This is a genomic window from Motiliproteus sp. MSK22-1 (genome assembly GCF_001968815.1).
GTDB lineage: Bacteria > Pseudomonadota > Gammaproteobacteria > Pseudomonadales > Balneatricaceae > Motiliproteus.
On the sequence record NZ_MIEQ01000062.1, the window covers coordinates 1 to 115,343 of the forward strand.

Consider the following 115,343-nt stretch of genomic DNA (forward strand, 5'->3'; position numbering starts at 1 on the left):
CGGGCAATGCCATTGGCATTGCCCGGTAGCTACGTTCGGACGGGATAACCGCTGAAAGCATCTAAGCGGGAAGCCCCCTTCAAGATGAGATCTCACTTGGACCTTGAGTCCACTAAAGAGCCGTTCAAGACCAGGACGTTGATAGGCTGGGTGTGTAAGCGTTGTGAGGCGTTGAGCTAACCAGTACTAATTGCTCGTGAGGCTTGACCATATAACACCAAAGCGGTGTTGATGATCGGCACAGACGTAGACACAAGTTGTAACGACCGGATATTGATAGATCGAGCGACAGAGAACGAACTTAAAGCAACATAGATCACAGATTCACGCTTTTTTTGCTTGGCGACCATAGCGATTTGGAACCACCTGAACCCATCCCGAACTCAGCAGTGAAACGGATCAGCGCCGATGGTAGTGTGGGGTTTCCCCATGTGAGAGTAGGTCATCGCCAAGCGCCTAACAGAGAAAGCCTCGTCCTGACGGACGGGGCTTTTTTTATGGCTGCGATTTAAGATTCCCTGAACCCATCCGCGCCCAATCTCAGAAAACCAGCAGTGAAACGGATCAGCGCTGTGGGGAGTGTGGGTTTCCCATGTATTCCAGCTTTGCTTATTCCTTGTCTAACTCTATGGCTCTTGTGTTACATGGCTACTTTGAAACCATAAATCAGATGATGGCCGATAGAGTAGATATAGTGCTGATATTTCCATACAAGTTATTATCAAGGCAGGTATCAGCTCTAGAATTGATGGAATAGTGGAAAGGTCACTTCCAGAAAGAAGGCTGATCATCAATCCAAGAAGTATAAAAAACAACTAAATATGAATATAACCAAAAGTAAACCACGGACCCAAATACGCCTCCGTTTTGCTTTTTCAGCACAAAGAACAATAAAGCAAAAAGTGAGAATATTTGTTAATAGCCCCTCAGATAGATGACCATTAGAAAGTATTTTAAATACATCTACTGCTACGTATACGAGTGAAATTATTGCAGAAGACCACAGTAGTAAATAGGCTCGTTTTATCGTTACTGGCAGATCAGACAATCCTTCGTTAAACATTAAAATTCCTTATATCCTAATTATTCGGTTGTTATTTGGAAGGTGTAAATCTTATCAGTTAAACTCAATTGTAAAGATTTTTATTTAATCTTTTGATTTGTATGGAAAATATCTATTATCATACTGTGTCTGAAATCGTCAAGATTATTCAGCAATTGGGATCTAATGGAAAGCTTGAGGGAGTTAGGGTTCATACCGTCCTGATATGAGCCCTTAGACGAGGTGGTTTGCGCGTCGCGTTTCCATGCTACCAAGCTGTCGTCCCTGTCAGCCATCAGTTCCCTCTGATAACCTCGCGAGCTAAGTATCCGTTTTTTATGGCCTCCGTTTATATAGGAATATTTCCTATTTTTAGCCTTATATTGGTATGCTTGCTCAATAACCAGCGATTATCAGGCTTAGAGCATATCTAGATATTAAGTATAAACGTGCCCCGCAAGTACGCGCTGCCATGCCGGTTGACATAACAGTTTGGAAATTGAGTTTCTATATTGATCCTTGTGTGGTCGATCGTCTATATCTTGAAAGGTGCAGCAGTTGGGATAAAGCGTGTCAGAACCTTCTTCAAATTAGAGGCTGAGAAGGCGGGGGAAAGTGAGAAATGGCCTCCCCGAGAGGACTCGAACCCCTATCTAAGCCTTAGGAGGGCCCTATTCTATCCGGTTGAACTACGGGGAGGCTGTGGGGCGGAATTTTACCGTTATAGCACAGCGAAGTCGATACTTAGTTTGTTGTTTTTCTGGAAGAAATATCAGGCTTTGCCTAGGGTATTTTGTGCGCTGTAATTCCCTTTAGCGCCGGTCTGATTGTATAGAGTGGTTTTTGTTGTGTGGCCTTGCAGGATGTTAAGCAGGCGGTCCATGCTTTTGCGGCTACGCATGACTATTTTCTCATTTCTCTCATTTAATGAAGCACAGTTCTTTAGTAGCTCAGCCAGTTTGTTCCATGCGTTGCTAATAGCTTTAGCCTGGTCTTTTGGAAGTGTTTCGAGAAATGAGTTAAAACCATCTTCATCAGCGGTATGACCCTGTGCATTGAGAAGCTGATTTCGGGCGTCTATATTTTCAGCAATCTTTAGAAGTAGAGTCTGTTTTTTTTTGATTGTGGACTGAAGCTGTTCAACAGAATGGGATTCTATTGCTTCTTTTTCATGCTCACAGAGGTTACAAAGGGCTGACAATTGCTTGCAGCCCTCATTAACTAGCTGAAAAAACTGCTTTGAAGTGGTGCTCATATAGTTGGAGCGATGCTCTTATAAATATTAGGGTTCTCGTACTAATACAGATAGCATTAAATATAAATAGTATCTTAGCCGTAAATCCGGCCTTCTAGATCCAGTATCTTAGTGGCCAAGCGTTCTGCATCCACGCCGTAACTGCCATCCTCGATCGCTTTTCTAATGCTCTCAACTCGTTCACTGTTAACATCAGGAAGCTGGCCGACCTGCTCTTCGAGCTTCTGTAATGATTGGGCTTCGTTACTGAACGTTACCGTTCCAGGTTGAGCCGCTTTATCAGACACTTCCTGCTGGTTTTTGCCCGAGTGTGATTGACCGGACCCTTCCAGTTTACTTCGTGTGCTAGTCGAAGGTGTCGATGACAAGCCTGTCAGATCGATCGCCATCACGATTTCCTCAATAAATATCCTACTAATGCCGCTGTGCTTTCAGTACTGCGCATTTTCTCTAAGTAGGTTCTCGGCCAATCCGCAAAGAACTTTAGAAAATTTATCCGACTTTAGCAATTACAGCCAAGTATATAGGAATCTGAAAGAAAATGCCTGTGTTGTCAGAATGGGAGCGTCGGCTGATCCATTTGTCTTTAATATTCAAGGGAGAAGGGACTTGTTTACTACTAGCGGCCAACACGAACTTGTCCTTTACCGATAACTCTGGCGCGAATTACTTTCCCAGAAGTTTTGTTTCTGACGTTGATTTGTTGGTCCTGCCGGCCGTCTTGCAACGCTATTCCTGCCACGCGAACAATCACTGAAGAGCCTTGCCCTGCGTTAATTATAACTTCATCATTTTTTCTAATCAGCAGAGGAGGGCTAAGTAGTCTTGGAGTGATAACCTGATCCTGCTGAATAGCCCTTTTTAGTTGATATCCTGATATTTGTTCGACAGAAGTATAGTACCCTGATCGAAGGTTGGATATTTCCGTTGTCAGTAAGTAAGTATTGGACTTACCCAGTATGCTGCCTTTAGGGAGTGCTTGCTTACCCACTGCAATTTTCCGATATATATTTATCGAGCCACTAAGATGTAAGCTCCAGCGTTTTGGATTCTGGCAGCTGGCTTTAATAGAAAATCTGCCGGGTTTCAGTAGGCGTGGTGTTCTGAGCAGTGGGGGTTCGGCACAAGTAGGGAATTTACTTCGAGAATTGAACGTGCTGAACTGGATCTTAACTTCATCGCCTTCCTGGATTTCTTCGGCAATCTGTTGTTCGATGAACCTTGTAGCCTGTTGCTTTAGTGATTCAACTTCTGCCAATGATTGACTTGTTGTCAGAAAAAAGGCCATAAAAAGAAGAATTTTGGTTTGCTTTAAACTACCCTTAATCACAGAAATACCCTATTCTCTGTGCCTTTGTGACGGTTGTATCTGGTCATGATAGACTAACCTTTATTACTGGAATTGTTAGCCTTATAGGCTGGTGGGTCTTACTGCTTTCTTAGGGTATTTAAATTCTTATACCTGCATAACGCAAGTGAACATATGGGAGCCGGGCATGGCTAGTGTCCTCGATAGTGTTAACCAGAGAACCCAATTGGTCGGTAAAAACCGGCTGGAGCTTCTACTGTTTCGCCTTGAAGGTAAACAGATTTATGGAGTTAATGTCTTTAAAGTCCGTGAAGTGATTCAGTGCCCTAAGCTCACGGCCATGCCAAAGCTTAAGGCCAGTGTAAAAGGTGTTGCGCACATTCGTGGGCAAGCAATCCCGGTGCTTGATCTGAGTGCTGCCATGGGACACCAGCCTATTAGTGATCTTGATACTGCTTTTGTCATTGTTACTGAATATAACAATCAGGTTTTGGGCTATCTTGTTCATAAAGTAGAGCGCATTATCAATACAAACTGGGAAGAGATTCATCCGCCACCTAGAGGTGCGGGAAAGGACAATTATCTGACTGCAGTTACTGATCTGAATGGTGAGCTGGTTGAAATTCTTGATGTTGAGAAGATTTTGGCTGAAGTAGCACCAAGCAATGAGGCTGTTGATCAGAAGCTGGTGGATGAAGTCAGAGATTCACAAAGTGAAGCCCACCATATTTTCATTGTTGATGATTCGATAGTGGCCCGTAAACAGTTGGAACGCTGTTTAAAAGAGTTGGATGTAGAGGTTACATCGAAGAAAAATGGTCAGGAGGCACTAGAGTACTTTCAAGGATTAGCCGATGAAGGCGTACGTATTGCAGATAAATTTTTGCTGATTATTTCCGATATTGAAATGCCAGAGATGGATGGTTACACCTTAACGGCATCAATTCGAGCGGATGATCGAATGTCGGATGCTTATATTATGTTACACACTTCTCTTAGTGGGGTTTTCAATCAGGCTATGGTAGAAAAAGTAGGGGCAGATGAATTTCTTGCTAAATTTCAGCCTGATGAATTGGCATCTCGTGTTATGGCACGGATTAGGTCCCATAAAAGTTAGTTTATTAGGCTTAATGTCCATGCGCCTGACGTACTCTTAGGAAGTTTAAATGACAATCAGCACCAGTACTAACACTAGGTCGCGAGTAACTATTTCGGCAACGGGATTCAAACTGTTTCGTGATTTTTTGGAAAATGCCTGCGGTATTCTATTAGGTGACAACAAAGAATATTTAGTGAGTAGTCGCTTGTCTGGAATCATGCATGAGCACCGATGTGAGACCTTGGATGAACTTGTTCAGCGTATGGGGCGACCGGGAGGTAACCGACTTAGTGAAACTGTAGTCGATGCGATGACAACAAATGAAACTTTATGGTTTCGTGATATCCATCCGTATAATATTCTACAGAATAAGTTGTTACCGGAAGTTGCAGAAAAACTGGGTAGCCAGCAGCTTAGGATATGGTCTGCAGCCTGTTCATCAGGGCAGGAGCCTTATTCCATCAGTATGATTATTGATGAGTTCAAGCGCTCAAAGCCCGGTCAATTGCGTGGCGGAGAACGCATAATTGCCACTGACATTTCATCAAGTGTGCTAAATCAAGCCCGTAAGGGAGAGTACGATACGTTGGCTTTGGGGCGCGGGCTGTCAAAAGACCGACTAGAGCGACATTTCTTAAAACAGAAAGATTCCGGTTGGAAAGTCAAACCGGATATTCAATCAAGGGTTGAGTTTCGGCCGTTGAATTTATTGGGTAGCTTTACGATGCTTGGTAAGTTCGATGTGGTTTTTTGCCGCAATGTCCTTATTTATTTCTCATCAGACTTAAAGCAAGAAATTCTTCGAAAGATCCATTCTTCTCTTAAACCTGGTGGTTATCTATTGCTGGGGGCTTCAGAATCTCTTGGGCATTTGACTGATCTTTATGAAATGGTCCACTGTAGCCCTGGGATCATCTACCGGGCCAAGTAATTTTGTAGTTCAAGGTGCACGTCCTTATAACTAACTGTGCAAAGAATACATGTAAAAGAAAAAAGGGCCGTTCTCGGTCCTTTTTTGTTGTTGATGTTTGTTTTCAGTAATTGGCTGTTTTGTGGTCGATGTTTGTTATCTCCAGTTTACAGCTGCCATCACAGCTCTTCTTGTTGCCGCTAGGTAGATATGAGCGGTAATCTCTTGCCGCTTTTTGTTGTCTGTTATATTGAATCTGTTTAAAAAAGCCTGTTAATAGGCTGGTTTCCTGTTTGGCACCATTGTTGCTTGGTTGTATGTAAATGGTGAAGAATCATGCAAATGAAGCGTTAACAAGACTTTTTGGATAAGCAGAACTGGAAATAACAATGGCAATATCCTTCGACAATGCATTGGGTATACATCAACAAGCGTTACTAGTGCGTGCGGAAAGGGCGGAAGTGCTTGCCAATAATATTATTAATGCGGATACACCAAATTATCAGGCGAGGGATTTGGATTTCAAGGCGATCCTGGCGGGGCAGCGTAGTGGCAGTTCGGTTCTTCCCATGGAGAAAACCAGCGCTAACCATCATGGTGGGATCATTAACCCTGAATATGCCGCCGATCTGATGTATCGAAACCCACTGCAGCCATCTATCGATGGGAATACAGTGGATGTCCAGACTGAGCAGGCAGAGTACGCTCGAAATGCTCTGGATTTCCAGACGAGTTTCACCCTGTTAAACAGAAAATTCACCGGCCTTCTTAAGGCGATTAAAGGCGAGTAATTGTTATGTCTTTGTCTAATATATTCAATATCGCCGGTTCAGGCATGAGTTCTCAGTCAATTAGGCTGAATACGGTCGCCAGCAATATGGCCAATGCTGAAAGTGTCAGCAGCAGTGCTGATGATACTTATCGTGCTCGTCAGCCAGTGTTTCAGCTGATTCAAGCGCAACAGGATGACCCTTTTGGTGCGGCACTGTCCTCATCAATGGCCGCCGGGCAAGGTGTTCAAGTTGTAGATATTGTTGAAAGTGAAGCTCCTTTGCGACAGCAGTATGAGCCAAATCATCCAATGGCTGATGAGAATGGGTACGTTTTTTATCCCAACGTTAATGTGGTTGAAGAAATGACCAACATGATCTCAGCATCACGCTCATTTCAGGTTAATGCAGATATTATGAATACAGCAAAAGAAATGATGCAGCGGGTATTGACGTTAGGGCAGAGCTAATTCTTCACTGGAAGCTATCTAGTGACAAGAGAAGAGCGGTCATTATAAAAGGCGTATAAGCTTTAAGAGAAAAGAGCTGGTGGGCAAAAGGGTTTAATAGAAAAGCTGAAAGTGTGGCACGAATAACATTGAAGATGAAACGCAGAAACCTGGATGGAGCGGCTTGTTGGCCGGTGACTGGATTCAGGGGAGGTGACAGATGGCCGACGTAAATGGTGTCAATAATCAGGGCAATGTCTACACGGATCTGAATAAGACCGAAGAGACCAAGAAAACTGATTCGCAGAGCGATATGTTTATGGAGTTGATGATTGCAAATTTGCGCAATCAGGATCCTACGAGCCCTGCTGAAACCAGTGAGTTTATGAATCAGATTTCTGACATGACAATGGTTGAGGGGATTACCAATCTTAATACCTCCATGGAGAGTCTGACTAGCTCGCTGCTTTCAAGTCAAACAGCTTTGCAAGCTTCTTCAATGGTTGGTCAGAAAGTGTATGTCGAGTCTGATCAAGCTCGAGCTGATAGTACATCTGGAATTATTGATGGTGTTGTCGAATTAGAAACTAGCGCCTCCGATGTTCAGGTATCTGTTTTTGACGATGTGGGTAGTCTTGTCGGGCAGTTTTCCTTAGGTGCTCAAGCCAAAGGTGATGCTAATTTCGATTGGCAGCTTGAGGAAGGAATGAAGCTTGGAGGTTATCGGATTGAAGCGACTGCTACCATCGATGGTGAGCCTACTTCAGTACCTGTTTTTGTCGGAATGAATGTGAATAGTGTAACCCTGGGCCAGAATGGCGTGGGTATGAAAGTTAATGTTGATGGTGGCTCTGTGTCACTGGACGAAATTAAGCAGATAGGTCAATGAGGTGTAACCATGGCATTTAATACTGCAATCACGGGCCTAAAGGCATCGACCATTGAATTGGACGTTACCGGTAACAATATCGCTAACGCCAGTACGGTTGGATTTAAGTCGGGGCGTACTGAGTTTGCCGACATTTTTACCACGGTTGTTGTTGGTGCCGGTAGTAGTAATAACCCAGGTGCGGGTGTAATCGTTTCAGATATCGCGCAAGACTTTACCGCTGGTACTATCGAATTTACTAACAACAATCTTGATTTGGCGATTGACGGTAGCGGTTTCTTCCAGCTTGATGATGGTCAGGGAGGGACTACTTATACTAGGGCTGGTGGCTTTGAGCTTGATAAAGATGGCAAAGTGGTTTCTAAAAATGGTAAATTTTTGCAGGGATTTGGTCTAGATGCTGCCGGAAATATGCAGCCTCTGGGAGATTTGGTAGTATCCGAAAAGGAGAACGATCCCAAGGCTACAGAAAATATCTCTCTATCGGTCAATATTGATTCGCGGTCTGATGCAACAGCCTTATTAAGGCCTTATGATACTGATGATTCAGGAACTTTTACCTTTAGTACTACAACACGTTCATTTGATAGCCTGGGTAATGAAAACACAATAAAATTTGACTTTATAGAACAACCCCCGTTTCGTGAACGACAGACATTGTCACTTTCCACTACCACTGCGGCAGGAAACATTGAAGTTGGTGGGGTGGTTGTTGCACTAGCCAACGGTGATACTCCTGCCGTTATTGCAGGCAAGGTTATTGCGGAGGCGGCCAATATTATGCAACGCGATCCACGCATCGCGTCGATTACTGCAGATCCTACTAATGCGGATAACATATTAATTACCTATAAAGCATCTGCTGCTGATGTTGAAGAAATTGTTGTTTCTGATGTTGGTTCTACAGGAACGGTGGCTACCAATTTTTCTAATCCAGATCTCATTGCCAATGAAGTACAAGCTGTTGAGGTGGCCACTCCAACGGGTGCCGCGCAGATATTTTTTGGCGGTGTTGCTATTGATGTTAGTAACGCAACCGTGCCGCCGGATACTTCTACCGATGTTGTAACGAGAATCGTAGCAAATCAAACCGCTATTATCGAAGCGAATCCAACAATTGATAGCTTAACAGCTGACCTGCTTTCTACACCGCCGAGAGTCCTGATTACTTACAAGCCCGAAGAGGGTAATGTCGCGGAGTTGGTCATTGATGAAAATGGTACAGGGGCATTCGCTGCTGCGACAACTGCGACTATCGTGGAGAATGGTGATGACACGTACCAGGGAGTTTACCAAGTTTACGGCTATTTAAATGGAACGGAGTTGTTGGATATCGGCAAGCAAGTACCAGCTGGAGCAACCGGTAGTACTACTACACCTATTGCAACAGAGCCCGGTCCTATATTATTGAGATTCAGTACAGTCGATGGAACCCTTACTTCGGTAAATAATACCGTTGTTAGCGGTGCCGGAACGGCTCCAAAGATAATTTTGACGGGAGCAGATCCTGCGGATCCCTCTAACTTGGTTGAAATGGATATCACAGGTACTACCCAGTTCGCTTCAGAGTCCATTGTTAAGCAATCAACTCAGGATGGTTTTGCCAAAGGTGACCTTATCGGGGTGACCTTTGCCGCTAACGGTACTATGGTAGCCAGTTTCAGTAATGGTCAAAACAGTAGTTTGGGTATTGTTGCATTGGCGACTTTTGAGAACATGTCGGGTTTGCAATCTGTTGGTGATACCGAATGGGCGGCTACTTTGGACTCTGGTCAGGCTATTCTTAACCCTCCGGGTACAGGCTTGAATGGGGCTCTTCGTTCTTCTGCTTTAGAGCAGTCTAACGTTGATTTGTCAGAAGAGCTGGTTGCTTTGATTGAAGCTCAGCGAAACTTCCAGGCAAACTCGAAGACTCTACAGACGGAAAATGCAGTAACTCAGACTATTCTGCAAATCAGCTAAACCTATACAGGTTATCTACTAGTCAGATAGCGATACCTTAAAAGCACGCCTCGAATTAGATTCGGTGCGTGCTTTTCCGTGTCCGCTAAAAACTGGCATTACCTTTGCATTTGCTCTTGTATTGAGTGGGATTCTGAAGATCTATCAACTAGTGACTTTGAATTCCAGTTTTGGCACCAATCGGTGCCCTTTGCAGGGAGTAACCATGGACAATCTTCTTTATTTGTCGATGACAGGAGCCAAAGAAACAATGTTGGCTCAGGCGTCTCATGCCAATAACCTGGCTAATGCCAGGACAACGGGCTTCAAAGCTGATCTGGCTCAGGCCCGTGCTATGCAAGTCCTAGGCCCCGGCCATGAGAGCCGTGTCTATGCCATGACGGAGCGTCCGGCAACTGATCAGACTGCTGGAGCGCTTAATCATACGGGGCGGGATTTGGATGTTGCTGTGCAGGGGCAAGGCTGGTTAGCCGTTCAAAGCCCCGATGGTACGGAAGCATATACGCGAGCTGGAGAACTGCAGATTTCCGCAACAGGGCAGTTGTTGACTGGCAGTGGCTTGCCGCTTCTTGGTGATGGTGGACCCATCGAGTTGCCGCCGGCGGCAAATATCGACATAGGTCAGGACGGAACGATCAGTGTTTTGACTCTAGAAGGCGAGCTGGCAGTGGCTGGCCGAATAAAATTGGTTAACCCTGATCCTCAAGGGCTTGTAAAAGGCGCTGATGGATTAATGCGTACAAAAGCTGGTGAGGAGGCTCCCTTGGATCCTGAAGTACAGCTGGAATCTGGCTATTTGGAAACAAGCAATGTTAATGCAGTTAATGAATTGACATCGATGCTGGATTTAGCCCGTCGCTTTGAGATGAATATCAAGATGATGCAGAACGCCCAGGAAAATTCCGAAGCGTCGGCACGTATATTGCAAAATCTTGGTTAGGGTTAGCTAAACGCATACCTATATTAATAAGGCGAGCGGAATTATCGACTGTATTACCGCGTAGCAGGTGAATTGGGAGTTACTTTGTGAACAGCGCTCTATTTATTGCAAAAACGGGATTAAGTGCACAGGAAACAGCTTTGCAGGTAGTATCGAATAACCTGGCAAACGTTAATACAGATGGCTTCAAGCGTGATCGCGCTGTATTTGAAGATCTCTTATATCAGGTTCAGCGACAACCAGGAGCTCAATCCTCCGATAGTACTGAATTACCTTCTGGGTTTCAGCTCGGGAATGGAGTCAAAATAGTCGGTACTCAAAAATTGCATACCCAAGGTGGCTTCAAGGTTACCGAACAGGAACTAGACGTAGCTATCGAAGGTAAAGGTTTTTTCCAGGTGACTTTGCCTGATGGTAGTTCCGGTTATACGAGAAACGGAAACTTTCAACTGAACAGTATCGGCCAAATGGTTACTTCTGAAGGTTATGAGCTACAGGGGGTGACTCCAATTCCATCTGATGCTTTGAATTTGACTATATCGAGGCAGGGAGAGGTTACTTACGGTCAGCCAGGAAGTACTACTTTACTGTCAGCAGGTACTATTTCCATGGCCAATTTTATAAACCCAGCAGGGCTGCAAGCTTTAGGAGGGAATGTTTTTATTGAGACTCCAGCAAGTGGTGCTCCGGTAGTCGGAGCACCTAGAGATGAAGGGATTGGCGGCACTATTCAAGGTGCGTTGGAAACCTCTAATGTAAATTCTGTAGAAGAGCTGGTTGATATGATAACCGTTCAGCGAGCTTTCGAAATGAATTCAAAAGTGATCTCAACAGCTGACCAAATGTTGTCCTTCGTAACGCAGCAGCTTTAAGCGTTAGCCGCAGTGAATGAATAGCATATAAAGTTTGAAAAGTAATAAGGGCTAATAGGTACAGAGTGATGAACAGCATAAAACAAGTTTTGCTACTTATCGCATGTGGATGGTTAGTGGGTTGTGTAAATAATCCGCCGAAACCAGATAGTCCTTATTATTCGCCAGTCCCTCCTGCTGCAATGGTGGCTCCCAGAGTTAACAATGGAGCTATCTATCAGGCTGGAAACGCTATTTCTTATTATGAAGATGATAAGGCCCGTCGAGTGGGTGATATTCTAACAATCGTTTTGACTGAAAATACTTCTGCATCCAAGTCGGCTGATAATGAACTGAAAAAAGAAAGTTCAATCACTATCGCACAACCTACCTTATTGGGTGAGGATCTAGAGATATTTGGTAAGCCTTTGTCTGGCTCTTTAGATGGAGGAACTCGTGATTTCACCGGTGAAAGCGAAGCTACTCAGAAGAATAGCTTGAGCGGAAACATTACTGTTACGGTAGCTAATGTGTTACCCAACGGCATTATGCAGGTAAGGGGGGAGAAATGGATGACGTTGACCAGCGGTGAGGAATATATCCGTATTAGCGGTTTAGTCAGACCACGAGATATTTCAGCCAGTAATACGGTCGAATCCACCAAGCTGGCTGACGCACGAATTACTTACAGCGGGACTGGTGAGTTCCATGATGCAAATGTCATGGGTTGGCTATCCAAGTTCTTCTTTAGCCCTCTTTGGCCACTGTAATGGAGACGCGTTATGTCTATTTATAGGATACAGTTAGTGACCTCTGTTCTTAAGCTTCAAGCAAAGTTGATGTTAGTGGCTCTACTGTTAACTTTGAGTTTTACTGCCTCTGCTGAACGGCTGAAAGACATATCTTCCGTTGCTGGTGTGCGTGTTAACCAATTGGTTGGTTACGGTCTGGTGGTTGGTTTAAGTGGCACAGGCGACAAAGGTGGATTTACCTCTCAGACCTTCAAGAACATGCTGGGCCAGTTTGGTGTGACATTGCCTACCGGTGTTAATCCACAGTCCAAAAATATTGCTGCAGTATCGATTCATGCTGAACTTCCACCCTTTGCCAAGCCAGGACAAAAACTTGATATCACTATTTCATCTATAGGGGATGCTTCGAGTCTAAGGGGAGGGAGTCTTATCCTGGCTCCTTTGAAAGGAGCAGATGGGCAGGTTTATGCGATTGCACAGGGTAATTTGGTTGTCGGTGGTCTTGGGGTACAGGGAGCTGACGGCTCAAAAATAACCATAAATGTTCCTAGTGTTGGTCGTATTCCAAGTGGTGCGACAGTGGAGCGTGCGGTGCCTTCTCCTTTTGCAACTGGCGACCACCTCGTGATGAACTTAAATCAGCCCGATTTTACTACTTCGCGTCGTGTAGCTGAGCGTATTAATGCTCTGTTAGGACCTGATATTGCTACCTCCGTAGATGCTACGTCTATTCGTATCCGTGCACCAAGGGATGCGGGGCAGCGAGTAACTTATATGTCGGTGCTTGAAAATCTGGAAGTGATACCCGCAGAAGAAACTGCCAAGGTCATTATTAACTCTCGTACTGGAACAATTATTATCGGTCAGAATGTACGTGTATCTCCGGTAGCAATTACCCATGGCGGTTTGACAGTGTCTATTCTTGAGGATGTAGCTGCAAGTCAACCGGGCGCCTTGTCTGGTGGCACTACTGTGGTAGCACCGCGCTCAGGAATTGAAGTTGATGCTGATAGCGGGCACATGTTTGCTTTTGCTCCCGGTGCCTCTCTTAACGATATAGTTGAAGCCGTTAATAACGTTGGGGTGGCCCCTGGGGATTTGATGGCGATTCTGGAAGCGCTTAAACAGGCGGGCGCTCTTAAAGCAGAACTTGTTGTTATTTAATCGCGCAGATCTGTTGTTTATTGGTATGTGTTTTTTAGTGGATTATCAGAGTAGTGGATGGAGGGCTTTAAGATGGTAGATAAAGATCTTTCATTCAGGTCCTACACAGATTTTCAGGGACTTAACTCGTTAAAGCTGGATGCCAAGCGAAACGATAAAGATCCAGAAACCTTAGAAGCTGTTGCTAAGCAGTTTGAATCATTATTTTTAAATATGCTGATGAAAAACATGCGAAAGGCCAATGAAACCTTTGCTAAAGATAGCTATTTCAACAGCAATCAAACCAAGTTTTATCAGGATATGCTGGATCAACAACTCAGTTTAACTCTATCTGAAGGCAAGGGGTTTGGCTTAAGTGAGGTGATGATTCGACAGCTTAGTCCTAAGTCTTCGCTGGATAGTGTGGCGACGACAGATGCGTTGTCCAAAAAGGAAGGCTCTTCCAATAGCGCTGAATTGCAGCGACGACAGTTTGATCAGATATTAGAGCAAAGTGCCCGTGCTGCGATTCAGGCAATTGCTAAGCAAGAGAATACAGACAGCACCGCGGAATCTGAAACAAAAGATGGAGTAGCAGCACCGGCGTTACCGGAGCTAAAGCCTGGAGATTTTGTCGATGTTGTGAAGTCTGTTGAGGCTAGGTTGGCGCAGCGTGTTGGTGCTGTAAAAGGGACAGTAGGTGTTGGAAATGAACCGGTTGTTGCGGGAAATCAAGATATAGCTGGTGATGCACAACTGTTTAATCAGAATCTTGATTTACCGGAGCGTTTTGATTCACCTGAGCAGTTTGTTCAAAGCCTTTTCCCATTGGCTCAGTCGGTTGCTGGCGAAATGGGAATTGATCCCAGTGTTCTCATTGCACAGGCTGCTTTGGAAACGGGTTGGGGGAAGCATATGCCAACTAATGCTGATGGAAGCAGCAGTTTCAATTTATTTGGAATTAAGGCTGATAGTCGATGGGATGGTGAGTCAAGCGTCGTCAATACGCTTGAATTTAAAAACGGCGTTGCGGCTAGAGAAAAAGCTGCATTTCGTGCATACGGATCTTACCAAGAGAGTTTGCAGGATTACGTCAGTTTTGTGAGTGGAAATCCACGCTATCAGCCAGCATTGGAAAAAGTGTCTGATGGCCCAGCTTATCTAGAACAACTACAGCTGGCAGGTTATGCCACCGATCCTCAATATGCACAAAAAATTGCCGGTATCTTAACCGGAGATGTATTGAAAACGGCCCTTGTGGGCATTAAAGAAATTTAGAAATTTGCCGATACAAACAGAGCACCCAACAATCTTGTTTACAGTTGAAGGTTCGCCATATACAAGCGATAGCTATCCTTCTCTTCACTGATCGATTGCTCTGGTTTTGGCTTAAAGTGACGGGAGGCTAGAATGAGCTTAATTAATATTGGTGTTCAGGCGTTAAATGCGAACCAGCTGGCATTGGATGTTACTGGCCAGAATATTGCCAATGTTAACTCGCCAGGTTATAGCCGACAAATTGTTGAATTTGATAGTCGTACTGCACCAGCTCTTGGTGTAGAAATACAGTCTATCAGCCGGATGGCAGATAGTTTTGCCACTCAGCAGCTGTGGACTGACACAGCTGCATCTGCCGGTTCTGAAGCTTTTGTTTTTTTTGCTAATCAACTGGATGATGAGTTGGCCAATAGTGATACTGGCATATCATCGGCAATGGATTTGTTCTTTGGTGCCTTGCAGACAGGCGTTGACGATCCTGCATCGATTCCCGCCCGTGAGGTTGTTTTGGCTGAGTCTGACGCACTGGTTCGTCGATTTAACAGATTAGATAATTTTATTCGTGGGCATAACGATGATATTACGACTAACGTTAAGTCTCTCGTTAACCAGACCGCTCAAATTGCTAGCCAGATCGCAGACCTGAATGAAAAAGTATCTTTTGCTGTTGTTCGTGGTGAGCCAGCAAATGAACTTAAGGATCAGCGGGAGGAACTGGTCCGTCAGTTATCTGAAATCATGGGGGTATCCGTTCAGACTAACGGTGAAGATGGCGATATCGATGTTTTTGTTGGAAATGGCCAGCCTTTAGTGATCGGCAGCAACGCAAGTTCCATGACGGTACTTAATGGTGATCCTGATCCTGACGACCTAAGAGTAATGGTGCAGGTGGGGGCTCAACTGCTTGAAGTTGGGGATCAAATAAAGGATGGTGAAGTTGGTGGTTTGCTAACGTATCGGGAAGAGACACTGGTGCCTGCTTGGAACGAGCTAGGTAGATTGGCCATCGTATTCTCAGATAGCATGAATGAACAGCACCTTCAAGGAATGGACCTGGATAGTCAGCAGGGTATTAATTTTTTCAATGATCTGAGTTTATCTGGCGTAATCAGAGGTTCTACACAAAACAGTTCGACAATGGCCAGTACCCCGTTAGTTCGTGTCGTTGACGCTACTCAGCTCAAGGCTAGTGATTATGAGATTACTTTCACTCAGTCTGATGAGTTTACGATCGTTAGAAAAAGTGATGGTCAACAATTTAAGCTTTCTGACTTCACCCTGGATAACTCTGATCCCTCCAGTCAGGCAGACATGACGTATTTTGCAGATCCAGCAGGAGGGAGTTTACGCCTGACACTGGATGGCGTGACGATTAATTTAGAAACCACTGACGGATTTATTAAGGGCGATAAGTTTCTGGTTATACCTGTACGAAATGGTGCGGATGATATTGAATTAAATCTGACCAGTGGCCGTCAATTGGCGTTTGCCTCCCCGGTTCGGGGAACCGGAGCCGTGGATAATAGTGGTGTGGCGAATATCTCATCAATTGACATTACCGAGCCGGACAATCTTTCGTTTTCCTCAGTACCTGGACAGTTAACTCCACCACTGGAAATCGTGTTTAATGCTGGGACCCCAACAACATTTGATGTACTGGATGTTACTGATCCAAACAATCCGCAGCCTTATATGCTCACCAGCACCACTCCGTCAACACCCTTGACTGGCTTGGAATATACCAGCGGTCAGGCGATTCAGTTGAATGGTTTTTCCGTCACCATCGAAAAGCAACCAGATGCCGGGGACCGGTTTTCTTTTGTTTACAATACCGATGGCATTAGTGACAACAGTAATGCTTTTAAGCAATCGGCTCTTCAAGATGCGCAACTGGTTGATGGGGCTTCTTATCAGGATAATTATGGTGTCCTGGTAGAGCGGGTAGGTACTGAAACTAGTGTGGCACAGCTCAATGCCCAGGCTAACGCAACTGTGCTGAAAAACGCCCAGTCAGTGCGCGACAGTATTGCTGGGGTTAATATGGATGAAGAGGCCGCTAATATCGTTAAATTCCAACAAGCGTACCAGGCTGCTGCTCAGCTAATCAGTACCAGCCGTACCTTGTTCGATACCATACTGTCAGCGACAGGAGGTTAATTATGAGAGTTTCTACCCAGCAGATCTTTAACAATGCCGTTGCGCAGATGCAAAAGGGCCAGACTAACTTAGCAATGACGCAAGAGCGTATCGCTAGCGGTAAGGAGCTGCTGCGACCTTCTGATGATCCGATAGCGGCCGCCCAGATTTTGAAGTTGCAGAGAGAGATTGCTCGTACTGATACCTTTACTGAAAATATAGGTGTTTCTGAGCGGCGCTTAAGCCAAGAAGAGCTGACTCTGGACAGCATAGATACGGCTGCAGATCGAATGAAAGAGCTGACCATTCGGGCCGGTAGTGTGACGCTAACGGATGCTGACCGGAAAATTATTGCATCGGAATTAAGGCAGTTACAAGGAACGATGCTTTCTCTTATGAATACGAAGGATGCTCAAGGTGAGTATTTGTTTTCCGGTGGCTTGGGTCACACACAACCTTTTGTGCAAAATGGGAATGGCTCTTTCAGCTATCAGGGTGATGACGGACAGCGTTTTATTCAAGTAGGGTCTGAATTGCAGATAGCTAGCAGCGATTCCGGACGAGATGCTTTTGTTGTCATACCCGATGATATTCAGGTGCAGTTGCTCGGAAGAGATACTAATTTAATAACAACTCCAGTCTTTACCGATCAAGGGGCTGATACCGTTGGGGCTGCTTACTCTGCTTTTTCTGAGATAGCTGGAGATGTGGAAGTTGTTGTTCGTAAGATTCCTGGATCTAATGTAGGGGAGTATCACTACAGTATATTTGATAGTAGTGGTGCGCCAGTTACAGCAGGAGAGCCTCCTGTTCTTCAGCAGGATATTTTGTTCGATACGACTGATGCTACAGTAGATACCGTTACTTTTGGTGGTCTTGCTTTTGATATCAGTGCGCTTAGTGGTTCGTCTATTGAACTGGAAAAACAACCAGGCACCAGGCCTGACCCTCGTGTACTCTCGAATGAGCAGATACTGGATTCAACGGCTTATCTCTCATTTGTTGAAACCTATGGTAGTGATCTTAATGTCGCTGTTACGTTGTCATCAAATGCAGGAGTTGCAGAATATGATTATGTGATTACTGATTCGCAGGGAGTGGCGTTGCCTGGGCCAGTTTCGATCTCTCCTGTGGGGCCCATTATTCAGCCTACGCAGATTACAATTAATGATGGAGCTACAGATGTATTGAGTTTTACCCTGACTCCTTTTACTGATGGAGTCGATCCGGCGAATAATCTCTTGACGGATGATATGGCTGTGGCTGTTAGTATCAGTAATGACCCAGGGAATCTGATAACTGGTGCAGTACCGGCGGACCCGATGACGACAGCTTACAGTGACTTTGCGGCTGCGAATGGTAATGTGGATGTGATTTTTCGAAATAATGCTGGTGTGCTGGAGTATGACATCCAGGATGGAACGGCAACATCAGTCATTGGTGGATTTGCAGCGCTGGGGGCGGGCGATCTTTCTGTTCCTCAAATGGGCATTGACCTGACAGTGGATGCAGCAGCAGTGGCGCTTGCTTTACCTAACCCTGGTGACACCACTGCCGGCGGGTCAGAAATTACGCTTGGTGCACAGGTTAATACGGTACTTAGTGGGCAGGGGAATGTAACAATTCGTGCGAATGAAGGTCATCATAGTTTATTACAAACGGCAGAAGAGCTTATCAGTGTTCTTGAGACTCCGTTGGTTGATAGCGCGACTCGGGCTGCTTTAAGTACTGCTCTGGCTAAAACTCTGGAAGAGTTGGATATAGCTAAAGAGGGGAATCTGCAGGTTCGGACTCAGCTCGGAGCTAGGACAAACAGCTTGGATACTGCTCGAGAAGTAAACGCTGACTTTAAACTATTTACTGAATCTGCGTTGTCTCAATTACAAGATCTGGATTATGCTGAAGCTATAGCTGAATTCAGTTTACAGGAAATGGCTTTACAAGCGTCCCAAGCGACTTTTGCTAGGGTTAACAGTCTGTCTTTATTTAATTTCCTATAACACTGTTGCACAGGGAAGTGCTCTGTATGTTTACGTATACTTAAATAAAATTAGTAGCGTTTGATTGTTCTGCCATAAGCAGCCTTCATCTTCTGTCCTTGTTTTCTCTGCTTTAGGTTGGCAAATATCTTCTCTCGGTTCTCTTTGGCCAACGCCATGACTCTTCTATCTATCTTCTTAATCTCTTCGATAGCCTGCCGGACTTTGAGAGAATCTTCCATAACAATATTGAGAGCCAGTAATTGTTGAAGAGATTTGTCCCGCTTTTTAAGACCTGCTTCAAGTTGATCCCACTGGCTTTCTTCGGCGAACTGTAACAACTGTTTAGTTGTTTCAAGACAGATACTTAATATCTGTTGATAGGTCTCCATAGCGGTTGTTCCTTAGTGACTGATTCTTGAGTCGGTGTAACTCCTGATTCATCTAGGATTGTCAAGAAGATCAGGATACAGGGTTGTCACAATAAAAGCTCGCTTGAATGATAGCGGACGCTTGCATCCATTCCCCAGCGGAAAGCCAGCATCTGTTTAGGCCGTTTGCCACAGAATTTATCTTTAATAGATACAGTGATCTGTTGCTGTAGCAGATTCTCATAGTGGTAAAAATTGACTCAGATCAGTGTTTTTAAGTAAAGAGGACTTTTTAAGTAATCTTCTCTTAAAGACAAAGATTATGTTGCCGATAGCCAGTTTACCAAGGATTCAGTCTTCCAGGTTTAGGCGTAACAGATCTCAGGAAAAAAAATTAAAGCGATTGTTTGAACCGCCGATAACCTAATCAAGATTTAGAAGTTGCGGGGCCCTTTTCCTTCAAAAGAAAGCGCCTTCGAAAGAAAAGAATTAGGCAGATAGTCTGCATTAGGAGAAGCAATTATGGCTCTAGTAATCAACTCCAATATTCAGTCGTTAAACGCGCAGCGTAACCTAACGATTTCAGGTGGTCAGCAAGACCAAGCTATGGAGCGTCTTACTTCTGGTAAGCGCATAAACAGTGCAGGTGATGATGCTGCCGGTCTGGCGATCGCTAACCGAATGACCTCTCAGGTTAGAGGTCTCGATCAAGCTGTACGAAATGCTAACGATGGTATCTCTCTGATTCAAACAGCTGAAGGTGCGCTTCAAGAATCCACCAACATCTTACAGCGTATGCGTGAACTGTCTATTCAGTCAGCTAACGGCATCTTCAATGATGAAAACCGTGCGACGTTGAATGCCGAGTTTGGCCAATTGATTGAGGAATTGGACCGAATTGCCGAGACGACTACGTTTAACGGCCAGAACATCCTTAATGGTGATCTCAAGAATGTAGACTTGCAGGTAGGTGCTCAGGCTAATGAAACAATTGGTTTTGGCATTCAGGCTATGGACGCTAAGACGCTTGGGATGGGATCAACCAGTGTAGATTTGCTAGGTGCAGCAAGTAATATAACTGCTACTTCCTTTGCAGCATCAGTTGGTGCTGATATAAAAGACGGCGATGTTTTGATTAATGGCCAATCGATTGGCACCTTTGATACTGGTGGCAGCGGTGAAGCAAATAGCCTGAATGACTTGGTAGAATCTATTAATACTAACGTTAGTGGCGTTACGGCTTCCACGATTAGTCAGCTGGAAGGCACTGCGGTGGGTACTGGTATCATTGATGGCGATGCCGGTGAAGGGTTTAATGTTGTCCTGACTGAGCTTAACGGTGCTACCACTACCTTCCAAATTCGTAATACCAATACAGCCAGCATGGATGAAGTGGTGGCAGCAATAGGAGACGCCAGCAACGGTGCTGTTAGTGCCACCATTAACGACAATGGGCGTTTAGTGCTGAGTTCTGATAGTGGTGCCAGTGTTTCGCTAGTTGAGTCCGGTATGACAAGTTCCACGACTTTGGGTATTACTACGGCAGCTTCAGCAGGTCCTCAATTAGTCTTGACTGCGGACAATGATGATCCTATCACTATTGAGCGAGGAGGAACTGGTACTCTGCTTGATCTGCAGAACTTGGGCTTTAAGGAAAGTGAGGCTGGTGGTGTAATCGAAGGTGCTGGTTTGAGTGCCACTGGTGCGGCGACTGCTTGGGGTGTAGGCGATGTTATCATCAACGGCACTGTGATTAGTAATACCGATACAGATTCTTTGCAAGGTAAAGTGGATGCAATTAATGCTTCTACGGATGAAACAGGGGTTACTGCAAATGCCTTCGCGACTGTTCGAGTAGACATGAGCGGTATGTCGATTGGTACAGCATTTGCCACAACAGCTGCGACTGAAATGTTACTTAATGGTATTACGCTGGACTTTACCGGAGTTACTTCGCTGAGTGAATTTGTTGATGTTTTCAATAACAGTACCGATTCCACCGGTGTGACTGCATCGGTATTGGGTAATAACGTTATATTGGATTCCGAGCAAGGTTCCATGACCTTTGGTGCAGCGACAGCCAACTCGGTATTCAGTACTGCTGATGCTGGATTGGAAGGTGCTGCCTTTGTTGAGTTTGTGGCAAATAGTGCAGGCGGTGCTCTGGCAAGCAATGCCATCACTACTTCTGAAGCAACCTTCACAGTTGAGGCGGGCCTGAAGTTAACCAGTGACAATGGTAATCCAATTGGTATCCAGCTGGGTGATAGCGCTGTTCTGGATGATATCGGTTTGTTGGAAGCTAATGCCACAGCTGAAGGGTCTTTTGGTACCGCTCTTAGTAGTGCCAGTATAGATACTGCGGCTAAAGCACAGAAAGCGATTGGAATAATCGACAACGCTTTGGATACCGTTAACAATGAACGAAGTGAGCTGGGTGCGGTTAACAACCGGCTGGATTTTACTATCAATAACCTAAGTGCCATCTCTCAGAACACCGCTGCTGCAAGGTCGCGGATTGAGGATGCTGACTTCGCTCAGGAGTCTGCTGAGTTGAGTCGAGCTCAGGTGCTTCAGCAAGCAGGCACAGCAATGCTGGCTCAGGCAAACGCTCAGCCTCAGCAAGTGCTGTCACTACTGCAATAACCGCGGTAAAATACCGTTAACCGAACTGCTCTGATTCTATTCGGAGCAGTTCCATTTTAGGGAGAATTAATTATGGCAGAGAATATAAATGTATCTGCCGTTCCCCCTCAGGGTCAAACGGCTTCTCAGTCAGCGAGTAGACATGTAGCTACTTCAGAGGCTCAGGGGGCAGCAATTGCACAGGAAGTAAGTGATGCTAGTCGAACGGAGCAGCCTGCGCCCACTGTTGAAGAGCTTAGAGCCACTATTAGTCAACTGAATGAGTTTATGAAAGAGGGGCAGCGGTCTCTTGCGTTTAGTGTTGATGATTCTTCTGATGAGGTTGTAGTTCGGGTTGTGGATACGGATACACAAGAAGTCATTCGTCAAATCCCTAACGAAGAAACTCTCAAATTAAAGCAGCATATAGAAGGAATGCTCGGGCTGTTGTTGAGCGATAAGGCTTAAACGTTATAGCTCGAGAGCTGGTTGTTTAAAAAAATGGGTGGTGCGCATGGTCGATAATATTGTAACTACACTGGGCGCAGGGTCAGGTATTGATACCAAAAAGCTGGTTGATGATCTGGTAACCATCGAAAGAGCCCCTAAAGAGGCTCTGCTCAATAGTCGAAAAGAGACACTGGATGCTCAAATATCTGGATACGGAGCCATTCGCTCTAGTATGTCTTCTCTACAGGATAGCCTGTCGGCACTAGGTGATTCCGATACCTTCAACGGAAAAAGCGTTTCCTTCCCTACCACTGACGTATTGACTCCCGCTTCAATCGATGCGGAAGCGCTAAGTGGTGATTTTGAAGTAGAAGTGAGGGCGATAGCCAAAGCACATTCTTTGGCATCAACCTCTTTTAGTAGTCCTACAGATGCAGTAGGTAAGGGTACATTAACTTTTACCCTGGGTGCTTGGGATGCAGGGTTTACCGCTTTCTCCGCTGATGCTTCCAAGAGTTCGCAAGTTATTACCATTGATGACTCAAATAATACGCTAACAGGATTGCGGGATGCGATCAATGAAGCTGATTTTGGTGTTCAGGCCAGTATCGTTCAAAATGGGTCAACCTATCAGTTGCTGCTAACAGCACCTTCAGGCGCAAGCAATGAGCTCGAAATAGTCGTTGATGAAGAAGGCGGAGCTGATACCAATAACGATGCTTCCGATCTTTCTCGTTTCGCATTTAATACAGCGGGTTCACAATTGGCATCACAGCAAAGTGGAGCTGATTCTCAAGTAGTGGTCAATGGACTTGTTGTGGATAGAGAATCCAATCATATCGATGATGTGATTACAGGTCTTGAATTTACTATTCACAATACCAATGTTGGTGAAACGGTCGCTATTTCTATTACCGATGACAAGTCGCTTGGCGAACAATCAATTCGTGACTTTGTCACTGCCTACAACAGTTTTCTGACAGAAACGGAGGCTCTGATACGGCCTGCGGGAGAAGATTCTGAAGAAGGTGGGACTGATGGTTCCCTGCTGACAGACCCCACCGCTAAAACCATGGTTAGCCAAGTTAGGTCATTAATTTCTCAAACATTAACTGGTCTGAGTGGTGGGTATGTATCATTGGTCAGCGTCGGTATTACTACTGAACTTGATGGTACTCTAAGCATTGACGAAGATGATCTTAGAGATGCGATTGATAACAATTTTTCTAAAGTTATTGACTTGTTTGCACCGAGCACAGCGACAACTGATAGTCAAATTGAAATTGCCCGATTCAAATCAACAACGACTCCTGGTAGCTATGAGGTCAATGTTACTACCCAGCCAGCTAAAGGCTTTTTGGATGGTAGCGCTCTAACAATTAGTGGTTTTAATGCTGGTACTGAAGATTTTACACCAGACTTTGATGCTTCATCTGGTGACTACAGTTTTAAAATAAAGGTTGATGGTACAGAGAGCGACACTGTCACTCTGACAGGTAACTTTTCGGATACTGAGGAGTTGCGGGCAAAGCTCCAATCATTGATAAATGGAGACACTAACCTTCAGGGAGTGGGAGCAGAGGTTGATGTGGCCTATAATGCGACTACCGATGCTTTTGAATTTACTTCCAGAACCTACGGAAGTGCTTCAAAGATCGAGTTTACCACACTGGGGACGGATGCCGCTGAGCTAGGGATTAGTCTTGGTTCTGGTACTGTAGGTGTTGATGTAGCGGGTACTATTGATGGGAAATCCGCCTTTGGTTCTGGAAACATCTTATTGCCTGATCTTAGCGACACTGCTTTAGCTGGATTAAGCGTCAAAGTGGGCGTTGGAGCTAGTTCGGCAACCATTACGTATGCACGCGGATTTTCCAGTGAGATGGACAATATTCTGGAAACATATTTATCGAGCAATGGATTGATTGATTCTCGTGAAGAGAATATCAGTGATGAACTGAAGGATATTGAAAAGGACAATGATGCACTGGATGTTCGAATGGAAACCCGGCGAGCAATGTTAGAGGCTCAGTTTATTGCAATGGAACGGATTATTACCAGTATTAGCCAGACGAGCGACTCCTTAGATGGTATTCTCGACCGACTACCTTTTACCGCTAGGTCCAGTTGATGTTTAGGATTTTTAGATGACTTATAGCAAGAAAGCTCTACAGGCGTACCAGAGTGTAAATGTTAACTCTGGTGTTGAAGGTGCCTCTCCTCATCAGTTAATCAGCATGTTGTTGGATGGTGCTCAGGTAGCGTTGACTCGTGCGAAAGGGCTGATTGAGCGCAAAGATATAGAGGGGCGTAGTCAGCAGCTAAATAAAGTTGCAGATATACTTCATGGTCTTCTTGGGTCTTTAGACCAAGAGAAGGGAGGAGAGGTTGCTGCTAACCTGGAAAGTCTATACGACTACATGATACGTCGAGTAATGGAAGCCAATCGGGATAACGATATAGAAGCGATTGATGAAGTCGCTCGCTTACTTGGTGAAATCAAAAGTGGCTGGGAAGCGATGCCGGAGGAGTATAAAGGATAAGGCTTTTGTGACCCTATTATCATAATGGGGGGGCCTCTTTTTTCTGAGCAGACAGATGATGGATCATTCTGTGCAGTCGGGGACTTTCGTGTTGATCGGTAAACAGTTAAGAGATAGGCTGGTCTAGTTTATGTTCAGAGATCAGACCGTGGTGGCGTTGATTACTGCACGAGGTGGGTCAAAAGGGATTCCGCGTAAAAATCTTGTGGAGTTAATTGGTAAGCCGCTGATCTCTTATAGTATCACTGCAGCACTGGGTAGTGCTTGTGTTGACCGGACTTTTGTCAGCTCTGATGATCAGGAGATTCTCACTGTTAGTCGCCAGTGCGGGGCTGAGGTGATTGAGCGTCCGAGTGAGCTGGCTAGAGATGACTCAACTAGTGACTCGGTCATTAAGCATGCGCTTGAGTACTTAGCAGAGCAAAAAGTTGGTGTAGACTATCTGGTCTTGTTACAGCCGACATCACCTCAACGTAATGCTGAGGATATCGACGCTGCTTTCACCTTGCTTAATAGCTCTAAAAGATACAACTTAATCAGCGTCTTTGAACCTGAACATCACCCACTTAAAGCCTATCTTCTCAACGATGATGGTTGCCTTCATGGCATCGTATCTGATCGTTCTTCTTTTCGTCGTCGGCAGGACCTGCCGCGTGCATATATGCCTAATGGGGCAATTTATATCTTTACCGCAAAAGCATTCAGACAAAACAACGGTATACCGTTGGAGTATGCCATACCCTATGTCATGTCAATTAGGAGAAGTGTTGATGTTGATACTCCTCAGGATCTCGAAATTATTAGAAGTTTAATGGAATCAACACCATGAGTATTGGGATGGATATTGCTGGTCGAAAAGTTGGTATAGAACATAAGCCGTTGGTGATCGCTGAAATCGGTATAAACCATGAAGGTTCCTTAGCTGTGGCTAAAGCAATGGTCGATGCAGCGGCAGGAGCGGGTGCGGAAGTGATAAAACACCAGACCCATGTGGTTGATGATGAAATGAGTGGGCAGGCGCGCACTATTATTCCAGGCAATGCTGATATATCAATTTACGAGATTATGGAACGCTGTGCTCTGGATGAAATAGATGAAATGGAACTGAAGGATTACGTTGAAAGTAAGGGGCTTATATTTATTAGTACTCCTTTTTCTCGAGCTGCTGCTGATCGGTTGGAGCGAATGGGTGTTGTCGCCTATAAGATAGGTTCCGGAGAGTGCAATAACTATCCTCTGTTGGAGTATATTGCTAGTTTTGGTAAGCCGATTATTCTAAGCACCGGTATGAACGATATCGAAAGTGTAAGCAAAGCTGTTGCTATCTTTCGTAAGCAGTGCGTATCCTATGCTCTTCTACATTGCACTAATATTTACCCCACACCGCCTGAATTGGTTCGCCTTGGAGCTATAGAGGAACTACAGCAAGCCTTTCCTGATGCTGTGGTTGGATTGTCTGATCATTCCATTAGTAATTATCCTTGCTTAGGTGCCGTAGCTCTCGGAGCCTCTATTTTAGAACGTCATTTTACCGACAGTATGACACGTCCGGGTCCTGATATTTGCTGTTCTATGGACCCTCAGGCTCTGACTGAGTTGATTCGTGGTAGTGAAGTGCTTTTTAAGGCTAGAGGGGGGCGAAAAACGCTGTTGGATGAAGAGCAGGTGACTCGTGATTTTGCTAATGCAAGTGTAGTGACTATTCGTTCGGTAAAAAAAGGGGAGGTGTTAAGCAAGGATAACCTTTGGGTTAAAAGACCTGGTACAGGAGAGTTTTCTGCCGAGTGCTTTGCGTCACTATTAGGACATAAGGCTTCTCGAGATATTGCTGAAGACAAGCAGCTAAGCGTTTCTGACGTGGATGGATGGGAAAAGTGAGAAAAATATTAGTCTTAACCGGTACAAGGGCGGACTTTGGGAAGTTAAAGACAATATTAAGTCAGCTTGAAGCCGAAAAGGATTTCTCTTTGCATGTTTTTGTAACGGGCATGCACATGCTTACTAAGTACGGATATACCTGCAAGGAGGTGAGAGACTGCGGCTATAAAGTGATCTACAGCTATATAAACCAGAACAAGTCGGATAGTATGGATGCTGTTCTGGCTAAAACTATCACGGGCGTATCCGATTACGTTAAAGAGACACGGCCGGATATGATAATTGTACATGGTGACAGGGTTGAAGCGCTTGCCGGAGCTATTGTTGGCGGACTTAACAATATTCTGGTGGCGCATATAGAAGGAGGGGAGGTTTCAGGCACTATTGATGAGTCGATACGGCATTCGGTTTCCAAGCTTTCCCACTTACATTTTGTCGCTAATGAAACGGCCAAAAAAAGGTTGATTCAACTTGGAGAGCGGGAAGATTGCGTTTATGTAGTGGGATCTCCTGATATCGATGTAATGCTCTCGCACCAACTACCGAAGTTGAAGACGGTGAAAGCCCGCTACGAAATCCCTTTTGAGCATTATAATGTACTGACATTTCATCCTGTCACTACCGAAATTGATGCTATTGAGTCCTACGCTGACCATGTTGTTACGGCGGTTATGGAATCCGGTGACAATTATGTAGTGATTAGCCCTAACAATGATTTGGGTTCTGAAAGTATCTTTCAGGCTTATCGTCGACTTGATGGGAATAGTTCATTTCGTGTTTTTCCTTCAATGCGTTTTGAATACTTTTTAACGCTACTGAAGTACGCTGATGTGATTCTTGGAAACTCCAGCGCAGGCATCAGAGAAGCCCCAATATATGGGGTGCCTTCGGTAAATATCGGTACCCGCCAGCATCGGCGGGTGGTCGAGCCATCTGTATTGAATTGCGGGTATGAAGTAGATGCTATTTTAAGAACTTTGACAGCAGCCAAACAGCTGCAAGTCGAAACTCCTTCTTTTGCCTTCGGTACTGGCGGGACTGCTGAGCAATTTATCAGTATTCTCAAGCGGGATGTGCTTTGGGATATGAGTAAACAGAAGTACTTTGTCGACTATTGAGGTTCTAGATGAAAATTCTGCATGTTGCTAGTTTTTCTGGCAATATCGGTGATAACGCTAATCATAGCGGGCTGCGGTTTTTGCTGGACGAATATATTGGTAGCATTTCTGAATATACTGAACTTGAAATTAGAAAGTGTTATCAGATATATAGTGGAGCTAACCGGTGGCAGTTCGATGATACATTTGTCCGTCTAGCTAATAATCATGATTTGGTCATTATTGGCGGCGGCAATTACTTTGAACCTTGGTTGGATGCATCTTCTACTGGAACGACTATCGATTTAGCGCCTGAAGTTCTGGAAAAGATTTGTAAACCTTTGGTGTTCTTTGGTGTCGGTTTTGATATCCATAAGGGAGCTAGTGCTGAAAATTTAGAGAAATTCAGATTATTTATGGAGGCTACGCTTGCGAGAGAAAAAACACTGGTTACATTTCGCAATGATGGATCGATTAAAAACTTCCGTGAAGCTCTGCCTTTCCTAGACAGTAATTGCATCTACAGGGTGCCTGACGGCGGCTTTTTTATTCAATGTAATGTACAGCAGTATCCATTTATCAATTTAGATAGTCGCTACTGGGGGATTAATATCGCTTCTGATATGAAGGAGCGCCGTTTCCCTTCTGGTCTGCAGGGAAGTTTAGGTTGGAACGAGTTTATAGTCGATTATACTAAGTTGTTAAGTAAGGCTCTAGATGCTGACCCAAACTTGAAGCTGCTGTTCTTTCCTCATATATTTAAGGATCTGGAAGCTATCAGCGAGCTTCTTGCCGCCTTGGACGACAGCTATTGCCGGGATCGCTTAATCGTGGCTCCTTTTCTTAATGGATGGCAAGGCGCTGACTATATCTTTGGTCTCTACCGACATTGTGAACTGGTAATGGGTATGCGTTTTCATGCGAATGTGTGTGCGATTGGGATGAATGTACCTGTTATTCCATTAGCTAGTTATCCGAAGCTTTATGATTTGTACGAAGAGTTGGAAATACAGGACAGGGTCGTTTGGGTTAATCAGCAGGGCTTTACCGGCAAGTTGGAAAAACAGATACATGATTACAATGCGCAACGAGAGATTCTGAAAGCCGATAACCTGGTTTTAGTTCAGCGTTTACGGGAAGATGTAGATAGTTTTTTTCCACGGCTTGAAGCATTGCTATAGGACTGCGGAACTACCGCAATCCTATAAGGTTATTTAGGGATATGTGAAATCCTTTTAATCTGCAGGCTTTACTTTGGTCGCCAGATCGCGCCGACGTGAATCTTGCTGAAGAAGCTGTTGGTTGATCTTCTTGATAGCGTGATCAAGGAATTCGCAATACAGCACTTTGCCTTTGTTGAATAGCGCCAGACTTTCCTCCAGGCTTTCTCCCAAATAAAGGCATTTTGCCAGAGCCATATTAAAAGAGCCGACACTTCCCTTAAGTAGGGAATATTGGTATTCAGTTTTTTTGTTAAAGGCCATTCTGAAAATTAGTTGGTGATGGAGATTCAACAGGCTGATTGCCCCATTCCAGCTCTTGGTTTGTTGAGAAAATAGAGTTTTTAATTCTTTGCACGTTTTAATTGCTGGCTTGAATGTAGCGATAATCTCACGCTCGCCCTTCATTTTTCGTAGACCGCGAAGATGAAAATTTTCCTCAAAGAGTTTTAGAGAAAATGTATATTTGTCAAATGGAGGAGTTTGAAGAACAATCTCTTCGACATGCATAGGAGTCGTTCCACGGATAAATACGCCGTGGCTGGTGTTATAACAGTTGATCGCTGGGTTGAGGCTTAAGAGGGATTCAACAGCGAGTCGAGCATTGGAGTAAACAGCAGTTGTGGTTATCTGACCACCGAAGTTGCCCTCTAATTGGATATTGCCCTCTGCATCGTGCTTGTATAGGTTCAACCCTTCCACGTGCTCATCCTGAACATCATAATGTTTGCTGAAGGAAGAGTGGTGCTTGCCTCCCTCGCTGAAGCCAAAGTCCATGCCAAATAGATATATATCTTTGAAGCCCAGTGAACTGGCAAAAGCCATTCCTGAATTTCCCACAGTTGGATTGGAAAAAGGGAGATTGGTGGCATATTCATCTTTACCAATAAACTGGCTCAAGTAGTGGGTACCCAAATCGTTAGTTTTCATGCCCATCCCTTTATGCTCAAAGAGTTCAAAGACCTCAGGATGGACTGTGTTCAAACCAAGTAGGAATATGTCTTTTCGATCCGCTTCATCGGTGGAGGTTTCTATCCACTCGACAACTGGTCGTGTTCTTTCCATCTCAACATGGAAATCAGGTTTAACTCCTATTTTTTTGAGAGAGCCTAGTGCTGTGCCGCAGGAAATAATAACTGCTTTATTTTGGTGCTCGTGGAGAAAGCTCTTTGCTTTATCCAGAGAAGGGCCATTAGCTATAACAAATGCGGGCTTATCTAGGTATTTTTTAGTTATGAGAGCGTGATTGCGCAGGATAGGTGTATCTTTTCGGTAGTTAGAGATGGTATGAGATAGACTGATTTGCTCGTCGTCAAAATATCCCATACTGATAATTAAACTGGGTAGCTTTTCAAAGAAGCGGGTAGAGGACTCTTTGATCTCTTTGCTGGCAAGGTGATCGAAAACGTAAGGAGTCGTCGCGCTGAAAATGCCAATGACATTAATATGGTTCCGAAGAGTATTAAAACACTGGTCTGCAGTTTCTCCAATGATCAGTTTTAGAGAGTGCTCAGGTTGTTTGAAGTGTTGGTAGATGTTTTGCCAATCAGTGGTGTGTAAAGAAGCAAAGAAAATGTCTTCATGGGGTTCGATGACACATAGATGCCGGATGTCTGTCTTTTGCAGTAATTGTGTAATCTGATAGCCCAGTCCGACACCTTGCATCAGCATAAAATTAGTGGCCGCCTCTAATGGGGCATGCTTTAGTCGGTCATTTTTTTGCAGAATAAGATCAACCAAGCGGTTTACTTTGCTGATATGGGCATCGTTTTCCACATCAAGAGCTTCGGTCCTTTTGGCACTGATTGTGTAATAGGTGGGAAGGTTGAAATATTTATCCACATAGTCCTGGCAAAAACTCTCTGGTTCGCTGGAATATACAGGCTTGTTATTAAGGTCAACGTTTACCAGATTTACATACCCATCTTCTGTATAAAGTAGCCGTAGTTTCTCTGGATTGTAATTGCTGAATTTCTTGAAGATGAACTCATCCTGCTGCTGAAAGAATGACATGTTTTTTCGAAACCGTACTTCCAGTTCTAGATTTTTTTGTTGTCGCTCTGCCTGTCGAAGTAGTTGGTTAATGTCCATTCTATGCAGTTCCTAGACTATTGTTCTATGCATGGGGCGATATTGGAGTTCTTTTCCAAATTCTATCACTTATGATCATAAAGGTGACCGTGTTTGCTGTTTTTAAACCTCTGGAGAGTCCGAACTGCTTGTTAGTTATGTGCATGACCATTACTTGAGGTTAGTTTTCTGTGGATATTGGTGAAATGCTTGTGATACTGGCATAGGCCATACTCGTTGTTTTTGAACATCTCTTCCAATAAACGCCTTAAAATAGGAAATAGTCCTATATAAAAAGGTCTGAAATAACCGGATACTTTACTGGCGAGGTTTTCGGAGGGATCCGATAGCTGACAAGGATGACAGCGTGGTTACAAGGACGATATTGCGTAAACCACCTCGACATAAGGGCCCGTATCTGGAAGATGCGGGCCCTTTGTTTTTCTGCTCTGATGATCTCCCACTGCTTCTATGTTTCTTGATTCTCTCCCTGTTCTCTACAGCTACGAGCATTTTTTAGTAATGAGCATCCTCGGGTGCTGTATAAGGCAGTGGAAGTAGAAGGTAGGGGTTGGCTAATTTTTGAATGACCCTTTCAATATAAGCCCTAAAATAGGAAATAGTCCTATATAAAAAGAGCTGAAATAAACCGATACTTAGTTGGCGAGGTTTTCGGAGGGATCCGATAGCTGACAAGGATGACAGCTTGGTTACATGGATGATATTGCGTAAGCCACCTCGACATAAGAGCCCGTATCTGGAAGATGCGGGCTCTTTGTTTTAATCCCATCATTGATTCATCTACTCCCCTGCCTTTTTGATTCCTTCTTTTACTTACTGTGAGCTGTGTGGAATAAGTAAAAATTGACGTCATTTAATTGACATTTTGACTAAGCGAGTCTAGCCTAAGCAGTAATCCTATCTGTCAATATTTTGGTAATTACTCAGAGCCTATACCATGTTTGAGGGACTCAAAGTCTTGTTGATTGATGACCATGCTGAGCGGCGAAACTCCTTACTGGCGCTTTTTCAGTTTATGGAATTTGAGTGCCATAGCTCTGACTTTGTTTCCTGGTTTCAGCAATCCAGTGACAAAATTTTGTCATCCGGTGATTCGGTTGTCCTGCTGGGTAGTAGTGATTTGCCCATTTCTATTGAAAAGCTTTTAACTGATTTTCAGTCCGCTGATCCTAATATTCCTGTGCTCACTCTGGGAGATTGGAACGAAGCATCTTCATTAAATCAGATACTTAGTAGTATGTTAGTGGCTGAAGTACAGGAGCCTGTTGTTCAAACTCAGTTGGTCAGTGTGCTGCACCAAGCTCAGATCTATCGTCAGCACCGACAGTGTGCCAATGGGCAGCTGCAGTTATGGGAGAATCATGCCCGATTGTTCAATGATTTGGTCGGCAGTAGCTTACCGATGCAGCACGTGCGGTCGATGATGTCACAGGTGGCGGATAGGGATGTGAGCGTACTGATCACAGGAGAGTCCGGTACTGGAAAAGAAGTGGTGGCACGAAACCTCCATGAGAGTTCGTCCCGAAAGGGTATGCCGTTTGTTCCTGTGAACTGTGGGGCAATTCCGGCTGATTTGCTTGAGAGTGAACTCTTTGGTCATGAGAAAGGGGCATTTACTGGAGCGATATCAACACGGGTGGGGCGTTTTGAAATGGCCCACGGTGGAACACTGTTTCTGGACGAGATAGGAGATATGCCTTTACCAATGCAGGTAAAGCTTTTACGGATTCTTCAGGAACGTTGTTTTGAACGGGTTGGTGGGAATAAGACATTAAATGTCGATGTACGAATTATCGCTGCAACTCATAAAGATCTGGAAAGCATGATAGATGAGGGTAGCTTTCGCGAGGATCTTTACTATCGCTTAAACGTTTTTCCAATAGAGATGCCTGCATTAAGGGAGCGCACTGAAGACCTTCCTTTATTGTTGAATGAGCTGATTGCTCGTATGGATGCTAATGGCCTGGGTAAAATTAAGCTGGATTCCGTAGCGATTGAGTCGATTACCCGACACGACTGGCCTGGTAATGTCCGGGAGTTAGCGAATCTGATTGAACGGTTAGCTATTATGTATCCCGACAGTATTGTCGGTTTTCATGAGCTTCCTGCCAAGTTTCAGCATATCGATGAAGCTGAATTACCGTCCTACCTGAAATATCAAGAAAAACACATTCAAGAACATCAGAGCCAGCAGCGGCTATCAGAATCTCAGGCAATACGAAGGTATGGTTCTGAATCTATGGGTCAGTTGTTATCTGAGGCAGAACCAGAGGACCACTCATGGCTACTGGATAATGAACGGCAGGTTTCGGAGTCCTTGCCAGCAGATCAGCGGATATCACAATTGCAGTCTGATTCATTGGCTTTGGTTGCTCCTGAGCAGTCTTTGGTTGCAGAGTTACCTCTTGAGGGTATCGATTTGAAAGGTTACCTGACAGATCTTGAAAAAGGCTTGATAGAGCAGGCGCTGCTTGAAGCGGATAATGTGGTTGCTCGAGCGGCAGAGCGTCTAAAGATCAGGCGAACGACATTAGTGGAAAAAATGCGCAAGTATGGCATTCAGCGTAAATGATCAGCATCTTGCTGTGGATAATTTAAACCTTCACTCTAAATGATCTGTTTCTAAATGAATAAGAAGACTCCAGATACTCAAGCTGAAAGTTCAGAAGTCGCTCGGGCTGAGGCTAATCAACAGCTTGAAGAAGCATTCCTTCAGTTTAATGAGATGTCAGAGCAGTTGGCTAATTCCTATGCTGAGCTTGAGCAACGGGTGGAAGTGCTGACTCAGGAGCTGCAACGAAGCAATGAGCAGCGTGAACTGGAACTTAGTGAGAAGGAGCGTTTGACGCGGCGGCTGGATAGTCTGTTACAGCTGTTGCCGGCCGGTATCGTTGTTCTGGATGGCCGTGGACGTGTTCATGACTGTAATCCGGCAGCGGAGGAGCTTCTGGGAAAACCTCTTTTAGGTGAAGTGTGGATTTCGATTATTCAACGTAGTTTTGCACCCCGTGAAGATGATGGACATGAAGTTTCTTTGAAAGATGGTCGTAGAGTCAGCCTGGCAATCAACTCTCTGGATGGAGAGCCCGGTCAGATTATCTTGTTGACTGATCAAACTGAGACTCGGCGTTTGCAGGCTCGACTCAGCCACCATCAACGGCTTTCATCCATGGGAAAAATGATGGCCTCTCTTGCACACCAGATTCGTACACCTTTATCAGCAGCAATGCTTTACAGTTCCCACTTGACCAAAGATGATCTTTCTACTGCACAGAGGAAGAAATTTGCTACAAAAGTGAAAAGTCGGCTTAGTTCGCTGGAACAGCAAGTCCGGGATATGCTCATTTTTGCTCGTGGCGAAACTAAACTTACGGACCTGATCAGCACTGAACGGTTGTTCAGCTCAATTGAAGATGCGTTGGATATCCCGCTGGCTAATGCAGATGCGGATGCGGATTGCATTAACGAAACGCCGGGGGTGTTATTACAATGTAATCTCGAAGCCTTGGTCGGAGCATTGATGAATTTGGTGAATAATGCACTGCAGGCAACAGCAAAAGGGACTGAGTTGTGTATCAGAAGTTGTTTTGCTGAAGCAGGCTTTTTGATGCTTATGGTTGAAGACAAAGGCCCAGGCATGGACGCTGGTCAATTACAGAGCGCCCAGGAGCCATTTTATACAACTAAATCTCAAGGAACAGGTCTGGGATTAGCTGTTGCACAGGTTATTGCTCGTGCTCATCATGGCCAGTTTGATATGAAGTCTGAGCCAGGTAAAGGTACCCAGGCAGGGTTCAAGTTGCCCTATGTCTGTCTTGATACCAAGGGTTCTGGTGATTTAGCTACAGAGAAGCATCGTGCTGAAGTTCAGCCGGGTAGTGCAGATCAGAACAGCGTAAATAAACATGGAGATGATGCAGATGAGTAAAGGCAGTATTCTGGTTGTTGAAGATGATGCAGACCTTCGTGAAGCTCTCTGTGATACGTTGGAGTTGGCTGGTTATAGCTTTCAGGAAGCGGAATCCGCCGAGACAGCGCTTGCATTTCTTACCGAGAATTCGGCGGATATGGTGATCAGTGATGTCAATATGGGGAAAATGGACGGGCATGAACTACTGAAGCAAATCAACCAGCTTTACCCCTGTATACCAGTTCTGTTGATTACGGCTTATGGGCAGGTGGATCGCGCTGTGGATGCGATTCGCAATGGCGCAGTGGATTACTTGTTGAAACCTTTTGAGCCAGAGCAGTTACTTTCGATCGTGTCCCGTTATGTTGACCAGGCTTTAACAGATGCTGATTCAATAGAACCGATTGCCGAAGAGGCGTCCAGTAAGCAGCTGTTGCAGCTGGCAAAAAGGGTCGCTGCCACGGACTCGACTGTTCTGATTATGGGAGAAAGTGGTACAGGGAAAGAGGTATTGGCTCAGTATATCCATCGACACTCCAGTCGAGCGCATAAACCCTTCGTCGCTATTAACTGTGCTGCGATTCCAGAAAATATGTTGGAAGCAACATTATTTGGCCATGAAAAAGGTGCTTTTACCGGGGCGCACGCCAGTATGCCTGGAAAGTTTGAGCAAGCCGATGGAGGTACGCTATTACTGGATGAAATCTCAGAAATGGCGCTGGGGTTACAGGCGAAGCTCCTGAGGGTGCTGCAGGAGCAGGAGGTTGAGCGGATCGGTGGGCGCAAAGTAATAAAGCTGAATGTTCGAGTATTGGCTACGACAAACAGGGATCTGAGTGGAGAGGTTGCCAAAGGAAACTTCCGGGAGGATTTATTTTACCGCCTCAATGTTTTCCCGCTGCAATGGTTGGCACTTCGGGAGCGACCCGCTGATTTGGTCCCATTGGCAAAGCGGCTGCTAAATATACATGCGTTAAAAATGAGCAGGGGAGCAATGGAGCTGGACTACTCAGCCGAGCAGCAGTTGCTGGCCCATGACTGGCCCGGTAACGTCAGGGAGTTGGAGAATGCACTGCAACGAGCATTAATTTTGCAGCAAGGAACGGTTATCAGCGCACAGGATCTCTGTATTCAACCAGCTGCGATGCAGCAGTCTGTTAATTTAAGTACAGCAGCCACCGTGCCTCCATCTCCCGATTCGGGCACCGATACGCAAGGTCAATTAGGAGGAGACCTGAAACAGCGTGAATATCAGCTTATTATAGAGGCATTGAAATCGACATCAGGGAGTCGTAAGGAAGCATCAGAAAAGTTGGGAATAAGCCCTCGCACCCTGCGTTATAAGTTAGCTCAGATGCGTGACAGCGGTATGGACGTCGATGCCATGCTAAAAAATTAGTAAAAGCCTTGAATGTTAAATTCTTGAAGGTTAACTAGGACCTCAAAACCCAGAATAATATATCAAAGGGTTAAGGTTCTATCGAAAGGGACAATAATTGCAAAGTGCGCTACAGCACTGTCTTGGGTTATTCAGACGACCGCTGGCCCTGTAATCTGACATACATTTCTAACCATAACCGAACTTGGTCGGCTGCCTGATGCTCATTCAATCCTAGCAGTTCCAGACATTCTTGACGGCAGTCTTCTCGGGTTTCATGGGAATGATCACTTAGCAATTCTGCAACGGGTCTTAACGGCAGTTCATGTTCCTGATCTAGGCTGTCAAAAAGTTTTTCCAGTGCCTGCTCTGTCTGATAGGGGTCAACGCAATAGAGAGCTTGATCTCCCAAATCTAATTGCAACTCTTCTAACACGGCTTTAGCACTATGCCCTTCGTGAAGCAGTGACTCCGGGTCCACATCCAGTAAAGCCCCCTGATCGTACAGTTGCTCAAGCCATTCGGCATCCGGGCTGACAAGAGTGGATTTTAGTTCTCCGCTGGAAAGGCTCCAGGCCGCAGCAATGGGAAACGCATCATCTTCATAGCTGCTCATTTCGAAAGCAATAATTAGCGGGTACTTCATTATGTTCACACTCAATATGCATGGGTGGGTGTCGAGGCTGTTGAAAAATACAGTTAAAAATACAACCTTACTCGGTTCATACTGGATTGATAATAAGTTACAGTTTTAGGAACAAATCAATCGTTGCTGCGTTTTACAAATAGACCAATGTCTTAGGTCGCGTAGACCAATGTCTAATTATGGCAACCCTGTCGATTGGGGTTAAATTTACCTTCTAAGCCGAACATAATAAAGCGGATCCCTATGACGGATGCAATAACGGCCTTATAACAACTACAAGCTACTTCCACAAAAGGATTAATTAAGGGCATCATCATGAGCGAAGAAAAGGTATATCCGGTAATCCCTGAGCTTGCTGCACAGGCGCATATCGACGAAGAAACCTACCACAGGATGTACGCGCAATCCGTTGAGGACCCAGACGGTTTTTGGGGAGAACAGGGAAAGAGAATTGATTGGATCAAACCCTATACCAAGGTAAAGAACACCTCTTTCGATCCCCATAATGTCGATATTCGCTGGTATGAAGACGGTACGCTGAATGCGTCAGCGAACTGCCTGGATCGGCATCTGGCAACTCGTGGTGATCAGGTGGCTATCATCTGGGAAGGGGATGACCCGAGTGAAGACGAGAAAATTACTTATCGCCAATTGCATGAGCGCGTTTGTCGGTTCTCTAATGCGTTGAAAGATCAAGGTGTGCAGAAGGGGGATGTAGTAACTCTGTATATGCCGATGATTCCTGAGGCTGCAGTAGCGATGCTGGCTTGTGCCCGAGTTGGTGCTGTGCATTCCATCGTGTTTGGTGGCTTTTCTCCTGATGCGCTGGCCAGTCGAATTATTGGGGCTAATTCAAAAGTCGTTATTACTTCCGATTACTCCTTACGTGGTGGCAAGGTCGTTCCGCTTAAGGCCAATGTTGATGAAGCGCTCACTGACCCAGCCGCTGCAAAGTGCGTTGAAAAGGTCGTGGTTGTTAAGCGCACCGGGGATGACTTGGCTTGGCATGGGCATCGTGATATCTGGTATGAAGAGATTTGTGCTGCAGCCTCTACCGATTGTCCTCCGGAAGAGATGTCCGCAGAGGACCCATTGTTTATTCTCTACACTTCCGGTTCGACAGGGCAACCGAAAGGATTGAAGCATACCACGGGTGGTTATATGGTTTATGCCGCCATGACTCATGAGTATGTATTTGACTACAAGCAAGGTGATATCTACTGGTGTACGGCTGATGTGGGATGGGTAACTGGTCATAGTTATATTGTCTACGGGCCGCTGGCTAATGGGGCTACCACCTTAATGTTTGAGGGCGTGCCCACCTATCCGGACAATTCTCGCTTTGGACGAGTTATCGAGAAGCATAAGGTCAATCAGTTTTATACTGCTCCGACCGCGATTCGTGCCCTGATGCAACAGGGTGAAGATGTTCTTGGCAATGCCGACCTTTCCAGCCTGCGAATATTGGGTTCAGTCGGTGAACCGATCAACCCAGAAGCCTGGGACTGGTATCACCGTGTTATTGGTGATGGAGCCTGTCCTATAGTTGATACTTGGTGGCAGACGGAAACCGGTGGCATTATGATAGTGCCACTGCCGGGTGCTATCGCTGCAAAACCTGGATCAGCGACCCGACCATTCTTTGGTGTACAGCCTGCTTTGCTTGATGGCGAAGGAAATACGCTGGAAGGTGCGGTTGAAGGTAATCTTGTTATTACTGACTCCTGGCCTGCTCAAGCTCGATCAATCTGGGGTGATCACGAGCGATTTATCCAGACTTATTTTTCTTCGTTCAAGGGCGTATACACCACTGGCGATGGCGCGCGTCGTGATGCCGATGGCTACTATTGGATTACAGGCCGTGTGGATGATGTCATTAACGTTTCCGGCCACCGTATGGGAACGGCTGAAGTCGAATCCGCACTGGTTGCTCACAAGGCTGTTGCAGAGGCTGCTGTAGTTGGTTATCCCCACGATATTAAAGGTCAGGGTATCTATGTTTACGTGACTTTGCAGGCGGGTTATGAACCATCTGATGATTTGCTGAAGGAGCTACGTACCTGGGTTCGTTCTGAAATTGGTCCAATAGCTTCTCCAGATATGATTCAATTTGCTCCCGGTTTACCTAAAACTCGCTCTGGTAAAATCATGCGTAGAATCCTGCGTAAGGTTGCGGAGGATGATTTTGACAGTCTGGGGGATACTTCTACCCTGGCTGACCCTTCGGTGGTGGATGACTTAATTGAAAATCGTTGCAATCGTAAGGACTAATTATTTAGCAACAATGACAGACTTAAGCATCTGTTAGGGAATCTGAGGCCAAGGGACCTGTTTGCAGGTTCCTTGGGTAAAGTACCTGTTAGTCACAGTGTTAATAGGCTTGGTTGCCCGGCTACATCTATGAAAACTCCTCATAGTTCATTACACTATGAGGAGTTTTTTGTTGGGGCGCTTTTTATTCCAATAGCTTAAGCTTATGAAGGCTTTTGTGTACCGGCCTATACTGACAGATCTGTGAAGTATGACCGTCAGATATAGGTTGGTGGAATAATATCGCGACTCGCACCCTAGAACGGCGAAGGAGTTAACGGATGCAGCTGGCACAAAAAATCATAATTGCCGATGACCACCCGCTATTTCGGGCCGCACTCAAACAGGCCGTTGCCCAGGCCGTTGCAGATGTTGAAGTTATAGAAGCTGATTCTTTAACTGCGCTGCAAGATACCGTGGACAAACACGATGATGCTGACCTGGTGTTGTTGGACCTGCATATGCCCGGTACTAATGGTTTCACCGGATTAGTCTTTTTACGTGGCCAAAATCCAAGTATGCCTGTAGTCGTTGTTTCCGGTAGCGAGTCCCCTCAGGTCATGAAACGGGCTATTGAATATGGAGCTTCTGGTTTTATTCCTAAATCGGCACCGCTCGATGCAATTGCTGAGGCGATTTCCGCAGTGCTGATGGGCGAAGTCTGGATGCCAGAGGAATATGATGAGGCTGAAGTTAGTGTAACCGATGAAGATACTGAGTTTGCTGTTAAGCTCGCGTCTCTGACACCTCAGCAATTTAGAGTGTTGATGATGCTAACAGAAGGCTTGTTGAACAAGCAGATTGCCTATGAGCTGAATGTCAGTGAAGCGACCATTAAGGCTCATGTCACCGCGATACTGCGTAAGCTAGGTGTACATAGTCGCACTCAAGCTGTGATTGAGGCGAGCCGCTTGGGAGTTGAGCCACCTAAAACCGAAATGGGCTAGTTATCTGAACCTGACTATCTGAACATATTTGCAGGATAAGCGGTTCTTTTTGCTGAACCGCCTGCCTTTACAATCATTACTTTTGACGAGCGACTATAGTCGTCATCATTGCCCTAAGGGCTGCTGGTTTCATCGGTTTGTGCAGCATTTGGGCTCCTGCTATGCGCACCTCCTCCTGGACTTCATCAGTACGATCAGCAGTAATAACAATGGCTGGAATTGCTTTATTCCAAAGCCTGAACAGGCTTTTTAGGGCCATGATTCCTGTTTTGGTGTCACTGAGGTGATAGTCCGCCAGAATAAGATCCGGCAGATAGCTATTTTCCTGACATTGTTTCAAAGCATCCTCTTCACCGAGGGCTGTAAGAGTTTCACAAGACCAGCCTTTGAGTAGCGCGGACATTCCTTCAAGAATATTTGGTTCGTTGTCGATGCAAAGGACTTTGATGCCAGCCAGGTTGCTACTGCGTTTGTTACCTTCTTTGGTTTGTTTGCGCTGAACAACCAGAGAAGGGTCTCCGAAGGGGACTTCGATACTGAACACCGTACCTTTACCAGGCCAGGAACGGACTTTTAGAGGGTGTTTCAGCATTCTTGAAATACGGTCAGTGATTGCTAACCCAAGGCCAAGACCTTTAACCTGGGAATGCCGAGGATTGTCGATACGCCGAAATTCCTCAAAGACTTCTTTGATTTTGCTTTCAGGAATCCCTACTCCTGTGTCCCATACTTCAATTCGTAACTTTTTACCTTGATAGCGACACCCCAGTAAAATCTTGCCGGACTGAGTGTAGCGAATAGCGTTAGAGAGAAAATTTTGTAGTACTCTGCGCAAAAGTTGTTGGTCACTGTGGACTACAGCATGGCAGTTTACACTATGGAATTTTAGTGATTTTTCATTAGCCAGAGCTGTAAATTCGGCCTGCAGAGTAGAGAGTAAATTACTGATCTTAAAGTGTGAAAAGTTCGGTTCTAGTGCTCCCGCATCAAGTTTGGAAATATCCAATAAGGTGACCAGGAGTTCTTCTGCAGCTTTCAAAGAGCCGTCAAGATTGGTTACCAGTTCTGAGGTGGCTTCACTGTGGGCCTGTTGTCCGAGAGCGGAGGCAAATAAGCGCGCCGCATTAAGCGGTTGTAGAAGGTCGTGGCTGGCGGCAGCCAAAAAGCGGGTTTTGCCCAGGTTTGCTGCTTCTGCTTCCGCTTTTGCCTGTCGTAGTTCATCTTCAATCAATGCGCGAATAGTATTTTCTTTACGGAGTTCCTTGTTTATTGCTGATATTGCATGTGTGCGTTCGTGAACTCGATGTTCCAGATTTTCATTGGTTTCCTGTAGCGCTAGCTCAGCCTGGCGACGCTCGGTAATATCTTGATAAAGGGTGAAGTAACCGAGAATATCGCCGTATTCTCCTACGTGGGGAATATAGGTCACATCCGCGTAGCGTATACGATTATTTCTATCGGTCAGTTCCGTCTCGAAACGGGCCCGCTCACCTTTTAACACACGGGTAATAAAAGGGGTGCGAACAGCATATTCTTCTTCGGTTAGAACTTTGTAGCAGGGGGTGCCATAGATACTCAGTCTATCTTCAATACCAAAGGCTTCAGCATAGGATTTATTGACAAAAAGATAGCGTCGTTCGCAATCCAGGTAGGCTATGAGTACCGGAACGTTATCGGTGTAAATCCGAATGCTTTGTTCACTTTCTCGCAAAGCCTCTTCTGTGCGTTTATGGGCTGTAATGTCCATGTAGGTGTTGACATAACCACCACCAGGCATCGGGTTTCCTTGAACTTCTAATACTGTTCCATCCTTTCGGTAACGAATATAAGAATGGGGTTTGCCAGAGGTGAGAATTGCCAGGCGATCGGATACCTGCTCTTCTATGTCTCCTGGGCTGTATTCCCCCATTTTAGCGTTATAGCGGAAGATCTCAGCGGCTGGCCGACCAATACAGATAAGCCCTTCGGGATAATCGAACATTTCCAAATAGCGGCGATTCCATGCGACCAGACGCATCTGCTGATCAACGACACTAATACCCTGGCTGATATTTTCGATAGTAGATTGAAGCAAGGCACGGTTAAATTTGAGAACTTGTGATGCCTCATCAACAATCGTAACGACGTCGCCTACCTGCATGTCCTTGCCTCTTAACGTGGAGGCGATAAGAATGCGTGCTGATGATGCTCCTATAACACCGGCAAGTAACCGTTCGGTGAAAGCGATAAGATCCGCGTCGGCCTTGTCCCCAGATAGCAGCGGGTCTTCACCGCGCTGGAGAGAAAATCCAGTGAACGCGTGTTGGGCTTTGTTCAGTCCCAGAAAACGCTCCGCCAGTAACTGCAAGTCACCAACTGTGGCGGTGCTGTTGACCCCGTGATCATCTCCTTCATCCAAACTGCCCTGTACGTCCACATAAGTACTGGCTTGAATGCGATCAATTAAACGTGTTGATGAGTAATGGCTGATAATCAGGTAGAAACTGATATTAAAGGTCAAACTCCAAAAGGTGCCGTGGGTGAGTGAGTCGGCAAACTTTATTCCAAAAAGAGCGTCTGGTTGAAGCCAGTGAGAGCCCCATAAAAGACTGACCAGACTGTCGGGAATCAGACCTGCGTTGCTCATGGTAGGTATAACTAACGTATATATCCAGATAAAACTGCCGATGCTGATTCCTGCCAGGGCTCCTTGTCGACTGCCACCTTTCCAGCTGACTGCTCCAAAAATAGCAGGGGCAAATTGAGCGACGGCGACAAAGGCTAACAGACCAAATGATGCCAGGCTGCCTTCGTCACCCAGGATTCGGTAATAGAAGTAAGCTAATAGCATCAGATTGACAATCGTCAGGCGTCGAACTTTTAGTAAAAGGGCACCGAGATCTTTTCGTTCTGCCAGTTTTAACCAGGAAACTCGCAGTAACATTGGCATGACGATGTCGTTGCACACCATGGTACTGAGTGTGATAGTGGCCACAATTACCATACTGGTAGCTGCAGAAAGCCCGCCAATAAAGGCAAACATTGCGAGCTTTTCCTTACCTTCAAATAGAGGAAGAGTCAGGACAAACGTATCGGCATCAACACTGCCGTCAGGAAAGGAAAGCATACCTGCTGTGGCAATGGGTAAAACGAAAAGACTTGCCAAAATCAGGTAAATGGGGAAAACCCAGCGTGCGGTTCGAAGGTCCTTAGGGTCTGCGTTCTCAACAACAGCAACATGAAACTGACGAGGCAGGCAGATTATGGCTACGGTGGCGAGCAGTGTTTCGGTTAAAAAGCTGTTTTGGGTGAAGTCCCGCTGAAAGTTTTCGTTATGGGCCAGCTCATTAGCGGCCTTGGTGAAGAGATCGTCAAAACCATCGAAAATTCCGAAAGTAACGAAGAAACCGACAGCGATAAAAGCCGCTATTTTAACCAGTGATTCAAAGGCTATTGCCAATACAATGCCTTCATGGTGTTCAGTCGCATCTATATGACGAGTTCCGAACAGAATTGAGAACAGCGCCATCAACAAGGCAACAAATAAAGCGGTATCACTGCCCGCTGCCGTGGCGCCTCCGTCAGAAGTGAGAGCGTTGTAGCTGATAGCAACAGCTTTGAGCTGAAGTGCGATATAGGGAACGATGCCAAGTACCGCAATACAGGTCACCAATACCGCAAGGCTTTGGCTTTTTCCGTATCGAGAGGCTACAAAGTCAGAAATAGTCGTTATATTTTGCTGTTTACTGACACGAATGATCTTGGTAAAAATTTGCCAGGCAAGCATAAAAGTAATTATCGGCCCCAGATAGGTAGCCAAAAATTCCCAGCCATTGCTTGAGGCTCTTCCTACGGCACCATAAAAAGTCCAGGATGTGGCATAAACTGATAAGGATAGACTGTAGACAAGTGGCCGTGTTTTAGAATTGAGTAATTCTTTGGAGTGATTGTCGCCATAGTAAGCAATGGCAAATAACAGCCCGACATAACTCAGAGAAATTACGATTATAAACCAGCCTTCCAGCATAGGGTTGTACCTCTGAGTTTTGTATATGCCTGAGCACAGACTCGCTGTGAACTACCACTGATTCCTCTTATAAAGCCCTAGTGTATCCTGAATTGCCTTGACTCCAACAGACTTCTCTCCAACTAATAAGACCATTGTCTAGGTTAGGAGGAGCAAGTACCTGTATAGATTAAGTGGATTTATATCTTGTTGAAATATATTGCTTAAGCTGTTCATCTTGGTGGTTCGGACATTGCCCTTTAGTCTTATTCTCGACTAAAGTCGTGATCTGTTCTGCAATACTATTTGTTAAATTGCAATCGTGGTATTGCGTAACTGAATTCGATAATAAGAGCCTACAACGAACTCTAGCAACGAACATTAACAAAAAAGCGCAAGTAATTAATTCCAATAACAACACGTATCATAAAGGAAGGTGTCATGAGCCTAACTCCCGAAAAAGCACAGGCCTATTGGAAGGAAAATATTCGTATTATCCTTTCTTACCTAGCGGTCTGGTTTGTCGTTTCATACGGCTGCGGCATCCTGTTTATTGAGCAGCTTAATTCAATACCGTTCTTCGGTTTTGAATTGGGATTCTGGTTTGCTCAACAGGGTTCTATATTCGTTTTTTGCGGTCTGATCATTGCTTACGCAATAAGCATGAACAAGCTGGACGAAAAGTACGACGTACACGAATAACAATAAAAAGCTAAACGACGAATTAACGAAACAACGAAATAGGGCGACGAGACTATGGGTAGTCAAGATATCCTCAATTTTGTCTTTATAGGTGCTTCATTTGCACTCTATATCGGCATCGCGATCTGGGCGCGAGCTGGATCAACTAAAGAATTTTATGTTGCTGGTGGTGGAGTACATCCGATTGCCAACGGTATGGCAACAGCAGCAGACTGGATGTCTGCAGCATCATTTATCTCTCTTGCGGGTATTATCTCTTTTATTGGCCGTGATGGTGCTGCTTACCTGATGGGCTGGACCGGCGGCTACGTGATGCTGGCGATGCTATTAGCACCTTACTTGCGCAAGTTTGGTAAGTTTACTGTCCCAGACTTTGTCGGAGATCGGTATTACTCCAACTTTGCTCGAGTCATTGCTGTTATCTGTACCATTATTATTTCCTTTACTTATGTCGCAGGTCAGATGCGTGGTGTCGGCATTGTATTCTCCCGCTTCCTGCATGTTGATATTAATACCGGTGTTGTACTGGGTATGGCAATCGTATTCTTCTACGCCGTGCTTGGTGGAATGAAGGGCATTACCTACACGCAGGTTGCTCAGTATGTTGTGTTGATTCTGGCTTTCACTGTTCCTGCATTGTTCCTGTCCTTCCAGATTACCGGACATATTCTTCCTCAGACGGGTCTTGGTGCGACTTTGGATAGCGGCCAGTCTCTGTTGGCGACTATTGATGGTCTTTCTACCGAACTTGGTTTTAAGGAATATACCAACGGTAACAAGACCACATTGGATATGTTCTTCCTGACTGCAGCTTTGATGTGTGGTACTGCAGGATTGCCTCATGTGATTGTTCGTTTCTTTACGGTACCTCGTGTTAAGGATGCTCGTTCTTCAGCGGGTTGGGCATTAATGTTTATTGCCATTCTTTACACTGCGGTACCCGGTGTTGCAGCCTTTGGTAAGTACAATCTGATTAATACTGTAAACGGAGCTGATAACAAGGGAACTGCCTATGCTGCAATGCCTGAATGGTTCAAAAACTGGGAAGATGCAGGTCTGATTGGTTGGAATGATTACAACGGTGATGGCAAAGTTCAGTACGCTGCGGGTAATGCTTTTGAGGGTAAAGGCAAGCCTGCATTCGCTGGTAGCGCGGATGATGAGACGGCTCGTGGTGAATTTGGTCAGCGTCTGGTTTCCAATGCATTTGCTGAAAGCAAGCCTGTAAATGGAGCACCATTTGCCAACGAAGTCTATGTTGATCGTGACATCATGGTGTTGGCTAACCCTGAAATTGCTTCTTTGCCAGGTTGGGTTGTAGCCTTGGTGGCGGCTGGCGCAGTGGCAGCAGCATTATCTACAGCGGCGGGACTGTTGCTGGTAATTTCTACTGCCATCGCTCATGACTTGGTGAAGAAGACGATAAATCCAAATATCACTGAGAAACAGGAGCTGATGTATGCACGTTTGGCTGCGATCGTGGCGATCTGTATTGCAGGTTACTTCGGTATCAATCCTCCCGGCTTTGTGGCTATCGTGGTAGCGCTGGCCTTTGGTTTAGCAGCATCATCCTTCTTCCCAGCCATTATCATGGGTATTTTCATGAAGCGTATGAACAAGGAAGGTGCCGTTGCGGGTATGATTGTTGGCCTAACCTCGACCATGGCTTACATCATTTACTTCAAGTTCATGGGTGGTACTAAAGACGAAATGTTTATGGGTATTTCCCCAGAAGGTTTCGGTACAGTTGGTATGATTCTGAACTTCATCACGGCGTTTATCGTATCTTCCATGACTCCTCCGCCTCCAGCAGAAATTCAGGCGATCGTAGAAGATATTCGTATCCCACGTGGTGCTGGTGAAGCTCACGCTCACTAAATGACTTGATCAAAGTAGTATCAAGGGCACACCAGTTTCAGGCTGGTGTGCTTTTTTCGTTTATATCGATGGTTATTATGAATAGTTGTATTTAGAACGAGTTATTTGCATAGATTCCATAAAAGGGCTGTCTCCTGTTGTAGTGATCACTGCTGTTTTCTTGTGTCTGCAGTTGGGTAGGTTTGGAGTATGCTTGCGTTGTGGCTGTTGATGAATTAATCAGGAGGTTCTACATGCCTACCGACTTCAATGTTGATAATCCGCCTTTTAGTCTACTGGATAAGAATGAATTGGCGATTCTCAAAAATAATCTCGATATAGGTTACTACCAAAAAGGAGAATGTTTGATTGAAGCCGGTAAGCCACCAGATGGACTCTTTGTGGTACTGAAAGGACAGGTTCGGGAAAGTGAGGCAAAGGAGGATGGTGCGGATCAGCACGTCTTTGTTCACTATAGCGATCATGACTATTTTGGTGCCTGGTCTGCCTTGAAAGGAAAGGCTATTCATGACTTTGTCGCAGAAGAAGAGACTATTGCGCATATTCTCCCAACCAAAGTACTGCTGGAACTGGTTTATAGTAATCCGCGATTTGGTGATTATTTCAGTCGGACTTTGGCCGCTAAAACTGAGATCCATGCCGAGCATGAAGGTGAAGATCAAGGAATGGCGGAGTTTATGCTTGCTCAGGTGGATGGCGAGTGTATGCGTGATCCTTTGGTTTTACTGGAAGGTACCTCGATTAAAGAAACAACGATGTTGATGCGTGAGAAGCATGTCGACTGCGTTTTGGTGAGAAAAGGAGGGCGGTACGGCATTGTTACAGGTACTGATCTGCTTAATGCTGTGGTATTGGAGGAAATGTCACGAAGCACTGATGTGGCAGAAATCGCGACATACCGGTTGATATCCGTAGAGGCCGGAGACTATTTATTTAATGCTCTGATTCTAATGACTCAGCAACATATCGAACGGGTCGTGGTTATGAAAGATAGTCAGTTGCTGGGAATTATCGATCTTGCAGATGTGTTAAGTTATTTCTCCAGTCATTCCCATGTTATTGGTTTACGAATCGAGCGAGCCAAAACCGTTGAAGACTTATCTGCTGCTGCCCGTGGGCTGAATGATTTGATTCGCTCATTGCTATCACACGGTGTTAAGGCCCGTTTTGCTATGGATTTGATTTCGGCGATGAATGAGCGGGTCATGGCTAAATTATTCACACTGCTGGTACCGGAAGACTTGCTTGCTCATGTTTGCCTTGTCGTCATGGGGAGTGAGGGGCGTGGTGAGCAGATTATGAAAACAGATCAGGATAATGCGGTCATTATGCGAGATGGACTTGACTGGCCTGACAGGGAGCCGGTGCTGCAAAGGTTTACCGATATGTTGATCGAATTTGGTTACCCGAAATGCCCAGGAAATATTATGGTCTCCAATCCCTACTGGGTACAGTTTCTTGGGGACTGGACAAGCCGAATGAATGAATGGGCAACAAGCTGCGTGGGTGAGGCACAGATGAATTTGGCTATCGCTGTGGATGCCAAGCCTGTTGCTGGTAATCCGGCTTTATTCAAAGCCTCCCGGAATTGGTTCCTTCGTCAGCTGAAGGACAATGATCTGTTCTTTTCACATTTTGCCAAAGCCTCTCTTGAGTTTGACACGCCGCTGACTTTTTTTGGTGGAATTAAGAGTAAAGGCCATGGTCTGGATATCAAGAAAGGCGGGATCTTTCCAATTGTGCATGGCATTCGGACTATGGCACTTCAGCATCGAGTGATTGAGACTAATACCTTTAAACGGGTTGATTCACTGATAGAAATGGGAGTGCTTAAGAAAGAGCAAGGTCGGGACTTGGTGGAGGCCCTTTCTATTTTTATCAAGATTCGTTTGAGGCAGCAAATGATGCGTTTTGATGCAGAGGATTTTAACGAATCTCCAAACATAATTATTATTGATGAATTAGATCGATTGGATAAAGACCTCATGCGGGAGGCGTTGCATGTGGTTAAAGAGTTTAAAAAGAGTTTAGCACTCAAATATCACCTTGAGAGGTAGCGGATATGATCCTGCCGAGGAAATTCCGGGTCATGCGAGAGCGAAAACGTCATCGGTCCGGACCTTTTGCAAGCTTGTTTGAACCCTATCAGGGAGATGAGGTGGTGTCTCTGGATTGTGAAACTACGAGCCTGGATGTCAGCGAAGGAGAGATACTCTCAATTGGGGCTGTTCGGATCAAGGGTCGTAGGGTTGTTACCAGTGATCGACTTGACATCAAGCTTAAGCCTCCCAAGAGCCTGACTGGTGATTCGATTAAGGTACATAAGCTGCGAGCGATGGATTTAACGGAAGGGATTGAAATAGAGGAGGCATTGGATCAGGTGCTCGAATTTGTCGGTAATCGTCCGATACTTGGTTATTATGTTAACTACGATATAAAAATGATTGATAAGTTTCTTCGCTCGTACCATGGCTTTGGCTTGCCCAACAAGGCTATTGAACTCTCTCATGTTTATCACGACATTATTAAGTGGAAATATGTTGGTGGTGATGTCGATCTACGTTTCGATACCATCGCCAAAAAGCTGAATTTACCTATTCTTGAGAGACACACGGCGCTTGGGGACGCAATTACGGTGGCATTAATGTATGTTCGCTTAAAGTACGGTGAAGCTCCCGGATAACTTACCACTTTCTAACCTGCTGTATTAACTGGAAATTTCAAACCTGTCTGGTGGTGGCGATCATATTTATCAGCCGTCCCGCCTTTTTCGTTTACCCGTCTTGACTCGGTGATGGGCACGATTTCTGATCATTCTGTTAAACTAAGTAGATAAGACGTTATTCTGAGATTGGCTGGCTTGGCCTCTCTTTGTTTCGACTTATAAATATTTTGTTCTTTTGTAACCTATTGGTCCGCTTTATGCATTGACGTATGTAGTGTTGATGTAGTTGGATAGAGATGAGGCGGGCAAGCGACAAAAAAATGTCGTTTGACTGGGTATTTGAAGAAAAACTAGTATAATCCGTCATAAATGTGACGTGTAGGTGATTTGAGGCGTCTTCAGACTTCAGCTCTCATCTTATTATTCTGTTTTATGGTTAATAGGTAGTTAATTCGATGGCAGATCGGTTGGATATTCAGAATGTCTTGGGCCAGATGCGTGCTCTTCAAGCTCAGGTTCAGCAGGGAGTTCCACCTGTTAAGGCTGTGCCTGAGCAGCCGGATGGAACACCGGGTTTTGGCGATGTGCTGAAAATGGCTGTGGACAAAGTGAATGATCAGCAAGCTTCAGCCAAAAAAATGGCGGAGGCTTATGAGCGTGGAGATCCAACCGTGGATCTTCCTCAGGTCATGATAGGTCTTCAAAAGGCCAGTGTGTCCTTTGAAGCAATGAATCAGGTGCGTAATCGCTTGGTTTCTGCTTATGAAGATATTTCTAAAATGCCCATATAGCATGATCGGATTTATAGGCTTTTGCTAGGTATGGATTCCTATCTGCTGTGCTGTTTAAACACATAGCCCGATACTGTTAGATAAGTCAAAACCAGATAGCTGAATAAACAGTCAAAATAGCTCAACGGAGTTCTCACAGAGAATCATGGATAACGCGCCCGCCACAACTCAGAATGCACTTGCCGTACCGCAATCCGGTCTGGCAGCTGGGTTTAATCGCTTGGGCATTTTTCGCCAGATCGGGCTGATGATCGGACTGGCTGCCAGTGTAGCCATTGGCTTTTCGGTGGTTCTCTGGTCTCAGGAACCAGAATATCGGCCGCTGCTGAATAATCTTAACTCACTCGATGCTAATCAAATCATTGACACCCTTCAAGCCAATCAGATCCCTTACCGCATTGATAACTCCAGTGGGGCGCTTATGGTAGCGGCAGATCAAATTCATAATGCACGCTTGAAACTGGCTGCTGGCGGATTGACGGGGCGGGAGAATGTAGGGTTTGAATTGCTGGACCAGGAGCAGGCTCTGGGAACCAGTCAGTTTATGGAAACCACCCGGTTTCGTCGAGGACTGGAGGGTGAATTAGCCAGAACGATTTCAAGTCTTCTACCTGTAAAAACGGCCCGTGTTCATTTGGCTATTCCTAAGCGTTCGGTATTCGTCCGTGACAGCAGAAAACCCAGCGCTTCTGTGTTTGTCGAGCTTTATGCCGGACGCATGATGGCGAAGTCTCAGGTTGCCTCTGTTGCTAGTCTGGTGGCTTCAAGTATTCCTGAGCTCGATAGTCGAGATGTCACTGTTGTTGATCAAAAAGGGCGACTGCTAAACAGTCAATCTGTTGACGAAAACGTAGGCCTAGCTGCTAAACAGCTGGAATACAGTCAAAAAATGGAGGATCGAATAGCCTCCAGGGTCCGTAACATTCTAGAGCCTGTTGTTGGCAGTGGCCGTTTTAAGGCGGAAGTTTCTGCAGATATTGACTTTACTGCCATTGAACAAACAGACGAGTTATTTAACCCAGATCTGCCATCTCTGCGTAGCGAGCAGACCCTTGATGAACAAAGGGCCGCGGGTGCGGGAGCCACAGGCGTGCCGGGAGCCCTGGCGAATCAGCCTCCTGGTGCTGCGACAGTGCCTGAAGTGGGGGCCGCAGGAGGGGGAGGTGCTGCTGGAGCGAATGGACAAGGCAGTGGTAGAAAGCAGACAACACGAAATTATGAATTGGATAGGACCATTAGCTATACGCGGCACCAGCAAGGACGTGTTCGCCGTCTAACGGTTGCAGTAGCCGTTGATGATATCTCCACAACTAACCCTGATACGGGTGAGGTGACGAGGCGTCCCTGGAGTGAAGCTGATATTCAGCGATTAACACTCTTGGTTCGTGATGCCGTTGGCTACTCTGCTGTTCGGGGAGATAGTGTAAATGTGGTTAATACACCGTTTGTTGGTCCGGAGCCTTTAGAGGCGTTGCCAGAAGTGGCTATATGGGAGCAACCCTGGTTCTGGGATTTAGCCCGGAAGGTCGGCGCTGGTTTGTTTCTACTGCTTTTGGTCTTCGGGGTATTGCGGCCTATTATGAAGAGTCTTTCTGCAGCGCCGGTGCCTGCTGGAGAAGGGGGAGAAATTGGTGGAGAGTTGGAAGGGATTGGTGAAGTCGGCGGATTAGGGGACGAAGGAGCGGGGCTTAGTGTTGATCAGGGGTCTTTGTTACCTGGTCCTAATGAGAGCTATGATCGACAACTTGATGCAATTCGTAGCCTCATAGCTGAGGACCCCGGCCGAGTGGCGCAGGTGGTTAAACAGTGGGTTTCTGCGGATGAGTGATATTGGAAAACTGGATTCGGTCCAGCGAGCGGCAGTGTTCTTGATGAGTCTTGGGGAATCGGATGCTGCTGAAATAATGAAGCATATGGGGCCTAAAGAAGTTCAGCGAATTGGTACAGCTATGTCAATGCTGTCCCACGTTAAGCAGGATCAGGTTGAAACTGTGATGGCTGACTTTCTTAATGCTGTTGGTAATCAGACAGGACTTGGAGTCGGGTCTGATGATTATATTCGCTCTGTGTTGAATCAGGCGTTGGGGGAGGATAAAGCTGGCGGCTTGATTGATCGGATTCTCCAGGGAGCTAACACCAAGGGGTTGGATACGCTTAAATGGATGGATGCTCGTCAGGTGGCGGATATTATTCGTTACGAGCATCCCCAGATTCAGGCGATTGTGGTTTCCTATCTGGATGCCGATCAGGCAGCGGAAGTCGTTAGTCAGTTCGACGAAAGAGTTCGGCTCGATATTCTTATGCGCATATCCTCGTTAGAGACTGTTCAACCCAGTGCCTTGCAGGAACTTAACGATATTCTGGAGCGCCAGTTTGCAGGTAATGCGACGGCCAAAACCACAAACATGGGTGGAGTTAAAGTGGTTGCCGATATCATGAACTTCTTTGATACCGGCACTGAAACAAACGTGATGGAGTCGATTAAGGAAGTAGACGAAGACTTGGGGAATGAAATTCAGGATCTGATGTTTGTTTTTGCTAATCTCTCTGAAGTTGACGACCGTGGTATTCAGGCCATTCTTCGAGAGATTTCTACCGATGTTCTGGTGGTTGCACTGAAAGGGGCTGACACGGCATTACAGGAGAAAATATTCAAAAACATGTCCAAGCGAGCTGCGGAACTGTTACGGGATGATCTTGAAGCTTCCCCTCCTGTACGCGTCAGTGATGTTGAAACCGCTCAGAAAGAAATTTTAACCGTCGCTCGACGCTTAGCAGATGATGGTGAAATCATGCTTGGTGGGAGCGGCGAGGATATGTTGTAAATATCTGAAGTTATTTATGATTTTTTATTGGTTCAATGAGCGGTAGGTGGCCGACCGAGCTGTTTTCAGGAAAATAGTGTGATTAAAGAAAGCACCCTGCAAGGGCAGTTAAACATTAGAGACAGCCATTCTGTCAAAAATAAGTAGTATTGCTTTGCACCAATTGAAGCGCCTGATTAAAAGAAAGCCCTGTGGGTAAAAGAGATTTCTGTGGATAAAAAATCCAACGCTCCTGGTCGTATTGCGGCTAAAGACTTGCCCCCAGTCAAATCCTGGGCTCTTCCCAGAGTTCAGGGAGCACATGTAGTGCGTTCTCCTTTTGCTGAGAAAGACCGTAAAAGCCGTCGTGATCAGAGTCGAGTCGAAGAAATTCCTGATAGTAAACCCTTGACGGTTGAAGCCATCGAAAAAATAAGATTGCAGGCACAGGAGGAAGGTTTTAAGCAGGGAAAGACCGAAGGGTTGGAGCAAGGGTTGCAGGAGGGGTTACGTAAAGGTGAAGAGCAGGGCTATCAGCAGGGGTTGCAGCAAGCCAAGGGTGAAATGGATGCCCTTCGTGACAAGTTAACGAGCCTGATGCAAAGCATTGAATCTCCACTGGAACAGCAACAGCAAGAACTGGAGTCTGCATTATTGCGCTTGGTGATAGATACCGCTGGCTGTGTTGTTAAGCAGGAGTTGAAGACAAGACCGGAAATACTTCAACAGGCAGTGAATGAAGCCTTGGCGGCGTTGCCTCATGAAGAGCCTCAACTTTGCTTTAGTGTCAGTCCTGATGATCTTGCTTTACTGGAAGAAATTAAAGAGCGTGAGCATGCTAGTTGGAGCCTTCGTGTCGATAAGTCGATGACTTCGGGAGGGCTTTCAATCAAAGGTGCCAATAGTTACCTTGATTACAGCGTAGAAAACAGATTTTCTCAGGTAGTGGAGCAGTTACTGGAGCGAAACCAAGCGGCAAATAACGAGACTGATTAGTCTTTTTAGTTGTGACCCTCATCTATAACTCTGCATTCATGGCGGTGCTTTTTGAGAACAATCGTAGAGCGCTTGAAAACTTATCAGAAACAACCCCTGAGCCCTGTTCGACCTGTCATTGAGGGGCGCGTAACCCGGCTGGTCGGATTAACTCTGGAAGCGCGTGGTTGCCGGGCGGCAGTCGGAGAATATTGTAAAATACTGATTGACGATCATCACAGCGCAGAAGCAGAGGTTGTAGGTTTTGGTCAGGGAAGTATATTTTTGATGCCGGTGGATCGGATTGAAGGCCTTCATCCTGGAGCCAAAGTTATTCCACTCGGAGCCGGAAGCAAGGTTCCGGTTGGTTTCAACTTATTGGGTCGAGTGTTGAACGGAGTTGGAGTTCCGCTGGATGGTAAGGGCGCTTTGGATGCTGAAGAGGAGGTGAACCTTAGTGCTCCGGCAATCAATCCTCTGTGCAGGCAGCCTATTCACGATACTTTAGATGTAGGAATACGAGCAATCAATTCTGTACTTACTGTCGGTCGAGGTCAGAGATTAGGTCTCTTTGCTGGCTCTGGTGTCGGTAAGAGCGTCCTGTTGGGAATGATGACTCGATTTACTGAAGCCGAAATCATTGTAGTAGGCCTTATTGGTGAACGAGGAAGGGAAGTCAAAGAATTTATTGAGCAGAGCCTCGGTGCAGAAGGATTAGCACGAGCAGTGGTTGTTGCTTCTCCAGCAGATGAGTCGCCGTTAATGCGTCTGAGGGCCTCTGAGCTGGCATCACGAGTTGCTGAATATTTTCGCGATAAAGGGAAGAATGTGTTGCTGCTGATGGATTCTTTAACGCGGTATGCACAGGCGCAGCGAGAAATTGCTCTAGCGGTGGGTGAGCCTCCTGCAACCAAAGGCTATCCGCCTTCAGTTTTTGCGCGTCTGCCAAAACTGGTCGAGCGGGCAGGGAATGGTGAAGAGGGAGGGGGATCAATTACCGCCTTCTATACGGTATTAACCGAGGGAGACGACCAGCAGGACCCTATTGCTGATGCAGCACGGGCCATTCTTGATGGTCATGTGGTGCTGTCCAGGCAGCTTGCAGAGGAGGGGCATTATCCGGCTATCGACGTGGAAGCCTCAATAAGCCGAGCAATGCCTCAGGTTGTGAAGCCAGATCATTTGGCAAAGGCGCAGCAATTCAAGCAGATTTATTCGCGCTACTTGCAAAACAGAGATCTGATTAGCGTTGGTGCATACGTCAAGGGCTCGGATCCGAATATTGATATTGCTATCGAGCGGGTTCCTCATTTTCGTAAGTTTTTGCAGCAAGGGCTGGATGAGAAAGTGAATTTTACTGAAAGCTGGCAGGGGCTTCATACTGTATTGGAGCCAGCCAGTCAGCCTAAACCGGCTGCTGCTCCCCCCGGTGTAAGACCTGGGCAAACACCGGGTGCGGCGCCGGTCAGGCGATAAGTGAATGCAGTGAGTTGCTGGAAATTTCTTTCAGTCTGATAACGATCAGTTGTTATTATTTTCAGTCAGGGTTTGGCGTTTTGATAAGTGTTATCCAATCATGAAAAAATCTAAGCGTCTGCAGCCCGTATTACATTTGGCTGAACGAAATAAAAAACAAGCTGAGACAGCGTTGGGAAATGCTCAACAGCAGCTGGCTGCGGAGGAAGAAAAGCTCGAACAGCTTCGTAACTACTTGGCTGAGTATCAGCAAAATGCGAAGGTACAGCAACAACAAGGCGTGCAGGTAGATATCCTGATACGGCTACAGCAATTTATGTCTCGTTTACAGGAGGCTGTTGAGCAGCAGGGGCAGCAGGTTGAGCTTTCACGGCAAATGCTGACCCATGCCAAAAATCTATGGACGGCTGCCTACGGACGTTATAAGGCGATGGACTCACTTATCGAAAGGAGTCGTCAGACCGAGCTCATAGCGGAAGATAAACAGTTACAGAAAACAATCGACGAGTTAACCCAAAACCGCAAAAGATAAAATCGTTTCAGATTTCTAATTGAATCAGCTTTATTCTGGCCTTTTTATTGCAGTCCTTACACTTGTGAAGTGCACAGGAGTTGCGTATGTCAACAACACAGGCTGTCTCTGTTCAGCAAACTATTACCCAGGTACCTTTGTCCGAAGCGGCGGCTTCTGGTAGCTACATGCCGGAAGCTGGAGCTACGGGGAGTGGTGCGGAGCTATTTGGTGATACCTTGAAGGCCAATATGGAAAATGGCGAAACCCTGAAAGAAAGGGCTTCGGGAGGATCCGATTTGCCATCTTCTGGCCACAAATTGCCGCCTGAAAGCGATACGGCCAAAAGTGCGGTGGAGGAGACTGCTAAAGGCGTTGCTTCCAAAAATACTGCTGATCCTGCCACTACGGTTGCCTATACAGATGTTGATACACCTTCTGAACAATCAGAGATAATTGAAGAAGGTGCTGATGGCGTAAGCCATAAAGTCGCTGACTCTGCTGACGATTCATTATTGGAGCTTCAAGATCTTGTTGAGGAGTATTCCTCGATTGAGCGGGAGGTGGCTGTTGATCCGCAAGAGGAACTCGATGATTCTTCACATTCTTCCACCGTCCCTGTAAGCGACGTAAATGTAGAATATGATTCTGCTGCTGGTTCAGGCTATGGTGATTCTGAAGTTTTTGATGAAGCGGTAACTCCTGTAACTATAAGTGGAAGTCGTCATCAGTTGGAGGCTGATCAGCTTCCAGAAGAACCAGATATTCGCACAACAGAGGTAAAGGTTGAGACGACAGGCGAAAGCAGCGATCGAGCAGAAAATACAGACGGAAGCCGCTCAGGCGAGCAATCAGTTGTCGACGCGCGGGCTGATTCGTTATTGTCCGATCAAAAGGGATCTGAGGCCGATGCTATTGATCCAGGCGATGTTAGAACAGTAAAGGATCGGGATATTTCAGCTGAGGTTGATTCAGATTTAGTAGAAGAGCCCTCCCTTGATAGCAGGCAGGCGGAGTCGCAGCAGGTTGCTTCCGATAATTCAGCGACAGGCGAGGTTAAAGGGAGCGATGAAAAAGTTACTGAAACTGTCCCGGTAGCTCCCTCCGTTGTTGCTATGCTTAAGCAGCGTCATCCTGAGCTTAACGAGCCGAATAAGCTTTCTGAGAGTGTTGAGGCGGAGTCAGATCCTGGGCAACCCAGCGTTCGGGAATCGGCAAAAGCTCAGCCCTCAAGTTCAAATATCCAATCGGAAACGGAAGCTAAGCCTTCTGCTTCTGAACAGACCGTTACTGCTGCAGGTCAGCAGGCTGCTTTTGTCGATCGACCCCCAGCAGAGTTCATTCAGTCTAAAGAATCGGTTGCTAAGCCGCGGGAAATGGCGTCAGCGGACCCTGTGGCTACTGGTGTGGGTGTTCAAAAGGAAGTTAACGTCAAAGGGGGGAGGGATTCAGCTTCCGCTGATTCTCACTCTTCTCGGGATAGTGCTCAGCAAGAAAGTCAGCGATTTAGTCTGGCTGCACTTAAAGAGCAGTTGGCATCGATATCTATCAAAGAGAGTGGCACTGATACTCCCTTTAAAAGTCTTTCCTCGTCTTCGTCGGGGACTGCGGCATCATCCGGGGCTGTTCCATTTTCTGCGATGGTAAACTCCCAATCGGAGACGGCACGTGGGCTGGGGCTATCGAATTTCCAGCAGTTGCAACAGGCGTATAAAGGTGATGGTTCAAATACTGTCAGTCTAAACTTGTCTGAACGCTTTGGCAGTGATGCCTGGACGCCAGGGGTATCACAGCGAGTGAGTTGGATGGCCAGTCAGCAGATTGGCAGGGCTGAATTGCGTCTCGACCCTCCAGAGTTGGGTAGCCTGAACATTCGTCTGACTATTCATCAGGATCAGGCAAGTCTCAGTATCACTAGTCCCAGTGCACAAGTACGAGAAGTGTTGGAACAGCAGATGCCTCGATTAAGGGAGATGTTAGCTGAAAGCGGGATCGATCTGCAGCAGGCAGATGTCTCTGATCAGCCAGCTTCACAGCAGTCTGATAAGCGATCAGCAGAAAGTGAAAATGAAGAGTTTTACGGGGATGCTTCCGATGACCCTGCACTGGCAGCATCGGAAGTAAATTCGTCTGCTCTGTCGTTGGTCGATTACTACGCTTGACAATCCCCTAAAGCTGCTGATATTTAGTCGTTTTTTTGTACCTGTCCTGAGATAACCAATGTTTGCTACCGGGCAAACAAGGGCATAATCTATGGTATAGTTGTTCGCCTCTGGATTAACATAATATGCGGGTTATAAGGCGAAGCTGTAGATTCATGTCTTCAGGTCAGGATCTAAAAGCCCGCGCGGAGCATGGCTGGGATAACGGATGGCTGATGAAGCGGTTGAGGAAACAGGAAAGAAGTCCAGTAAGCTGGTAATGATTCTTATCATACTGGTGGTTGTCTTGATCGGAGCTATAGGGGCCGGTGCGGCTTGGTTTTTTCTGATGAAAGAAGATCAGCCTGCACAGGAGCAGGAAGCGACAACCGAAATAAAGCTGAAAAAAGAAGCGATCTACGTCAAGATTCGGACGATGGGAGGGAAGCCCTACTTCATTACAAATTTCTCAGCTGAAAAATTTGGAACCCAGCGTTTTCTGCAAATTTTTGTTGAGGCACGGACTCGTGAGCCTGATGTGCAGGAGGCGTTGCAGAAGCATATGCCGCTGGTTGTTCATCGGTTAAGTGCGCTATTCTCGGCGCAAACGCTGGCAGATATGCAGACTGCAGAAGGAAAAACCCGATTGCGAAACGAGGCGACAGATATTGTCAAAAATTTACTGCAGGAAGAAATCGGTAAGCCGGGGATAGAGGAGTTATTCTTTACTAATTTTGTTATGCAGTAAGCGGACTAGCAATAGGAAGAAGGGATAAAAACAGAAAGGATCGAAATAACCGCACAGAAGATACAAATCAGACTACATATAGGTAACAGGTGGATTATTCCTAAGCGATGAGTGTTCAGGATCTTTTATCACAAGACGAAATCGATGCGCTGCTGCATGGTGTTGATGATGGTGACATTGATACGGAGGACGACTCTGAGGTTGATGGTGCCCGATCCTACGACTTAACCAGCCAAGAGCGGATTGTACGTGGGCGGATGCCTACGTTGGAAATGATTAACGAACGATTTGCCCGTTATACTCGAATCAGTCTCTTTAATATTCTTCGTCGTAGCGCTGATGTTTCTGTCGGCGGAGTTCAGATTCTCAAGTTTGGTGAATACGTACATACCCTCTATGTACCGACCAGTCTGAACCTGGTTAAAGTAAAGCCTTTACGCGGTACCAGTCTGTTTATCATGGATGCCAAGCTGGTGTTCAAGTTAGTGGATAACTTCTTTGGTGGTGATGGGCGTCATGCCAAGATTGAGGGACGGGAATTTACTCCGACAGAGACCCGTATTGTTCAAATGTTGCTTGAGCAGGTTTTCATTGATCTGAGGGAAGCTTGGGGACCCGTCCTAAAAGTCGATTTTGAGTATCAGAACTCCGAAGTTAACCCTTCCATGGCGAATATTGTCAGCCCAAGCGAAGTGGTGGTCATTAGTACTTTTCATATAGAGTTGGATGGTGGTGGCGGTGATTTACATGTGACTATGCCTTACTCTATGCTGGAACCGATACGCGAAGTGTTGGATGCCGGTGTCCAAAGTGATGTAGATGATAAGGATGAACGTTGGGTGAAGGCTTTGCGCGCCGATATTATGGATGCGAAAGTTGACCTTGAGATGACGGTGGCCGAACGAGAAATCACTCTCCGGGATATACTTGAGATGGAGGCCGGTGACGTAATACCTGTGGAAATTCCAGAAGAGTTAATCTTAAAAGCTAATGGTATTCCTACATTTAGAGGTAAACTTGGTGTTTCCCGATCAAACCTTGCTTATAAGGTAACGGATCAAATTAAGCGGGTTGATAATATCTAGTTTCGGTGTGGGATCAGGTGTTTTCTTATTTGAAGTAGATTTTCGACTGGTACGGCCCGGTTTACTGTTTGAGAGTAAATGTAAATTGTCGGGATTAAAGTAAGCCGGACATTCCTAGAGACCGTTGCGAAAGAAGTGATTACCGAGAGTACAGATAGATGAGTGACGAGAATCAAGATGAGAAGGCAATGGCTGATGAATGGGCTGCTGCACTGGATGAGCAAGGGGATGAAGACGGAGTAGAGGATGCCTGGGCTGAAGCGATGGCGGAGCAAGGCGTTGAAGAGGATGATGTATCCCCTGTGGCCCTTGATGAGCTTCAGGACGACTCGGTACCGACTGCTGGTGATAATCCAGATCTTGATGTGATTTTAGACATACCGGTTAATATCTCCATGGAAGTTGGCAGTACAGAAATAGCGATTCGGAACTTGCTCCAATTAAGTCAGGGTTCTGTGATAGAGCTGGACCGCATGGCGGGAGAGCCGTTGGATGTCAGGGTTAATGGGACGCTGATTGCCCATGGGGAGGTTGTGGTGGTCAATGAACGGTTCGGAATTCGTCTTACTGATGTAGTCAGTCCATCTGAACGGATCAGGAAGTTACGCTAGGGTGGCCAATTCTGCGATAAAATGGCTTTTTCTTGTATTGCTACTCCTGACAAGTGTTAATGCTATGGCTCAGGCTGTTATTACTTCAGCAGCCGTTAAGTCATCTTCGACTGAATCAGTGACGAGTGTCTCTGCAGGGGCTAACCCGGGAGGGAATGTCGTCGATTCGACAGCACCGGTTGTAGTGCCTCCTTTTTCTACTGACTCTATACTTCAGATGCTGTTTGGCTTAGGGCTGGTCGTTGCTCTTATCTTCACGCTTGCCTGGCTTTTAAAGCGAATCGGTGGTGTTGGTGGGTTTGCTCAGTCAGGGCTTAGAGTCGTTGCTACCTTACCATTGAGTACCCGTGAGCGAGCGGTATTGGTGCAGGCAGGGGATAAACAGTTGCTTCTTGGGGTTGCACCAGGAAGAGTTAATTTGTTAGAAACTTTTGATAAGCCGGTTATTGACTCGGCATCGACCTCTGGAAACCAGTTTTCTCATCGCTTAAAGGATGCTATAGCCCGGAGGCAGTCTAAACCTCAGGCGGTTACTGACCCTCTTTCAGCAACAGGAGGGCGGAGCAGGCACGTTGATTTGGATGCTGAAGAGCCTCATGCCGAGCTTGAATCAAGGAACAAGGGTTAATGGGTCTTCGTAGCCTGCTCATTATACTCCTGACGCTACTTATACCGGCGACGGGCTTAGCTCAGGAAAGTGGTATTCCAGCCGTTACCCTGACCACTGACCCTGATGGTACACAGAACTATTCTGTAACTATTCAAATTCTTGCCCTGATGACCATGCTGACTTTTTTGCCAGCTGTGGTCATGATGATGACTTCGTTTACTCGCATTGTTATTGTTTTTGCCATACTTCGTCAGGCATTGGGATTGCAGCAAACGCCTTCTAATCAGATTTTAGTTGGACTTGCGTTGTTTTTGACCTTCTTCATAATGACTCCGGTTCTGGAGCGTGTAAATAGTGAGGCCGTTCAACCCTATCTGGAGTCCGAACTCAGTACATTTCAGGCTGTGCAAGCAGCAGCCGAGCCGTTTCGCAGCTTTATGTTAGCCCAGACCCGGGAAAGTGATATCGAACTCTTTGTGAGGATTTCGGGGAAAGGGGATATTGAGTCCCCGGAGGCGTTGCCATTCAGTATTCTGGTGCCTGCTTTTGTCACCAGCGAATTAAAAACCGCTTTTCAGATAGGGTTTATGCTATTCATCCCGTTTCTGGTTATTGATCTGGTGGTCGCCAGTGTGCTGATGGCAATGGGGATGATGATGTTATCGCCGGTTATCATTTCCCTGCCATTTAAAATAATGTTGTTTGTTCTTGTTGATGGTTGGGCTATGGTTATCGGTACCATTGCTGCTAGCTTTGGCACCTAAGGCATCACTTATGAGTTATTGTGGGGCTACGGGGTCAGGAGCTAGGGGAAGGAGGTTATGATGACACCTGGGGTGGTCCTTGATCTTTACCGCGAAGCCTTACTGTTAGTGATAATGATGGTTTCTGTCATGGTGGTTCCGAGTTTAATCGTAGGATTAATGATTTCGGTCTTTCAGGCGGCGACTCAAATCAATGAGCAGACGCTCAGTTTTCTGCCGCGTTTAATCGTGACACTGGGGGCTTTGATGTGGTTTGGCCCCTGGTTGCTGACCAAGCTAATGGATCTTTTCTCATTCTTATTTCACAATATTCCGTTACTTATCGGATAGGCTGAATTGTGGAATATGCTATTCCTGATCTGACTCAATGGGTAACACGCTTTTTGCTACCCTTATTTCGAATATCCAGCTTTTTCATGGTTGTGCCACTTATCGGTACTCAATTGGTGCCAGTCAGGATTCGGCTCGGTTTTTCTATCGCTATCACCATAGTGGTTTTGCCGTTGTTACCACCACAGCCTTCTATTGATGGGCTCTCGCTCTCTTTGTATGTGCTTATCGCCCAGCAGTTGTTGATTGGTTTTGCCCTTGGGTTCTTTGTCCAGGTCTTTTTTCAGGTATTTGTTCTGGGTGGGCAATTGATATCCTCACAAATGGGGCTGGGGTTTGCGTCTATTTCCGATCCGGCTAATGGCGTATCGGTAGTGGTGCTCAGTCAGTTTTATTTGATGACGGTTATGATGCTGTTTCTCAGTATGAATGGTCATGCAGTCCTGATTGATGTGATTGTAGATAGTTTCCGCATCATGCCAATAGGGGAAGGATCACTAACAAGCGATAGTCAGTGGACAATTGCAGCATCCGGTACCTGGATGTTTGCGGGTGGACTCGTGATAGCCTTGCCGGCCGTTGTCTCCATTCTGATTGTTAACTTTGCCTTTGGGGTGATGACTAAAGCCGCGCCTCAGCTCAATATCTTTGCCATAGGCTTTCCCTTTACCATGGTGTTTGGTATTGCTATTGCGTGGGTTAGCCTGGAGGGATTTCTTGGACAATATCAACGTATTGCTGATGAGATATTAAACATGCTTGCTCGTTTATTAGTTGCTGGGTAGGCGTGGTTTGCGAGGTGGATAGTGGCTGAAGAGGAAACGGGTCAGGAAAAATCAGAAGAACCCACGTCGAAGCGCTTGGAAGATGCCCGTAAAAAAGGTGATATTGCGCGCTCGCGGGAATTGAATACCACGGTATTGTTGTTAGCAGCAGCTGGTGGATTGCTCATCTTTGGTGCTCAGATTTCTGGTGATGTGGCCCAGATGATGAAGTACAACCTTTCTGTCAGTCGTGAAGCCATCTTTGACCCCATGCTGATGTTTCAGTACCTGGGGCACTCGATTATGTCCATGCTTCATTCGTTAAGTTTATTCTTTGTGGTGTTGATTGTTGCTGCTCTGGTCGGGCCAATTGCTTTAGGGGGGTGGAATTTCAGCAGCGAATCGATTATGCCTAAATTCAGTCGCTTGAATCCACTGGAGGGAATCAAGCGCATGTTTTCTTTGAAGTCCCTTATTGAGCTGCTAAAAGGGATCGGTAAGTTTTTAGTGGTTGGAGGCCTGTCTGTTGTTATTTTGCTTCTGCAGCAGGACGACTTGATTGGTATGGGTAGTGAACCCATCATTCCGGCTATGGAGCATGCCATGCAGGTGTTGGGCTGGGCCTTTCTCTGGATGTGCGCAACCATGATTTTTATTACCGCTATTGATGTGCCCTTTCAGCTCTACGATTATTCTAAAAAGCTCAAAATGACGCTTCAGGAAGTTAAGGACGAGATGAAAAATACGGAAGGTAAGCCTGAAGTGAAAGGACGTATTCGTCAGCTTCAGCGGGAAATGTCCCAGCGCAGAATGATGGGGGAGGTGCCTGAGGCTGATGTGGTGATCACTAACCCGACCCACTACTCCGTGGCACTCAAATATAATCAAGTGGGCGGTGCTGCCCCGGTATTGGTTGCTAAAGGCGTTGATTTTATGGCGCTGAAAATCCGTGAAGTTGCTGTCCAGCACGAAGTGCCTATTTTGTCTGCACCTCCTTTGGCACGAGCTATTTATTACAATACGGAGCTGGAAGAGGAAATCCCAGAAGGGCTGTATGTCGCAGTAGCCCAGATACTGGCTCATGTTTATCAGATGCAGAGTACAAGGAGAGAGTATGGTCCGATAGAAGACGTGCCAGACGACTATCCCATACCTGACGATCTTCAACACGATTAAAGCAGATCAGGCTGAGCTTTTTCTGCAAATTCTTTAAGGTCTTTTTTACTGTTTCATCGTAATGCTGCTGGTTTTCCTCAAGCTGGAGAGATATTTGCATTAGTTCCATAAAGTTCAGTGGGATGCATTATTTTTCTACAAAGCGTCAAAATAATGGTGTTTTTTCATTGAGTATTTTCCAGTGCTCTGTATGCTTACCGATAATGTGCTGTTTTTTTGACGGTTAAATCGATCATATTCAAGTTGCTCTGAGTAGGACAGCAGTCTTCTTTCCTAGCTAGCTGCCGTTGTTAAGATTTTGAGGTTTGTGTGGAACGAGTTACTTTTGCTAGCGGTTTTCGTAGTTTAAGTCAGGGGAATCTGGGGATTCCTCTGTTGCTGCTGGTCGTGTTGGCAATGGTGACTTTGCCAATTCCTCCTTTTCTTCTCGATGTTCTGTTTACTTTCAATATTGCCTTGTCGTTAGTGGTGCTTCTGGTTGCTGTTTATAGTATGCGGCCTCTGGATTTCGCCGTATTCCCAACCATCCTGCTGGTGGCAACCTTACTGCGTTTGGCTCTTAACGTTGCGTCTACCCGTGTTGTGTTGTTGTTTGGTCATGAAGGAGGGGACGCTGCGGGTAAGGTTATTGAGGCCTTCGGTGAAGTAGTCATTGGTGGTAACTATGTAGTAGGTTTAGTGGTTTTTGCCATTCTGGTGATTATCAACTTTGTTGTGGTTACCAAGGGTGCTGGGCGGATATCAGAGGTTAGCGCCAGGTTTACCCTGGATGCCATGCCCGGTAAGCAAATGGCGATTGATGCCGATATGAATGCTGGGCTTGTTGGTCCTGATGAGGCTAAGGCGCGCCGTCAGGAAGTAACCCAGGAAGCTGATTTTTACGGTTCGATGGACGGTGCGAGCAAATTTGTTCGGGGTGATGCCGTAGCGGGTATTTTAATTCTGGTTATTAATATCTTTGGCGGCCTGGGTATTGGTATAGCGCAGCATGACTTGTCCTTTAATGAAGCCGTTAGAAACTATTCATTATTGACCATCGGTGATGGTTTGGTTGCCCAGATACCATCCCTTCTGCTTTCAACTGCGGCAGCCATTATGGTTACCCGGGTCAATACTTCGGCGGACATGGGCGGACAGGTTATCTCCCAGCTGTTCGGTTCGCCACGTGCCTTATTCGTTGCTACGGGGATTTTAGTGGTGATGGGGCTGGTTCCAGGTATGCCTCATGTTGCCTTTCTCGGGTTGGCTGCAGTCTGTGGTGGTGGGGCCTACTGGATCCAGCAGCATAATGCCCAGGTCAAGCAGCAGTTGGAGCAGGTGGACCAGCAACAGGAAGAAGAGCCAGCGCCCGAAGTTGAGCATAAAGAGTTGGGCTGGGATGACGTCTCTCCGGTTGACATGATCGGGCTCGAAGTGGGTTATCGTCTAATTCCGATGGTTGACAGAGCGCAGGGTGGGCAGTTGCTGGGTCGTATTCGGGGAGTTCGCAAAAAGTTATCTCAGGATTTGGGATTTCTTGTGCCAGCCGTCCATATCAGGGATAACCTTGATCTGATGCCAAGTGCTTATCGGATTACTCTGATGGGGGTTTCCGTCGGGGAGGCTGAGGTTTATCCTGATCGTGAGTTGGCTATAGATCCAGGCCAGGTGTTCGGTGTGTTAAAAGGAATCGAGACTAAAGACCCTGCTTTTGGTCTTGCGGCGGTTTGGATCGAATCTGGACAAAAGGAACACGCTCAAACCTTAGGATATACCGTCGTAGACCCCAGTACGGTTATTGCGACTCATCTTAATCAGGTGATGGCTAAGCATTCCTATGAGTTGCTTGGTCATGAGGAAGTCGAGCAGCTGCTGGAACTGCTGGCCAAGAGTTCTCCAAAATTGGCAGAAGCATTGCCGACAAAATTATCGGTCAGTACGCTATTAAAAGTGTTGCAGGGGCTTTTGATTGAGCAGGTGCCGATCAGGGATGTGCGGACGATCGCCGAAACTTTGACGGATGTGTCTGTTTCCAGTCAGGATGTTGTTGTTTTAACTGCGGCTGTTCGTGTCGCGATTTCCCGGATGATTATTCAGGAGATCAATGGGAGCGAACCGGAGCTGCCAGTTATGACGCTTGATCCTGCATTGGAACAAATATTGCTTAAATCTTACCAGCAGAGTCAACAAACTGGCGGTTCTGATGGTTTGATGTTGGAGCCAGGTATGGCAGAGCGTTTGCAAAAGTCTCTGGTGGAGTCAGCCCAGCGACAAGAGGCTGCTGGAAAGCCTGCAGTATTGCTGGTTGCTGCGCCGATTCGACCGCTTATGGCCAAATTTGTTCGTTATGGTTCTCAGCAGATACATGTTCTCTCTTATCAGGAAATACCAGAGAACAAACAGATAACAATAGTTGCAACGGTCGGTGGTGCCAGTTGATTGGGGTTTAAGGTGGTAAAACAGCAGCTACAATCATTACTGGAAAGGTCACCTGAATGGCTGGAGATTGTTTTTAATCAGGCCGCTGATGTGGAGATGTCTGCGTGAAGGTAAAGCGCTTTTTTGCACCGGATATGAGTAGTGCCATGCGCTTGGTCAGGGATGAGGTCGGCCCGGATGCAGTGATCCTGTCTAATAACAGTGTGGCAGGAGGGGTCGAGGTTGTAGTTGCCCTGGACTATAGCGAAGTCACACGTCCACGGCCAAGTGATTTGGTTGTCGAATCCCGAAAAGAGCGCCAGGTCGGCGTACTTACCGGACAGCGAAAAAACTCACGGCTACAGTCAGAGTTGGGGCGTACTCGCTCAGCGTTGGCTTCCAGTCGTGAGAAGCGTTCACTCAATGAGTCACCTTTTTTAACTGCCGATAAGGACAGGCAGTTAGGTCTGGGAGATGATTCTTGGGATGATGAAGTCTGGGATGATGTACTGGCTTCCTTGAATCGTCCAAAAAGCACAGTTTCTAAGGAAAGGGCGGTTAAGCCTCCAGCGCGTTCTGGTGCTGCTTCGGCCAGATCTTTCCCTCGGGCTCATAAAACTGAGAAAAGAGAGTTAGGTTCTGTTGCCCAGGTTTCCTCAAGAGCTGTTCCAAAAGCAGCTGTTCATAAGGCTGCTCCAGCAGTTAGCCCTGCTTTAAAAAATGATACAGCACAGAATGAACTTGGTCAGCAGCCGTCTGTTCAGAAAGAAGCGGTGAGTTCAGACCAGCAGTCTTTACAAGAAATGCGCCGTGAAATTGATGATCTGAAAGCAATGCTGCGGGCCCAGGCCTTAGGGGTGGCTTCTCCGGAAAATATCAATAACAACCAAAATGCCTCGGCACGAAAACATGTGTCAGAAGTAAGCGGAGTTGCTGCTGAAGCTGCTACTTCAGCAGCAACCAGCAGTTTAACCGCTCAGGGCAGAATTTCCAATGTCAGAGAGGCTGCTGTCAATGTTCGATCAGCTGCGGTTCGAACCACGAGTAATGTGCGGGATCGTATTCTAAAGCGATTGCTTCGAATTGGGATTTCCAACCGTATCAGTGAGCGTCTGGTTCAGGCAATTGAGCTGGATATGGAAGTGGATAGGGCGTGGAAAATAGCGCTTTCCCGATTGTCTGATGCAGTGCCGACAGTTGGTGAAAATATCGCCGATCGCGGTGGGATCCTGGCTTTTGTTGGAGCGACAGGCGTTGGAAAAACAACCACTATTGGCAAGCTCGCTGCTCAATATGTATTGAAACACGGCAGTTCCAGCATTGCTTTGGTTACTACCGACATCTATCGTATTGCTGCCCACGAACAGTTGCGAACCTTTGGACGTATTCTGGATATTCCTGTTCGCACCGTTGATGAAAACAGAACTCTTGATGAAACTTTGCATTCGTTACGTGATAAGCGGCTAGTGCTTGTTGATACATCTGGAATGAGTTCATCCTCAGGTCCTCGGGAGCAGCAACTGGAAATGTTGAACTCCAGTGCATATCGTATCAAGAAGTTTCTGGTGCTTCCCTGCACAGCGCAACAACGGGTACTTGAATCCAGTTGCCATTACTTTAAACCGCTCGGCTTAAATGGTGCAGTGCTTAGCAAAATAGATGAATCATTAAGTCTTGGAGAGGTTATCAGCACCATTGTTGAAAGCCGGTTGCCAGTGGCGTATCTCGGTGATGGGCAGAAAATTCCAGATAATATTGAAGTCGCCCGATCCAATACGATTGTAAGTCGAGCGGTGGTGCTGGCCGAAGAGCAGGCGCGAGCGGAGCGAGAGCGCTCCATGGGTGAGTTGGAAGACTCTTCTCTGTTTGATTTTGCTGATACCGTTAACAACGGTTGATAGAGAGAGTTCTTGCTGATGAAATCTGCTCACCCTGTTCAAGTAATCGCAGTTACCGGCGGTAAAGGTGGTGTTGGAAAAACGAATGTCTCGGTCAATCTGAGTACTGCTCTGGTTGAGGCAGGGCGTCGTGTGGTATTAATGGATGCAGATTTAGGGCTTGCTAATGTAGATGTTCTGCTGGGAATCAAACCCCGGCATACGATAGCCGATCTGCTAAATGGCGACTGTACCCTTGAGGACGTGTTAGTAGAGGCGCCGGGAGGGCTTAGGGTTGTGCCGGCCTCTTCTGGTACCCAGTCGTTGGTATCCCTGAGTGCTCATGAGCATGCTGAACTGGTGCATGCATTCACCGATATTGAAGATCAGCTGGATGTGTTGGTGATAGATACCGCCGCAGGTATTTCTGAGGCGGTGGTTAATTTTGTTCGAGCTGCGCAGGAAGTGCTTGTCGTTGTTTGTGACGAACCCACTTCCATTACCGATGCTTATGCTCTTATTAAGTTGCTTAATCGTGATTATGGCATGAGCAGATTCCGAGTTCTTGCAAATATGGTTAGATCCGAGCAGGAAGGGCGCAATATGTTTACTAAACTAACTACGGTGACTGATCGCTTCTTGGACGTGGCTCTTCAATATGTTGGATCTATACCTTATGATGAGTCGGTGCGCAGTGCTGTTAGAAAGCAACAGCCTGTTTTTAAGGCATTTCCTCGCAGTAAATCTGCGGTGGCGATTGGTCAGTTAGCACAAAAAGTATTGAGTTGGCCTGTTTTGTCTGCTCCACGAGGCCATCTGGAGTTTTTTGTAGAGCGGTTGGTGCAGGTATCCAACCAGCGTTGATGCCCAAGGGTTATATGTACAACCGGTCAGAGACAGAATCACAAGCAGATTTGATAGAGCGTTATGCGCTGTTGGTCAAACGAATTGCACACCATTTGCTGGCAAGGTTACCAGCAAACATCCTATTGGAAGATTTAATTCAGTCGGGCATGATCGGTCTTTTAGAAGCTGCTCGAAAATATGACGCAACGAAGGGTGCCAGTTTTGAAACCTATGCCGGGATTCGCATCAGGGGAGCGATAATCGATGAGGTGCGTAAGGGGGATTGGACTCCGCGCTCAGTGCATCGTAATAGTCGGCGTATTACCAGTACGATGCAGGCGATAGAGGCGCGTACCGGTCGTGATGCTCAGGATGTTGATGTAGCCCGGGAGATGGGGGTAGAGCTGGATGAATATCACGCTTTGCTCAAGGACGCCGCCAGCAGTCGATTGTTCAGTTTTGATGAAATGCTGGAGGGTAATGACGATTCTCCAGGGGAAGAGGTTTCTCATGAAGGCCCTTCTCCTGATGATGAGCACCAACAGTCTTCCTTCAAAAAGGCACTGGTGGAAGCTATATCCAATCTTCCTGAACGGGAACAACTGGTACTTTCGCTTTACTACGACGAAGAGTTGAATCTTAAAGAAATAGGCCAGGTGCTGGGGGTGAGCGAGTCACGTATTAGTCAGATTCATAGCCAGGCAGCACTTCGCTTACGCTCAAAGCTTTCGAGTTGGAGCGCAGAATAAATATTAGTTCATAATATATTGATACTGATTTACTCGCTAAACTGGTATAAAAGAAATACTTAGGGTTCTTTTGAACCATAAACAGGCAAGACGGAGGTCGCCTTGGACAAAAATATGAAAATCCTCATTGTCGACGATTTCTCCACAATGAGACGGATTATCAAGAATCTACTTCGAGACCTCGGGTTTAATAACACGGTTGAAGCAGATGATGGCTCGACTGCATTGCCCGTTCTCAAAAATGGTGGAATTGATTTTTTGGTAACCGATTGGAACATGCCGGGAATGTCTGGGCTAGAGTTGCTTGAGCAGGTTAGAGCAGATCCTAACCTCTGCAAACTACCAATACTGATGGTCACTGCGGAAGCCAAGCGAGAGCAAATAATTCGTGCTGCTCAAGCAGGTGTTAATGGCTATGTAGTTAAACCATTCACGGCAGCTGTTCTCAAAGAGAAGATTGATAAGATCTTTGAACGCGTGGGTTAAGGGGCTCCTATGGCTGGTCTAGAAGACTTCGCGGATCTGCACAATTTTGAAGAAGTTCTACAGGGGAAGGCTAAAGAGCTTCTGGAACTTTTGGATAAAGGTAATTTTGCCGGTGCCATGCAGATTCTTGCTGAGCTGAGTGAAGCTCGCAATCACATGCTTTATCAGGAAGTTGGACGCTTGACTCGTGGTCTTCATGAAGCGATCAAGGAATTCAACATAGATGTTGAAAACAGCACCGCCTTTCAAGCCTCGCCGGATGGCAGTGAAATCAGTGAAGTGGCAAATGCCAATGAACGTCTTAATTATGTCCTTGAGTTAACTGAGAATGCTGCTAATACCACTATGGACATGGTGGATGTCAGCATGCCCGTTGCAGAAGAAATGGGTGAACAGGCGAGATTGCTACGCCAGGACTGGAAGCAAATGGCTGATTCTCAGAGCAGTCTGTCGGAGCTTAAGGATCTGGGGCGAACTACGGAGTCCTTCCTGCAAGAAATAGAAAAGGGTTCTGACACCCTAAATAAGAACTTTACAGAGATCTTATTGGCTCAGGGGTTTCAGGACATTACCGGTCAGCTTATTAAGCGCGTGATTGGTTTGGTAAGCGATGTTGAAACCAGTTTAGTGCAACTTGTAGCGGTTGCCGGCAAGGTCGATCAGATTTCCGGCCTGACAAGTGAGGATGCTAAAGATGATGCATCCGAGGTTGATGAAAAAGCAGTAGCAGAAGACAATTTAGTGAAGGGTCATGGTCCTCAGCTTCATAAAGAGACTTCGACTGATGTCGTGGCGGATCAGGACGAGGTAGACGACCTTCTTTCTAGTCTGGGATTTTAAGGAGCTGGGTGCATGAGTCTTGATGTAGATGAAGAAATCCTGCAGGACTTTCTTGTAGAAGCTGGGGAAATTCTGGAGTTACTTTCAGAGCAGCTGGTTGATTTGGAACATAGCCCGGATGACTCTGATCTTTTGAATGCAATTTTCAGAGGTTTTCATACTGTAAAGGGTGGTGCTGGATTCCTGCAGATAGCTCCTTTGGTTGATTGTTGTCACATTGCGGAGAACGTTTTTGATAAGCTTCGCAACCATGAATTGCAGATCCATACCCATTTGATGGATGTTGTTCTTCAGACCCTTGATGCTGTTAATGAAATGTTTGACTCCATTCGAGCAGGGGAGGAGCCTGATGCTGCGGATCCTCAGTTGCTTGAAGCCCTGGCCGCTATTGCTCGTGGTGAAACAGTCGCGAGTGATGCGGTTTCAGAGCCCGAAGCTGTTGAAGCACCCGTTCCGGCAGAGCCCGAACCGAAAACTCCTCAAGGAGATAAGGCCGACGCTGAGTTTGAGGAAATGCTCAGCTCTTTAGGGACTGAAGCCGAAGTCAAGCCACCTGAAGACATATCTGTATCTACCCCTGAAGATAATGACTCCAGCGCTGTCGGTGAATCTGACAGTGACGAAATTACTGAAGATGAATTTGAGGCTTTACTTGACCAGTTGCACGGTGAAGGTCAGCATGGTGGAGCTGCGGTGGTATCTGCGTCTAACGCAGTGGTTGCAGCACCTGAGTCTTCGGCACCGAGTTCGTCTGAGGCTGACGATGATGATCTAATAACCGACGATGAGTTCGATAAGTTACTGGATGAGCTTCAGTCTCAGGGCAAAGGCGCTTTTTCTGCGGGCGTTGAACCCACTGGGAGCCCTGCTGCCCCTGAAAACACCGCTTCTGAGCCTGCTCCTGCTGAACCCGTCCCTCCCAAACCTGTACCCACACCTGCGGCGCCTGTTGCCAATCCGGCTCCCGCAGCCAAGCCGGCACCTGCCGCTGCTGTTGCCGGGCAGCCTAATGCTGGTATGAAGGCTGCTGCGGCTAAAAAACCTCGTGGGCCAGAAAAGCCAAATGCGGCTGAAACTACGGTGCGAGTCGATACTCAGCGCCTGGACGAAATTATGAACATGGTCGGCGAGTTGGTTCTGGTGCGGAACCGAATGGTGCGACTTGGGCATAAAGTGGGCGATGAAGAAGTTACAAAAGCAGTCGGTAATTTGGATGTAGTTACCGCAGATCTGCAGATGTCGGTAATGAAAACGCGAATGCAACCGATCAAAAAAGTCTTTGGTCGTTTTCCCCGAGTTGTACGAGATCTGGCAAGAGCACTGAAAAAGGAAGTCAATTTAGAGCTGCGCGGTGAAGATACAGATCTTGACAAAAACTTAGTGGAAGCTTTGGCAGATCCCCTTGTTCACTTGGTTAGAAACGCCGTTGACCATGGAATTGAAAGTCCGGAAAAACGAGAAGCTGCAGGTAAGCCCCGCGTTGGCCAGGTCATCCTGGCAGCGGAACAGGAAGGTGACCACATTCTGCTTTCCATTGATGATGACGGCGCAGGAATGGAGGCTGACAAGCTTCGTGGAATTGCGGTAGCAAAAGGCTTGTTGGATGAAGATTCTGCTGAACGCCTGACTGATACTGAATGTTTTAACCTGATTTTTGCACCAGGTTTCTCGACCAAAACGGAGATATCCGATGTTTCTGGTCGTGGTGTTGGTATGGATGTGGTTAAAACAAAGATCACTCAATTGAATGGTTCTTTGAATATCGATTCCGTTCCAGGCAGAGGATCGCGTATTGAAATCAAGGTTCCGCTGACACTGGCTATCATGCCAACGCTGATGGTTATGCTTGGGGATCAAGCCTTCGCACTACCTTTGGTAAATGTAAATGAAATTTTCCATTTGGATCTAACTCAAACCAATGTCGTTGACGGACAGGAAGTGGTGGTGGTCCGAGAGAAAGCTCTGTCTTTATTTCATCTTAAGCGCTGGTTGGTCGAAGACTGCGCCTATGAAGAGCTTCCTGAAAACGGGCATGTAGTGATTGTTACCATCGGGACCAAGAGGGTTGGCTTTATTGTTGATCAGTTGGTTGGGCAGGAAGAAGTGGTAATTAAACCTCTGGGCAAAATGTTGCTTGGAACGCCAGGCATGGCAGGGGCGACGATTACCGGTGACGGGCGTATCGCCCTTATCCTGGATATTCCGAATATGTTGAAACACTATACCACCCGATAACCCAACTTTTCCTGGCTAACGCCAGAGGTTTCGGGAGGGCGACGACAGGAGCACTTATATGCCGGTAACCGTGTTGGTTGTCGACGATTCCGCTTTTTTCAGACAGCGTGTCAGTACGATTCTCAACTCTGATCCGCGTGTCAGTGTGATAGGCACCGCACAGAATGGGCAGGAGGCGATTGAAAAGGCAAAACAGCTAAAGCCTGATGTTATCACCATGGATTATGAAATGCCGGTGATGAACGGTATAACTGCGCTTAGTGAGATAATGAAAACCTGCCCAACGGCCGTTTTGATGTTTTCCTCCCTCACCTACGAAGGAGCGCGGGTTACGCTGGAAGCATTGGAAGCCGGTGCAGTAGACTTTTTACCGAAAAGTTATGAACAGATGACCCCGGGAAAGGGGCGTCTGGAAAACGTCCTGATTGAGCGTATTCTCGCAGTAGCTAAAACGTCCATCAGTACACTCGGCAGTCGGCCATTGGGCCATAAAACGCCTGACAGCAGTGATTTCGGTGCAAGACGTAATGATACGAGAAGCACTGGCATTGATAGCAGAAGAGCTGTCGATGGGAGAGTTGCGCCTGTCAGAGGCTCCTCTCCAGGCACTGAAAGATCTGCTTCAAATTCTAGTCTTCGTCCCAGAAGTAGCGTTTCGACAAGGCCTGCATCGCAGGAACGACCCGTAGCAGAACGGACATTACCCAAAACAGGAGCAGCTCGACGCCCTGTCGCTAATCTGAGTGGTAAGTGCTCACTCGTGGTCTTTGGTACCTCTACAGGCGGACCGGTAGCGATTCAAAAGATATTAACAAAGTTGCCTGCAAGCTTTCCTCTCCCTATTTTAATCGTTCAACATATGCCGAAGGCCTTTACCGGTGCATTTGCCGAGCGATTGAACCAGCAATGCAGTATTCAGGTTCGTGAGGCAAAGGACGGTGATCGATTGCAGCCTGGTCTTGCTCTTTTGGCCCCTGGCGGGGAGCAAATGATGGTTGAAAGTCGAAATGGAGGCCAGGTTCGAATCATAGCTGGTGATGAGCGCCTTAATTACAAGCCCAGTGTCGATATAACGTTTGGATCGGCGGCTAAGCAATTCCCCGGAAAAGTGCTGGGTATTGTTTTGACGGGAATGGGTGCTGATGGGCGGGAAGGGGCTCGGATGCTGAAAAACTCAGGTTCCAGTATTTGGGCTCAAAACGAAGAGAGCTGCGTTATTTATGGCATGCCTCAAGCCATTGTGCAGGCACAACTGGCAGATCAGGTCTTGGATTTAAGTGAAGTTAGCGAGACCCTGATTTCAGCATTGGGGGCATAGATGGATCGCCTCAGCCTGGTTGGCGTAATCTTCGCGGTAGTCGCTATTCTGGGTGGTAATTATATAGAGGGTGGGCACGTTAGCACCCTTTTGAACGGTGCGGCAGCGGTGATCGTGTTTGGCGGTACTCTCGGGGCTGGATTACTGCAGACTCCTGCTACCGATATGCAGCGGGCGTTGAAAATTTCCCGTTGGGTTTTTCAACCACCAGATATCGACTTTAATCAAGGCATTGAGAAAGTTGTTGGCTGGAGCATGCATTCGCGGCGATATGGCTTACTCGGCTTAGAAAAGCAAGCGGATCTCGAAGATGACGAGTTCCTGAAAAAAGGCCTCCAGCTAATCGCCGATGGTAGTGAGCTTGAGGTCATTCGCGGGGTATTGGAAGTAGAGCTTAATGTTCGCGAACAGCGGGATTTACAAGCAGCAAAGTTCTATGAAAGTATGGGGGGGTATGCGCCTACGGTCGGGATTATCGGTGCTGTAATGGGATTGATTCATGTCATGACCAACTTGGCAGAGCCTTCGGCGCTAGGTAGCGGTATCGCGACAGCATTTGTTGCTACCATTTATGGTGTCGCAGCAGCCAACCTTATACTCCTGCCAATCGCCAGTAAATTACGTTCAATTGTCTTTGCCAGCTATCAGTATCGGGAAATGATGCTGGAAGGGATGTTGTCAATTGCGCAGGGACATAATCCTGTTTCAATCAGGGTTAAGCTCGAAGGTTATTTAAAATAATCAGGCTTGAAGGTTTGTTGAAGCATGAAGGAATGCGGCATTAAAGGCTTCTGAATCAGGAAGAACAGTCGTTATTATGAATACTGTGTGGAATCTGAACGGCTATTGGTGGCAGAGCATTTTTAGGTAACTATTTAATGAGTGAATATATGGCTATGGCCAGGAAGGGGCTATGAGTCGACGACGAAGAACCAGGGACGAACAGCACAACGATCGTTGGGTTGTTTCGTATGCGGATTTTATTACCTTGTTACTCGCATTTTTTGTCGTAATGTATTCAGTTTCATCAGTAAATGAAGGGAAATTCAGGATTGTATCTGAATCTCTTGAAGGTGTATTCAGAGGCGTTGATTATTCGTTTGACCCTATCCCGGTAGGAGATATTGAAACGCGCGCGGATAGAAGAGATATTGGTCTGATTGATCAGCAGCCATCCGTTGATCCCCGTGAGAGTGTTATTACACTTAATGATGAAGAAGCTAAAGAGCTGCAACAGATTCAATTTGATGCGAAAAAAAGATTCCAGGAACTTATTGCGGATGGCGAATTATCGGTATCATCGACACGATTGTGGCTAGAGATAGAGATCCAGTCCAGCCTGCTGTTTGCAAGCGGTAGTGCGATTCCCAGCCTGGATGCAGATCCTATTTTGGAGGCTATAGCAGCAATTTTAGGCCGTTATGATAATCCGCTTCATGTTGAAGGATTTACCGATGATCGGCCTATGCAAAGTGATTTGTATCCCTCTAATTGGGAACTCTCGGCAGCCAGGGCCGCCGGAGTGGTGCGAATGCTAAACCATTTTGGTGTCGCGCCTGAACGGATGGCTGCTGTTGGCTATGGGCAATATCAACCTAAGGTTAGTAATATTACTGCTCGAGGACGCAGTAAAAATCGTCGGGTTAAAATTATCGTCTCAAGAGATGAGCGAGTGCGCAGAGCTTTAACCAGCTACGGTAGTGAGTTTATCAGTGATGATGCGGTTGAAGCGATATTAAGAGAACGAATCGAAACAGAGCAATCTGGAGCAATTAAGCAGGTTGAAACAGAGGAAGGGGTTATTTTTACACAGGATTCGGCTGAGTAATCCTAATAGGCGTCTTAATGCCTGACTCCCATAAAAGTGATTGAGTCTTATTGATAAGACCTTGTGCCGATAGGCCATTCATATGAAGGAAACACCGTAGTGCATATTTGGGCAGTAGCAAATCAAAAGGGTGGCGTTGGGAAAACTACAACTGTAGTTTCCTTAGCTGGTCTGCTGGCCGATCAGGGTTTTGATGTGCTTATGCTGGATCTGGACCCCCACGGCTCGCTTACCAGCTATTTTCGTTATGATCCTGATACTCTTGAGCACAGTGGCTACGATCTGTTTTTACATAATGGCCAGGTTGATGCGGAGTTACCTGCCCGTTTGCTGCTAAATACCAGTCATGATCGGATAAATCTCATACCTGCTTCAACGGCAATGGCAACTCTGGAGCGCAGAGCTGTCGGCAGTGACGGCATGGGGCTCGTCGTTTCCAAAGCCCTGGCTTATTTGTGGGATCGTTTCGACTACGTTTTGATTGATAGTCCGCCGGTTCTTGGTGTACTGATGGTCAATGCTTTGGCCGCCTGTGAGCGATTGATTGTCCCGGTACAGACAGAATTTCTGGCCATAAAAGGCTTAGAGCGTATGGTGCGGACTCTGGCGATGATTAACAAGGCAAGGACCAAGAAGCTTAACTACTATATACTGCCGACATTTTTTGATCGACGTACACAAGCCTCTTTGCAAAGTTTGCGATTGCTAAAACGGACCTATCCAAATGAAATCGCCCAGGCGGTGATTCCGGTTGATACTAAATTTAGAAATGCTAGCACACAGGGAGTAGTGCCTTCGGCCATTGATCCGAGTACCCATGGGGTTCGAGCATACGGTATGCTAATGAGATCGCTTTTGGCAGCGGAGAAGCGTGAACAGGAGCAGTCTGGTAAGTGAATGAGGCTGAAAGCACTTGAATAACGATCGGCTACGTGAAAAAACACTATCTAAGGCGAGGACGCTGACAATAGCACCTCAACAGGCTGTTCAAGAGTATCTGGACTCTCTGTTGCAGGATGCTACAGCTCTGGCCCAGGTAGAAACAGAGGTTACTGTTGCCACTGAGGTGGAAACTGCGGTTACGCCAGCGCCTGCGAACCATACCGCAGTTGTTGAGACAGTCACTTCAGTAGAGCCAGCTCCGGTTACCGATGTTGTTGAAACTTTAGAGCGACAAACAGTAACCAAAACGGTTGATGTTGCTACCATGGATACGGTTTCAGCCGCGGTGGAGCCTGTTAGCCCATCCAAGGACTGGGTCAATGGCCGACCCCAATGGGCTCAGGAAAAATTTGAGTGTTTGCTGTTTAAAGTAGCGGGCTTAACTCTCGCCGTACCGTTGAAAGAGCTGGGAGGGGTCTTAACAATGGACGAGGACCTGACGCCACTGTTTGGACAGCCTGATTGGTTTCTGGGCTTGCTGCCATCGAAAACCGCAGGTACAGTCAAGACCATCGATACTGCGCGTTGGGTTATGCCGGAAAAATATACCAGTGCAGCTGGAGAAAATCTCCGCTATGTTATTTTGATGGAAGGTACAGATTGGGGGATGGCCTGCCATGAAGTTGCAGAAGCGATCTCTCTGACTCCCGACCAGGTTCGCTGGCGCAGTGATCGAGGATTAAGGCCATGGCTTGCTGGCACGGTAGTTGAGCATATGTGTGCCATAATGGATGTATCTGCGTTGGTTACATTGGTTAATGAGGACAGCTCAAAAGTCAAAGCTCCACGATGGACCAAAAAACAGCGTAGCGGATAGCGCACTGGATTTTAAAGAGGAAATTTCATGGATATTAAGACAGCGGGTAGTGGCGACGATCCAGTATTGCAATGGGTGACTTTTCTTCTTGAGGATGAAACCTATGGCGTAAATGTCATGCAGGTTCAAGAAGTGTTGCGTTATACGGAGATTGCGCCTGTTCCCGGTGCTCCCAGTTATGTTTTGGGAATTATTAATCTGCGTGGAAATGTAGTGACGGTGATCGATACTCGTCAACGTTTTGGGTTGCCGACTGCTGATGTTACCGAACATACTCGAATCGTGATTATGGAAGTTGAGAAACAAGTGCTGGGTATTCTGGTGGATGCGGTTTCTGAAGTGGTTTATTTAAACCAGTCAGAAATAGAAACTGCACCCAATGTGGGTACGGATGAGAGTGCTAAATTTATCCAGGGTGTCTGCCATAAAGATGATCGGTTGCTGATATTGGTGGAACTGGACAAGATGATGACCGATGAGGAGTGGTCTGAAATTGCCGTGATGTGATTGGGCGATTGAAGGTGAGCGATCATTGATGATGAGTCCGGGGCTGTTTTGGGTATTGCTGGCAGGCGTCGCTGTGATCGCTATAGTTGCCTTGTTAATAGCCGTTAATGTCTATCGACGACTACAGGCCAGTGAAGAGAAATATTATGCGCTGGTTAATGTCATTCGTAACGAAATCAAGGTCATGAACAGTGGTTCCATCGGCGTTGGGCGTCGCCTCAAGCAGGTAGAAAGTCGGCTTAACATTACCGTTGAAAAACAGCAGGAGTTGGAAAACCGTGATCCAGGAGCGTTGGCTTATAACCAGGCCGCTAAGTTAATGGAAATGGGCGCTGACGTCGATGATCTGGTGTCCAGCTGTGGTATTGCCCGTCCGGAAGCTGAGTTGATGGCGTTGCTTCATCGTGAAATTAAGACCTCTCCAGCACTGGAGTCCGGTCGATAAAGTTATTCTGGAGATGAAACCCCAGACTACTCCCCAATAGATGACACTTTTGAATGACTGTCTTTCTGATCAGTGGCCCGCAAACTATAGGCAAAACTGATTACTTCAGCGATTGCCTTATACAGGTTTTCAGGTATCTCCTGTCCAAGCTCCAGGCAGGCTAAAGACTCAACCAATGCCGGGTCTTCGTGAATAAGTACACCATGCTCCTTGGCAATACGTATTATTTGTTCAGCAATCAACCCCTTGCCGCTGGCTGCGACATAAGGGGGACGCTCTTCATCGTAAGTCAGAGCAACGGCGATTGGTGGTTTAGGAGGTTGCTTGTCCATCAAGTGCTAATATTCATCATGTTTTTACATCTATTAAGCGTTGTCTGGGAGGGCGTAGCTCTGCTTTTGGAGGTTCCTGTTCGCGAATAGCCAAGGTGTCAACTTCCAGCCCAATTCCTTCCAGCGTCTGTTGTAATTGATCCAGGTGAGGCTCTAACAGCTCCCGTGTCTCCTTGCTTCCAAACCAAAGGACACTGATTTTACCTCCTTCCAATGCCAAATCTGCACCCATTGGCGGCATCTCCGGCATTTCAAATCTCAACTGAACTTTCCAGCGACGTTCAGGCTCTTCTCCTTCGTCATTTTGGCGGGGGTCGTCGCTATTGATTCGAAGGTGTATGTTCTCGTTCCTTCCCTGCCAGAGCACCGGAATATCCAAGGCAAGGTGCTGTCTGACTTGCTCACTACCGCTTTCTTGAGCTTGTTGCGCCAGACTGGAAACCTGATTGAACAATACTCGACTGATAGCCTGTTGTGTCATTTGGGTAATGCGTTGCCCAAGGGGCTGAGGAATGGCTTTGGAGTCGGCTCCTGTCAGGTTCTGTTGAAGCTTCATCAGCAGCCCTTTTTGATCCTGCTGAAATACCGTGGTATCACCTTTGGCTATTCTGCTCTCAAATTGTGTGCCGCTGTTAAGCAATTGTTGACGCACACTCTGTGCATCTGTCTGTTGGGGAGTTGCAATTGATCGTCCCAGTAGAATCTGTACCAGGCTTTGTAACAACGGCTGAGCTTTACTGATTTGAAGCGCATTTTGTGGCTCAGTCAATAGATTCAATAGCTGGTTAGGTGGTTGTTGTAACGGCATATGCTCTCTCAGAGCCTTCTCTACAGCCTGAGTACTTCCGGTAGGAATTTTTAACGTAACCTGACCTTGACTGTCTTGCTGTACTCTTACTTCAGTTCCGATGCCAATGGGCCTGGGAGCAACAACTTCTACATTACGCCCTTGTAGATCCAAAGTGATGCGGTATTGAGTATTGGGTGCCTGCCGGGCAGAAGAGCTGAGGTTGGTTGCTGTATGTTGGGGCACTGCCGCATTTGCTGTTTGAGAGGTTTGCTTTGCTCGTTGTGCTGGTGAATACGTTGCTGGCTGTAGCGGTGGCGCAGGTTTATGGGCAGTGTTGGCTGGCAATTCCACTGGTCTGGCACCGGATTCGGGGGTGACCTGAATCACCCTGGCAAGTGCTCTTTCTCCAGGGCGAACCAGGGTTTCAGAAGTGACGAGCCGATCAGCAGGGGACAGAGCGGTGTTTACAGATCCATGAGCCGCTGTTCGGCCGGGGGGGATATTTTGTGATGCTGATGGAGCCTGTTGCGTTGAGCTGGCGGACGGTTGTGAAGACAGCTGAGTCTGTGGTGAAGCTGTTGCTGTCGGCTGTGGACTTGGATTGGTTTGCTGAGGAACGTTTACAGTCAGGCGATTATTAGCATCCCGGCTGATCATTATTTCCGTACCTGCCTTAACCGGTCGAGGCATGATTATTTCGACAACTTTTCCTTCAATACTGATTTTGGTTCGATAAACCCTGTTCTCGATGTTGCTGGTGACGTTGGCTTGTGTTGCTGCAGGTTTTGGTTGAGATGTTGTTGGACCGGCATTGCCTTGCGTGGCTGTTGCATCGTTGCGGTTTGTCGTTGGACTATTAGGGGGCAGCTTGGGGGACTGTATTTGCAGCAAGTGCTTTTCTGCATTGATTTTTGCTTGATATGCGGGGTTATCTGCGCCTGCTGGTACTATTTTCGATCCTGCTTTCTGTCCTGTCGCTTGATAGTTAGCTGGTGATTGGCTTTGAGACGCAGCTTGATTTTTTGAAGCTGTTTGGCTGGTTGCTGCAGAGTTAGTGCCGGTGTTGCTTTGTCCTGCCGTGGATTGAGTGGTTGCTCTTGCTGCTGCCGGGGCTGTTGACTCCGATGAGGTCTTAAGATTAGGTGTTGCTCCGGAGGTTGTTGTTTTTCCATCGGCAGATTGAGAACTCGCATTACCTGACCGAGAGGGTTGACTTACTGTCTGTGGCGTCTGACCGGTTAACGGCTGGGCAGGTCGGGCTACCTGAGGTGATACCTCCAGTACCCTTGCTATTTGCGTTTGTCCGATTCGCAACAGCGATTCCAGGCGACCACTAGCTAATTCGGCGCTGAGCTTCTGAATGCTTGCAGTGTTCAACTGGTCAATCAATTGTTCTTCCTACATTCTTTAGAGAGTATCAGTACAGATCTTCAAGGTTATATTCTTCTTTATCGGCTTCTTTGTCCTTTCAATTAGCACAGAGAAAATGGTTCTCTGCTTTGCTGAGCAGCCCTGACGCTTATCCAATCAATAATGCAGATCAAGAATGGCCTTAGCTAGTGCCCCTGTATTTGAATATTCGTATATAATGCGCTGATTTTATGTGCATAGGAAGTGTGTCCGGTATGCATTTCTTCCGTTGCATCGTTTCCAGGCTGTTGCTTATTTGCCAGCTTGTTGCGCATTCATCAGTCTGTAGACACAAAAGGTAGTGCTAATTTTGTCTAGGCCCCTGTTAGACGTAAAGGATCTGTTCTGTGAACGTGATGATCGAGTCCTATTTGAGAACCTGAGCTTTTCCGTGTCTCGCGGTGAAGTCTTACAGATCGAAGGACCTAACGGTAGCGGAAAAACCACATTGCTGCGTATTCTCAGCGGGCTCTCGAAGGCGTTTGAGGGGGAACTCATCTGGAATGGCCAGGCGCTGGCCGATGTAAGAGATGACTTCCTCGAAGCCCTGCTCTATTTTGGTCATCTGCCGGGAGTTAAAGCTACACTGACGCCTGAAGAGAACCTGCGCTGGTATGCGGCTCTGCACCCTCAAACAGACAGCATAACAGAGCGGATATTTGATGCCTTGTCTAACGTCGGCCTGTATGGCTATGAGGATGTGCCCTGTCATTCATTGTCAGCGGGGCAAAATCGTCGTGTCAGTCTCGCCCGTTTATATTTGAGTCGTGCACCTTTGTGGATATTGGACGAGCCCTTTACCGCGATTGACAAGCGAGGGGTGGCCGCGATTGAAGCCTTGGTAGAAACCCATTCTCAAAATGGAGGCAGTGTTATTTTGACCACGCACCATGACTTGGCCATCAAAGGGCTTAGACAGGTTCATCTGGGAGGCGAAAATTCCACTGAATGGGGAACCTCAGGAGGTGGGAAATGACTAATAAAGCGGCTTCAGACCTGTCTCTGTCGCGGGTCTTTGTGATGACCCTTAAACGAGACCTGTTGCTTGCCTATCGTCGTCGAAATGATCTGGTCAGCCCATTAGTCTTTTTCTTAATGGTTGCTACCCTGTTTCCTCTCGGGGTGAGTCCAGAACCGCAGTTTTTGTCTGAAGTGGCGGCGGGGGTTGTCTGGGTGGCAGCGCTGTTATCGACATTGCTATCCATGGATAGCCTGTTCAGGTCTGATTTTGATGATGGTTCATTAGAACAGATGTTATTGAGCCCGCAACCTATGGCCTTGTTGGTGGTTGCTAAAGTGTGTGCTCACTGGATGATCAGTGGTTTGCCGTTAACTATCATGTCACCGTTATTGGCGGTCATGTTGTTTTTACCCAGTGAAGGGCTGAGTGCCTTGGTTTTGACGTTGTTAATTGGAACTCCAACCTTGAGTCTGATCGGTGCGATTGGAGCAGGTTTAACGGTTGGCTTAAGGAAAGGAGGGGTGTTAATCACGTTGTTGGTACTGCCTCTTTATATTCCGGTTCTTATCTTCGGTACCGGCGCGGTTCAGGCCGCTACAGGTGGATTGCCGATTGCAGGCTATCTTGCAATACTTGGAGCCATTCTGGCCTTGGGAATTGTGTTGGCTCCCTTAGCGATTGCTGCTGCCTTGAAAATAAGTGTCAGCAATTAGACGCTATGTGAACTGAAGACTTTTGTAAGTAAAAAACAAAACGCTAAATATCAAAATGGTTAACGAGTATAACTATGGCTAAGTCCTGGAAAATGCCAAAGTGGTTTTATCAACTGGGTTCCCCCCGTTGGTTCTACGACATCAGTAGCCGCTTACTTCCGTGGTTTGTTATAGCGGCAGTGGTTTTACTGACCGTGGGGATGGTCTGGGGGTTGGCATTTGCTCCCGCTGACTATCAGCAGGGGAATAGCTTCCGAATAATCTATATTCATGTTCCGGCAGCGGTGCTGGCACAGTCGTGTTACATCTTGATGGCTATCGCTGGCGCCATCAGTCTCGTCTGGAAAATGAAAGTTGCTGATATGGTAGCCAAGAGTTGTGCTCCAATTGGAGCAACCATTGCTGTACTGGCATTGGTAACCGGTGCTATCTGGGGCAAACCAACCTGGGGCGCATGGTGGGTATGGGATGCTCGGTTAACTTCGATGCTAATCCTGCTATTTCTGTATATTGGTGTTTATACCTTACACACCACTATTGAAAATGACATCAGTGCCGGGCAAGCGGGGGCCGTGCTTTCATTAGTCGGATTGGTAAATATTCCTATTATCAAGTACTCGGTAGAATGGTGGAACACCCTGCATCAGCCTGCAACTTTTACGGTGCTTGAAAAACCCTCGATGCCCGCTGAAATGTGGATTCCGCTGGCAATAATGGTATTGGGGTTTTACTGCTTTTTCGCAGTATCATTGATGTTGAGAACTCGTGTTGAAATATTGCATCGGGAAAAGAGAGCGGGTTGGGTACAACAAATGATAGAGGAGCAATAGGATGTATTTCGATACTATTGGTGAGTTCTTCAATATGGGAGGACATGGTCAGTATGTCTGGACCTGCTACTCTATTGCATTGGCTATACTGATCTTTAATATTGCCAGTCCGTTGTTGAAAAAGAAGCAGTTCTTATCAGAGCAAACCCGGCGTTTAAAACGAGAGCGTCGTGCTTCAGGTAACAAGGGTTAGGAGGTCTAATTGAACAGTTACGGACGAATCAGACGTGTGCCAGTACGAACTGCCTTTATACAAAGAATAGTCGCGCATACTAATTTAAAACCCTGGAGTCTGGTTCGAATAGTTCTCCTGAGTATGGCAATGGGGTGTAGCTTCATCAGCGTTGCTGCTATAGATACCTATAATTTTGCGAATGAGGAGAATAGAAAGCAGTTTAAGACGTTGACTGATGAGTTACGCTGTCCTAAATGTCAGAATCAGAATCTGGCAGATTCCAACTCGCCTATTGCTGCTGATATGCGACGCGAGATTCACCGAATGGTGGAGGAGGGACAATCTAACCAGCAGGTTGTTGATTTTATGGTGGCTCGATACGGAGACTTCGTTCGTTACAGACCAAAACGAGATAGCTCAACAGCCCTTTTATGGTATGGCCCTATTGTGTTGCTGGTGGTTGGAGCCCTTGTGGTCCTGGTGATTTCTCGACGTCGTAGCGCCGAAGTCAGTAAACCTAATCCCAATCTGGCCGATAGTGACCAAGAGAGATTAAAACGCTTGCTCGGTGAAGATGAAAATAAGGATTGATTCTGATTTCCTGATTCAGAATTAGTAGGTATAGAGTTGCAGGAGTATTAGAATAGCTCCAATAATAAAGAGAGGCACATTGGTTGAGATATGAGCGAACGTGATTGGTTAATCGTTGCTGGCGTCGTGGTTTTGATTTTGATTGTTCTAGACGGCGTTCGGCGCATGCGTAATCGCAATAAATTGCGTTTGGATATTGATAGTCAGTTTAATAACCTGCCGGAGGAAGATTTTCACGGTGAGTTGCCTAATGGTGGCGCACGAGTTGCCGTAGGTGAAAAAACAGATGAAAAAACAGCCGGAAAATCTGTTGGAAAAACAGCAGACAGTTTTGACTCTGATATTGATTTAAACCGACGGGCCTTCGTTGCCAACTCAGGTTCAACCGATCGGGATATAGACCTGTTAATGGATGCCGGGCTAAAAGGAGTTGGTCAGGGGGCTGATCGATGGTTAGATTCCGATACTGAGGAAATGACCGCCACACCATACTTGAAACAACATCAGGCTAGTGATCGTGAAGGGATTGTAATTGCTGACCCTGAAGGGGGGAGCGACTATCAGTCGGAAGCTGATGAATTGGCCGGGCTTGCTGCTGAAAACCGGCGCTCGTCTGGTCAGGCTGATGAACTTCAAACCCGCTTGAGTCAGTCGCGCTTCGAAACTCCTGATGAAGAAGACGATGCCCTATCAGGACATCCGTGCATAGACACATCGTTAGATGACGACTTAGAGAGCTTGTATAGCGAGCCTTCTTTTGAAGATCATCGCGTTGATCGCAATCAGATTGATAGCCATCGCTACGATAATCATCACTGCGATAATCATAATTATGATGATGGAGTCATCGGTCCTGCAAGGACTAAAACAGAATCCACCTTTGCTTCAGGGAACGCGAGGGTTTCTGGTACAGAAGAAAGAACAGAGCCTGAATTTGAACAGAGGAATTCATTACGCCGACCTGATATTTCAGAAGCTCCCCTTTCCTTAGTGGAAGATGATGGTGTAGTGACCGCTGATGGACTCGATTTGAGTCAACCGGTAACCGTTCTGATGGAGCAAATGCGAAATGGTGAAGGGCGTGAGTACAATAGCCTGAGTCGATCGAAGAGCAGCCCAACAAATTCCAGTTCAGTCGATGATATTGCGTCAGTATCGGTAGAGCCATTTTCTGAAGAATCCGTTGTTGGTCATCAAGTATACAGAACAGATTCTGATGAACTCACCTCGGAAATGAGGTCGGCAGCTGACAAAGAGTTAAGTGGATATTCATCCCGTAAGGGGATGGCTGATGAGAGCGGAATCAAAGCGGACAGTTTTGATCCGGATATGGAGGCGATAGAAGCTGAGTTTGGAGCTGTAGCGGCCTATGACTCAGGCTTGGAGCCGACTACAGATCTTGAAGCAACTACAGATTTCGAAGCAACTTCAGATCTCGACGCAGCTACAGATCTCGAAGCAACTTCAGATTTAGAGCCAACTGCAGGGGCAGCCGAGTCGGTTACAAAAAGGACCGCTAAAAAGAGAAATCGTAAATCCTCGGCTAAGAAGGAGGCCGAGGCTCAAAAGGCAGCAGCGAAACCAGCCAAAAAATCACGTATCAGCCGACTTCGTGAAGAGATACAAACAAGTTTCTTTGATTTGGACCCTGATCTTGCTCCAGAGCCGGTTATTGATGAGAAACCGACGACTAAAGCGAAAAAGAAACAGTCGGATCAGGCCGGAAAGAAAAGCGTTTCTTCGCCAGCACAACAACAGAATGTGGAGCAGGGGCGAAGCTCTTCTTCAGAAAATGTTGCATCAGCCCCGGTCTTGGTCATTAATGTGGCCGGACGAAACCCATTACCGGGTAAGCCGTTGTTCAGGCTGCTTGAGGCCTGTGCCATGGAATTTGGCGATATGAATATCTTCCATCGTTATGAGGATGGTCCCAGCCAGGGGGCAATACAATTCAGCATGGCTAATGCAATAAAACCCGGCTACTTTGATCTCTCCCAAGCGGATCATTTTGAAACGCCGGCCGTTACCTTCTTTTTGGATATGTCAGAGCCAAGAGAATTAATGAATGCTTTTGATTGTATGTTGGCCACTGCCCAGTGCGTTGCTGATAACCTGGACGGGCAGCTTAAAGATGAGAACCGCAGTGTTATGCGCTCACAGACAATTGAACATTATCGACAGGAGATTCGTGATTACGAACGTCGACGGCTGGCGAAACGCGCCTAGATGAAAACTCATTCCCCAACTGTTGAGCAGCAAATAGAGAGTCTGCGAAGTACATTACAGAGCCATAACCATCGTTATTATGTGCTGGATGATCCGAGTGTCCCGGATGCGGAATATGATAGATTATTCCAGCAACTGAAGTCGCTGGAGCAACAATTCCCGGAATTGGTTGTGCCCGACTCTCCGACGCAACGGGTCGGAGGCATGGCATTGGAAGGGTTTTCTCAGATAACCCATGAGATGCCCATGCTCTCATTGGACAATGCCTTTAACGAATCTGATATGCAGGATTTTGATCGCCGAGTCCATGAGCGCCTTGGATTGGATCTTGATCAGCCCGTCGTCTATGGCTGCGAACCCAAACTGGATGGCATTGCCGTTAGCTTATTGTATCGTAATGGAATTCTGGAGCGGGGGGCGACTCGGGGTGATGGCAGTACTGGCGAGGATATCACACTAAACGTGCGAACAATTCCCAGTATTCCTCTTCGATTATTAGGAGGTGACTGGCCATTGGTTCTGGAAGTTCGTGGCGAGATTTACATGCCAAAGCAGGGGTTTCAGTCTTTTAACGAAAGAGCCCTGAAGCAAGGCGAAAAACCCTTTGTAAATCCGCGAAATGCTGCAGCGGGTAGTTTACGGCAACTGGACCCCAAAATAACGGCCCGTCGACCCTTGGAAATGTGTGCATACAGTGTAGGGTTGGTGGAGCAGGGATCGCTACCGGAGAGTCATACAGAAATTTTGCTGCAGCTTCAACAGTGGGGATTAAAGATAAATCCTGAAATGAAAGCCGTTGAGGGTGTGGCCGCTTGTCTTGAATATTATCTTCAGCTTTCTGAGAGGCGTAATCAACTGCCTTATGAGATTGATGGTATTGTCTTTAAGGTTAATGACATTCTCCAGCAGCGGAAACTAGGTTTTGTTTCGCGCGCTCCCAGATGGGCTATTGCTCACAAGTTTCCAGCTCAGGAGGAAATGACAATACTGGAAGATGTTGAGTTTCAGGTAGGTCGTACCGGAGCGGTAACGCCGGTTGCCAGGTTGAAGCCCGTTTTTGTTGGTGGCGTCACAGTCAGTAATGCAACCTTACATAATATGGATGAAGTGGAGCGCCTTGATGTCCGTATAGGCGATAGCGTGATTATTCGTCGTGCCGGTGACGTTATTCCTCAGATTGTCAGCGTCATTTTGGAACAGCGCCCTGTTGATGCGAAGATCGTTGAGTTGCCGAGTGATTGCCCCGTCTGTGGTGCTTTGGTGGAGCGTATAGAAGGGGAAGCGGCGGCTCGTTGCAGTGGTGGTCTCAGTTGTGGGGCGCAGCGAAAAGAAGCGATTAAACACTATGTTTCCCGTAAAGCGATGGATATTGATGGGCTGGGGGATAAGCTGGTTGAGCTATTGGTTGATAATGGGCAGATAAAGCAGTTGTATGATCTCTACAGTCTGGAACACCCAAAAGTCGCTGGCCTTGAGCGCATGGGGGACAAATCTGCAGAGAACCTGTTGCAGGCGATTGAAAAGAGCCGATTTACCACGCTACCACGGTTTTTATATGGCTTGGGTATTCGGGAGGTTGGAGAAACCACTGCCAAGAGTCTGGTTCGTTACTTTGGTAGCCTGGAAGCGATTCGGGAGGCTGATGAGGAGCAGCTGCAGGCTGTTCCTGATGTCGGGCCCATTGTCGCTCATCATGTCCGGGTCTTTTTTCAACAGCCTCATAACTTAGAGATCTTGGATGGCCTGATTGCAGCGGGTGTTCACTGGCCTGTGGTCGAACTTCCTACCGTGGATCAACAGCCTCTTAATGGAAAAACCTATGTGTTGACCGGGACTCTGGAAACTCTTACGCGTGGAGAAGCCAAAGAAAAGCTCGAGCAGTTGGGCGCTAAAGTGAGTGGTAGTGTCTCCAAAAAAACGGACTGTTTAGTTGCAGGCCCCGGGGCTGGCTCAAAGCTAACTAAAGCACAGGGGCTGGGTATTGATGTGATCGATGAGCCTCAACTGTTAAAAATTTTTGAGGATTATGCTGAGGCTTTCTAGAGAATATGCAGATTCCTTTTGACCAGATAAGTGATGATGCTCTGCAAGGGCTTGTTGAAGAATACGTAACTCGTGAGGGAACCGATTATGGTCATCAGGAGTACTCACTTGCTGAAAAAGTAGCTGGAGTAAAGCGGCTACTGGAGAGCGGAGAAGCCGTCATTCACTTTGATACACATATGCAAACCTGCACCATTGTAAACAAACAAGTCAGCAGGGATCTTGTCAAACAATCTGGAGGTGACCCTGGCGGGCACTCTGGCCATTCAGACGACTGTGATATCTGTTAAGTTTCTATTAAGGGACTAAACTCGATACTGATAGCAGCTTGTTATTCCAATGAGGTCGGGAATCGATAACGGCTTCTTTAAACCTCTGGCTTTTGTCTTCGGGAATAACCTTCAGTGGCATATGAGGTACTCAAATGGAGCAGCTCGATTCGATAATTACCATGGTCGCTCTGACCATGGGGGTTGGTTGGGCCAGTGGCATCAACCTTTATGCGACCTTATTAATGCTTGGCTTTATGGCCAATACCGGGAATATCGATTTACCGCCTGATCTGCAAGTATTGGCTAACCCTATGGTGATCTCAGCTGCCGCCCTGATGTACGCCGTGGAGTTTTTTGCTGACAAGGTTCCTGGTGTGGACAGTGGTTGGGATGCCTTGCATACCTTTATCCGTATACCGGCTGGTGCTGCATTGGCCGCAGGGGCGGTAGGAGATGTCAGTGGATCCGTAGAGCTTGCTGCTGCTATTGTCGGGGGAGGCCTGGCAGCCAGTAGTCACGCAGTGAAGGCTGGGGGGAGGGTGATGATCAACACATCGCCGGAGCCCTTTACTAACTGGTTTGCTTCTTTAGGTGAAGATGTTGCTGTTATTGCTGGAGTCTGGGCAGCGTTGAATCACCCTTACGTATTTTTGGCTGGATTGTTGTTATTTATCCTGCTACTTATCTGGCTGTTACCTAAAATTGCCCGTGGCATTGCAAGAGTCTTTGGTTTTTTGCTGCGCTTTTTTCGCTCAGAGAAACCATTGGTTGATGACTACCGGAAAATCTCTTCTGGTTCAGATAAGGGTGGCAAGCCGTTAACCTGACAATGCCGTCCACTTTACGCCCATTGTTCTAACTTTTTATCATTGATTATCAGAGGCAGTAAGTCTGATCGAGTGACAATACCGACCGGTTTACCAGCGCCATCAACAATGGGTACGCAGCTGAGCTGTTTCTCGTGCATAACCAGCGCAACCTCGCGGATAAGCGTATCGGCCGTGGCAACGATAAGCTGAGTTGAGTAACCACCGTCAATGTTTTGCCGTGGATTATGAGGGCCAGCGTGGGGCATCAGGGTGTGGCGACGTAACAGGTCTCGTTCGGTCAGAATCCCCATTATTTTTCCCGCAGGATTAACAACGGCTAAGTGTCGTAAACGGTGTGTATTCATAAGTTGCCAGGCATCCGCTATTTTTGCACCTGCTGCAATGGTAACAACCGGCGAAGTCATTATTCTGTCGACGGCCAAGTTCGGTGTGTCAGACTCTCTGCGTTTGAGCCTCTCGGTTTGCCGATAAGCCTGCTGAGCCCTTTCGCCTTGTTGGCTGGCATTTTTGTTGCCGGGGGACTGCCTATTACTTCCTGGAATTTCTGCTTCTGGTGGATTTAGTCTACTATCAGAGGAGGGGATACCACGACCAGGTTGAAGCTCCGTTAACTGCTCCACTACCCGTGCGGGTAGAACAGAGCTAACCGGTGTTTGAATTCGGTAACCATGATCGTAAATAACCAGTGCCATTATGGCCTCCCCCGGGGTTTTCTGCTCGCTGTAACTCTACCCTCAGTTAGACTCCTGAGTTCGTTTTCGTTCGCATTCAGTCTATTATATCGTCCGCTGGACCAAATCCTTAATGATGAAACGTGCAGGGTTGAGAGAGTCCAGTAGGGGTTTCTCCAACGGACAGCATTCCTCATTGATCAGAGAGGCTATGATTTCAGCAGCTAACGGAGCAGTAATCATTCCTTTTGAGCCATGGGCCAGATTGACAAAAAGACCTTCCAAATGTTTTGGAGGGGTGTCTATCACTGCCTTGGCATTGTTTCTCAGTTTTGCATAGTTTTCAATAAAAGCATCTCTATCCGGAACGGGCCCGACTAACGGGAGGTAGTCTGGTGAAGTACAACGAAAGCCAACCCTGCCAAGCTGAGAACCCTGATCCTCCACTCGCAGCAATCGGGTAAGAGAGGGGATCAGCGTTTCTGTATTAGCTAGATTCTGTTGATGGTCTTCGTCACATAACTCTCGGTTATTGCTGTTCAGATCAAAGGTCGCACCGAAACAGTAGTATCCCTGCCAGGGAGGGGAAATATAACTGTTGCCGCAGAGTACTGTTTTCAGTGTTCCGTCATTTTGAGTTCCGTTTGTTAGAGTGTTGTCTTTTGAGAGACTGTCTTGTGGCTGCCTATTTGGCAAAAGCTTTCCGGTCTGGGGAATACGGCTGACCTGACCTCTAATCTGTTTGAGGGGAAAGTGCTTAGTGGGACTGAATTGATCAGCATCCTTAGCGGTTGCAACTATCAGAATCGGTGCATCGGCTAATGAGGTGCCTTCAGAGTCGAGAGCTAGCCAGTTCCCGGTGTCCTTATCTTTTTTTATATCCTTGATTTCACAGTTAAATTGGCAGCTGATAGCAGGGTGGTCCAACAGCGCACGACATAAGCCAGGAGGATTGATCCAGCCAGCTTCTGGAAAAAATAAACCAGGATGCTGTACTGAAATTCCCGCCAACTGGCTTGCCTGGTCGGGATCCACACCTCTGACCAGCTGCGAAGGATAATGATGTTGTCGCAGCAACTTCTGTTGTTTTAAATATTCTTTCCCGGACAGTGCTAATTGCAGCACACCACAGCTGGACCAGCAATCATCTTCCGGTAGCAGCTGGCGAATTATCCGCAGGCTGTAGAGATAGCCTGCCAAATGGAAACGACTCTGTGACGTTGGAGTGGCCGGCAATTTTGCATAGAGTACCCCCTGAGCGTTTCCTGAGGCTTCGCTGGCTGCCTCGGCTCCTCGATCAATGAGTTCAACCTGCCAGCCTCTGTTGGCCAGAGCCCGTGCGCTGGCACATCCGGCGATGCCTGCGCCGATAACAATGGCACGGCGTTGTTTTACTGATCTGGTCAGCTCTGAGCTGACGGGAGGGGAATGCCAGGTCTTTTTATTTTGCTGGAAGGAGGAATCAGAGAATACTCCTCGCAACATTTCACGTTTTTTTCCGAAACCTGCTGCCTTGAATACAGAAAAACCAGCGTCAATCAGGCCCTTTCGAACCATGCTGGCAGCGGTAAATGTGCTGAAAGTGGTCCTTGTATGGCTATGCCTGGCCACTGCTGTAAATAGGGCTGGTGTCCACATATCGGGGTTCTTCGCAGGAGAGAAACCGTCCAGAAACCAGGCGTCAGCCTTACCCTCAAGCTTTTCAAGCTGCTGTTCCGCTTCCCCCAGCATCAAGGTTAACGAAACTCTTCCCTGATCGAAAATTAAACGATGATAACCGGGGCAGGCGGGGGGGTACTGATCAAGCAACTGTTTTATCAGGGGCTGAAGATCCAGCCAGGGGCCAAGTGAACGTTGAAGGTCCTCAATATTCAAAGGATGCTTTTCAACTGAAATAAAATGGAGCCTGGCAGAGGGAGGTGCTTGTTCTCTCCATAGTTGCCAGCTGGCTAAGAAGCTCAGTCCTGTTCCAAAGCCCGTTTCTGCAATGGTGAAATGCTCATGATCAGATAGATTCTCCCAGCGTTGGGCCAAATCGTTTTGTTGCAGGAATACATATCGAGATTCCTCCAGACCATCAATCATAGAACAGTAAAAGTCCTGATAATGATCTGAAATCGGACGCCCTTCCTGATCCCATCTTAGCTGTGCGGATGAAAAATCTGAATCTGACGGAGAGTGCTTCATACCGCGGTGGACCTGTCCTGATTACTGAAGTTGTATCTCCTGTGGTTACAAGTAACAGAGGCAAGAGACTTTAGTGTTTGGGGGTAGCGATGAAAGACTGAATTATACAGTGTTTAGCGGACAGGGGGTGACGCCCGAAAATATGTCAGGGGGGCTTAACAATTATCGGGCTTTTTACTATCAGCAGATTGCTTTAATCAAGCTTCAGCGCTTACGTGCAGGCTGAGGGTCCAAAGGTTCCTGATCCTGAAAGGGATTGGTGAAGCTACTTCCCTGGCCCGCAGGTATTGCGTGGGGATGCTTTTGCATAACTTCAATGACGGCTTCTTCCTGAGCCTTTTTTATATCAATAATCAACAGATACTGTCCCGCTTCAATTCGTTCATGAAAGCGGGAAATTTTATAATTCTGGTGGGATAAGCCACTGCTGGCGCCGATCCAGGCACCGATCAGGGCGCAGATGCTGATAATCAAGGCAAACATCTTCAGATCAGTGGGATATCCCGGGGGATTCAGCAATAGAAGAGAGCTGGCCAGTACAAGCCCAAATACAGCGCCTGTCAGTGCACCCTGTTGGCCACAATGAATCACATCAAGACGATGGAGGGGATTGGCGGAATGAATATGCTGTTGGTACAGGCCTTCCGGGTGCTTGCAGATAACGCGAAAGTGCCAGTCGGTAATACCTGCCTGATGAAGGTCTTCAGATATCTGGCGAGTATCTTCTAAGTCCTGTGAAAGGTAGTAAAGTCGTTTCACCCCGGTGATCCCCCTTTGTGCTCAGCCAACAAACGTTTACCAGAGAGAGTATGGCACGAGAAAGCTAACCAAGGTGAGGAAGAGGCTGTAAAACTACCTGAATTTATGACAATCGATCAATAACTTGCCTGATAGTTGAGGTTACAGCCTCTGGAGACGATCTTTCTTTAGATTGAAAGAGTCAGCTTCTGTGAAGAAACAATGTTGGCTTTAGGCGCTGAAAGATTGCCCAGATCAATGGATGTTGCAGACTTCTTGAGCTTACTGACTACGGAGACGAAGAGCCCCTTCAAGTAGTCAGCACGCAATGACTCTGCCCGGGCGCGGTAGTAGTCGACATCAATTGAGCCATATTCATTCAGTTTCATTTCGACCTGGTATTGATCGGAGTTTGCTTGCTTGAGAGATTGGCCTTGGTTGTTCATGGTGCTTTCCAGTTAATCTAGGTACTAATGATTGATATTAACGAATAAGCACTGGTGAAAAAATTTCGGTTCGGATTATCCCTCACCTGACTTCAATAGAATCGGTAGAGATGACCTGTTACTCAGCAACGTTGAACTTTTGAACCGTGCTTTCGTTTGGATTGGCGCCATATTAAGTATCTATAAGATCTTGCACAAGAGACGCTTTTTCAGCAAAATGATGAGAAATATTCATCATTCACTATCGAGTCGAACAGCATGCGTCGCCTTCCTCCTTTGAACGCTTTACGCTCCTTTGAAGCTGCTGCCCGGCACGGTAGCTTTAACCAAGCCGCAGAAGAACTGTTTGTCACTCCTTCGGCTATCAGCCATCAAATAAAATCACTTGAAGAGTTCTTGGATCTAAAACTGTTTCAACGTAATAAGCGCCGAGTGGACTTGACTGCTGCGGGTGAAAAATATCTTCCGTCTATTCAGAATGCGCTGGATGAAATTGACTCTGCCACCCGAAGGTTGGTGGCGAATCCCAATTCCGGTGCAATAACCCTGAGTGTGGCCCCCGCTTTTCTAACGCGTTGGCTTATGCCTCGCTTAACTCATTTTCAAGAGCAATACCCTGATGTCGAGTTACGCTTGAGTGCTTCTATGGGATCTGTTGATTTCGGCCACACGGATATAGATATGGCTGTTCAGTTTGGCACCGGCAATTGGCGAGGAGTGGATGCTGACTTTCTACTGGGAATGTCTGTAGTTCCTGTGTGCAGTCCGCGTTTATTGAATGGCCGCCACCCACTGAAAACCGTTGATGATCTTCGCTTTCAGACACTTATTCAAGTCAGTACAAGGTTGGATGAGTGGCGAGCATGGTTACGTTCTGCCGGTATTGATGAGGTCGGGTTTGGCAAGGAACTGCGCTTTTCCAGCACATCCCTGGCGACTGGTGCTGCAGTAGAAGGGCTGGGCATCGCCCTTGCTGACCGTCATTTGGTTTCAAAGGAGCTGAGATCAGGGGCATTAGTCGTCCCCTTTGATATAGCCTTGGATACCCACAGTGCGTTTTATCTGGTAAAGCCGGATAATCGTCCTTTAAATGCCAGCATGAGTATCTTTCGAGACTGGATTCTTAAAGAGATTCAGGACAGTGAGGAGGAAGACGCGGATTTCTTCCGCTTAGCTTAGGGACTGTAAGCAGCAAGCGGTCATTCCAGCGTATGTCATTAACGTATCACTTCCTTCTCCCTTTCTGTAAAATCCCCCTTCGATATTCGTTTTTTGAAAGACGGGCGTAAACTTAAACCGGCCAACAAACCGGTAATATTCCAAGGCTTTTCTAAGTCTGTTTATATAAAGCAAGTAGATAGGCTTGATATGCTGTTGATGATCGATAACTACGATTCATTCACATACAACGTAGTACAGTATTTTGGTGAACTCGGTGCGGATGTTCAGGTGCATCGTAATGATGAAATAACTGTCGAACAGATCGAGGCTCTTAACCCTGACCACCTTGTTATCTCGCCAGGTCCTTGTACCCCGAATGAAGCGGGTGTATCCATTGCGGCTATTGAACATTTTGCCGGTCGGTTTCCGATATTGGGGATTTGCCTGGGACACCAGAGTATTGGCCAAGCGTTTGGTGGGGATATTGTCCGAGCGGGGCAGGTTATGCATGGCAAGGTTTCTCAGGTATTCCACCATGATACCGGTGTCTTCAAAGGTCTGAGTAATCCCTTTGATGCAACTCGCTATCATTCGCTTGTTATTGATAAAAATACACTACCGGATTGTTTGGAAGTGACTGCCTGGACCAATAATAATCAGGGTAGTATTGAAGAGATTATGGGCGTTCGCCATAAAACGTTGGATATTGAAGGGGTGCAGTTTCATCCTGAGTCAATATTGACAGAGCATGGCCACGAGATACTGAGAAACTTTCTCAAACGCTAGAGAAAGGATTAAAGATAGCGCTTACCATTATGCAGATAACTGTAGCCCCGGAGTGAGGGGGCTTAGTCAGAAAATAACAGCTGGAGATAATATCATGGATATTCAAGCAGCCATTGGAGCCCTGATAGACGGTCAAAGTCTGAGTGGCAATGAAATGCAGGCGGTGATGCGCCAGATTATGACCGGTGAAGCAACCCAGGCGCAGATCGGCGGGTTCTTGATTGCTCTTCGGTTAAAAGGTGAAAATGTTGATGAAATCACCGGTGCCGCGCGAGTAATGAGAGAACTGGCGACCGGCGTCAGCATTACAGGTGATCATGTTGTTGATACTTGTGGGACCGGTGGTGATGGTGCAAGTATCTTTAATGTTTCTACGGCCTCTGCTTTTGTTGTTGCCGCGGCCGGCGGCAAAGTCGCCAAGCACGGTAATCGCTCTGTTTCCAGCTCAACCGGCAGTGCTGATGTATTGGAAGCTGCCGGGGTGAATCTGAACTTAACTCCTGAGCAGGTCGCTGCTTGTGTTGATCAGATCGGTGTCGGGTTTATGTTTGCTCCGGCCCACCACAGTGCAATGAAACATGCTATTGGACCGCGCCGCGAAATGGGTGTCCGTACTGTCTTTAACCTGCTGGGACCATTGACCAATCCTGCCGGTGTGCCTAATCAGGTACTCGGTGTTTTTAGCCGCGAGTGGGTTCGACCGCTGGCTGAGGTTCTTAAACGCCTGGGCAGCAATCACGTGATGGTGGTTCATGCTGAAGACGGGCTTGACGAAATTACTATTTCGGGTGATACCCGGGTTGCTGAACTGGTGGACGGCAATATTCGTGAGTACCAGATTACCCCTTCCCGGTTCGGTATCCAGAGCACTGCTTTGGACAGTATCATGGTAAAGGATTCCCATGCCAGCCTTGCTTTGATTCGAGCGGCATTGGGAGGGGAGCCAGGTCCTGCTGCGGACATTATTAAGCTTAACGCGGGTGCCGCAATCTATGTAGCTGGCTTAACAGATACGTTGGAAGCTGGGGTTAACCGGGCGGGAGAACTGCTCGATTGTGGTGCTCCTCTGGCGAAACTGGACGATTTAGCTCACTATTCTCAGTCCTTTACTGAGGCGTGAAAAGCAGTACCTGAAAGCGGTAGATAAATGATGAATACTCCGACCATATTATTAAAGATACTTGAGCGCAAAAAAGAAGAAGTGGTTGCCAATCTGGCCCAGACCTCTTTGCAGACCCTAAAAGAGCAAATTGAAGCGAATCTTTACAATGAATGGGCTCCTCGTGGTTTTGTTGCTTCTATGGAAGCAGCCCTTAAAGAAGGACACTCAGCGGTAATTGCAGAAGCTAAAAAGGCATCGCCCAGTAAAGGAGTGATTCGTGAAGATTTTAATCCGGCTCAGATTGCCCGGAGTTATGAACAAGGTGGTGCCTGCTGTCTCTCTGTCTTAACCGACGTGGATTTCTTTCAGGGTAGCAATGAGTACTTGCGACAGGCTCGTTCTGCCTGCAGCTTACCCGTGATCCGAAAAGATTTTATTATCGATCCATATCAGGTTTATGAAGCACGGGCCATGGGGGCGGATTGTATTTTGTTGATAGCGGCTGCACTTGAAGATGCACCAATGCGTCAACTGCATGATCTGGCTCGCAGTCTGCGCATGGATGTGTTGATTGAAGTGCACGATGAAGAAGAGCTTCATCGTGCTTTAAAACTCGACACTCGTTTGATCGGTATTAACAATCGTAACTTACATACCTTTGAAGTGAGTCTGGAAAACACTTTCCAGCTGTTGGATCAGATCCCTGAGGAACGTATCCTGGTGACTGAGAGTGGTATTGTCAGTAAGGATGATATTGCCCTGATGCGAGAGAAAAACGTCAACGCTTTTCTGGTGGGCGAGGCATTTATGCGTGCCGATAATCCAGGTCAGCAGCTGAAGGCATTGTTTGAGTAGATGAGCAGGCTTTCTTATTCTATCTGCACTTAAATTGTCGAATCAGGACTGAATTCAGCGTCTCGAGTTTATCTGCGTTTAACCAAGAGTAGTAATCCAGTATGAAAGTATCTGTAAAGTGGGGCGGCGACGCCAAATTTGTTGGTGAAACCGGTTCCGGGCACCAGTTAACAATGGATGGCCCTCCCGATCATGGTGGCAAAGACCAGGGACCTCGTCCAATGGAAACGCTGCTACTGGGCCTGGGAGGCTGCACCAGCTTTGACGTGATGTCTATTCTGAAAAAGACCCGTCAGGATGTGGTTGACTGCGTTGCTCAGATTGAAGCAGAACGAGCTGATGCCGTACCCGCTGTTTTCACTAAGATCCACATTCACTTTGTAGTTCAGGGCCGCGGATTAAAAGAAGCTCATGTCAAGCGTGCAGTGAATCTGTCGGCAGAACAATACTGTTCCGCGTCAATCATGCTGCAAAAAGGAGGTGTAGAGATTACACACGGCTATGAGATTGTTGAAGTCGAGTAGTTATTTATTCAAGCGACTCTTAGCTGTTACTTTGATGACAGCGTAAGAGTTGCCTGGACTTTCGTTAAAGCCAGAGCCTGGACTGCGACCAAGTCTTCAGCCTGGGTAAGTTATCAGCTTGGCAATAAAATCCCGTTATTCTACTTCCCTTCTTTGTTGAGATGTTTTTTTACAGATCTGTTTCCTGCAAAATACTGATAATTGCTTCTATAGATTCGACTCTCTCATTGTCGTGTATATAGGCAGCAAATACCTCCCGGCCAACGGGAGGTATGCCTTCGACTTCATAGAGTTCAGCTGTTGATACAAAAGGAGATACCAGCTTTTCCGGTAAAAAGGCAGCGCCTCCACGTTTTAATATAAATTCCAGTGCGATTTGTGTCTGGCTGGTATGCAATATCGGTGCGATGGGGGTTGAGAACAACTTGGCATGCTGAATGTTAAAAGCGGTTCCCCAGTCGAGAAACACATAGCCTAGAGTGGCGATGTCGTTGATATGTGCGCCGGCCTGATTGCTCATCATCTTGAGTGACAGCTGACCAACAGGAACTGTCTTTATTTCGGAAATTTTGGGTGGATCAAACACGGCGATAAGATCTGTGCGTCCCTGAAGTAGTGCACGGGTCAGTAACACCTGGCTGTTGACGTCGGTGCGGATTGATAATCCTGGATTGGCCTTTACTATTTCAGGTAACAGGGGTTGCAGAAAGGTATCCCAGATATTTGAGGTGCCGCCCAGGGTCAACTGTAACTGTTGTGACTCAGGCACTCCAACATCCTGCAATGCCATCTGCCAGGAAGTCAGAATCGTCTCTGCATAGGGTTGTAAGCGCTCCCCCGCAGGCGTCAACATTATGTTATTGCGCTGACGATCAAACAGCTGCACTCCAACCAAGGATTCTAATTGACGTATCCGGAAACTGACGGCTGACTGAGTTAAGAACAGGTTTTCTGATGCCCTGCCAAAATGACGAGTCTTCGAGACCTCTAAGAATGTACGTAATAGCTCTGTATCCACGGCTCATCTCATTAAATTTTATTTATCGACAAGATAAAAAAGCTTCGTTTTACTCACTGGGATGCTTCAACCATAATTCAGCAAGGTGTGCGATGTCACAAGTGTTTTTCCCCCAATCTGGACGCTTTGTATGGCTCATGAAGATGTAGATACGGTCAGTTTCAAAACAGACCGAAATTTCTATGACGATGAACATTTCCCTTACGGTTTTGACCGTAGCGGGGAGTTTACTCTTAATCAAGCGCAACTGCTGACTAAGCATGGCCATGCATACAAGGCCCTGGCTTTTGGTGAGCGCGAACCTGTAACTGAAGCAGAGCAGCAATTTGTAAACTTCTGCCTAAGTGGAGAAAAAGCAGAAAGTATTCACGAAAAAACATGGAAGCGATACACAGATAACTGCAATACTGCTTTTATCTACCATTCTGTCGCACTCAGCCGGCAGTCCGATTATATGGATGATTATCCGCTAGATACGGATTAATTTTTGGCTCAAAGGGCGGGGAAAGCAAGCCTCGTCCTTAGCTGAGCTGGAATGAGGTCCCTTCCTCGTTCCTTATCCATTGACGGACCGCACAAACAAGGCTTTTTGCCTTGTTGATCATCCTGCTATTATCGATAGGTTGATAGTAATGACGGGGTATCTATTTATACATAGCGCTGTATCTATACGTTGAGGTTCCAGCCCAGCAGAGTGCCTTCACTCAACTCTGGAAGCTTCTGGCGCTGACTATAATTCAGAATAGCCTGTAAGAGTGCTTGCTGTCGGTTTGCACGTTCCATATCCTCGTCGGCTAGAACCCTAAGTTGATTCAACTGTTGCTGATACACTGCTGGAAATTTTAAGTAGTCACTGCCTGCCACAACTAATGCCTGATACCAATCAAATGGCTTCAGCGCATCGTCAATATTCTCGGATTTGGCCTGGTAGCTATAGGCTAACCGGCGTTGACCATCTAGCTCTATTTCTAAGATAACTCGTTCATAGCCTCCTTCTAATATGTCTAATTGTTGAATTTCATTATCTCCCAGCTGATACAAGGCGCCAAAGCACAAATGCTTGATCTTCTGTTCGCTATTGTTTGCCGGTTGAGTGGGGCTGCTGGGAAATATCAGATTACATTTACCGGTGCCATCCTGGCCCCGTTTATGAAATCTCAGCTGGCAGCCATTTAATTGAATCGTTGCTGTTAATTGGCTTTTCGGTAGCCGAGTAGAAAGCCTCAATGGGTGTAAGTTGGAGCCATAGGCCAAGTATAAGGGGATATTGTTAACGGCCATTGTGACAATTAACTGTGCTGATAAAAAGGGCTGTGATGTTCACTATAGCCATTATGCTCTTTGATAGACTGATGCTCTCGATCGGTCTGAGTCCTTGGATAACTGCGATCACCTTTATGGCTATGGTAGCCCCTGTAATAGCCACGCATTATCCAGATTAGTATCCCGCTAATGGCCAGTAGTGCAGTGGCCATGAGCATCAGGTCAAGGTAAATAACCTGAGAAGAGTAGCGATAGCAGAGCCCGCTTACAAGCAGGTAAGCAAAGGGCAGAGCTTCGTAGATGGGGGTAGGGAGACCTTTGGGCTCCTGATAGTAAGCTAAAGCCTGATCCAGAGGTTTAAGGTGGTTACGGTAGCAGGCGGCGGGACTGTGGCGACTATACTGCCCTCTGTAGATTGCCCGCACAATCCATATTATGGCACCGGCACTGTATAACAGTAGCGCAGAAACAAAGAGTAGCAGTGAAGGGGCCTCCAGTATCAGTAGTAAACCAGTGACCACATAGGCATAGGGCTGGGCTTCATAGACAGGCTTGGGAATCATCGCGCAGACTACCTCACTCTACCGTACTTCTCTGGATCTTTTCGAAAGTCCGATGGAAAAATATCGGGCTTAGGAACAAACTCCTTAGTAGGGCTTTTTCTAACCGGACTTATAGTTAAGCAGCCGGGAGAAAAATCTTCCAGCAGAAAAGTGGCGCTAGTTGCCGCCGATTTTTCTCCAGGCCAGATGTTCTCTGAGTTGCTCCACTGTAAATAATTTTCTGCAACGATATCCCCTGCTGTTAGCTGATAGCGAGCGGTTGAAGGGCGTATCTGGTAGTAAAAATAAGCTTTAGAAAGTGGTTAAGCTACTTATAAAAAATAGAAATAATCAGAGAAGTGCAGAGCCCAGTCTGAGATACACCGGGCTTTTCAAGATCAGCATTTAGCGCTGGAAGGGATAAACAGTGCCGAGTTGCAGAATCTGTGTCAGTTCGTCCAGGGCACTTCGTGATTCCATCAGTAGCTGTGGATCTGCCAGGTCATTTTCTGATAGTTGATCACGGTAGTGTTTCTCAATCCACTGGTCCAATTGCTGATAGAGCTGATCATTAATCAGAGTTGAAGGATTAACAGCTTTTAGCTCTTCTTCTGTTAATACGATCCGCAGTCGCAGACAAGCAGGGCCGCCGCCGTTGCGCATGCTTTGCTTCAAGTCCATTACTTCAAAACCGCCAATGGGGTTATCGGTGGCAACGACCTCTTCAAGGTAACTTCTTACGGCCGAGTTTTGTTGGCATTCTTCCGGTACCAGCAAGGTCATATGGTCGTCAGTGATATTCAGTAGCTGGCTGTTAAATAAATAGCTGCCTACCACATCGTTGACACTGAGCCGGTCGCTGGCCACTTCTACCACGTGAAAATCACCATCAAAAGCCCGTTTCAGATCATTGTAGAGTTTGTCCTTGTTCAGGTAGGCCTGTTCGTGACAGAACAAAAGATTGCGATTCCCAACGCCGATAACGTCATTGTGGAAGACTCCCTGATCAATGACATCAGGATTCTGTTGTGCGTAGATTACATCCTGGCTGTTGAGGCGATGGCTACGAGCAATAGACTCTGAGGCTTCGAACGTGTGCCGGGCAGGGAACTTGATGGGTTTTGGTTTGCTGTCGTCAAAGGCATAACGACCAAAGACAAACATTTCGATACCGAAATCACCGTAGTCTTTGCAGAATCGGGTGTGGTTGGCTGCTCCCTCATCACCAAAGTGCTCAACACCGGGCAGCGCCTGATGATGAACAAAATAACGATGGTCCGGGAAGCTGGCCTTGAGGATGCGCCCGGTTACATCATGCTCAATAGAGCGATGGAACTTGTTGGTCAGGTTTGCCGGGGTAAAGTGTACCCGCCGATCAAGGGTGTCTGCACTGGGAGAAACCGTTGCAGCGTTGGCTGTCCACATACTTGAGGCCGAGCAGCAGGCTGCCAGTACACGAGGCATCTGCTGCGCAGCCTGGGCTAGAACCTGCGCATCGCTCCCCGAGAAACCCAGGCGACGAAGAGTATGAATATCAGGACGTTCCTGAGGTGCCAGTACACCCTGAACCAGGCCAAGATCGGCCAGTTTTTTCATCTTCGCCAAGCCTTGTTTGGCGGCAAGTTTAGGGTTGGAGGTAGCAGCCTGATTGCGGGAAGAGGCGATATTGCCGAAGGATAGACCGCTGTAGTTATGGGTTGGCCCGACCAGACCGTCAAAATTCGCTTCAAATGCTCTCATGATGTTACCTCTATACGGAAGAACCGGGTTCTCCCGCTCAATAATTATTATTTAACGGCCTTTTAGATGGTGAGTCCGGGGGCGAAACTTGCGGGCAACTCAACCTGGTCAGCCTCAATACCGGAGACCGGGAATGCACAGTAGTCCGCTGCGTAATAGGCGCTGGCCCGATGGTTTCCGCTGGCACCGATACCACCAAACGGCGCTGCACTGCTGGCACCGGTAATCTGACGGTTCCAGTTAACGATACCGGCACGAATCTGGCGGTAGAAGGTTTCGTACTTGTCCCGATTGTCGCTGAGCAATCCGGCAGACAGACCATAGCTGGTGCGGTTGGCCAGCTCGATGGCCTGTTCGAAATCATCGTAACGGACGAGTTGCAGCAGCGGACCGAAATACTCTTCATCCGGCAGCTCTTCGATCTGGGTTACGTCAATCAATCCGGGCGTAACCAGACCCGTGCCGGTTTCCAGCTTGCGTAACTCTGTCAGGCTATTTCCACCGAGTTCCACGAGCCTGGCTTGAGCGGCGACCATTCCGTCAGCAGCCTGTTCCGAGATCAGTGAGCCCATAAAGGGTTGATCCTGATCGTCACTGCGACCAACTTTGATAAGCTTCACTGCGCTGACCAGAGCAGCGACAAACTCATCGCCTGCTTCAGTGTTGGGTACATAGAGGCGACGGGCGCAGGTGCAACGCTGACCGGAGGTAATGTAGGCTGACTGAATGGTATCGTGGACAGCCGCTTTGATATTGGCGACCTCGTCAACGATCAGTGGATTGTTACCACCCATTTCCAGCGCCAGAATTTTACCCGGGTGCCCTGCGAACTGTTCGTGTAACAGGTGGCCGGTACGGGAGCTGCCTGTAAAGAACAATCCATCCAGCTCAGGATCTGAAGCCAGTGCCATGCCAGTCTCTTTTTCTCCCTGAACCAGATTAAGGACACCCTTAGGCAGACCTGCCTGTTGCCAAAGCTGCATAACCGCTTCAGAAACCATTGGCGTCAGTTCGCTTGGCTTTAACACGACGGTGTTGCCTGCCAGCAACGCTGGAATTATATGTCCGTTGGGGAGATGACCTGGAAAGTTATAGGGACCAAATACGGCAACAACTCCATGGGGCTTGTGGCGTAAAACAGCCCGGGCGCTGCCCATTTCAGATTCCCGCTCACCGGTTCGCTCCTGATGGGCTGTTATGGAAATTTCAACCTTGCCAATCATTGCACCAGCTTCGGTAATGGTTTCCCACTGCGGTTTACCGGTTTCCAGCGAGATGATCCGTGCAATTTCCTCTTTGGCATTAGTCAGACACTCGCCAAACTTGCGGATTAATGCAATTCGCTCGTCTATGGAGGTTTCCGACCAGCCCTTAAAGGCTTTACGGGCTGCTTTAACCGCTGACTTGACCTGATCGGCGTCTGCGCTATGTCCCTGCCAGACGGGTATGGCCGTGCTGCTGTTGAGGGCCGGATTCATTGATGCGAATGACTTGCCGTTACCTGCAAGCCACTGACCGTCGATAAACAGGGTATCAGATGGCGCCTTATCAGCTGATGTAATGTTACTCGGTACAGTGCCAAACATAATCAGAATCTCCTTTGTGCAGACAGGGGCACAATACGTAAGGTATCCCCGGCTTTAACGTTGAGTGCCTCGGCAATCGCCGGGGTGATAGATACAATATGGTTGCCTTCAAGCGTCACGGGGCTCATGCAACAGCGGAAGTCGTTAAAGCCAGTGGTGGAGATCAGGTAGAGTTCTCCGCTGCCAACCTGATCATCCACATGTGCTTTAACGTAACGACTCTCGCGAATAGCCCTTACATCCTTAACAGGGGCTTCCAGCAGCGGTCCCCCATCGAAGATATCTACATAGCCGGTATAACGCAGGCCTTCTCCTTCCAGTAGTTTACGGGCCGGGGTGGTATTGTCATGAGTCTGACCGATAACCTCCTGGGCCGACTCGGGCAACAGGTTGGTGTAAATTGTGTGCTTGGGCATCAACTCGGCAATAAATACTTTATTTGTCGATGAGCGGCGATCAGCATGGGCAAAGTCTATGGAGAAAAAATGCCGCCCCAACCCTTCCCAAAACGGTGAAACGCCATTTTCATCCGAGTAGCCGCGCATTTCGGCTATCAGACCGTCATTAAAGCGCTGGGGGAATTCCGCCATAAACATAAAGCGGGATTTGGACAGCAGAGAGCCATTCTTGCTGTGACGGAAATCCGGATCCAGAAACAGGGTACAGAGTTCAGAAAAACCAGTGTGATCATTGCTGATAGACAGGGTGCTTATACGGTTATAAACGTTTAGTTCCCGCGATGCCTGGACCAGAGTACCGACCCGGTAGTTATACCAGGGGTCCTGCAGACCTACCGCAGATTCAATTGCACTAATGCCGACGACCTGTTGGCTTTCAGTATCTTCCATCACAAATAAATAGAGGGCTTCTTCCGGTGTCTCTTCACCAAAAGCGGCCATGGCTGCATCCAGCTTGCCACGAACCTGCTGTTCGTCGTCCTGCAGAGACGTAAATCCGGTGCCCGTTTTTCGGGATAGCTCTCTAAGCGCATCCCAGTCATCGGCCTGTATCGGTCTAACTACCATCATTGTCTGTCTTCTGCCTCATGTTTAATCGGTGGATAACTGCTTGATCTCAGTGTTCTGAACGAGCAAGCTCCCAATCATGTTTTATCTTTTACGTGTCCCGTGATCTCAACTACTTGTGACCCAACTCTCTGGGATCAAGTGCTAAGAGACGAACCTGATCGCTATCTGTAACCAATAACTGCGCTGCCTGCTCGGGAGAAAGTTGTGGATCTTTCGGGTCCAGTTGCAGCATCAGGCAGCGGTAATCCAGTAGTTTGGTGTTGCTGATCATGATCCAGGGCCGGTTGTTGTCAGTGTCTTTTGCCCCAGTGGCGGCTATGCGGACCTGCGTTAAGCGGCTGTCGGATATGGAACGGATATCTTCTGTCCGGGCTTCAATAGTTGGCCCCCCATCAAAGATGTCAACATAACCCCGATACTTGAATCCCTCGCTTTCCAGCAGGCACATAATGTCTTCCACGTCAGGACGGGGCTGACCCAGGGCTCTTTGAGCTTCTTCACTCAACAGCGGTACATATACGGGGTAATGAGGCATTAAATCAGCGACAAAACTCTTTGAATTAATCCCGGTCAGATAGTTTGCCTTGGCAAAGTCCATACTGAAGAAGTGTTTGCCAAGACATTCCCAGAAAGGAGAACGGTTATCTTCATCCACCGGGCCTTGCAGTTCCGCCAGTGTGCGGGGAGAAAATCGTTCTGGGTTCTGGGCCATAAACAACATTCGCGCCCGGGAAAGCAGGTGAAGGTTCTCCAGACTGCGCCAGTCTTTATCCAAAAATAGCGTGCAGAAGCGTGAAGCACCGGTGTAGTCCTGACAAAGATGCAAGGCAGGGATACGGTTGTGGATCTGCATTTCTGCTGACGCATGGACCACTTCATCAATACGGTAACTATAAAACGGCGAGCCTAGCCCTACAGCTGCATCAATACCGGAAACACCCACAATTCGGTTGCTGTCTGTATCTTCGAGAACAAAGTGATAGCTCTCCTGTTCACCGCGTTCGACCTCTTTGCGCAGGGACTGCTGAGTCTGACCGATCAGCTCACTCAGGTGATCCCGATTAGCGGGCAGAGTTGTCATGCTGCCACCGGAGACAACGGCCAATCGTTCCAGATCCTGAATGTCAGCGTAATTGAGGGGGCGAAATATCAGCATGTTTGCTCCTTAAAGGCGATCTTGCTCGGTAAGATCATTTTCACTGGCGACGTTATTCAGCCAGCTCAGGTCATTACTGGTAGCAAGTTTCATCAATAACAAAGCACTGAGTTTAGCGCGCTCTGTCAGGCTTTGAACCTTTAAATATTCACTACTGCTATGGATGTCCCCGCCTCGTACTCCCAGAGTATCGACATTAGGAATACCCGCTGCGGACAGGTTATTACCATCACAGCAGCCTCCGGTCGGTAACCACTGAAGCGTCATACCGAGATCCTCACCACAATCACGAACCAGCTCTAACAGCTTTTGATTCGCTGGCGTGATGACCTTGGGCTTACGCCCAAAACCGCCGCTGAGCTCCAGTGTGATTCCATCGCGACTGTTAATTTCTTCAGACAGAGTGGATAAATGCTCCAGACACCAATGTTCGTCTTCTGGTCGTTCCAAACGGATATTAAAGCGAGACATGCATCGATCAGGAACAGCGTTCACCGCTCCTCCACCCTGAATAAACCCGGGATTGATCGTTACACCTTCACGCTGGCCATTAAGATCATCCAGAGCACTGATAAAGTCGCTCATAGCCCGGATCGCATTGCGCCCCAGGTGATGTTCACGGCCTGCATGAGCTGATTTGCCGCCAACAACGACACTGAAATTACCGCTGCCTTTACGCGCTCCAGCCAGGTTTCCGTCCGGGAAGCTGGGCTCATAAATCAATCCAAGATGACAGCGCGTTGCCGCTTCTGCAATGAGCGGGGCAGAACCAGGAGAGCCAATCTCCTCATCAGGGTTGAACAGTATTTCCCAGCCAATCTGTTCAGCCCAAGGAGTTCGCTCCAGCGCTCGAAGCGCGTTAAGTAAAACCAGAATGCCACCTTTCAGATCAGTTACTCCGGGGCCGTTAACGGTTTCACCATCGAGCCAGCGGACTTCCTGAAAAGGGTGGTCAATAGCGAAGACCGTATCCAGGTGGGCACAAAAAAAGATCTGTAATGGCGCATCGGGACGTTTACCCAAGCGAATGGCTTTGCCTAACTCCAGATAACGTTTCTCACCGTCATCGCCCACCTGTTCATAAGGTGAGACTTCCAGAGCCTCGACCTCAACATCCAGAGTTTCACGGCAATACTGAGCCAGCACTTCACCCACTCTATTCACACCCGCAGCATTCAGGCTGCCGGAGTTGATATTGGCCAGTTCGATGGTTTTGCTCAGCATTTCTTGATACTGACCATCCAGCCAATCAATCCAAGGGGTGAAATCCGTACTCATGGGGTACCTTCCGTCTCTGTTAGTTATTCTGTCTCTGATAGCTATTCATTATTAAGTAATCAATGATTTTCCGGTAGACAGACACTGTTAATGATGCGACATGGACTTTCAGGTTTCTGACATTGAGATGGAAAGTTGAGTGTTTGAAGCCATTTAGCTGCTTCTGATCGGTACCTTAATAACGACTTTCTTGCAGGCAGAGCCCCAGTTGATCTAGGCTTGATGGCGAATGTCGATCCACATTCCGCCGCTCATTAAAAACGTGGAAAACTGTTGGTAGATTTTGGAAGGCCGTATTTTCTTTTCTAAAACAAATATATAGTTTTAGAGTGTTCCCCACAGACGTGGGGATGAACCGGAAACACGCTGTAGCGATGGGTGCCGGTGCGAGTGTTCCCCACAGACGTGGGGATGAACCGGAGAGTTTGAATGTCTATATCACCTAGCGACTGTGTTCCCCACAGACGTGGGGATGAACCGATTATCCCCATGAAACAGAAGTACCTACTACTGTGTTCCCCACAGACGTGGGGATGAACCGCCTAGCAGGGAATTTCTTAATACAACTTGAATGTGTTCCCCACAGACGTGGGGATGAACCGGTGAATATAAAAAGCACGGACATGATAAGAGTGTGTTCCCCACAGACGTGGGGATGAACCGATGGGTCGAATTGTCAAAATTAACCCTGATGGGTGTTCCCCACAGACGTGGGGATGAACCGCTCCTTTAGTGATGTTCTTGAGAAATTACCGGGTGTTCCCCACAGACGTGGGGATGAACCGGCTCTGATAGAGGATGCCTTCCAGACCAATAAGTGTTCCCCACAGACGTGGGGAGCCCCCTGAATCTGTCCAGCAGACGATGAAAAAGTGAATTTGTAGTGCTTGAGATTCGTCAGCATTGATTGAATGAGACATACAGAACCAAAAAAAAGTCCAAATGTCTAACCTTGTTAAGGGATCTGCGAATAAGTCTTTTCGGCCTTAGAAAGCTCCCAAAGGGGGGCTATATAGGCCATAGAGAGCACAACGAAAATATTTGCTACAGAGTAGAGCAGTTCAATGAGTGATTTAGATCGAATAAAGGATTTCGTAATAACTCAAAAGGAGAGTGTCAGGTATCCCAAAGGGGCTCGGATTATATGTCCAAACTGTAAGAGACAGATCGCGATAGCCAAACGGGATATATTGAAAAAAGAATCCCGTTTTAATAACGAGCCATGGGATGGAATAGAGCCGGGTGATCTTCCAAATTGTTCAGTATGTGACGTTGGGTATGCGCGTTTTGGAAAAATACATACGGATAAAGGATGGTGCTAATGCTGCTCTTCAGGGAGTCGTTGTTGTCATGAAATAGAAGAAGTTAAGTTCTTGCTCAAGAACTGTGCAGGCGCAGGCATAAAGGACCAGGTGGCGCAGAGTGAATTGCGGATGTTAATCGACGCTTTGTTGCTTATTAAAAAGACGGAAACTGTTGGTAGATTTTGGAAGGCTGTATTTTCTTTTCTAAAACAAATATATAGTTTTAGAGTGTTCCCCACAGATGTGGGGATGAACCGCGCTGGTTACGAATGGTGTTCAGTCGCTTCAAGTGTTCCCCACAGATGTGGGGATGAACCGTGACGCTGCCCGTATTTCTCTCTCAAAAAATCGTGTTCCCCACAGATGTGGGGATGAACCGGTTTTTTTGGTTCTTTAATGGAGTTTGGTGTAGTGTTCCCCACAGATGTGGGGATGAACCGGAATGGGGCGCTTGTTCGCGCGCTGCTCTAGAGTGTTCCCCACAGATGTGGGGATAAAGAGATCGTTGACAGTTTTACATGCCCCACCGGTCTGGTGTCTGAGTTGAAAGCGCACCTGAAGAAGCTTGGTGTTCAAGGTTCATCTAAGCAGCTCAATAGGATCTCCAGAGGAATTATTAAAGAACAGCCGGGCCTTAGTAAAAAGAACCCTGTGATTAATAAGGCTGTGATGAATTTTTCGCAGCTTAAGCTAGCGCTGTCGGGGCTGGGCCTTCACCTTTGGGGTGGATCTTCTTCTGGAAAAATATCGGCACAAAGCTGGGAGGCAGAAACTTCAGGTGTTAAATCAAGGGCAGATAATGTTCCAGACCCTTATCCAAAAGCGCTAATAGATCAATTAGCCTCGCGGCCCAGTAAGTCGGGTTCCTTGGTAATTCTTTGTCATGATACGACCAGTAGCGAGGTGGCTGAGGTTATAAGAGATATTAAAGCAATAGAAAAAATGGCCACTCAAAAGAACTGCAAGATTGTTTATCATACTATGTCAATTTTATATAAAGAAGTAACCGGGAAGGTCCCTTAAATAAAGAATAGTCAATGACGGTTATATAATGAAAATAAGGAATATTCCTTTACTGATTTTATGTGCATTATTAAGTGCATGCTCAAGTAGTAGAATAGATCAAATTGATTATTTTCAGCAGTTGACTGGCACATAACTATGCGTTGGCTTGATAGCACTCATCTGCTTTTTAAGAGAGAATATGAAGACGAGCATGCCTGGATTCTATCGACTGAATCAGGAAGTTTTAAAAAAATTCCCCATGTTAATGATTCCCGTCGGCTTTACCCATCACCAACAGGAAAGTATGTGGCTCAACGTTATGAAATTACAGAGCCAGAAATTAAAGGTATCGGCATTATTGAGACCCTCAATGGTTTGACGGCAGCTATAAACTATCCTGTGCTTCCGATGGAGGATGAGAACAAGAACATCAAGTTGATCCGAGAGAGTTTGTTTTGGGTTTCCGACGATCAATTATATTTTGGCAGATTTAATTATGAAACAGAGGAAAATAAATGTGCTGTTTATCGTATCAGCAGTAGGCACTGGGTTTTATTAGACAGATGCTTTGATTTCTTCGACTTTTTGGCCAATGTTAATAAGGTAATTTATTTGGATAATGAATTGTTTTTAGTTCGATCTTCTGATGAGAGGGATGTTTATTCTGAAATTGTCGCCTGGTAAATCGAAAATAAATTTCGTAGAGTTAACTATCCCGCTATAACGACACCACCACCTGAACAGATACAGATTTATTACAATAAAGTACTTAATCGTCCAGTTTTTATTAGTAATTATCGGTTAGATGAAGTTCCTGAGAATAAAAAAATTATGACCTAAAGCAGCACTATGTTTATCGATGGGAAGATGGTTCCTTTGTTGAGTACGTGAATCCTGTTACTGAAGGTGTCCGCTTAGGACCTGTTTACCTGAATAAGCTGGCGCAGCTATCCTCAAATCATGAAATTTGTATCAGTACGATTACAAACAGGTCTCCACCCGAGTGCTACCGCATCCCGGGTACACAATCGTCTCGATAGACAGTCGAACCAGGTAAACAAATGTTTAAAAGAAGATTGTATTATATTGCGCTAATGAAATAAGAACGTTAGGATCAACCACATCCTTTTAGGGGATAAAGACTTGTTGTAGAACTTTTGACGCCAGATCAGGGGCCAGGATGGTTGATCAGCTCTTCTACCGGTATTGGGGCAAAGCGAGCCCGAAAGGTCTCGATACTCCTTCCTATCATCTTCTTCCTTACCATTGTCTGGATGTGGCAGCGGTTGGCTGGCAGCTGCTCAATCCTGAGCAAAAGCGTTGTCAGTCTTTAGCCTCCCAGCTTGGTGTTGATCCACAGTGGCTTCAGCAGTGGTTCAGTTTTTGTCTGGCTATGCATGATATTGGGAAGTTTGCGATTGCTTTTCAGGGGCAGGTGACGGGTCAGACAGACTATCTAGTCAGGCGGGATAATCGTTACGAATATAGTGAGCGACACGATAGCTTGGGCTATGCACTTTGGTGTGAGCTGTTGTGTGAACGTTGGTTGGCAAGGAGCAGCCTAGACTGTTCAGTTCGCTATCTTAAGCCCTGGTTGGAAATTGTAACCGGCCATCATGGTGTTCCACCCAAGAGAGTAGGGCTGCTAGACAACTTTTTTACCGACCAGGATAAGCAGGCGGCAGAGATGTTTATGGAACAGGTATATAGTCTGTTGTTGGCAGAAATAGATTTATCTCCTTTAATCGACAAAATGTTGTATAAGCGTATCAAAGCTCAGTCGTGGCAATTATCCGGTGTCGCGGTGCTGGCAGATTGGCTTGGCTCAGATCAGACTCACTTTTGCTATAGGACTCAGCGAGAGGGGCTTTGTGATTATTGGAAGCAACGAGCATTACCTAATGCTGTTCAGGGGCTGGCCGCATCCTACCAATGTCGGCAATCGGTAGCTCCATTCAACAATGTTCAACAATTATTTCCATTTATCCACCATCTCACACCTTTGCAACAGTACGCCTTGTCAGTGTCATTGCCGAAGCAACCCCAATTATTCATGCTGGAAGATGTGACAGGTGCAGGAAAAACGGAAGCTGCGTTGATACTGTCTCATCGGTTGATGTCTCAGGAACTGGCAGATGGTCTCTATGTGGGACTGCCGACTATGGCGACGGCTAATGCGATGTACCGTCGTTTGGCTAAGGCCTATAGGGCTTTATATGTTGAAGAGGCACTGCCTTCGTTGGTGCTGGCTCACGGTGCTTGTCAGCATAGCAAAGCCTTTACTGATTCTATTGGAATGGTCGGCCAATCTGCGGATAGTTCATATGCAGGTGATGAGCCTAGTGCGAGTGCTTTTTGCTCTGCCTGGTTAGCTGACAATCGTAAGAAGGCGTTGTTGGCGGATGTTGGTGTAGGGACATTAGACCAGGCGTTGCTTGGTGTTCTACCGGCTCGACATCAATCACTACGTATGCTTGGACTAGCGCGTAAGGTGCTGCTTGTTGATGAGGTCCATGCCTATGATAGTTATATGCAAAGCCTGCTGGAAACTTTGATTGAAGCTCAAGCCGGACAAGGTGGGTCAGTGATATTGCTTTCGGCAACTCTCTCTCAATCAATGCGTAGCGGATTGGCAGCTGCATATCAACGAGGGCTATCGCAGCCTGAAAATTCATTAATCAGCCAGGCTTACCCGCTGGCAACTCGCATCAGTGCGGACCGTTTGGATGAGGATTTTGTTGAAACTCGAAAGGAGGTGGCTCGAAAGGTGGCTGTGGAGCGCTTCGATAGCGAACAGGATGCGCTCGATAAGGTAGTAAACGCATCAGCAGAAGGGCATTGTGTCTGTTGGGTTAGAAATACAGTTAACGATGCCCGGCGTGCTTTCGAGCTTTTGGTGCAGGGCGGTCGAATTCCTGCTGAAAAGATAATGCTGTTTCATAGTCGCTTCACTATGCAGGACCGACAGCGGATAGAAAATCGCACTCTGGATCTATTCGGGGAAAATTCCACAGTAGATGAACGCCAAGGCCAGGTGCTCATCGCTACTCAGGTGGTTGAGCAATCACTGGATTTGGATTTTGACCTGATGATCTCTGACTTGGCTCCGATAGATCTGCTGATTCAACGCGCGGGTCGACTTCATCGTCACGTGCGGAACGTACAAGGGCAGCGCTTGAAAGAGAGTTGTACTGATCGACGCGAAGCACCCGTTATGTATATTCTCTCACCGCCACCGGGCATGATCGAAGACGAGAAGTGGCTGGCTCGGTTGTTGCCGGGTACGGCTTACGTTTATCCAAATACCGGCCAATTATGGCTAACCGCTCGATTGTTGGGGAGGAAGCGGGGCATTGCCATGCCTGCTGATGCCCGTGAGCTGATCGAAGGGGTGTACGGTAGTGCCGCTCAATCAGAGATTCCAGACCTGTTGCAAGATGCATCCTTTACCGCACGGGGAGAAGAGCGAACCAAGCGTGGTATGGCCTCACTGAATGTGTTGAAACTGAAAAAGGGTTATTGCCGCCAAGCGGCGGAAGATAACAGTGGTTGGGATGAGGATGTCCGTATCCCCACTCGTTTAACTGAAGACAATGTTGCTGTTGCTCTGGCGATTGCCGCAGACGGCGAATTGCAGCCGTTGGCATTGGGTGAGGAGTACAAGGGAGCCAAGGCCTGGGCCATGAGCACCCTTAATCTCAGCGAAAAGGACTGGCACCAAGCTAGTAAGCGAATACCGAACCAGTGGCAGGCTGCTATAGAGCAGCTAAAGAGTGACAATGTCTGCTTACGTTGGATAGAGGTGTTGCCTCTCTGTGGGGAAAACGCAGATTGTTATAGTTCGGATGGGGGGTGGGATCTATAGCGATTCTTGAGAATAAAGCCTTAATAGAGGCCCCGCCGAAGCGGGGAACAAAGTAGAACTTTATCTATTAGTGGTTCAACCCTTGAAAAAGGGAACGAAGACATATTACCACTTATAATTTTTAATTTGAACATTATCTATTAGCTTTGTATTTTGATTTTTCGTCAATGTGATGATACTCTGTTTTCTATCGCGTCGAAATATGGATAAAAGGAACCATGATTCAATCACCGATAGTAGAGGGCTACAGAACAACGATGAATAATATGGCTCCAGTACTCTATAGTGACTACTTGGTTTTTGTCGATGAAAGTGGTGATCACAGCCTAACCTCTATTGATGAACAGTATCCCGTTTTTGTCCTGTGTTTTTGCATCGTTCG

98 protein-coding genes, 1 tRNA gene, 2 rRNA genes and 2 CRISPR repeat arrays (1 of these 103 running past the window's edge) are annotated in these 115,343 nt (G+C 46.9%); of the genes, 79 read left to right on the forward strand and 22 right to left on the reverse strand.

All coding sequences use genetic code 11. From position 1 onward, the window contains the following. Both BGP75_RS27260 and rrf read left to right on the forward strand, forming a co-directional pair. Positions 1-211, forward strand: a 23S ribosomal RNA gene (locus BGP75_RS27260); the annotation flags it as partial. Between the two features lie 127 nt (positions 212-338). After that, positions 339-454: ribosomal RNA gene (gene rrf, locus BGP75_RS18815) — 5S ribosomal RNA — on the forward strand. Positions 455-1,665: 1,211 nt separating this feature from the next. On the opposite strand, the gene BGP75_RS18825 is transcribed toward rrf, so the two are convergent. The 4 genes from BGP75_RS18825 to flgA form a co-directional block, all read right to left on the reverse strand. Continuing rightward, positions 1,666-1,741: transfer RNA gene (locus tag BGP75_RS18825), tRNA-Arg, on the reverse strand. 73 nt (positions 1,742-1,814) lie between these two features. After that, positions 1,815-2,297 (reverse strand): flagella synthesis protein FlgN, encoded by a 483-nt coding sequence (locus BGP75_RS18830; RefSeq protein ID WP_076720425.1) that lies wholly within the window; start codon positions 2,295-2,297, stop codon positions 1,815-1,817. 74 nt (positions 2,298-2,371) lie between these two features. Beyond that, positions 2,372-2,686, reverse strand: a complete 315-nt coding sequence (gene flgM / locus BGP75_RS18835; protein WP_076720426.1) for a flagellar biosynthesis anti-sigma factor FlgM — start codon at positions 2,684-2,686, stop codon at positions 2,372-2,374. A 230-nt stretch (positions 2,687-2,916) separates the two neighbouring features. After that, positions 2,917-3,627, reverse strand: a complete 711-nt coding sequence (gene flgA, locus BGP75_RS18840) for a flagellar basal body P-ring formation chaperone FlgA (RefSeq protein WP_076720427.1) — start codon at positions 3,625-3,627, stop codon at positions 2,917-2,919. 166 nt (positions 3,628-3,793) lie between these two features. On the opposite strand from flgA, the gene BGP75_RS18845 reads away from it, so the two are divergent. From BGP75_RS18845 to flgL, 13 genes are all read left to right on the forward strand, one after another. Next, complete coding sequence (locus BGP75_RS18845; protein ID WP_076720428.1) at positions 3,794-4,723, forward strand: chemotaxis protein CheV; 930 nt, start codon at positions 3,794-3,796, stop codon at positions 4,721-4,723. 49 nt (positions 4,724-4,772) lie between these two features. Then, a complete protein-coding gene (locus BGP75_RS18850) occupies positions 4,773-5,636 on the forward strand; it encodes a protein-glutamate O-methyltransferase CheR (protein ID WP_076720429.1) in 864 nt (287 codons plus the stop codon). A 368-nt stretch (positions 5,637-6,004) separates the two neighbouring features. Next, the gene (gene flgB / locus BGP75_RS18855; RefSeq protein WP_076720430.1) at positions 6,005-6,406 is read left to right on the forward strand and encodes a flagellar basal body rod protein FlgB; all 402 of its coding nucleotides are present in this window, start codon (positions 6,005-6,007) and stop codon (positions 6,404-6,406) included. Between the two features lie 5 nt (positions 6,407-6,411). Continuing rightward, positions 6,412-6,855: a flagellar basal body rod protein FlgC gene (flgC, locus tag BGP75_RS18860; RefSeq protein ID WP_076720431.1), complete on the forward strand. Its 444-nt coding sequence runs from the start codon at positions 6,412-6,414 to the stop codon at positions 6,853-6,855. A gap of 199 nt (positions 6,856-7,054) precedes the next feature. Next, the gene (locus BGP75_RS18865) at positions 7,055-7,723 is read left to right on the forward strand and encodes a flagellar hook capping FlgD N-terminal domain-containing protein (RefSeq protein WP_076720432.1); all 669 of its coding nucleotides are present in this window, start codon (positions 7,055-7,057) and stop codon (positions 7,721-7,723) included. Positions 7,724-7,732: 9 nt separating this feature from the next. After that, positions 7,733-9,685: a flagellar hook protein FlgE gene (locus BGP75_RS18870; RefSeq protein ID WP_076720433.1), complete on the forward strand. Its 1,953-nt coding sequence runs from the start codon at positions 7,733-7,735 to the stop codon at positions 9,683-9,685. Positions 9,686-9,890: 205 nt separating this feature from the next. Further along, positions 9,891-10,625 (forward strand): flagellar basal-body rod protein FlgF, encoded by a 735-nt coding sequence (gene flgF / locus BGP75_RS18875; protein ID WP_076720434.1) that lies wholly within the window; start codon positions 9,891-9,893, stop codon positions 10,623-10,625. An 86-nt stretch (positions 10,626-10,711) separates the two neighbouring features. Next, positions 10,712-11,497: a flagellar basal-body rod protein FlgG gene (gene flgG, locus BGP75_RS18880; RefSeq protein ID WP_076720435.1), complete on the forward strand. Its 786-nt coding sequence runs from the start codon at positions 10,712-10,714 to the stop codon at positions 11,495-11,497. 68 nt (positions 11,498-11,565) lie between these two features. Beyond that, entirely contained in the window at positions 11,566-12,246 is a 681-nt protein-coding gene (flgH, locus tag BGP75_RS18885; protein ID WP_076720436.1) for a flagellar basal body L-ring protein FlgH, read from the forward strand. A 69-nt stretch (positions 12,247-12,315) separates the two neighbouring features. Further along, complete coding sequence (locus BGP75_RS18890; protein WP_233152979.1) at positions 12,316-13,392, forward strand: flagellar basal body P-ring protein FlgI; 1,077 nt, start codon at positions 12,316-12,318, stop codon at positions 13,390-13,392. 72 nt (positions 13,393-13,464) lie between these two features. Further along, positions 13,465-14,649 (forward strand): glucosaminidase domain-containing protein, encoded by a 1,185-nt coding sequence (locus tag BGP75_RS18895; RefSeq protein WP_076720532.1) that lies wholly within the window; start codon positions 13,465-13,467, stop codon positions 14,647-14,649. Positions 14,650-14,781: 132 nt separating this feature from the next. Continuing rightward, a complete protein-coding gene (gene flgK, locus BGP75_RS18900; protein ID WP_076720438.1) occupies positions 14,782-16,806 on the forward strand; it encodes a flagellar hook-associated protein FlgK in 2,025 nt (674 codons plus the stop codon). Positions 16,807-16,808: 2 nt separating this feature from the next. Beyond that, a complete protein-coding gene (gene flgL / locus BGP75_RS18905; protein ID WP_076720439.1) occupies positions 16,809-18,785 on the forward strand; it encodes a flagellar hook-associated protein FlgL in 1,977 nt (658 codons plus the stop codon). A gap of 50 nt (positions 18,786-18,835) precedes the next feature. Here the strand turns inward: flgL and BGP75_RS18910 are convergent, their stop codons facing one another. Further along, positions 18,836-19,156, reverse strand: coding sequence for a flagellar protein FliT (locus BGP75_RS18910; RefSeq protein WP_076720440.1), 321 nt, complete (start codon positions 19,154-19,156; stop codon positions 18,836-18,838). A gap of 501 nt (positions 19,157-19,657) precedes the next feature. Between BGP75_RS18910 and BGP75_RS18915 the strand changes: the two genes are divergently transcribed. From BGP75_RS18915 to BGP75_RS18950, 8 genes are all read left to right on the forward strand, one after another. Beyond that, positions 19,658-21,781 carry a flagellin gene (locus BGP75_RS18915; RefSeq protein WP_076720441.1) on the forward strand — a complete coding sequence of 708 codons (2,124 nt, stop codon included), beginning with the start codon at positions 19,658-19,660 and terminating at the stop codon, positions 21,779-21,781. A gap of 72 nt (positions 21,782-21,853) precedes the next feature. After that, positions 21,854-22,228 (forward strand): flagellar protein FlaG, encoded by a 375-nt coding sequence (locus BGP75_RS18920; RefSeq protein ID WP_076720442.1) that lies wholly within the window; start codon positions 21,854-21,856, stop codon positions 22,226-22,228. Between the two features lie 46 nt (positions 22,229-22,274). Then, on the forward strand, positions 22,275-24,341 hold the full coding sequence (fliD, locus tag BGP75_RS18925; RefSeq protein WP_076720443.1) for a flagellar filament capping protein FliD: 2,067 nt from the start codon (positions 22,275-22,277) through the stop codon (positions 24,339-24,341). Positions 24,342-24,357: 16 nt separating this feature from the next. Continuing rightward, positions 24,358-24,753, forward strand: coding sequence for a flagellar export chaperone FliS (gene fliS / locus BGP75_RS18930; protein WP_076720444.1), 396 nt, complete (start codon positions 24,358-24,360; stop codon positions 24,751-24,753). Between the two features lie 130 nt (positions 24,754-24,883). Then, positions 24,884-25,582, forward strand: a complete 699-nt coding sequence (locus BGP75_RS18935; RefSeq protein ID WP_076720445.1) for a cytidylyltransferase domain-containing protein — start codon at positions 24,884-24,886, stop codon at positions 25,580-25,582. After that, positions 25,579-26,631 carry an N-acetylneuraminate synthase family protein gene (locus tag BGP75_RS18940; protein WP_076720446.1) on the forward strand — a complete coding sequence of 351 codons (1,053 nt, stop codon included), beginning with the start codon at positions 25,579-25,581 and terminating at the stop codon, positions 26,629-26,631. The genes BGP75_RS18935 and BGP75_RS18940 overlap by 4 nt, the downstream gene beginning before the upstream one ends. Beyond that, positions 26,628-27,749 carry a UDP-N-acetylglucosamine 2-epimerase gene (neuC, locus tag BGP75_RS18945; protein ID WP_198939405.1) on the forward strand — a complete coding sequence of 374 codons (1,122 nt, stop codon included), beginning with the start codon at positions 26,628-26,630 and terminating at the stop codon, positions 27,747-27,749. Before BGP75_RS18940 ends, neuC begins: the two co-directional genes overlap by 4 nt. Before the next feature lie 8 nt (positions 27,750-27,757). Beyond that, complete coding sequence (locus BGP75_RS18950) at positions 27,758-28,909, forward strand: polysaccharide pyruvyl transferase family protein (RefSeq protein WP_076720448.1); 1,152 nt, start codon at positions 27,758-27,760, stop codon at positions 28,907-28,909. Positions 28,910-28,963: 54 nt separating this feature from the next. Here BGP75_RS18950 and BGP75_RS18955 read toward each other — a convergent pair whose 3' ends face one another. Next, positions 28,964-31,039, reverse strand: a complete 2,076-nt coding sequence (locus tag BGP75_RS18955; protein ID WP_076720449.1) for a 6-hydroxymethylpterin diphosphokinase MptE-like protein — start codon at positions 31,037-31,039, stop codon at positions 28,964-28,966. Positions 31,040-31,976: 937 nt separating this feature from the next. On the opposite strand from BGP75_RS18955, the gene BGP75_RS27675 reads away from it, so the two are divergent. The 3 genes from BGP75_RS27675 to BGP75_RS18970 are packed head-to-tail and all read left to right on the forward strand — an operon-like array spanning position 31,977 to position 36,348. After that, on the forward strand, positions 31,977-33,611 hold the full coding sequence (locus BGP75_RS27675; RefSeq protein ID WP_076720450.1) for a sigma-54 dependent transcriptional regulator: 1,635 nt from the start codon (positions 31,977-31,979) through the stop codon (positions 33,609-33,611). A gap of 54 nt (positions 33,612-33,665) precedes the next feature. Beyond that, the gene (locus BGP75_RS18965) at positions 33,666-34,967 is read left to right on the forward strand and encodes a PAS domain-containing sensor histidine kinase (protein WP_076720451.1); all 1,302 of its coding nucleotides are present in this window, start codon (positions 33,666-33,668) and stop codon (positions 34,965-34,967) included. Further along, a complete protein-coding gene (locus BGP75_RS18970) occupies positions 34,960-36,348 on the forward strand; it encodes a sigma-54 dependent transcriptional regulator (RefSeq protein ID WP_076720452.1) in 1,389 nt (462 codons plus the stop codon). The genes BGP75_RS18965 and BGP75_RS18970 overlap by 8 nt, the downstream gene beginning before the upstream one ends. 127 nt (positions 36,349-36,475) lie before the next feature. Here BGP75_RS18970 and BGP75_RS18975 read toward each other — a convergent pair whose 3' ends face one another. Continuing rightward, complete coding sequence (locus tag BGP75_RS18975) at positions 36,476-36,973, reverse strand: hypothetical protein (RefSeq protein WP_143821111.1); 498 nt, start codon at positions 36,971-36,973, stop codon at positions 36,476-36,478. A 315-nt stretch (positions 36,974-37,288) separates the two neighbouring features. Here BGP75_RS18975 and acs point away from each other — a divergent pair, with 315 nt between their 5' ends. Together acs and BGP75_RS18985 are read left to right on the forward strand one after the other, a co-directional pair. Beyond that, positions 37,289-39,244 carry an acetate--CoA ligase gene (gene acs, locus BGP75_RS18980; RefSeq protein WP_076720454.1) on the forward strand — a complete coding sequence of 652 codons (1,956 nt, stop codon included), beginning with the start codon at positions 37,289-37,291 and terminating at the stop codon, positions 39,242-39,244. A gap of 320 nt (positions 39,245-39,564) precedes the next feature. Further along, the gene (locus tag BGP75_RS18985) at positions 39,565-40,230 is read left to right on the forward strand and encodes a response regulator transcription factor (protein WP_076720455.1); all 666 of its coding nucleotides are present in this window, start codon (positions 39,565-39,567) and stop codon (positions 40,228-40,230) included. Between the two features lie 76 nt (positions 40,231-40,306). Here the strand turns inward: BGP75_RS18985 and BGP75_RS18990 are convergent, their stop codons facing one another. Next, a complete protein-coding gene (locus BGP75_RS18990; protein WP_076720456.1) occupies positions 40,307-44,236 on the reverse strand; it encodes a NahK/ErcS family hybrid sensor histidine kinase/response regulator in 3,930 nt (1,309 codons plus the stop codon). 420 nt (positions 44,237-44,656) lie between these two features. Between BGP75_RS18990 and BGP75_RS18995 the strand changes: the two genes are divergently transcribed. From BGP75_RS18995 to BGP75_RS19155, 33 genes are all read left to right on the forward strand, one after another. Beyond that, the gene (locus BGP75_RS18995) at positions 44,657-44,917 is read left to right on the forward strand and encodes a DUF4212 domain-containing protein (protein ID WP_076720457.1); all 261 of its coding nucleotides are present in this window, start codon (positions 44,657-44,659) and stop codon (positions 44,915-44,917) included. Between the two features lie 54 nt (positions 44,918-44,971). Further along, positions 44,972-46,795: a sodium:solute symporter family protein gene (locus BGP75_RS19000; RefSeq protein WP_076720458.1), complete on the forward strand. Its 1,824-nt coding sequence runs from the start codon at positions 44,972-44,974 to the stop codon at positions 46,793-46,795. Positions 46,796-47,028: 233 nt separating this feature from the next. After that, complete coding sequence (locus BGP75_RS19005) at positions 47,029-48,852, forward strand: DUF294 nucleotidyltransferase-like domain-containing protein (protein ID WP_076720459.1); 1,824 nt, start codon at positions 47,029-47,031, stop codon at positions 48,850-48,852. Between the two features lie 5 nt (positions 48,853-48,857). Then, positions 48,858-49,478, forward strand: a complete 621-nt coding sequence (locus BGP75_RS19010; protein WP_076720460.1) for a 3'-5' exonuclease — start codon at positions 48,858-48,860, stop codon at positions 49,476-49,478. Between the two features lie 437 nt (positions 49,479-49,915). Further along, positions 49,916-50,251, forward strand: a complete 336-nt coding sequence (gene fliE / locus BGP75_RS19015) for a flagellar hook-basal body complex protein FliE (protein WP_076720461.1) — start codon at positions 49,916-49,918, stop codon at positions 50,249-50,251. A 145-nt stretch (positions 50,252-50,396) separates the two neighbouring features. Continuing rightward, on the forward strand, positions 50,397-52,079 hold the full coding sequence (gene fliF, locus BGP75_RS19020) for a flagellar basal-body MS-ring/collar protein FliF (RefSeq protein WP_076720462.1): 1,683 nt from the start codon (positions 50,397-50,399) through the stop codon (positions 52,077-52,079). Then, complete coding sequence (gene fliG, locus BGP75_RS19025; protein WP_076720463.1) at positions 52,072-53,076, forward strand: flagellar motor switch protein FliG; 1,005 nt, start codon at positions 52,072-52,074, stop codon at positions 53,074-53,076. Before fliF ends, fliG begins: the two co-directional genes overlap by 8 nt. Before the next feature lie 210 nt (positions 53,077-53,286). Further along, entirely contained in the window at positions 53,287-54,051 is a 765-nt protein-coding gene (locus tag BGP75_RS19030; protein WP_076720464.1) for a flagellar assembly protein FliH, read from the forward strand. Positions 54,052-54,102: 51 nt separating this feature from the next. Then, positions 54,103-55,506 (forward strand): flagellar protein export ATPase FliI, encoded by a 1,404-nt coding sequence (fliI, locus tag BGP75_RS19035; RefSeq protein WP_076720465.1) that lies wholly within the window; start codon positions 54,103-54,105, stop codon positions 55,504-55,506. A 100-nt stretch (positions 55,507-55,606) separates the two neighbouring features. Continuing rightward, positions 55,607-56,038: a flagellar export protein FliJ gene (fliJ, locus tag BGP75_RS19040; RefSeq protein ID WP_076720466.1), complete on the forward strand. Its 432-nt coding sequence runs from the start codon at positions 55,607-55,609 to the stop codon at positions 56,036-56,038. Positions 56,039-56,124: 86 nt separating this feature from the next. Next, the gene (locus tag BGP75_RS19045) at positions 56,125-58,179 is read left to right on the forward strand and encodes a flagellar hook-length control protein FliK (RefSeq protein ID WP_076720467.1); all 2,055 of its coding nucleotides are present in this window, start codon (positions 56,125-56,127) and stop codon (positions 58,177-58,179) included. A 208-nt stretch (positions 58,180-58,387) separates the two neighbouring features. Next, entirely contained in the window at positions 58,388-58,906 is a 519-nt protein-coding gene (locus tag BGP75_RS19050; protein ID WP_076720468.1) for a flagellar basal body-associated FliL family protein, read from the forward strand. A 107-nt stretch (positions 58,907-59,013) separates the two neighbouring features. Then, the gene (fliM, locus tag BGP75_RS19055) at positions 59,014-59,991 is read left to right on the forward strand and encodes a flagellar motor switch protein FliM (RefSeq protein WP_076720469.1); all 978 of its coding nucleotides are present in this window, start codon (positions 59,014-59,016) and stop codon (positions 59,989-59,991) included. Positions 59,992-60,149: 158 nt separating this feature from the next. Continuing rightward, a complete protein-coding gene (gene fliN, locus BGP75_RS19060) occupies positions 60,150-60,602 on the forward strand; it encodes a flagellar motor switch protein FliN (RefSeq protein WP_076720470.1) in 453 nt (150 codons plus the stop codon). Position 60,603: 1 nt separating this feature from the next. Next, positions 60,604-61,230, forward strand: coding sequence for a flagellar biosynthetic protein FliO (gene fliO, locus BGP75_RS19065; protein WP_076720471.1), 627 nt, complete (start codon positions 60,604-60,606; stop codon positions 61,228-61,230). Next, on the forward strand, positions 61,230-61,976 hold the full coding sequence (gene fliP, locus BGP75_RS19070; protein ID WP_076720472.1) for a flagellar type III secretion system pore protein FliP: 747 nt from the start codon (positions 61,230-61,232) through the stop codon (positions 61,974-61,976). Before fliO ends, fliP begins: the two co-directional genes overlap by 1 nt. A 60-nt stretch (positions 61,977-62,036) precedes the next feature. Next, complete coding sequence (gene fliQ, locus BGP75_RS19075) at positions 62,037-62,306, forward strand: flagellar biosynthesis protein FliQ (RefSeq protein WP_076720473.1); 270 nt, start codon at positions 62,037-62,039, stop codon at positions 62,304-62,306. 8 nt (positions 62,307-62,314) lie between these two features. Next, entirely contained in the window at positions 62,315-63,091 is a 777-nt protein-coding gene (fliR, locus tag BGP75_RS19080) for a flagellar biosynthetic protein FliR (protein WP_369832140.1), read from the forward strand. 21 nt (positions 63,092-63,112) lie between these two features. Then, positions 63,113-64,246, forward strand: coding sequence for a flagellar biosynthesis protein FlhB (flhB, locus tag BGP75_RS19085; RefSeq protein WP_076720475.1), 1,134 nt, complete (start codon positions 63,113-63,115; stop codon positions 64,244-64,246). Positions 64,247-64,555: 309 nt separating this feature from the next. Continuing rightward, a complete protein-coding gene (gene flhA, locus BGP75_RS19090; RefSeq protein WP_076720476.1) occupies positions 64,556-66,664 on the forward strand; it encodes a flagellar biosynthesis protein FlhA in 2,109 nt (702 codons plus the stop codon). A gap of 104 nt (positions 66,665-66,768) precedes the next feature. After that, positions 66,769-68,541 (forward strand): hypothetical protein, encoded by a 1,773-nt coding sequence (locus BGP75_RS27485; RefSeq protein ID WP_076720477.1) that lies wholly within the window; start codon positions 66,769-66,771, stop codon positions 68,539-68,541. An 18-nt stretch (positions 68,542-68,559) separates the two neighbouring features. Next, complete coding sequence (locus BGP75_RS19100; RefSeq protein WP_076720478.1) at positions 68,560-69,384, forward strand: MinD/ParA family protein; 825 nt, start codon at positions 68,560-68,562, stop codon at positions 69,382-69,384. Continuing rightward, positions 69,381-70,115 (forward strand): RNA polymerase sigma factor FliA, encoded by a 735-nt coding sequence (locus BGP75_RS19105; protein ID WP_143821112.1) that lies wholly within the window; start codon positions 69,381-69,383, stop codon positions 70,113-70,115. Before BGP75_RS19100 ends, BGP75_RS19105 begins: the two co-directional genes overlap by 4 nt. Positions 70,116-70,217: 102 nt before the next feature. Further along, positions 70,218-70,601 (forward strand): chemotaxis response regulator CheY, encoded by a 384-nt coding sequence (gene cheY, locus BGP75_RS19110; RefSeq protein WP_076720480.1) that lies wholly within the window; start codon positions 70,218-70,220, stop codon positions 70,599-70,601. A gap of 9 nt (positions 70,602-70,610) precedes the next feature. Continuing rightward, positions 70,611-71,441 carry a protein phosphatase CheZ gene (locus BGP75_RS19115; protein WP_076720481.1) on the forward strand — a complete coding sequence of 277 codons (831 nt, stop codon included), beginning with the start codon at positions 70,611-70,613 and terminating at the stop codon, positions 71,439-71,441. A 12-nt stretch (positions 71,442-71,453) separates the two neighbouring features. Then, positions 71,454-73,676, forward strand: a complete 2,223-nt coding sequence (locus tag BGP75_RS19120; protein WP_076720482.1) for a chemotaxis protein CheA — start codon at positions 71,454-71,456, stop codon at positions 73,674-73,676. Positions 73,677-73,734: 58 nt separating this feature from the next. Continuing rightward, positions 73,735-74,994: a chemotaxis response regulator protein-glutamate methylesterase gene (locus BGP75_RS19125; protein WP_076720483.1), complete on the forward strand. Its 1,260-nt coding sequence runs from the start codon at positions 73,735-73,737 to the stop codon at positions 74,992-74,994. Beyond that, on the forward strand, positions 74,995-75,735 hold the full coding sequence (locus BGP75_RS19130) for a flagellar motor protein (protein WP_076720484.1): 741 nt from the start codon (positions 74,995-74,997) through the stop codon (positions 75,733-75,735). It abuts the gene before it with no gap. Positions 75,736-75,907: 172 nt separating this feature from the next. Beyond that, complete coding sequence (gene motD / locus BGP75_RS19135; protein WP_076720485.1) at positions 75,908-76,822, forward strand: flagellar motor protein MotD; 915 nt, start codon at positions 75,908-75,910, stop codon at positions 76,820-76,822. A 99-nt stretch (positions 76,823-76,921) separates the two neighbouring features. After that, positions 76,922-77,719 carry a ParA family protein gene (locus BGP75_RS19140; RefSeq protein WP_076720486.1) on the forward strand — a complete coding sequence of 266 codons (798 nt, stop codon included), beginning with the start codon at positions 76,922-76,924 and terminating at the stop codon, positions 77,717-77,719. Positions 77,720-77,735: 16 nt separating this feature from the next. After that, a complete protein-coding gene (locus BGP75_RS19145) occupies positions 77,736-78,581 on the forward strand; it encodes a chemotaxis protein CheW (protein WP_076720487.1) in 846 nt (281 codons plus the stop codon). 27 nt (positions 78,582-78,608) lie between these two features. Continuing rightward, positions 78,609-79,088 (forward strand): chemotaxis protein CheW, encoded by a 480-nt coding sequence (locus BGP75_RS19150; RefSeq protein ID WP_076720488.1) that lies wholly within the window; start codon positions 78,609-78,611, stop codon positions 79,086-79,088. Positions 79,089-79,116: 28 nt separating this feature from the next. Then, positions 79,117-79,533 (forward strand): DUF2802 domain-containing protein, encoded by a 417-nt coding sequence (locus BGP75_RS19155; protein ID WP_076720489.1) that lies wholly within the window; start codon positions 79,117-79,119, stop codon positions 79,531-79,533. Positions 79,534-79,559: 26 nt separating this feature from the next. Here the strand turns inward: BGP75_RS19155 and BGP75_RS19160 are convergent, their stop codons facing one another. Next, positions 79,560-79,865 carry an EscU/YscU/HrcU family type III secretion system export apparatus switch protein gene (locus tag BGP75_RS19160; protein ID WP_076720490.1) on the reverse strand — a complete coding sequence of 102 codons (306 nt, stop codon included), beginning with the start codon at positions 79,863-79,865 and terminating at the stop codon, positions 79,560-79,562. 16 nt (positions 79,866-79,881) lie between these two features. Next, positions 79,882-82,044 carry a flagellar hook-length control protein FliK gene (locus BGP75_RS19165; RefSeq protein WP_076720491.1) on the reverse strand — a complete coding sequence of 721 codons (2,163 nt, stop codon included), beginning with the start codon at positions 82,042-82,044 and terminating at the stop codon, positions 79,882-79,884. A 331-nt stretch (positions 82,045-82,375) separates the two neighbouring features. Between BGP75_RS19165 and ccmA the strand changes: the two genes are divergently transcribed. From ccmA to BGP75_RS19210, 9 genes are all read left to right on the forward strand, one after another. After that, positions 82,376-83,041: a cytochrome c biogenesis heme-transporting ATPase CcmA gene (gene ccmA / locus BGP75_RS19170; protein WP_076720493.1), complete on the forward strand. Its 666-nt coding sequence runs from the start codon at positions 82,376-82,378 to the stop codon at positions 83,039-83,041. After that, positions 83,038-83,739 carry a heme exporter protein CcmB gene (gene ccmB, locus BGP75_RS19175; RefSeq protein ID WP_076720494.1) on the forward strand — a complete coding sequence of 234 codons (702 nt, stop codon included), beginning with the start codon at positions 83,038-83,040 and terminating at the stop codon, positions 83,737-83,739. The genes ccmA and ccmB overlap by 4 nt, the downstream gene beginning before the upstream one ends. Before the next feature lie 74 nt (positions 83,740-83,813). Continuing rightward, positions 83,814-84,569 (forward strand): heme ABC transporter permease, encoded by a 756-nt coding sequence (locus tag BGP75_RS19180; protein WP_083704923.1) that lies wholly within the window; start codon positions 83,814-83,816, stop codon positions 84,567-84,569. A 1-nt stretch (position 84,570) separates the two neighbouring features. After that, positions 84,571-84,762, forward strand: a complete 192-nt coding sequence (ccmD, locus tag BGP75_RS19185) for a heme exporter protein CcmD (protein WP_076720497.1) — start codon at positions 84,571-84,573, stop codon at positions 84,760-84,762. A 123-nt stretch (positions 84,763-84,885) separates the two neighbouring features. Next, on the forward strand, positions 84,886-85,335 hold the full coding sequence (locus BGP75_RS19190) for a cytochrome c-type biogenesis protein (protein WP_076720498.1): 450 nt from the start codon (positions 84,886-84,888) through the stop codon (positions 85,333-85,335). 90 nt (positions 85,336-85,425) lie between these two features. Further along, the gene (zipA, locus tag BGP75_RS19195) at positions 85,426-87,561 is read left to right on the forward strand and encodes a cell division protein ZipA (protein ID WP_076720499.1); all 2,136 of its coding nucleotides are present in this window, start codon (positions 85,426-85,428) and stop codon (positions 87,559-87,561) included. Beyond that, positions 87,562-89,604, forward strand: a complete 2,043-nt coding sequence (gene ligA, locus BGP75_RS19200) for an NAD-dependent DNA ligase LigA (RefSeq protein WP_076720500.1) — start codon at positions 87,562-87,564, stop codon at positions 89,602-89,604. It abuts the gene before it with no gap. Positions 89,605-89,609: 5 nt separating this feature from the next. After that, on the forward strand, positions 89,610-89,894 hold the full coding sequence (locus BGP75_RS19205; RefSeq protein WP_076720502.1) for a YheU family protein: 285 nt from the start codon (positions 89,610-89,612) through the stop codon (positions 89,892-89,894). Between the two features lie 134 nt (positions 89,895-90,028). Next, positions 90,029-90,703 (forward strand): DUF4126 domain-containing protein, encoded by a 675-nt coding sequence (locus BGP75_RS19210; protein WP_076720503.1) that lies wholly within the window; start codon positions 90,029-90,031, stop codon positions 90,701-90,703. A gap of 14 nt (positions 90,704-90,717) precedes the next feature. Here BGP75_RS19210 and BGP75_RS19215 read toward each other — a convergent pair whose 3' ends face one another. The 4 genes from BGP75_RS19215 to BGP75_RS19230 form a co-directional block, all read right to left on the reverse strand. Further along, a complete protein-coding gene (locus BGP75_RS19215; protein ID WP_076720504.1) occupies positions 90,718-91,398 on the reverse strand; it encodes an HPP family protein in 681 nt (226 codons plus the stop codon). A gap of 84 nt (positions 91,399-91,482) precedes the next feature. After that, positions 91,483-93,564: a bifunctional tRNA (5-methylaminomethyl-2-thiouridine)(34)-methyltransferase MnmD/FAD-dependent 5-carboxymethylaminomethyl-2-thiouridine(34) oxidoreductase MnmC gene (gene mnmC, locus BGP75_RS19220; protein WP_076720505.1), complete on the reverse strand. Its 2,082-nt coding sequence runs from the start codon at positions 93,562-93,564 to the stop codon at positions 91,483-91,485. Between the two features lie 204 nt (positions 93,565-93,768). Next, positions 93,769-94,323 (reverse strand): hypothetical protein, encoded by a 555-nt coding sequence (locus BGP75_RS19225; protein WP_076720506.1) that lies wholly within the window; start codon positions 94,321-94,323, stop codon positions 93,769-93,771. Positions 94,324-94,490: 167 nt separating this feature from the next. Then, positions 94,491-94,748 carry an RSP_7527 family protein gene (locus BGP75_RS19230; RefSeq protein WP_076720507.1) on the reverse strand — a complete coding sequence of 86 codons (258 nt, stop codon included), beginning with the start codon at positions 94,746-94,748 and terminating at the stop codon, positions 94,491-94,493. Positions 94,749-95,006: 258 nt separating this feature from the next. Here BGP75_RS19230 and gcvA point away from each other — a divergent pair, with 258 nt between their 5' ends. From gcvA to BGP75_RS19255, 5 genes are all read left to right on the forward strand, one after another. Beyond that, complete coding sequence (gcvA, locus tag BGP75_RS19235) at positions 95,007-95,927, forward strand: transcriptional regulator GcvA (RefSeq protein ID WP_076720508.1); 921 nt, start codon at positions 95,007-95,009, stop codon at positions 95,925-95,927. 189 nt (positions 95,928-96,116) lie between these two features. Beyond that, on the forward strand, positions 96,117-96,695 hold the full coding sequence (locus tag BGP75_RS19240; RefSeq protein ID WP_076720509.1) for an aminodeoxychorismate/anthranilate synthase component II: 579 nt from the start codon (positions 96,117-96,119) through the stop codon (positions 96,693-96,695). Positions 96,696-96,789: 94 nt separating this feature from the next. Then, positions 96,790-97,815 carry an anthranilate phosphoribosyltransferase gene (gene trpD / locus BGP75_RS19245; RefSeq protein ID WP_076720512.1) on the forward strand — a complete coding sequence of 342 codons (1,026 nt, stop codon included), beginning with the start codon at positions 96,790-96,792 and terminating at the stop codon, positions 97,813-97,815. Between the two features lie 27 nt (positions 97,816-97,842). Beyond that, positions 97,843-98,652 (forward strand): indole-3-glycerol phosphate synthase TrpC, encoded by an 810-nt coding sequence (trpC, locus tag BGP75_RS19250; protein ID WP_076720513.1) that lies wholly within the window; start codon positions 97,843-97,845, stop codon positions 98,650-98,652. A 101-nt stretch (positions 98,653-98,753) separates the two neighbouring features. Further along, positions 98,754-99,176, forward strand: a complete 423-nt coding sequence (locus tag BGP75_RS19255; protein WP_076720514.1) for an OsmC family protein — start codon at positions 98,754-98,756, stop codon at positions 99,174-99,176. A gap of 169 nt (positions 99,177-99,345) precedes the next feature. On the opposite strand, the gene BGP75_RS19260 is transcribed toward BGP75_RS19255, so the two are convergent. Continuing rightward, complete coding sequence (locus tag BGP75_RS19260) at positions 99,346-100,194, reverse strand: LysR family transcriptional regulator (RefSeq protein ID WP_076720515.1); 849 nt, start codon at positions 100,192-100,194, stop codon at positions 99,346-99,348. A gap of 130 nt (positions 100,195-100,324) precedes the next feature. Here BGP75_RS19260 and maoP point away from each other — a divergent pair, with 130 nt between their 5' ends. Continuing rightward, positions 100,325-100,678 (forward strand): DUF413 domain-containing protein, encoded by a 354-nt coding sequence (gene maoP / locus BGP75_RS19265; protein ID WP_076720516.1) that lies wholly within the window; start codon positions 100,325-100,327, stop codon positions 100,676-100,678. A 182-nt stretch (positions 100,679-100,860) separates the two neighbouring features. Here maoP and BGP75_RS19270 read toward each other — a convergent pair whose 3' ends face one another. From BGP75_RS19270 to BGP75_RS19300, 7 genes are all read right to left on the reverse strand, one after another. Beyond that, the gene (locus BGP75_RS19270) at positions 100,861-101,475 is read right to left on the reverse strand and encodes a gamma-glutamylcyclotransferase family protein (RefSeq protein ID WP_076720517.1); all 615 of its coding nucleotides are present in this window, start codon (positions 101,473-101,475) and stop codon (positions 100,861-100,863) included. Between the two features lie 8 nt (positions 101,476-101,483). Next, positions 101,484-102,020 carry a hypothetical protein gene (locus tag BGP75_RS19275; RefSeq protein WP_076720518.1) on the reverse strand — a complete coding sequence of 179 codons (537 nt, stop codon included), beginning with the start codon at positions 102,018-102,020 and terminating at the stop codon, positions 101,484-101,486. A 384-nt stretch (positions 102,021-102,404) separates the two neighbouring features. Next, positions 102,405-103,739, reverse strand: coding sequence for an N-succinylarginine dihydrolase (astB, locus tag BGP75_RS19280; RefSeq protein WP_076720520.1), 1,335 nt, complete (start codon positions 103,737-103,739; stop codon positions 102,405-102,407). Positions 103,740-103,801: 62 nt separating this feature from the next. After that, positions 103,802-105,325: a succinylglutamate-semialdehyde dehydrogenase gene (gene astD / locus BGP75_RS19285; RefSeq protein ID WP_076720521.1), complete on the reverse strand. Its 1,524-nt coding sequence runs from the start codon at positions 105,323-105,325 to the stop codon at positions 103,802-103,804. A gap of 2 nt (positions 105,326-105,327) precedes the next feature. Continuing rightward, positions 105,328-106,353: an arginine N-succinyltransferase gene (gene astA / locus BGP75_RS19290; protein WP_076720522.1), complete on the reverse strand. Its 1,026-nt coding sequence runs from the start codon at positions 106,351-106,353 to the stop codon at positions 105,328-105,330. Positions 106,354-106,462: 109 nt separating this feature from the next. Then, entirely contained in the window at positions 106,463-107,509 is a 1,047-nt protein-coding gene (gene astA, locus BGP75_RS19295) for an arginine N-succinyltransferase (RefSeq protein WP_076720524.1), read from the reverse strand. A gap of 9 nt (positions 107,510-107,518) precedes the next feature. After that, the gene (locus BGP75_RS19300; protein WP_076720525.1) at positions 107,519-108,787 is read right to left on the reverse strand and encodes a hydrolase; all 1,269 of its coding nucleotides are present in this window, start codon (positions 108,785-108,787) and stop codon (positions 107,519-107,521) included. Between the two features lie 329 nt (positions 108,788-109,116). Continuing rightward, positions 109,117-109,634: direct repeats of the CRISPR family, unit length 29 nt; unit sequence GTGTTCCCCACAGACGTGGGGATGAACCG. Positions 109,635-110,319: 685 nt separating this feature from the next. After that, positions 110,320-110,592: direct repeats of the CRISPR family, unit length 29 nt. Positions 110,593-111,252: 660 nt separating this feature from the next. Here BGP75_RS19300 and BGP75_RS19305 point away from each other — a divergent pair. The 3 genes from BGP75_RS19305 to BGP75_RS27265 form a co-directional block, all read left to right on the forward strand. Further along, complete coding sequence (locus BGP75_RS19305) at positions 111,253-111,780, forward strand: hypothetical protein (protein ID WP_076720526.1); 528 nt, start codon at positions 111,253-111,255, stop codon at positions 111,778-111,780. Between the two features lie 496 nt (positions 111,781-112,276). After that, the gene (locus BGP75_RS19310; protein ID WP_076720528.1) at positions 112,277-114,961 is read left to right on the forward strand and encodes a CRISPR-associated helicase/endonuclease Cas3; all 2,685 of its coding nucleotides are present in this window, start codon (positions 112,277-112,279) and stop codon (positions 114,959-114,961) included. A gap of 218 nt (positions 114,962-115,179) precedes the next feature. Then, positions 115,180-115,343 carry the 5' portion of a DUF3800 domain-containing protein gene (locus BGP75_RS27265; protein ID WP_076720529.1) on the forward strand. 28 nt of this gene lie beyond the right edge of the window, so only the first 164 of its 192 coding nucleotides appear in the window; its start codon is at positions 115,180-115,182; the stop codon falls past the right edge of the window.

Bases quoted from the DNA above. Each gene is read 5' to 3' on its own strand.
- BGP75_RS18830 (WP_076720425.1), bottom strand. From the start codon at position 2,297: ATGAGCACCACTTCAAAGCAGTTTTTTCAGCTAGTTAATGAGGGCTGC.
- flgM (WP_076720426.1), bottom strand. From the start codon at position 2,686: ATGGCGATCGATCTGACAGGCTTGTCATCGACACCTTCGACTAGCACA.
- BGP75_RS18845 (WP_076720428.1), top strand. From the start codon at position 3,794: ATGGCTAGTGTCCTCGATAGTGTTAACCAGAGAACCCAATTGGTCGGT.
- BGP75_RS18850 (WP_076720429.1), top strand. From the start codon at position 4,773: ATGACAATCAGCACCAGTACTAACACTAGGTCGCGAGTAACTATTTCG.
- flgB (WP_076720430.1), top strand. From the start codon at position 6,005: ATGGCAATATCCTTCGACAATGCATTGGGTATACATCAACAAGCGTTA.
- flgC (WP_076720431.1), top strand. From the start codon at position 6,412: ATGTCTTTGTCTAATATATTCAATATCGCCGGTTCAGGCATGAGTTCT.
- BGP75_RS18865 (WP_076720432.1), top strand. From the start codon at position 7,055: ATGGCCGACGTAAATGGTGTCAATAATCAGGGCAATGTCTACACGGAT.
- BGP75_RS18870 (WP_076720433.1), top strand. From the start codon at position 7,733: ATGGCATTTAATACTGCAATCACGGGCCTAAAGGCATCGACCATTGAA.
- flgF (WP_076720434.1), top strand. From the start codon at position 9,891: ATGGACAATCTTCTTTATTTGTCGATGACAGGAGCCAAAGAAACAATG.
- flgH (WP_076720436.1), top strand. From the start codon at position 11,566: ATGAACAGCATAAAACAAGTTTTGCTACTTATCGCATGTGGATGGTTA.
- BGP75_RS18890 (WP_233152979.1), top strand. From the start codon at position 12,316: ATGTTAGTGGCTCTACTGTTAACTTTGAGTTTTACTGCCTCTGCTGAA.
- BGP75_RS18895 (WP_076720532.1), top strand. From the start codon at position 13,465: ATGGTAGATAAAGATCTTTCATTCAGGTCCTACACAGATTTTCAGGGA.
- flgK (WP_076720438.1), top strand. From the start codon at position 14,782: ATGAGCTTAATTAATATTGGTGTTCAGGCGTTAAATGCGAACCAGCTG.
- flgL (WP_076720439.1), top strand. From the start codon at position 16,809: ATGAGAGTTTCTACCCAGCAGATCTTTAACAATGCCGTTGCGCAGATG.
- BGP75_RS18910 (WP_076720440.1), bottom strand. From the start codon at position 19,156: ATGGAGACCTATCAACAGATATTAAGTATCTGTCTTGAAACAACTAAA.
- BGP75_RS18915 (WP_076720441.1), top strand. From the start codon at position 19,658: ATGGCTCTAGTAATCAACTCCAATATTCAGTCGTTAAACGCGCAGCGT.
- BGP75_RS18920 (WP_076720442.1), top strand. From the start codon at position 21,854: ATGGCAGAGAATATAAATGTATCTGCCGTTCCCCCTCAGGGTCAAACG.
- fliD (WP_076720443.1), top strand. From the start codon at position 22,275: ATGGTCGATAATATTGTAACTACACTGGGCGCAGGGTCAGGTATTGAT.
- fliS (WP_076720444.1), top strand. From the start codon at position 24,358: ATGACTTATAGCAAGAAAGCTCTACAGGCGTACCAGAGTGTAAATGTT.
- BGP75_RS18935 (WP_076720445.1), top strand. From the start codon at position 24,884: ATGTTCAGAGATCAGACCGTGGTGGCGTTGATTACTGCACGAGGTGGG.
- BGP75_RS18940 (WP_076720446.1), top strand. From the start codon at position 25,579: ATGAGTATTGGGATGGATATTGCTGGTCGAAAAGTTGGTATAGAACAT.
- BGP75_RS18950 (WP_076720448.1), top strand. From the start codon at position 27,758: ATGAAAATTCTGCATGTTGCTAGTTTTTCTGGCAATATCGGTGATAAC.
- BGP75_RS18955 (WP_076720449.1), bottom strand. From the start codon at position 31,039: ATGGACATTAACCAACTACTTCGACAGGCAGAGCGACAACAAAAAAAT.
- BGP75_RS27675 (WP_076720450.1), top strand. From the start codon at position 31,977: ATGTTTGAGGGACTCAAAGTCTTGTTGATTGATGACCATGCTGAGCGG.
- BGP75_RS18965 (WP_076720451.1), top strand. From the start codon at position 33,666: ATGAATAAGAAGACTCCAGATACTCAAGCTGAAAGTTCAGAAGTCGCT.
- BGP75_RS18970 (WP_076720452.1), top strand. From the start codon at position 34,960: ATGAGTAAAGGCAGTATTCTGGTTGTTGAAGATGATGCAGACCTTCGT.
- BGP75_RS18975 (WP_143821111.1), bottom strand. From the start codon at position 36,973: ATGAAGTACCCGCTAATTATTGCTTTCGAAATGAGCAGCTATGAAGAT.
- acs (WP_076720454.1), top strand. From the start codon at position 37,289: ATGAGCGAAGAAAAGGTATATCCGGTAATCCCTGAGCTTGCTGCACAG.
- BGP75_RS18985 (WP_076720455.1), top strand. From the start codon at position 39,565: ATGCAGCTGGCACAAAAAATCATAATTGCCGATGACCACCCGCTATTT.
- BGP75_RS18990 (WP_076720456.1), bottom strand. From the start codon at position 44,236: ATGCTGGAAGGCTGGTTTATAATCGTAATTTCTCTGAGTTATGTCGGG.
- BGP75_RS18995 (WP_076720457.1), top strand. From the start codon at position 44,657: ATGAGCCTAACTCCCGAAAAAGCACAGGCCTATTGGAAGGAAAATATT.
- BGP75_RS19000 (WP_076720458.1), top strand. From the start codon at position 44,972: ATGGGTAGTCAAGATATCCTCAATTTTGTCTTTATAGGTGCTTCATTT.
- BGP75_RS19005 (WP_076720459.1), top strand. From the start codon at position 47,029: ATGCCTACCGACTTCAATGTTGATAATCCGCCTTTTAGTCTACTGGAT.
- BGP75_RS19010 (WP_076720460.1), top strand. From the start codon at position 48,858: ATGATCCTGCCGAGGAAATTCCGGGTCATGCGAGAGCGAAAACGTCAT.
- fliE (WP_076720461.1), top strand. From the start codon at position 49,916: ATGGCAGATCGGTTGGATATTCAGAATGTCTTGGGCCAGATGCGTGCT.
- fliF (WP_076720462.1), top strand. From the start codon at position 50,397: ATGGATAACGCGCCCGCCACAACTCAGAATGCACTTGCCGTACCGCAA.
- fliG (WP_076720463.1), top strand. From the start codon at position 52,072: ATGAGTGATATTGGAAAACTGGATTCGGTCCAGCGAGCGGCAGTGTTC.
- fliJ (WP_076720466.1), top strand. From the start codon at position 55,607: ATGAAAAAATCTAAGCGTCTGCAGCCCGTATTACATTTGGCTGAACGA.
- BGP75_RS19045 (WP_076720467.1), top strand. From the start codon at position 56,125: ATGTCAACAACACAGGCTGTCTCTGTTCAGCAAACTATTACCCAGGTA.
- BGP75_RS19050 (WP_076720468.1), top strand. From the start codon at position 58,388: ATGGCTGATGAAGCGGTTGAGGAAACAGGAAAGAAGTCCAGTAAGCTG.
- fliM (WP_076720469.1), top strand. From the start codon at position 59,014: ATGAGTGTTCAGGATCTTTTATCACAAGACGAAATCGATGCGCTGCTG.
- fliN (WP_076720470.1), top strand. From the start codon at position 60,150: ATGAGTGACGAGAATCAAGATGAGAAGGCAATGGCTGATGAATGGGCT.
- fliP (WP_076720472.1), top strand. From the start codon at position 61,230: ATGGGTCTTCGTAGCCTGCTCATTATACTCCTGACGCTACTTATACCG.
- fliQ (WP_076720473.1), top strand. From the start codon at position 62,037: ATGACACCTGGGGTGGTCCTTGATCTTTACCGCGAAGCCTTACTGTTA.
- BGP75_RS19100 (WP_076720478.1), top strand. From the start codon at position 68,560: ATGAAATCTGCTCACCCTGTTCAAGTAATCGCAGTTACCGGCGGTAAA.
- BGP75_RS19115 (WP_076720481.1), top strand. From the start codon at position 70,611: ATGGCTGGTCTAGAAGACTTCGCGGATCTGCACAATTTTGAAGAAGTT.
- BGP75_RS19120 (WP_076720482.1), top strand. From the start codon at position 71,454: ATGAGTCTTGATGTAGATGAAGAAATCCTGCAGGACTTTCTTGTAGAA.
- BGP75_RS19125 (WP_076720483.1), top strand. From the start codon at position 73,735: ATGCCGGTAACCGTGTTGGTTGTCGACGATTCCGCTTTTTTCAGACAG.
- BGP75_RS19130 (WP_076720484.1), top strand. From the start codon at position 74,995: ATGGATCGCCTCAGCCTGGTTGGCGTAATCTTCGCGGTAGTCGCTATT.
- motD (WP_076720485.1), top strand. From the start codon at position 75,908: ATGAGTCGACGACGAAGAACCAGGGACGAACAGCACAACGATCGTTGG.
- BGP75_RS19150 (WP_076720488.1), top strand. From the start codon at position 78,609: ATGGATATTAAGACAGCGGGTAGTGGCGACGATCCAGTATTGCAATGG.
- BGP75_RS19155 (WP_076720489.1), top strand. From the start codon at position 79,117: ATGATGAGTCCGGGGCTGTTTTGGGTATTGCTGGCAGGCGTCGCTGTG.
- BGP75_RS19160 (WP_076720490.1), bottom strand. From the start codon at position 79,865: ATGGACAAGCAACCTCCTAAACCACCAATCGCCGTTGCTCTGACTTAC.
- ccmB (WP_076720494.1), top strand. From the start codon at position 83,038: ATGACTAATAAAGCGGCTTCAGACCTGTCTCTGTCGCGGGTCTTTGTG.
- BGP75_RS19180 (WP_083704923.1), top strand. From the start codon at position 83,814: ATGGCTAAGTCCTGGAAAATGCCAAAGTGGTTTTATCAACTGGGTTCC.
- ccmD (WP_076720497.1), top strand. From the start codon at position 84,571: ATGTATTTCGATACTATTGGTGAGTTCTTCAATATGGGAGGACATGGT.
- BGP75_RS19190 (WP_076720498.1), top strand. From the start codon at position 84,886: ATGGCAATGGGGTGTAGCTTCATCAGCGTTGCTGCTATAGATACCTAT.
- zipA (WP_076720499.1), top strand. From the start codon at position 85,426: ATGAGCGAACGTGATTGGTTAATCGTTGCTGGCGTCGTGGTTTTGATT.
- ligA (WP_076720500.1), top strand. From the start codon at position 87,562: ATGAAAACTCATTCCCCAACTGTTGAGCAGCAAATAGAGAGTCTGCGA.
- BGP75_RS19205 (WP_076720502.1), top strand. From the start codon at position 89,610: ATGCAGATTCCTTTTGACCAGATAAGTGATGATGCTCTGCAAGGGCTT.
- BGP75_RS19210 (WP_076720503.1), top strand. From the start codon at position 90,029: ATGGAGCAGCTCGATTCGATAATTACCATGGTCGCTCTGACCATGGGG.
- BGP75_RS19215 (WP_076720504.1), bottom strand. From the start codon at position 91,398: ATGGCACTGGTTATTTACGATCATGGTTACCGAATTCAAACACCGGTT.
- mnmC (WP_076720505.1), bottom strand. From the start codon at position 93,564: ATGAAGCACTCTCCGTCAGATTCAGATTTTTCATCCGCACAGCTAAGA.
- BGP75_RS19230 (WP_076720507.1), bottom strand. From the start codon at position 94,748: ATGAACAACCAAGGCCAATCTCTCAAGCAAGCAAACTCCGATCAATAC.
- gcvA (WP_076720508.1), top strand. From the start codon at position 95,007: ATGCGTCGCCTTCCTCCTTTGAACGCTTTACGCTCCTTTGAAGCTGCT.
- BGP75_RS19240 (WP_076720509.1), top strand. From the start codon at position 96,117: ATGCTGTTGATGATCGATAACTACGATTCATTCACATACAACGTAGTA.
- trpD (WP_076720512.1), top strand. From the start codon at position 96,790: ATGGATATTCAAGCAGCCATTGGAGCCCTGATAGACGGTCAAAGTCTG.
- trpC (WP_076720513.1), top strand. From the start codon at position 97,843: ATGATGAATACTCCGACCATATTATTAAAGATACTTGAGCGCAAAAAA.
- BGP75_RS19255 (WP_076720514.1), top strand. From the start codon at position 98,754: ATGAAAGTATCTGTAAAGTGGGGCGGCGACGCCAAATTTGTTGGTGAA.
- maoP (WP_076720516.1), top strand. From the start codon at position 100,325: ATGGCTCATGAAGATGTAGATACGGTCAGTTTCAAAACAGACCGAAAT.
- BGP75_RS19270 (WP_076720517.1), bottom strand. From the start codon at position 101,475: ATGGCCGTTAACAATATCCCCTTATACTTGGCCTATGGCTCCAACTTA.
- BGP75_RS19275 (WP_076720518.1), bottom strand. From the start codon at position 102,020: ATGATTCCCAAGCCTGTCTATGAAGCCCAGCCCTATGCCTATGTGGTC.
- astB (WP_076720520.1), bottom strand. From the start codon at position 103,739: ATGAGAGCATTTGAAGCGAATTTTGACGGTCTGGTCGGGCCAACCCAT.
- astD (WP_076720521.1), bottom strand. From the start codon at position 105,325: ATGTTTGGCACTGTACCGAGTAACATTACATCAGCTGATAAGGCGCCA.
- astA (WP_076720522.1), bottom strand. From the start codon at position 106,353: ATGATGGTAGTTAGACCGATACAGGCCGATGACTGGGATGCGCTTAGA.
- astA (WP_076720524.1), bottom strand. From the start codon at position 107,509: ATGCTGATATTTCGCCCCCTCAATTACGCTGACATTCAGGATCTGGAA.
- BGP75_RS19300 (WP_076720525.1), bottom strand. From the start codon at position 108,787: ATGAGTACGGATTTCACCCCTTGGATTGATTGGCTGGATGGTCAGTAT.
- BGP75_RS19305 (WP_076720526.1), top strand. From the start codon at position 111,253: ATGCGTTGGCTTGATAGCACTCATCTGCTTTTTAAGAGAGAATATGAA.
- BGP75_RS19310 (WP_076720528.1), top strand. From the start codon at position 112,277: ATGGTTGATCAGCTCTTCTACCGGTATTGGGGCAAAGCGAGCCCGAAA.